At 33.2% G+C, this 104,614-nt stretch carries 107 protein-coding genes, 7 tRNA genes and 2 riboswitches; of the genes, 16 read left to right on the top strand and 98 right to left on the bottom strand.

The window, feature by feature from the left end:
• Positions 1-16 precede the first annotated feature (16 nt).
• From ACZYT4_RS06565 to ACZYT4_RS06550, 4 genes are all read right to left on the bottom strand, one after another.
• Positions 17-268 (bottom strand): hypothetical protein, encoded by a 252-nt coding sequence (locus tag ACZYT4_RS06565; RefSeq protein WP_463783765.1) that lies wholly within the window; start codon positions 266-268, stop codon positions 17-19.
• Between the two features lie 54 nt (positions 269-322).
• On the bottom strand, positions 323-556 hold the full coding sequence (locus ACZYT4_RS06560; protein WP_463783763.1) for a hypothetical protein: 234 nt from the start codon (positions 554-556) through the stop codon (positions 323-325).
• A gap of 91 nt (positions 557-647) precedes the next feature.
• Complete coding sequence (locus tag ACZYT4_RS06555) at positions 648-1,235, bottom strand: hypothetical protein (protein WP_463783761.1); 588 nt, start codon at positions 1,233-1,235, stop codon at positions 648-650.
• Between the two features lie 397 nt (positions 1,236-1,632).
• Positions 1,633-2,397: a Fic family protein gene (locus ACZYT4_RS06550; protein ID WP_463783758.1), complete on the bottom strand. Its 765-nt coding sequence runs from the start codon at positions 2,395-2,397 to the stop codon at positions 1,633-1,635.
• A 172-nt stretch (positions 2,398-2,569) separates the two neighbouring features.
• Between ACZYT4_RS06550 and ACZYT4_RS06545 the strand changes: the two genes are divergently transcribed.
• Positions 2,570-2,737 carry a hypothetical protein gene (locus ACZYT4_RS06545; protein WP_463783756.1) on the top strand — a complete coding sequence of 56 codons (168 nt, stop codon included), beginning with the start codon at positions 2,570-2,572 and terminating at the stop codon, positions 2,735-2,737.
• Between the two features lie 183 nt (positions 2,738-2,920).
• Here the strand turns inward: ACZYT4_RS06545 and ACZYT4_RS06540 are convergent, their stop codons facing one another.
• From ACZYT4_RS06540 to nrdD, 3 genes are all read right to left on the bottom strand, one after another.
• Positions 2,921-3,235 (bottom strand): YolD-like family protein, encoded by a 315-nt coding sequence (locus tag ACZYT4_RS06540; RefSeq protein WP_463783752.1) that lies wholly within the window; start codon positions 3,233-3,235, stop codon positions 2,921-2,923.
• Positions 3,225-4,478, bottom strand: a complete 1,254-nt coding sequence (locus tag ACZYT4_RS06535) for a Y-family DNA polymerase (RefSeq protein WP_463783750.1) — start codon at positions 4,476-4,478, stop codon at positions 3,225-3,227. Before ACZYT4_RS06535 ends, ACZYT4_RS06540 begins: the two co-directional genes overlap by 11 nt.
• A 93-nt stretch (positions 4,479-4,571) precedes the next feature.
• Complete coding sequence (gene nrdD, locus ACZYT4_RS06530) at positions 4,572-4,856, bottom strand: anaerobic ribonucleoside-triphosphate reductase (protein WP_463783747.1); 285 nt, start codon at positions 4,854-4,856, stop codon at positions 4,572-4,574.
• 127 nt (positions 4,857-4,983) lie between these two features.
• On the opposite strand from nrdD, the gene ACZYT4_RS06525 reads away from it, so the two are divergent.
• Positions 4,984-5,430, top strand: coding sequence for an S-ribosylhomocysteine lyase (locus ACZYT4_RS06525; protein WP_463783745.1), 447 nt, complete (start codon positions 4,984-4,986; stop codon positions 5,428-5,430).
• A gap of 27 nt (positions 5,431-5,457) precedes the next feature.
• On the opposite strand, the gene ACZYT4_RS06520 is transcribed toward ACZYT4_RS06525, so the two are convergent.
• The 4 genes from ACZYT4_RS06520 to ACZYT4_RS06505 all read right to left on the bottom strand — a co-directional run bounded on the left by ACZYT4_RS06520 (position 5,458) and on the right by ACZYT4_RS06505 (position 9,047).
• On the bottom strand, positions 5,458-5,961 hold the full coding sequence (locus ACZYT4_RS06520) for a VOC family protein (protein ID WP_463783743.1): 504 nt from the start codon (positions 5,959-5,961) through the stop codon (positions 5,458-5,460).
• A 17-nt stretch (positions 5,962-5,978) separates the two neighbouring features.
• Positions 5,979-6,968, bottom strand: coding sequence for a Gfo/Idh/MocA family protein (locus ACZYT4_RS06515; RefSeq protein WP_463783740.1), 990 nt, complete (start codon positions 6,966-6,968; stop codon positions 5,979-5,981).
• Positions 6,968-7,990, bottom strand: coding sequence for a Gfo/Idh/MocA family oxidoreductase (locus ACZYT4_RS06510; RefSeq protein WP_463783736.1), 1,023 nt, complete (start codon positions 7,988-7,990; stop codon positions 6,968-6,970). Before ACZYT4_RS06510 ends, ACZYT4_RS06515 begins: the two co-directional genes overlap by 1 nt.
• Positions 7,991-8,111: 121 nt before the next feature.
• Positions 8,112-9,047 (bottom strand): DUF7916 family protein, encoded by a 936-nt coding sequence (locus ACZYT4_RS06505; protein WP_463783735.1) that lies wholly within the window; start codon positions 9,045-9,047, stop codon positions 8,112-8,114.
• Positions 9,048-9,130: 83 nt separating this feature from the next.
• Between ACZYT4_RS06505 and ACZYT4_RS06500 the strand changes: the two genes are divergently transcribed.
• A complete protein-coding gene (locus ACZYT4_RS06500) occupies positions 9,131-9,916 on the top strand; it encodes a MurR/RpiR family transcriptional regulator (RefSeq protein ID WP_463783733.1) in 786 nt (261 codons plus the stop codon).
• Positions 9,917-9,940: 24 nt separating this feature from the next.
• Here ACZYT4_RS06500 and ACZYT4_RS06495 read toward each other — a convergent pair whose 3' ends face one another.
• From ACZYT4_RS06495 to ACZYT4_RS06445, 11 genes are all read right to left on the bottom strand, one after another.
• A complete protein-coding gene (locus ACZYT4_RS06495) occupies positions 9,941-11,410 on the bottom strand; it encodes a glycoside hydrolase family 1 protein (RefSeq protein ID WP_463783730.1) in 1,470 nt (489 codons plus the stop codon).
• Positions 11,411-11,491: 81 nt separating this feature from the next.
• Positions 11,492-12,946: a glycoside hydrolase family 1 protein gene (locus ACZYT4_RS06490; RefSeq protein ID WP_463783728.1), complete on the bottom strand. Its 1,455-nt coding sequence runs from the start codon at positions 12,944-12,946 to the stop codon at positions 11,492-11,494.
• Between the two features lie 198 nt (positions 12,947-13,144).
• Positions 13,145-13,600: a ribose 5-phosphate isomerase B gene (gene rpiB / locus ACZYT4_RS06485; RefSeq protein WP_463783724.1), complete on the bottom strand. Its 456-nt coding sequence runs from the start codon at positions 13,598-13,600 to the stop codon at positions 13,145-13,147.
• An 11-nt stretch (positions 13,601-13,611) separates the two neighbouring features.
• Positions 13,612-14,544 (bottom strand): DUF7916 family protein, encoded by a 933-nt coding sequence (locus ACZYT4_RS06480; protein WP_463783722.1) that lies wholly within the window; start codon positions 14,542-14,544, stop codon positions 13,612-13,614.
• A gap of 7 nt (positions 14,545-14,551) precedes the next feature.
• The gene (locus ACZYT4_RS06475) at positions 14,552-14,851 is read right to left on the bottom strand and encodes a PTS sugar transporter subunit IIB (protein ID WP_463783717.1); all 300 of its coding nucleotides are present in this window, start codon (positions 14,849-14,851) and stop codon (positions 14,552-14,554) included.
• Positions 14,852-14,871: 20 nt separating this feature from the next.
• On the bottom strand, positions 14,872-15,522 hold the full coding sequence (gene rpe / locus ACZYT4_RS06470) for a ribulose-phosphate 3-epimerase (RefSeq protein ID WP_463783714.1): 651 nt from the start codon (positions 15,520-15,522) through the stop codon (positions 14,872-14,874).
• A 180-nt stretch (positions 15,523-15,702) separates the two neighbouring features.
• Complete coding sequence (locus ACZYT4_RS06465) at positions 15,703-17,055, bottom strand: glycoside hydrolase family 1 protein (RefSeq protein WP_463783713.1); 1,353 nt, start codon at positions 17,053-17,055, stop codon at positions 15,703-15,705.
• Complete coding sequence (locus tag ACZYT4_RS06460; RefSeq protein ID WP_463783710.1) at positions 17,055-17,708, bottom strand: HAD family hydrolase; 654 nt, start codon at positions 17,706-17,708, stop codon at positions 17,055-17,057. Before ACZYT4_RS06460 ends, ACZYT4_RS06465 begins: the two co-directional genes overlap by 1 nt.
• 12 nt (positions 17,709-17,720) lie before the next feature.
• Positions 17,721-18,407, bottom strand: coding sequence for a deoxyribose-phosphate aldolase (gene deoC, locus ACZYT4_RS06455; protein WP_463783707.1), 687 nt, complete (start codon positions 18,405-18,407; stop codon positions 17,721-17,723).
• Between the two features lie 67 nt (positions 18,408-18,474).
• Positions 18,475-19,941 (bottom strand): glycoside hydrolase family 1 protein, encoded by a 1,467-nt coding sequence (locus ACZYT4_RS06450; RefSeq protein ID WP_463783705.1) that lies wholly within the window; start codon positions 19,939-19,941, stop codon positions 18,475-18,477.
• Positions 19,942-20,062: 121 nt separating this feature from the next.
• Entirely contained in the window at positions 20,063-21,019 is a 957-nt protein-coding gene (locus ACZYT4_RS06445; protein ID WP_463783701.1) for a Gfo/Idh/MocA family protein, read from the bottom strand.
• Between the two features lie 161 nt (positions 21,020-21,180).
• Here ACZYT4_RS06445 and ACZYT4_RS06440 point away from each other — a divergent pair, with 161 nt between their 5' ends.
• Positions 21,181-22,203 (top strand): LacI family DNA-binding transcriptional regulator, encoded by a 1,023-nt coding sequence (locus tag ACZYT4_RS06440; RefSeq protein ID WP_463783699.1) that lies wholly within the window; start codon positions 21,181-21,183, stop codon positions 22,201-22,203.
• A 24-nt stretch (positions 22,204-22,227) separates the two neighbouring features.
• On the opposite strand, the gene ACZYT4_RS06435 is transcribed toward ACZYT4_RS06440, so the two are convergent.
• The 9 genes from ACZYT4_RS06435 to ACZYT4_RS06395 all read right to left on the bottom strand — a co-directional run bounded on the left by ACZYT4_RS06435 (position 22,228) and on the right by ACZYT4_RS06395 (position 30,497).
• Entirely contained in the window at positions 22,228-22,584 is a 357-nt protein-coding gene (locus ACZYT4_RS06435) for a hypothetical protein (RefSeq protein WP_463783698.1), read from the bottom strand.
• A complete protein-coding gene (locus tag ACZYT4_RS06430; protein WP_463783697.1) occupies positions 22,581-23,087 on the bottom strand; it encodes a LytTR family DNA-binding domain-containing protein in 507 nt (168 codons plus the stop codon). The genes ACZYT4_RS06435 and ACZYT4_RS06430 overlap by 4 nt, the downstream gene beginning before the upstream one ends.
• The gene (locus tag ACZYT4_RS06425; protein WP_463783694.1) at positions 23,084-24,454 is read right to left on the bottom strand and encodes a hypothetical protein; all 1,371 of its coding nucleotides are present in this window, start codon (positions 24,452-24,454) and stop codon (positions 23,084-23,086) included. The genes ACZYT4_RS06430 and ACZYT4_RS06425 overlap by 4 nt, the downstream gene beginning before the upstream one ends.
• A 115-nt stretch (positions 24,455-24,569) precedes the next feature.
• Positions 24,570-25,604, bottom strand: a complete 1,035-nt coding sequence (locus ACZYT4_RS06420) for an NAD-dependent epimerase/dehydratase family protein (protein ID WP_463783693.1) — start codon at positions 25,602-25,604, stop codon at positions 24,570-24,572.
• Between the two features lie 85 nt (positions 25,605-25,689).
• Positions 25,690-27,117, bottom strand: coding sequence for a glycoside hydrolase family 1 protein (locus tag ACZYT4_RS06415; protein ID WP_463783692.1), 1,428 nt, complete (start codon positions 27,115-27,117; stop codon positions 25,690-25,692).
• Between the two features lie 11 nt (positions 27,118-27,128).
• Complete coding sequence (locus ACZYT4_RS06410) at positions 27,129-28,055, bottom strand: type I phosphomannose isomerase catalytic subunit (protein WP_463783690.1); 927 nt, start codon at positions 28,053-28,055, stop codon at positions 27,129-27,131.
• Between the two features lie 101 nt (positions 28,056-28,156).
• Complete coding sequence (locus ACZYT4_RS06405) at positions 28,157-28,642, bottom strand: zinc ribbon domain-containing protein (RefSeq protein WP_463783687.1); 486 nt, start codon at positions 28,640-28,642, stop codon at positions 28,157-28,159.
• 13 nt (positions 28,643-28,655) lie between these two features.
• Entirely contained in the window at positions 28,656-29,084 is a 429-nt protein-coding gene (locus tag ACZYT4_RS06400; protein WP_463783685.1) for a zinc-ribbon domain-containing protein, read from the bottom strand.
• Between the two features lie 75 nt (positions 29,085-29,159).
• A complete protein-coding gene (locus tag ACZYT4_RS06395; RefSeq protein ID WP_463783683.1) occupies positions 29,160-30,497 on the bottom strand; it encodes a PTS sugar transporter subunit IIC in 1,338 nt (445 codons plus the stop codon).
• 248 nt (positions 30,498-30,745) lie between these two features.
• On the opposite strand from ACZYT4_RS06395, the gene ACZYT4_RS06390 reads away from it, so the two are divergent.
• Positions 30,746-32,671 (top strand): BglG family transcription antiterminator, encoded by a 1,926-nt coding sequence (locus tag ACZYT4_RS06390; protein WP_463783680.1) that lies wholly within the window; start codon positions 30,746-30,748, stop codon positions 32,669-32,671.
• Positions 32,672-32,707: 36 nt separating this feature from the next.
• Here ACZYT4_RS06390 and ACZYT4_RS06385 read toward each other — a convergent pair whose 3' ends face one another.
• The 17 genes from ACZYT4_RS06385 to ACZYT4_RS06305 all read right to left on the bottom strand — a co-directional run bounded on the left by ACZYT4_RS06385 (position 32,708) and on the right by ACZYT4_RS06305 (position 42,524).
• Positions 32,708-33,529: a P-loop NTPase gene (locus tag ACZYT4_RS06385; protein ID WP_463783677.1), complete on the bottom strand. Its 822-nt coding sequence runs from the start codon at positions 33,527-33,529 to the stop codon at positions 32,708-32,710.
• Positions 33,530-33,584: 55 nt separating this feature from the next.
• A complete protein-coding gene (locus tag ACZYT4_RS06380; protein ID WP_463783675.1) occupies positions 33,585-34,445 on the bottom strand; it encodes a YitT family protein in 861 nt (286 codons plus the stop codon).
• A 90-nt stretch (positions 34,446-34,535) separates the two neighbouring features.
• Positions 34,536-36,410, bottom strand: coding sequence for a heavy metal translocating P-type ATPase (locus ACZYT4_RS06375; RefSeq protein ID WP_463783673.1), 1,875 nt, complete (start codon positions 36,408-36,410; stop codon positions 34,536-34,538).
• A gap of 82 nt (positions 36,411-36,492) precedes the next feature.
• Entirely contained in the window at positions 36,493-36,711 is a 219-nt protein-coding gene (locus ACZYT4_RS06370; RefSeq protein ID WP_463783669.1) for a cation transporter, read from the bottom strand.
• 17 nt (positions 36,712-36,728) lie between these two features.
• Positions 36,729-37,088: an ArsR/SmtB family transcription factor gene (locus ACZYT4_RS06365; protein ID WP_463783667.1), complete on the bottom strand. Its 360-nt coding sequence runs from the start codon at positions 37,086-37,088 to the stop codon at positions 36,729-36,731.
• Between the two features lie 93 nt (positions 37,089-37,181).
• The gene (locus tag ACZYT4_RS06360) at positions 37,182-38,312 is read right to left on the bottom strand and encodes a hypothetical protein (RefSeq protein WP_463783665.1); all 1,131 of its coding nucleotides are present in this window, start codon (positions 38,310-38,312) and stop codon (positions 37,182-37,184) included.
• 314 nt (positions 38,313-38,626) lie between these two features.
• Entirely contained in the window at positions 38,627-38,959 is a 333-nt protein-coding gene (locus ACZYT4_RS06355) for a DUF5640 domain-containing protein (protein WP_168083104.1), read from the bottom strand.
• 67 nt (positions 38,960-39,026) lie between these two features.
• Positions 39,027-39,686 (bottom strand): hypothetical protein, encoded by a 660-nt coding sequence (locus ACZYT4_RS06350; protein WP_463783662.1) that lies wholly within the window; start codon positions 39,684-39,686, stop codon positions 39,027-39,029.
• A 575-nt stretch (positions 39,687-40,261) separates the two neighbouring features.
• Positions 40,262-40,335 (bottom strand) — tRNA-Gly (locus tag ACZYT4_RS06345).
• Positions 40,336-40,341: 6 nt separating this feature from the next.
• Positions 40,342-40,424: transfer RNA gene (locus ACZYT4_RS06340), tRNA-Leu, on the bottom strand.
• A 14-nt stretch (positions 40,425-40,438) separates the two neighbouring features.
• Positions 40,439-40,514: transfer RNA gene (locus ACZYT4_RS06335), tRNA-Lys, on the bottom strand.
• A gap of 7 nt (positions 40,515-40,521) precedes the next feature.
• A tRNA-Thr gene (locus ACZYT4_RS06330) sits at positions 40,522-40,597 on the bottom strand.
• Between the two features lie 8 nt (positions 40,598-40,605).
• Positions 40,606-40,681, bottom strand: a tRNA-Val gene (locus tag ACZYT4_RS06325).
• A 3-nt stretch (positions 40,682-40,684) separates the two neighbouring features.
• Positions 40,685-40,760 (bottom strand) — tRNA-Glu (locus ACZYT4_RS06320).
• 7 nt (positions 40,761-40,767) lie between these two features.
• A tRNA-Asn gene (locus tag ACZYT4_RS06315) sits at positions 40,768-40,843 on the bottom strand.
• A 93-nt stretch (positions 40,844-40,936) separates the two neighbouring features.
• Positions 40,937-41,278 carry a hypothetical protein gene (locus ACZYT4_RS06310; protein ID WP_463783660.1) on the bottom strand — a complete coding sequence of 114 codons (342 nt, stop codon included), beginning with the start codon at positions 41,276-41,278 and terminating at the stop codon, positions 40,937-40,939.
• A 46-nt stretch (positions 41,279-41,324) separates the two neighbouring features.
• Positions 41,325-42,524 (bottom strand): aminotransferase-like domain-containing protein, encoded by a 1,200-nt coding sequence (locus ACZYT4_RS06305; protein ID WP_463783658.1) that lies wholly within the window; start codon positions 42,522-42,524, stop codon positions 41,325-41,327.
• A gap of 104 nt (positions 42,525-42,628) precedes the next feature.
• On the opposite strand from ACZYT4_RS06305, the gene ACZYT4_RS06300 reads away from it, so the two are divergent.
• Positions 42,629-42,967 carry a hypothetical protein gene (locus ACZYT4_RS06300; RefSeq protein WP_463783656.1) on the top strand — a complete coding sequence of 113 codons (339 nt, stop codon included), beginning with the start codon at positions 42,629-42,631 and terminating at the stop codon, positions 42,965-42,967.
• A 10-nt stretch (positions 42,968-42,977) separates the two neighbouring features.
• On the opposite strand, the gene ACZYT4_RS06295 is transcribed toward ACZYT4_RS06300, so the two are convergent.
• The 14 genes from ACZYT4_RS06295 to gap form a co-directional block, all read right to left on the bottom strand.
• Positions 42,978-43,850 (bottom strand): MerR family transcriptional regulator, encoded by an 873-nt coding sequence (locus ACZYT4_RS06295; protein WP_463783654.1) that lies wholly within the window; start codon positions 43,848-43,850, stop codon positions 42,978-42,980.
• Between the two features lie 79 nt (positions 43,851-43,929).
• Positions 43,930-44,673 carry an amino acid ABC transporter ATP-binding protein gene (locus ACZYT4_RS06290; protein ID WP_463783652.1) on the bottom strand — a complete coding sequence of 248 codons (744 nt, stop codon included), beginning with the start codon at positions 44,671-44,673 and terminating at the stop codon, positions 43,930-43,932.
• Between the two features lie 8 nt (positions 44,674-44,681).
• Positions 44,682-45,404 (bottom strand): amino acid ABC transporter permease, encoded by a 723-nt coding sequence (locus tag ACZYT4_RS06285; RefSeq protein WP_463783650.1) that lies wholly within the window; start codon positions 45,402-45,404, stop codon positions 44,682-44,684.
• A gap of 3 nt (positions 45,405-45,407) precedes the next feature.
• A complete protein-coding gene (locus ACZYT4_RS06280) occupies positions 45,408-46,232 on the bottom strand; it encodes a transporter substrate-binding domain-containing protein (RefSeq protein WP_463783649.1) in 825 nt (274 codons plus the stop codon).
• A gap of 62 nt (positions 46,233-46,294) precedes the next feature.
• Positions 46,295-46,464, bottom strand: a riboswitch (Lysine riboswitch).
• An 88-nt stretch (positions 46,465-46,552) separates the two neighbouring features.
• Positions 46,553-47,614: a GTP pyrophosphokinase gene (locus ACZYT4_RS06275; protein ID WP_463783647.1), complete on the bottom strand. Its 1,062-nt coding sequence runs from the start codon at positions 47,612-47,614 to the stop codon at positions 46,553-46,555.
• Between the two features lie 88 nt (positions 47,615-47,702).
• Positions 47,703-48,500, bottom strand: coding sequence for a prolipoprotein diacylglyceryl transferase (lgt, locus tag ACZYT4_RS06270; protein ID WP_463783645.1), 798 nt, complete (start codon positions 48,498-48,500; stop codon positions 47,703-47,705).
• Positions 48,497-49,432 (bottom strand): HPr(Ser) kinase/phosphatase, encoded by a 936-nt coding sequence (gene hprK, locus ACZYT4_RS06265; RefSeq protein ID WP_463783643.1) that lies wholly within the window; start codon positions 49,430-49,432, stop codon positions 48,497-48,499. The genes lgt and hprK overlap by 4 nt, the downstream gene beginning before the upstream one ends.
• Before the next feature lie 10 nt (positions 49,433-49,442).
• The gene (uvrA, locus tag ACZYT4_RS06260) at positions 49,443-52,268 is read right to left on the bottom strand and encodes an excinuclease ABC subunit UvrA (protein ID WP_463783641.1); all 2,826 of its coding nucleotides are present in this window, start codon (positions 52,266-52,268) and stop codon (positions 49,443-49,445) included.
• Complete coding sequence (locus ACZYT4_RS06255; protein ID WP_463783639.1) at positions 52,255-53,598, bottom strand: CCA tRNA nucleotidyltransferase; 1,344 nt, start codon at positions 53,596-53,598, stop codon at positions 52,255-52,257. The genes uvrA and ACZYT4_RS06255 overlap by 14 nt, the downstream gene beginning before the upstream one ends.
• The gene (gene uvrB / locus ACZYT4_RS06250) at positions 53,595-55,571 is read right to left on the bottom strand and encodes an excinuclease ABC subunit UvrB (RefSeq protein WP_463783636.1); all 1,977 of its coding nucleotides are present in this window, start codon (positions 55,569-55,571) and stop codon (positions 53,595-53,597) included. The genes ACZYT4_RS06255 and uvrB overlap by 4 nt, the downstream gene beginning before the upstream one ends.
• Positions 55,572-55,587: 16 nt before the next feature.
• Positions 55,588-57,024: a S41 family peptidase gene (locus tag ACZYT4_RS06245; RefSeq protein WP_463783632.1), complete on the bottom strand. Its 1,437-nt coding sequence runs from the start codon at positions 57,022-57,024 to the stop codon at positions 55,588-55,590.
• 90 nt (positions 57,025-57,114) lie between these two features.
• Positions 57,115-57,483 carry a metal-dependent transcriptional regulator gene (locus tag ACZYT4_RS06240; protein WP_463783630.1) on the bottom strand — a complete coding sequence of 123 codons (369 nt, stop codon included), beginning with the start codon at positions 57,481-57,483 and terminating at the stop codon, positions 57,115-57,117.
• A 43-nt stretch (positions 57,484-57,526) separates the two neighbouring features.
• The gene (locus tag ACZYT4_RS06235) at positions 57,527-58,306 is read right to left on the bottom strand and encodes a ZIP family metal transporter (protein ID WP_463783629.1); all 780 of its coding nucleotides are present in this window, start codon (positions 58,304-58,306) and stop codon (positions 57,527-57,529) included.
• A gap of 153 nt (positions 58,307-58,459) precedes the next feature.
• Entirely contained in the window at positions 58,460-59,476 is a 1,017-nt protein-coding gene (gap, locus tag ACZYT4_RS06230; protein WP_463783627.1) for a type I glyceraldehyde-3-phosphate dehydrogenase, read from the bottom strand.
• 219 nt (positions 59,477-59,695) lie between these two features.
• On the opposite strand from gap, the gene ACZYT4_RS06225 reads away from it, so the two are divergent.
• Positions 59,696-60,283, top strand: coding sequence for an ATP-dependent Clp protease proteolytic subunit (locus ACZYT4_RS06225; RefSeq protein ID WP_463783624.1), 588 nt, complete (start codon positions 59,696-59,698; stop codon positions 60,281-60,283).
• Here the strand turns inward: ACZYT4_RS06225 and ACZYT4_RS06220 are convergent.
• The 5 genes from ACZYT4_RS06220 to ACZYT4_RS06200 form a co-directional block, all read right to left on the bottom strand.
• Complete coding sequence (locus ACZYT4_RS06220; protein ID WP_463783623.1) at positions 60,274-60,690, bottom strand: hypothetical protein; 417 nt, start codon at positions 60,688-60,690, stop codon at positions 60,274-60,276. The genes ACZYT4_RS06225 and ACZYT4_RS06220 overlap by 10 nt on opposite strands.
• A 32-nt stretch (positions 60,691-60,722) precedes the next feature.
• Positions 60,723-61,277, bottom strand: coding sequence for a uridine kinase family protein (locus tag ACZYT4_RS06215; RefSeq protein WP_463783620.1), 555 nt, complete (start codon positions 61,275-61,277; stop codon positions 60,723-60,725).
• Positions 61,278-62,153: a DMT family transporter gene (locus tag ACZYT4_RS06210; protein WP_463783618.1), complete on the bottom strand. Its 876-nt coding sequence runs from the start codon at positions 62,151-62,153 to the stop codon at positions 61,278-61,280.
• Complete coding sequence (locus ACZYT4_RS06205) at positions 62,143-63,123, bottom strand: asparaginase (protein WP_463783614.1); 981 nt, start codon at positions 63,121-63,123, stop codon at positions 62,143-62,145. The genes ACZYT4_RS06210 and ACZYT4_RS06205 overlap by 11 nt, the downstream gene beginning before the upstream one ends.
• Positions 63,124-63,209: 86 nt before the next feature.
• Complete coding sequence (locus tag ACZYT4_RS06200) at positions 63,210-63,476, bottom strand: DUF2624 family protein (protein ID WP_463783611.1); 267 nt, start codon at positions 63,474-63,476, stop codon at positions 63,210-63,212.
• A 129-nt stretch (positions 63,477-63,605) separates the two neighbouring features.
• Here ACZYT4_RS06200 and ACZYT4_RS06195 point away from each other — a divergent pair, with 129 nt between their 5' ends.
• The 3 genes from ACZYT4_RS06195 (at position 63,606) to ACZYT4_RS06185 (ending at position 67,412) form a co-directional block, all read left to right on the top strand.
• Positions 63,606-64,961: an MATE family efflux transporter gene (locus ACZYT4_RS06195; protein ID WP_463783609.1), complete on the top strand. Its 1,356-nt coding sequence runs from the start codon at positions 63,606-63,608 to the stop codon at positions 64,959-64,961.
• 152 nt (positions 64,962-65,113) lie between these two features.
• Complete coding sequence (locus tag ACZYT4_RS06190; protein ID WP_463783606.1) at positions 65,114-65,662, top strand: LemA family protein; 549 nt, start codon at positions 65,114-65,116, stop codon at positions 65,660-65,662.
• Between the two features lies 1 nt (position 65,663).
• Positions 65,664-67,412, top strand: coding sequence for a DUF2207 family protein (locus tag ACZYT4_RS06185; protein WP_463783604.1), 1,749 nt, complete (start codon positions 65,664-65,666; stop codon positions 67,410-67,412).
• Between the two features lie 35 nt (positions 67,413-67,447).
• Here the strand turns inward: ACZYT4_RS06185 and ACZYT4_RS06180 are convergent, their stop codons facing one another.
• Positions 67,448-67,783 (bottom strand): winged helix-turn-helix transcriptional regulator, encoded by a 336-nt coding sequence (locus ACZYT4_RS06180; protein ID WP_463783602.1) that lies wholly within the window; start codon positions 67,781-67,783, stop codon positions 67,448-67,450.
• A gap of 120 nt (positions 67,784-67,903) precedes the next feature.
• Between ACZYT4_RS06180 and ACZYT4_RS06175 the strand changes: the two genes are divergently transcribed.
• Positions 67,904-68,308 carry a pyridoxamine 5'-phosphate oxidase family protein gene (locus ACZYT4_RS06175; protein ID WP_463783598.1) on the top strand — a complete coding sequence of 135 codons (405 nt, stop codon included), beginning with the start codon at positions 67,904-67,906 and terminating at the stop codon, positions 68,306-68,308.
• A gap of 136 nt (positions 68,309-68,444) precedes the next feature.
• Here ACZYT4_RS06175 and ACZYT4_RS06170 read toward each other — a convergent pair whose 3' ends face one another.
• The 10 genes from ACZYT4_RS06170 to ACZYT4_RS06125 form a co-directional block, all read right to left on the bottom strand.
• The gene (locus tag ACZYT4_RS06170; protein ID WP_463783595.1) at positions 68,445-68,915 is read right to left on the bottom strand and encodes an immunoglobulin-like domain-containing protein; all 471 of its coding nucleotides are present in this window, start codon (positions 68,913-68,915) and stop codon (positions 68,445-68,447) included.
• Between the two features lie 9 nt (positions 68,916-68,924).
• Positions 68,925-70,409 (bottom strand): glycerol kinase GlpK, encoded by a 1,485-nt coding sequence (gene glpK / locus ACZYT4_RS06165; RefSeq protein ID WP_463783591.1) that lies wholly within the window; start codon positions 70,407-70,409, stop codon positions 68,925-68,927.
• A 41-nt stretch (positions 70,410-70,450) separates the two neighbouring features.
• The gene (locus ACZYT4_RS06160; RefSeq protein ID WP_463783589.1) at positions 70,451-70,960 is read right to left on the bottom strand and encodes a Gx transporter family protein; all 510 of its coding nucleotides are present in this window, start codon (positions 70,958-70,960) and stop codon (positions 70,451-70,453) included.
• Positions 70,957-71,733 (bottom strand): HD domain-containing protein, encoded by a 777-nt coding sequence (locus ACZYT4_RS06155; protein WP_463783586.1) that lies wholly within the window; start codon positions 71,731-71,733, stop codon positions 70,957-70,959. Before ACZYT4_RS06155 ends, ACZYT4_RS06160 begins: the two co-directional genes overlap by 4 nt.
• The gene (gene aroD / locus ACZYT4_RS06150) at positions 71,726-72,478 is read right to left on the bottom strand and encodes a type I 3-dehydroquinate dehydratase (RefSeq protein WP_463783584.1); all 753 of its coding nucleotides are present in this window, start codon (positions 72,476-72,478) and stop codon (positions 71,726-71,728) included. Before aroD ends, ACZYT4_RS06155 begins: the two co-directional genes overlap by 8 nt.
• Complete coding sequence (locus ACZYT4_RS06145; protein ID WP_463783582.1) at positions 72,441-73,169, bottom strand: alpha/beta fold hydrolase; 729 nt, start codon at positions 73,167-73,169, stop codon at positions 72,441-72,443. The genes aroD and ACZYT4_RS06145 overlap by 38 nt, the downstream gene beginning before the upstream one ends.
• A gap of 99 nt (positions 73,170-73,268) precedes the next feature.
• Positions 73,269-73,601 carry a DNA-directed RNA polymerase subunit delta gene (gene rpoE / locus ACZYT4_RS06140; protein WP_463783580.1) on the bottom strand — a complete coding sequence of 111 codons (333 nt, stop codon included), beginning with the start codon at positions 73,599-73,601 and terminating at the stop codon, positions 73,269-73,271.
• Between the two features lie 9 nt (positions 73,602-73,610).
• Complete coding sequence (argS, locus tag ACZYT4_RS06135) at positions 73,611-75,272, bottom strand: arginine--tRNA ligase (RefSeq protein WP_463783579.1); 1,662 nt, start codon at positions 75,270-75,272, stop codon at positions 73,611-73,613.
• A 68-nt stretch (positions 75,273-75,340) separates the two neighbouring features.
• Positions 75,341-76,846 (bottom strand): cardiolipin synthase, encoded by a 1,506-nt coding sequence (gene cls, locus ACZYT4_RS06130; protein ID WP_463783577.1) that lies wholly within the window; start codon positions 76,844-76,846, stop codon positions 75,341-75,343.
• Positions 76,843-77,238, bottom strand: a complete 396-nt coding sequence (locus ACZYT4_RS06125; protein WP_463783575.1) for a DUF1934 family protein — start codon at positions 77,236-77,238, stop codon at positions 76,843-76,845. Before ACZYT4_RS06125 ends, cls begins: the two co-directional genes overlap by 4 nt.
• A gap of 130 nt (positions 77,239-77,368) precedes the next feature.
• Here ACZYT4_RS06125 and ACZYT4_RS06120 point away from each other — a divergent pair, with 130 nt between their 5' ends.
• Positions 77,369-79,237 carry a transglycosylase domain-containing protein gene (locus ACZYT4_RS06120; RefSeq protein WP_463783574.1) on the top strand — a complete coding sequence of 623 codons (1,869 nt, stop codon included), beginning with the start codon at positions 77,369-77,371 and terminating at the stop codon, positions 79,235-79,237.
• A 243-nt stretch (positions 79,238-79,480) separates the two neighbouring features.
• On the top strand, positions 79,481-82,054 hold the full coding sequence (locus ACZYT4_RS06115; RefSeq protein WP_463783572.1) for a cation-translocating P-type ATPase: 2,574 nt from the start codon (positions 79,481-79,483) through the stop codon (positions 82,052-82,054).
• A 25-nt stretch (positions 82,055-82,079) separates the two neighbouring features.
• Here the strand turns inward: ACZYT4_RS06115 and ACZYT4_RS06110 are convergent, their stop codons facing one another.
• From ACZYT4_RS06110 to ACZYT4_RS06015, 20 genes are all read right to left on the bottom strand, one after another.
• Entirely contained in the window at positions 82,080-82,217 is a 138-nt protein-coding gene (locus ACZYT4_RS06110; protein WP_463783569.1) for a hypothetical protein, read from the bottom strand.
• A 675-nt stretch (positions 82,218-82,892) separates the two neighbouring features.
• Entirely contained in the window at positions 82,893-83,021 is a 129-nt protein-coding gene (locus tag ACZYT4_RS06105; protein ID WP_463783567.1) for a response regulator, read from the bottom strand.
• 313 nt (positions 83,022-83,334) lie between these two features.
• A complete protein-coding gene (locus ACZYT4_RS06100) occupies positions 83,335-83,691 on the bottom strand; it encodes a hypothetical protein (RefSeq protein ID WP_463783564.1) in 357 nt (118 codons plus the stop codon).
• Complete coding sequence (locus ACZYT4_RS06095; protein ID WP_463783561.1) at positions 83,669-84,043, bottom strand: RidA family protein; 375 nt, start codon at positions 84,041-84,043, stop codon at positions 83,669-83,671. The genes ACZYT4_RS06100 and ACZYT4_RS06095 overlap by 23 nt, the downstream gene beginning before the upstream one ends.
• Positions 84,044-84,155: 112 nt before the next feature.
• Positions 84,156-85,853, bottom strand: coding sequence for a Na/Pi cotransporter family protein (locus ACZYT4_RS06090; protein WP_463783558.1), 1,698 nt, complete (start codon positions 85,851-85,853; stop codon positions 84,156-84,158).
• Positions 85,854-86,032: 179 nt separating this feature from the next.
• Positions 86,033-86,593, bottom strand: coding sequence for a chromate transporter (locus ACZYT4_RS06085; RefSeq protein ID WP_463783767.1), 561 nt, complete (start codon positions 86,591-86,593; stop codon positions 86,033-86,035).
• Complete coding sequence (locus ACZYT4_RS06080; protein WP_463783555.1) at positions 86,590-87,147, bottom strand: chromate transporter; 558 nt, start codon at positions 87,145-87,147, stop codon at positions 86,590-86,592. The genes ACZYT4_RS06085 and ACZYT4_RS06080 overlap by 4 nt, the downstream gene beginning before the upstream one ends.
• Before the next feature lie 71 nt (positions 87,148-87,218).
• Positions 87,219-87,596 carry a hypothetical protein gene (locus tag ACZYT4_RS06075; RefSeq protein WP_463783553.1) on the bottom strand — a complete coding sequence of 126 codons (378 nt, stop codon included), beginning with the start codon at positions 87,594-87,596 and terminating at the stop codon, positions 87,219-87,221.
• Positions 87,597-87,812: 216 nt separating this feature from the next.
• Complete coding sequence (locus ACZYT4_RS06070) at positions 87,813-88,085, bottom strand: type II toxin-antitoxin system YafQ family toxin (RefSeq protein WP_463783550.1); 273 nt, start codon at positions 88,083-88,085, stop codon at positions 87,813-87,815.
• Complete coding sequence (locus ACZYT4_RS06065) at positions 88,078-88,332, bottom strand: type II toxin-antitoxin system RelB/DinJ family antitoxin (protein ID WP_463783548.1); 255 nt, start codon at positions 88,330-88,332, stop codon at positions 88,078-88,080. The genes ACZYT4_RS06070 and ACZYT4_RS06065 overlap by 8 nt, the downstream gene beginning before the upstream one ends.
• A gap of 303 nt (positions 88,333-88,635) precedes the next feature.
• A complete protein-coding gene (gene purB / locus ACZYT4_RS06060) occupies positions 88,636-90,012 on the bottom strand; it encodes an adenylosuccinate lyase (protein ID WP_463783546.1) in 1,377 nt (458 codons plus the stop codon).
• Positions 90,013-93,771 (bottom strand): phosphoribosylformylglycinamidine synthase, encoded by a 3,759-nt coding sequence (locus ACZYT4_RS06055; RefSeq protein ID WP_463783544.1) that lies wholly within the window; start codon positions 93,769-93,771, stop codon positions 90,013-90,015.
• 9 nt (positions 93,772-93,780) lie between these two features.
• Positions 93,781-95,037, bottom strand: coding sequence for a phosphoribosylamine--glycine ligase (gene purD / locus ACZYT4_RS06050; protein WP_463783542.1), 1,257 nt, complete (start codon positions 95,035-95,037; stop codon positions 93,781-93,783).
• Positions 95,038-95,060: 23 nt separating this feature from the next.
• Positions 95,061-96,584 (bottom strand): bifunctional phosphoribosylaminoimidazolecarboxamide formyltransferase/IMP cyclohydrolase, encoded by a 1,524-nt coding sequence (gene purH / locus ACZYT4_RS06045; protein ID WP_463783539.1) that lies wholly within the window; start codon positions 96,582-96,584, stop codon positions 95,061-95,063.
• Positions 96,585-97,178, bottom strand: a complete 594-nt coding sequence (purN, locus tag ACZYT4_RS06040) for a phosphoribosylglycinamide formyltransferase (RefSeq protein WP_463783536.1) — start codon at positions 97,176-97,178, stop codon at positions 96,585-96,587.
• The gene (purM, locus tag ACZYT4_RS06035) at positions 97,172-98,197 is read right to left on the bottom strand and encodes a phosphoribosylformylglycinamidine cyclo-ligase (protein ID WP_463783534.1); all 1,026 of its coding nucleotides are present in this window, start codon (positions 98,195-98,197) and stop codon (positions 97,172-97,174) included. The genes purN and purM overlap by 7 nt, the downstream gene beginning before the upstream one ends.
• 11 nt (positions 98,198-98,208) lie before the next feature.
• Entirely contained in the window at positions 98,209-98,913 is a 705-nt protein-coding gene (gene purC / locus ACZYT4_RS06030; RefSeq protein ID WP_463783532.1) for a phosphoribosylaminoimidazolesuccinocarboxamide synthase, read from the bottom strand.
• A 13-nt stretch (positions 98,914-98,926) separates the two neighbouring features.
• Positions 98,927-99,415, bottom strand: coding sequence for a 5-(carboxyamino)imidazole ribonucleotide mutase (purE, locus tag ACZYT4_RS06025; protein ID WP_463783530.1), 489 nt, complete (start codon positions 99,413-99,415; stop codon positions 98,927-98,929).
• Positions 99,416-99,434: 19 nt separating this feature from the next.
• Positions 99,435-101,105, bottom strand: a complete 1,671-nt coding sequence (locus ACZYT4_RS06020) for a formate--tetrahydrofolate ligase (RefSeq protein ID WP_463783528.1) — start codon at positions 101,103-101,105, stop codon at positions 99,435-99,437.
• Positions 101,106-101,233: 128 nt separating this feature from the next.
• A riboswitch (ZMP/ZTP riboswitch) is annotated at positions 101,234-101,312 on the bottom strand.
• 45 nt (positions 101,313-101,357) lie between these two features.
• Positions 101,358-102,062, bottom strand: coding sequence for a LytR/AlgR family response regulator transcription factor (locus tag ACZYT4_RS06015; protein WP_463783525.1), 705 nt, complete (start codon positions 102,060-102,062; stop codon positions 101,358-101,360).
• A 162-nt stretch (positions 102,063-102,224) separates the two neighbouring features.
• Here ACZYT4_RS06015 and ACZYT4_RS06010 point away from each other — a divergent pair, with 162 nt between their 5' ends.
• The 3 genes from ACZYT4_RS06010 to ACZYT4_RS06000 are packed head-to-tail and all read left to right on the top strand — an operon-like array spanning position 102,225 to position 104,175.
• The gene (locus ACZYT4_RS06010; RefSeq protein ID WP_463783523.1) at positions 102,225-103,067 is read left to right on the top strand and encodes a hypothetical protein; all 843 of its coding nucleotides are present in this window, start codon (positions 102,225-102,227) and stop codon (positions 103,065-103,067) included.
• Positions 103,060-103,557, top strand: coding sequence for a hypothetical protein (locus ACZYT4_RS06005; RefSeq protein WP_463783519.1), 498 nt, complete (start codon positions 103,060-103,062; stop codon positions 103,555-103,557). The genes ACZYT4_RS06010 and ACZYT4_RS06005 overlap by 8 nt, the downstream gene beginning before the upstream one ends.
• Before the next feature lie 9 nt (positions 103,558-103,566).
• Positions 103,567-104,175 (top strand): ATP-binding cassette domain-containing protein, encoded by a 609-nt coding sequence (locus ACZYT4_RS06000; RefSeq protein ID WP_463783517.1) that lies wholly within the window; start codon positions 103,567-103,569, stop codon positions 104,173-104,175.
• Positions 104,176-104,614 lie beyond the last annotated feature (439 nt).

Below are 104,614 nucleotides of genomic sequence, written 5' to 3'. Positions count from 1 at the left end.
ACATATATTTATGAAATTATGATATATCATGACTATCAATATATTCATACATTTTCCTTGCACACTCAATGGATAATTTTTCCATATATCCTTTAGGATCACCTAAGTATATATATAACCACGTTCTTATAGGCATATGTTTTAATATATCCATTGTCGTTTGTGGATACTGATATATCCATATTTTTTCTGGAATCACTTTTTGTTGTTTTTCTTTTTTTAAATAAGCAACAAAATAGTTTGCTTCTCCAGATTCAGAAGAATACATATCAATATGGCTATCTCTGTTATCTTTATTTTCTTTAAGTGTTTCATTCGTAAATTAAAGTATAACACAATATCCATAAACTTTGATATATGTATCATCTTCTATATATCCAAATGGATGATAGGCTGAAGTTGTTAAATCAAAATGTGATAGTACTATTGTTTTCATATATTCATCTGGTTCTATCATTGTTTCAAGACATTCTGTCACAGCCCAATCAACTTCTTTAGGCAATTCAACTGATAAATTCAAACAATAATGATAGATTTGTAATAATCCTATAATCATTGCAATAGTCATGATAGATATGATTGTGACTTTCTTACCTTTTTCATCTTATTCTTTCCCTTTTATCATTTTGAATAATCTTAAAAAATCCTTATTTTCTATTCTTGATGCTATTATCATATACATAATCATGTAATTGCTGTTGCATTTCTTTGACATGTATTTCATCATATTTGTGAGGGTCACCTATCAGTATGAAAGGCCATGTCTTTATTGGAAATTTCTTCAAAGTATCTAACGTGGAGTCATTGATTGAATATTGAGTCCATATTTTATCAGGAATCACGTTTCCTTGTGTATCCTGCTTCAAATAAGCTAAAAAATATCCACTAGATCCCAATCTACAAGTAAAATTATTATTTTCTCTATAATCATCAATACACTCCTCATCCAATTTCATTAAATCAAATACTCCGTAAACTTTAATAGATTTATTATTAACAGTATATCCAAAAGCATGATAAGCTGATGTAGAAAAAACGAAATCCACATCCTCATATTTACCAGGAAAGTACTTATTAGGATCTATCATTGTTTCAAGTCCCTCTTTAACGGCAGAATCCATTTCTTCAGGCAATTCAACTGATAAATTCATAGAATAATGATAGATTTGTAATAACCCCATAATCATTGCAATAATCACGATTGATATAATTGTGACTTTTTTATTTATTTTCATTTTGTTCTTCTCCTTTCTTATATAATTGATTATAAATGATTGAAATTGAGACAATTATTATTGATAAAACAATTATATGATTTATGAAATCACATATCTTTAAAAACACTTTAATATTTTCTTAATAACTCTTTAATACATTCGACATTTTTCTGATCATTTTGAGAAATAGAAATCTATATTTTTTGAACATTCTCACTCTTAAGCATTATGTTTACATATAACGATAAAAAGGGATTTCCCGTAAAACTTATTCATTTTGGAAAACCCCCGTGACAAATTAGATTATCAAATTTAATAAATCTTATATAAAAGAACACCCTTGTTTTAAGATATAGGTATTTCTTTTATTGCGTTTTTCTTGGCAATTTGGCCAGCCAGATTGTAAAATTATTTTCTAGCCTAAAGACATTTCATCATGAGCTTGCTCAATGCCCAACAAATAGTTAGCTATTTCTTTGTATACATCCTGTTCTAACAGACAGGTATCACGTAGATATGCTCTATCCCTATCATACTCTCTTAAACCTCTGATATAAAAGTTCTTGTTCTGATCTCTAATAATAAAAGGACAGATATTGTTTTTTAGACATTCTTTAAACATGATGATTCTTCCAACTCTACCATTCCCATCTCCAAACGGATGTATTCTTTCAAATCTAACATGAAATTCAATGATGTCTTCTAATTCTACTTGATCTAATTCATTATACTCTTCTAGAAGTTCATTTAATTCTTCTGATACCCTTTCAGGTGGTGTCGTCTTTATTACATTTATAAGACCAATGATATTGGGAACTGTTTTGAAGCCTCCAACATTATATCTAGGATTCAATTCATCAGATGTTCCTCTTTTCAAAATAACGTTCATATCAATAATCATTTGCATAGTGAGAGGATCATCATAATGTTTAAGCATAAAATCAAATAATCTAAAATGATTGGAAGCCTCGATAAGATCATCTATTTTTATTGACTCTTCTTTTTTAGCAATAAAGGAATTTGTTTCAAATATCATTTCAGTTTGATCTTCTGTTAAACGACTTCCCTCCATTTTATTTGAATTGTATGAAAAATTAACTTGTGTCCAATGATAGAGATTTCCTTTCATTTTAGACTTCATCTGTTCTATAAGTTCATTCACTATTTTTTGAACATTCATATAAACAATCCTTTCTTAGCATAATACGAATTACGTTTATTATAGCAAAAAATATTTCAAACAACAAATCAGACCATATCTTCTTCATATGATTAAAAATAAATTAAGTTTATGTAAATTTTATTGATTTATCAAATAAAATTATTTATTGTTTATATAGAAGGTGAAAAAAATGAAAGAACATCATTACATTGTATTTGGTTTATGTTTTTTTATATTCATATTAGGAAAACTTTTAATCACTATCATTCCTGGAAATGAAATAGCCAATGCTATTTTGTTTTTAGCAGCCACTATTATAGCTGCTATGTATTATTTCCACAAACAAAAACTCAATTAACTTTATACCATTTACAATAAAAGTATATCTCTATATTATTACCCAAAGATATACTTTTATTATACTTTCCTATACAAATATTCGACTTTACTTTTATTAATAAAAACATATATCAAATAAATATTTGACATAGATATTAGATATTCTCATTCATATCATATTGTATCTTGCTTATAACCATTATTAAAAAGAAATATCTCTAATATCATAAAATGAAATTCTTTGATTATCAATAAACAAAACTTTATGATATTCTGAATCTATTTTTGTAATGATTCCTTGTATTGTCTGGTATTGATGGTGTGTATAGTAGACAATTGTCACAAACATACCTTTTTGAAGTTGCTGAAATAAACAGTTCAATCTTTCACATTCATCTTCCATCAATTCTTTTTTATAAATAGGTTGTTTTTCTTTTTCATGAAGGTATTCTCTAAATCCACGTAAAGAATCAAATGGTTGAAATTCTACAGCATCATTATGATTTTTATTCTGCATTATGTCCTCCTATTAACTGGTGTCGCTGTTTTGCAGTGGCTTTATCTAAAACATTCATCGCTTTTAAAACAGCATCCTTACCATACTTATTTTTAATTTGAATAATGGATTGTTGTAACTGTCTTTCTTTAAGCACTTCTTCATAGTCAGTAAACAAATCATAGGCTTCATATCTTTCATCAATAACTTGACCAAAACCAATAGAAATCTTTCTAATTTTCTGATTCTTAAATGTTGTAGATTCAAACAAGTCAATAAATTCCTTAACCAACAGACGATAAGAATTTGTCACAACTGAAATCTTACGACTACCTCCTGTCGAAGGAAGTGATATATCTACATATCTAATATGTAAAGAAATATGATTAGTCACTAATCCTTGTTCAACAAGTGTCAAAACATTATCCTCTACCATTTCTTTTAAAACCAGCAAAGCATCCTGATCAGTATAATCTCCAAACAGAACTTGTCCATTAGAGATAGAGCGATGTTGTGGTTGGTAATTTTTAATTTGTTGGATAGTGACAGGTTCTTTACCCCAAGCATGACGAATCAAAAAACGTGCATTCACACCAAATTCTTTATACAAGATATCTTCAGGGCAATGAGCGATTCCTTTCATATTGACAATGCCGAGTTTATATAAACGTTTGGCTATCCCCTTACCTACCTGCCAGAAATCTGTGAGTGGCGTATGTTCCCATAATGTCTTTTGATATATCTGTTCATCTAAATAAGCCATATGACTTTTCACATGCTTAGCGGTAATATCCAAAGCCACCTTAGCCAAATAAAGATTCGTACCAACACCACATGTAGCAGGAATTCCTGTTGTTTTATAGACATCATCGATAATCATCTGAGCTATTTCTTGAGCATTTTTATGATAATAATTCAAATATTCTGTGACATCTAAAAAAGCTTCATCAATAGAATATACATAAATATCTTCCTGGCTTAAGTATTTTAAATATAAGCCATAAATATTAGCTGAATACTCCATATAAAGTTTCATCCTTGGTTTCGCCACAATATAGTGAATATACTTTGGTATTTCAAATAAACGACATCTATTTTTGACCCCTAATTCCTTCATATGTGGAGAAACAGCTAAACAGATTGTACTATTTCCTCGTGAAATATCAGCCACCACAAGATTAACTTTGTAAGGATCCAAACCTCTTTCCACGCATTCTACTGAAGCATAGAAAGTTTTAAAATCGATACACAAATAATATCTCATACACAACTCACCACCTTACAAAGTTATTATACAAAAGAAAAGTTGCATAATCAATGCATTTTATGCAACTTTTCTATACAATATTTTCCATTTCTAAACTTGATGTTTCACACGATCTCGTTCCTCGGCTCTCTTGGCATCATTAAAGCGGTCCAATGTTCCTACTAAATAACCTGTAATACGTCGAATTCTCTGAATGGGTTCTGGTTGTAAATGATAGTGAAGATCAACAAATTCTCCATCAATCGTCAATGTTAAGGCAGTTAAAGTTTCATGAGGATATTTCTTTTTGACATACTGGATATATTCTTTGATTTCATCTTCACTCATTTCACCATTCAAAACTTCAACATCAACCTGATTAATGACTTCTTTCATATTCATCACCTTCTTTATTTCATTATAGAAAATATCATTCTAAAAAACAAATGAAATGACTGTTTGGTTCTTGAAAAAATTGAAAGAACTATTATACAATAGACATAAAAAAGTGAGGTGTTAATAAATGAAAAGAATTACAAGCTTTAGTGTTGATCATACCCAATTAAAAAAGGGAGTCTATGTTTCAAGGGTTGATGATCATCTGACAACCTATGATATCAGAATGTGTGAGCCTAATGTTGATGAACCTTTAGACCCTAAGGCTGCTCATACAATTGAACATATCGGAGCAACACTTTTAAGAAATGGTACTTATAAAGAACAGATTATTTACTTTGGTCCCATGGGTTGTATGACAGGGTTTTATTTGATTACAAAGGATTTAGATTTTGAGACAATCAAAACATTGGTCAAAACGACTTTTGAACAGATTGCTCATTGGGATCAAGACATACCTGGTGCGAAAAAAGAAGAATGCGGTAATTATACATATATGGATTTAACCAAAGCAAAGCAAGCTGCTCTCTTTTTTATCAACAGTTCATGGGAACATGTTTATCATTATCTTTAAAAGGAAATGCAAGATGATCTTGCATTTTTATTTTCCGTATTTTTTCTGATCTTCTGCAATATTACCATGATGTTGTAATGATTTTTCCGTATATTGCATAATTTCAAATTTATTACCATCAGGATCATGAATCCACATCTGCCATGTTTCTGATTGACCCTTATTAGGTTCAATATCTATGTCAACACCCGCTTTGACAAGCTCTTCTCTGGCCGCATGAATATCATCTACCATTAAAGCAAAATGTGAATAACCAAGTCTTGTATCTGGTGCTTCATGTGCCTGTTGTCCATCAGCTTTTGGGAAAAGCTCTAAATATTGTCCAGGGGCCAGTTCAATAAAGATATAGGCAATACCTGTTGGATCTGTTTCAGCTCTTTGTGCCCAGGCTCCACGATTGGGATTACCCTTATAGGCATCATAACGCATAATGATCTTTGCCTTTAATCCTAATTTGTTTTCATAAAAATCTCTCATTGCATCCATCTGATCTGTATAAAATGAAAGATGCATAATTTCATTAAATTTCATATTTTCATCTTCTTTCCTTATCTTTGATCAGCAGGAAATTCAACGCCTGCTGATTTTCTAGCAAGTGTTGCAATTTTCATCGCAATCAAGCTTTTTTTCATCATTTCTTGAGCTCTATCAAAATCTTTTTGTTCAAAGATTTTGACAAACTCTACAAATTCAAAATACATACGATGTTGTCCATGTTGTTCATCATAATCATATTCACTTTTATCATTTTTTAACAGTTTAAATCTTGAAGTATTATTCGCTGGAGTATCTAAAACAAGACATCCCTGATCTCCTTGAATGCTTGTCATAATCGGTGCTTTACAATCTTTGGCACCAATCAAAACAGCTTTAAATGTTCCATAATCTAAAGTGATAATTCCTGAAGTATCAATACCTTTTTCAATATTGGCCTGATATTCAACATGCTGTGGTTCACCAAATAAAGCTACTAATAAATGAATATTATAAATATTTAAATCCATCAAAGCGCCTCCAGATTTGTTGACATCAAATGCTGGTAAAATTTTTCCTTCCTTAAATGCATTATAACGAGAAGAATATTGTGAATAATTAGCCGAAACAATTTTGACATTGCCAACTTTGCTCAATAATTCTTTCATCTTTAAAACATTTGGTAAATATTGTGTAGAAATCGCTTCTAACAAGAGAAGATGTTCTGCTTTTGCGACAGCATTTAATTCTTCCAATTCTGCAACGTTAGAAGTAAATGGTTTTTCACAGATAACATGTTTATGAGCTTTTAAAGCTTTCATACTCATTTCATAATGTAAATGGTTATTCACAGCTATATAAACGACTTCTACCTGTTCATCCTTTAACATTTCATCATAATTGACATATGTAGAAGTAATATGATGTTCTTTAGCCATATCTTCAATCTTTTCTTTTTCTTCTGGCAAAGCACAAATGGCTGTCAATTCTACACCCTCGACCTGATGAATGAATGTCAATAAATCATGAACAATCATGCCAGCTCCTAAAATTCCAACCTTCATTATTTAGCCTCCTTAGCAACTTTTGTCGCTTCTTCAATAATTTTTAATACTTCAATGACTTCTTCATCTTTGACAACTTTTTCTCCACCATTGAAGATGACATCATATAAATTGTCATAGATGAGACCATAATCTTGAATTTCTGTAGGAACTTTCTTTGTAATATCCTGACCATTTTCATCAATATAAGATAAAGTTCCCCATTTATCTTCTGGTAAAGGATCAAAACTAATTTCAACTGGTCCAGGTTTTGCTTTTTGAGAACTTTGATGTCCTAAAGCTGGCATTAGGAAGCTTCCCTTACGTCCATGTACAATAAAGCGTGGATAATCCAATTTCACATAATAACTCGTTTTGACAATAGCTTTCATGCGATCATAGAAGAAATCAATATCATAATAATCATCTGATTCACCCGGATGATCAAAACTACGACAGTCATAAACAATTTTCTTTGGTTTACCAAATTGTCCAATAATTTGATCAATTGGATGAACAGCTAAACCATAAAGAATTCCAAAACCAACATGATCCGCAATAGATGGACGATAATAATCATAATGTGATTCCACTTCTAAGATTTCTCCTAGCACACCAGATTCAATCACTTTTCTAACTGTACGCATATCAGCATCAAAACGTCTGTTTTGATTAGCCATTGCAACTAATCCTTTTTCTTTAGCATAAGCAAACACTTCACTGGCTTCCTTAGCAGTCATCGCAAATGGCTTTTCACATAAGACGTTTTTATCATGCTCCAATGCCTGCATTGTATAAGAGACATGGAACTGATCTGGTGTATTGACAACAATCAAATTAACTTCTGGATCATTCATCACCTGATCGATATCTGTTGTAAAAGTGATATCAGGATACCATGTTTCTCTTTCTTCATCTCCAACTCTATCTTCTTCTCTACGATAGATATATTTGACCTTAATGGTGTCTTTTCTTCTTTCAACATAAGGTAAATGGTAACGACACACACTATTACCAAAACCAATATAAGCAACAACTAACATTTTATCTTCCTCCTTTATTTACCTTCATTTTATAAAAGAGAAACAATAAAAAATAGACAATGAAACCAAAAAGAAATCCGATTTCATCCGTTATTTTCAACGATGAAATTCAATTTCAAAATCAGCGCCTTGGCGTTGCCATCTGAGCCCAAGTATACGCTTTTCCTTTCAATGTGATAGACATCTGATAGATATTTTCAGGCCATGTTCCGCCACCAAATCCACCATCACCAATCGCATGAACATCACAGCCTGTCTGCTTCATCATCAATGTAATTTGACGAATCGTATCTACATCCGCAGCTTCAACATTGCTATTTAAAAAGGACATCGCTAAAGCACCTTGACGATGCGTATACTCAATCAATTCACGAATACGTTCAACAGTGATTCCATGGCGTGATCCTGGAGCTGGAAAATCAATAATGTCAGCACCAGAATGAATCAGCTGATCAATTGTTTCATAAGCATCATAATCAGCCAGCGGATCTCCTAGAACCTTTTCAACAATGCCATCTTCCCATTTTCCAGCAAAAATCAACATATCATCTCCACAGACTTCACGAGCAATTTTGGTCCATTTGATAACATCTTGAATAGAAGTCCCGCTACCTGGATTCCCACCTAAAATCAAAAACGATACACCCCATTCTTTAATTTTTTGAAGATTTTCACGTGTACAAACCATACCTTTTAAATCATAAAAACGGGAACTATTCAAATCAATATCTGCACGTGGACATCCTAGATAGATACCTACCGGTCTGCCTCCTACCAGATCTTTAAGACCCTGATAATCAAAGCCTTGCAAACCTGGACAGCTTTGAGGATTATGAAAATCAAAACCATTTAATAAAACCATATCTGCTCCAAAAGCAAACATTAATTCCGTACTAGTACAATTGGGAAATAAAATAGGATTTTTTAAATATGTCTGTCCCATCAGGACACGTCCTTCTGATTTTAAGATAGATTCTTTTAAATCTCTTCCCGAATAAGTAGAAATCTGTGAAGGCTTAGCACTAATTAATCTTGTAATATTGTCATGTAATTCCATTATATATTCTTCCTTTCTTTATTTTATGAGAAAACGTTTTCTCTTTTGCTTATTCTATGTTAAAATAATAGCGAGGTGATTCCATGATTCAAGATTATATTCAACATGTTAAACTGACACCCCAAGAAAAAGTGATTGTCAGTTATATTCAAGAACATCCCGAATCCGTTTTACAGCATAACGCAAAAGAGCTTTCCAAGCTCATTTATGTCAGTCCTCCGACAATGGTTCGTTTCGTCAAAAAATTAGGTTTTCAAGGTTATCATGATTTTCAAATGACTTATAGTCAAGAACATATGATGTTTAATGAAACAAAAGATTATCGCATTGATCAAAACAGTTCAATCAAAGATATCATCGATGTTTTACCAGACATCTATTATCATGTTTTTATGGAAACCAAGAAATTGACAAAGACTGAATCTTTTATTAGAACTGTCAACTATATGATGGAAGCCAAACAGATTGATTTTTACGCTAATGACAACAATTATTCTGAGATTCAATCAGCTTGTTTAAAACTCTCCAATATAGGTATTCGTGCTCAGGCTTTTAATACTTTGAACACTTCTTATTTAGAAGCCATTCGTCCTGCTGATATTCTCTCTTTTGTCGTTAGCCATTCCGGCAACAACAAAACAATGGTTGATGCTGCATACGCCTTAAGAAAAAAACGTATTCGTGTGATTGGAATCACAGGTAAATTAGATCCCACTTTAGATTTAATCTGCAATGAAAGCTTATATATTGATTCCTATCGTCATCATTTACCTTTTGGAATCACGTTATATGGCATGTCCATTCATTACATTATTGATGTTCTCTATACAGCTTTATATTTTAAAAAGAATAGCAGTAAAGGAATATGATCAAACATATTCCTTTTTAAATGATTAAATCTCTTCACCATTAGAACGACAAACTTTCTGATAATAATAAAACGAATCTTTTTTATAGCGTTTAAATGTTCCCTGACCACTATCATCAACATCAACATAAATAAATCCATAACGCTTTCTCAGTTCACCAGTAGAAAAAGAGACCAAATCAATACAACTCCACATTGTATATCCCATTAAATCAACACCTTCTTCAACAGCTTCTTTCATACATTGAATATGTCGACGATGGTAATCAATACGATAGGGATCATGGATTGTTCCATCTTCTTCTAACTGATCGATAGCTCCCATTCCATTTTCGACAATTAATAAAGGAATCTGATAGCGATCATAAAGTTCATGTAAATAATATTTTAAACCTTGAGGATCAATCTGCCATCCCCATTCTGTTGCCTCTAAATAAGGATTTTTAGCACCTAATGATAAATTTCCTGTACTTAATTCATGATTATCTTGATGTGTTGTCGCACAAGAAGACATATAGTAAGAAAAGGCAAAATAATCAGCTTTTCCATTCATTAAATCTTGTTTATCTTCTTCACTGATTTCTATGTGAACACCTTGTTCTTGAAAGATTCTTTTGGCATAAGATGGATAATATCCTCTTGCCATGGTATCTCCAAAGAAATAGAAATTATCCTGCATCTTCTTTTGTGCTAAAGATACATCTTGAGGATCACAAGTTAATGGATAAACACATTGTCCTGCAATCATACAACCCACTTTATAATCTGCACTGATTTGATGTGCCATCTGAACAACTTTGGCCGCAGCGACCATCTGATTATGAGATTCTTCAAAAACACGTTGACGATCTTTTTGTGTCACTGTTGGGTTTCCATCCATAAACATCTTTAAAACATTCAATTCATTAAATGTAATCCAATATTTCACAAGTCCCTGATATTCTTCCATACAGACTTTATTAAAAGCCACAAATTCATCAATCAACTGACGATTTGACCAGCCTCCAAAATCTTCCACAAAAAATGCTGGCATATCATATTTATACATTGTGACAATGGGTTCAATATGATATTTTTGTAATTCTAATAAAACATCACGATAATAATCAACACCTTCCTGATTGATACCACCTTCAATACCATGAGGTAATATTCTTGCCCATGAAATCGTCAGATTTAAAGCTTTAAAGCCCATCTCTGCAAGCAAAGCAATATCTTCCTTATAATGATGATAAAAATCAGAAGCAAAATGATTTGGATAAATTTCTCCATCTTTAAAAATATATTTTGCGCCTTCAGGCATTTGTCCACTGTATTGTAAAACTTGCCCTATTTGCCCATCAGGTGTCTGATAATAAGCATATCTGAGTTTATCTTTATTTCCACCTATATAATAATCAGGTTCAACTGGTGATTTCCCACCTTCATTCCATGCGCCTTCAATTTGTGTGGCACTAATATCTCCACCCCATAAAAATCCTTCAGGAAAACTCATTTTCATTTCCTCCTTTATTTTCCTTAATAGCAATGTATCTGAAATATTACCTAAATATTTCAGATACAAATTCACTCTTTATTAATCTAAATCTTGACCATCAGAGGCAATCACTTTCTGATACCAGTAGAAAGAATCTTTTTTAATACGATGAAGATCACCGACACCATCATCATTCATATCGACATAGATAAAACCATATCTTTTATCCATCTGCCCTGTTGTAAATGAAACCAAATCAATTGGTCCCCATGTTGTATATCCAAAAATATCAACACCTTCATTTCTTGCTTTCATCAAGCTTTGAATATGACTTCTTAAATAATTAATACGATAATCATCATGAATAGACCCATCTTCTTCCACTTTGTCATGTGCCCCCAAACCATTTTCTACGTCAAAAATAGGGACTTGATATCTATCATATAAGAAATGCAGGAAATATTCATAACCAACAGGATCAATCTGCCAGCCCCAGTCACTGGCTTTTAAATATGGATTCTTGAGATCTACAGAAGCTCCTGCTGCTCCTAGTGATTCTCCTTCATTCTCATGCGTTGTCACAACATTAGACATATAATATGAATAAGCTAGAAAATCAGCTTTTCCTTCCATTAAATCTTGGCGATCGGCATCACTGATCTCAAGCTGAACATTGTTCTCCGCCCAGATTCTCTTGGCATAAGAAGGATAATATCCTCTAATCATCGTATCTGCACAATATCCAAACTTATTCTGGAATTCTTTATAAGCATAAATCACATCATCAGGATCACAAGTATATGGATACACACAGAAACCTGCAATCATGCATCCAACACTGATATTTTCATCAATTTCATGAGCTGCCTTAACAGCCTGCGCTGAAGCTACCATTTGGTTATGCAATTCTGTAAAGGCAACCTGCTTTCCATCTTGTCCATCAAAATGAAGCAAAATATTAATTTCATTAAATGTTAACCATTTATCAACGAGATCCTTATATTCAGTAAAACAAACTTTCGCAAATTCAACAAACTGATGAATCATTTCTCTATTTGTCCATCCACCATATGTTTCTTCCAGATAGACAGGTTCATCATACTTATATAAAGTAATCACAGGATCCATTCCATATTTGCGACATTCCTTAAAAACATCACGATAAAACTCAACACCTTCCTGATTCACACCACCTTCAACACCATGTGGAAAAATTCTGGCCCAGGAAACTGTTGTATTAAAAGTTGTAAATCCCATTTCAGCAAATAATGCGATATCTTCTTTATATCTATGATAAAAATCAATTGCCACATGATTTGTATATTTCACATCATCAAACAATGCATATTTGGCACCTTTTGGTAAATGATCAAATTGACGCATTTTACCTCTTGTCCCATCTGCATTTAAATAATGGATATAACGGCGATCTTTTGTTGTTCCAGCATCACCGAAATCAACTTGAACAGGACTCTTTCCACCTTCATCCCATCCACCTTCAGCTTGGGCAGCACTGATAGAACCACCCCATAAAAATTTATCTGGAAAACTCATTGTTTCTTCCTCCTTTATTTTTTACATCTATAATCAACAATTGGGTCAAAAATATCATACTGATTGTTTTGTTTATCTATATATCAATCAAGGAGAGGTTTGGATTTTCACTGATAAGCACGTACACATAAACATTTTCAATCAGTCGTTTCCAATTGTTGATTATAGATACTTTATATATACTTAAGATATTGAAAACTAACGATTTTTTTGTCTTTCTTCAATATCTTTGAGCATATCAATTCTCACCTGGTGTCTACCACCTTCATACTCACCACTCAGCCATGCATCTACAATCATTTTTGCTAATTCTATACCAACAACTCTGGCTCCAAATGCCAACATATTGGTATTGTTATGCTGGCGTGACAATAATGCTGAGTATGGTTCACTACATGTTACACATCTGATTCCATTAACCTTATTGGCTGCTAATGAAATACCTACACCTGTTCCACAGATGACAATCCCTTTATCCACTTCACCACTGACTACTGCATTGGCTACAGCTTCTCCAGCCACCGGATAATTGAATCTTTCTGTAGAATCAGTCCCATAATTAATTACTTCATAACCATACTTTTCTTTGATATATTCACTGATCTGTTTTTTATACTCCACAGCAACATGATCATTTCCAATTCCTATTTTCATCATATATCCTCCTATCTATTCACACTTGCCATTCTAAAATATGTATATTGTTTTCCTTTTAATGAAACAGATAACTGATGGATATTTTCTGGTGAAGTACAACCACTAAACCCACCATCACCAATGGCATGAATATCAGCTCCTGTTTCTTTCATTTTTAATGCAATCAAACGAATTGTATCGGAATCCGCACATTCAACAGAACTGTTTAAAAATGTCATAGCCAACGTTCCCGGTTTATAGCGATGAATATATTCAACCAGTTCTCTTATCATTTCTGTTGTAATACCATGTCTTGACCCTGGTGCTGGCAAATCAATGCAATCCGCACCTGCATCAATCAATTCTTTAATAATGGCTTTGCTGTCGTAATCAGCAAGGGGATCTCCCAAAACTTTTTCATCAACTCCATCTTCCCATTTTCCTGCAAATACAAAGATTGAGTCCTGAAATTTTGCTTTGATTCTTTTTGTTGCTTCAACAACATCATAAATGGAAGTTCCACTTCCTGGATTACCACCTAAGACAATAAAATCCGCACCTAAATCAATACATTTTTGAACGTGTTCATCACTTGCCAGCATACCTTCTCTACGATAGAGAGCCTTTTTTTCACCATCATCACTGCCAGCTTTCGGACATCCTAAATAAATACCAATGGGGCGACGACATTTTTGTTTCAATTCCTGAAAAGACAAACCACAAAGGCCAGGATTTTGATCAAGATGATCTAAATCAAAAGTATTCAACATCACCATATCAGCCCCAAAAGCAAACATCAATTCACTATTCGTCACACCTCTTACTAAACCACTTCCTGCAAACAAGAGATGTTGTCCCATGACAACACGCCCTTCTGATCTCAAAATGGATTCTTTAAGTTCCATTGGTGACATTTTTTCAATATCATCACCTGTTGCACTTATTAAACGTGTTATAGCCATAGTTTCCCTACTTTCCTAAAACCTGTAAAGCATGATCAAGAACTTTCGCTCCATTCATCATACCATAATCCTGCATATTGATGACTTCTACTGGTTTATTCGCATATTTCTTTTGAACATTTTTTAGTTGATAACGTACTTGTGGTCCAAGCAATATGATATCAGCCTGATCTCCATATTTTTCAATATCTCCAACAGGATGAGCTTCAATATGTACAGATAATCCCTTCTCTTTTGCAGCATCTTCCATACGTGTCACAAGCAAACTTGTAGACATTCCTGCTGCACATACTAATAAAATATTCATTATAGCCTTCCTCCTTTATTTTATAGCTTTCTAAGTTCCTGACAAATCTCCTGATAACTCTTTTCTTTTCCAAATAAAGCTGATGTTCCTAAGATAAAACCATCAACACCTATTTTGGATAAAGTCGCAATTCTTTCTGGTGAACAAGCCCCATCAATCATGACCTTATATCCATATTGGTCTTTCACCTCACAAAATTGTTCAAATTTATGATCAACGAAAGATAAATATTTTTGTCCTGCAAAACCTGGATTCACACTCATAACCAAAACATAATCGACAAGACTTAATGTTTCTTTCACAGTTTCAAAAGATGTTCCTGGATTCACTGCAATACCTGCTTTGACACCTGCATCTTTAATCATCTGTAAAGTTCTTGTAATATGATGATCAGTTTCAGGATGAACATAAATAATCTGAACACCAATATCTGCAAATTTTTGAATATAATCACTTGGTTTTGTAACCATTAAATGAACATCACATGGCTTTGTTGCTGTCTTCACGATATATTCAATATCTTGAAGTCCCATTCCAAAATTAGGAACAAAACTGCCATCCATGACATCTAAATGAAAAATGTCAATGCCACCTTCTTCTAAATCTTTCACTTCTTTTTCTAAATGCCCAAAATTGGCACACATCATACTCGGACATAATAATTTTCCCATAATACCCTCCTAAAGCAAACGTTTACTCAAACGATAAAATTTCTTGTTCTTCTAGACATATTTTAATCAATATGAGTAAACGTTTCCACACATGTTCATGGCACACATTGTGCCATGATAAAAAAGTGTTCATAACATCAAAGAAAGTAGAATTTTTGCATCCTACTTTTTTGTTTTCCATTAAGATTTTTCTCTAATGAAACGCTGATACCAATAGAAAGAATCCTTAGGTATACGTTTTAATGTCCCACTACCATCATCTTGGCGATCAACATATATAAATCCATAACGCTTAGACATATATCCTTCACTCGTGGAAACGACATCCATCGCCGCCCAAGTTAAATATCCTATAACATCAACACCATCTTCAATCGCAAGTTCCATCTGTTCAATGTGTTTTTGAAGATAATCAATTCTATAATCATCATGAACTTTTCCATTTTCTACCTGATCATAAGTTCCTAATCCATTTTCGACAATCATGATGGGTTTTTCATATCTTTCATACATCTGATTCAGCATAATTCTTAATCCTACTGGATCTATCGTCCAGCCAAAAGGAGTGGTTTCCAGTTTGGGATTGGTTGTGATTCCTTCACTGGAAGCGACACCACTTTTATAGTATGAAACGGCAATAAAATCCAAGGTATTCTCTTGAATCATCTGAATATCTTCTTCAAGCATTTCTATATGATATTGTTGGAGTTCTTTTAAAAAATAATAAGGAAAATGACCTTTTACCATCACATCCGTATATCGATAATTACTGCGATCTGCTTTCATCATCAACTGATAATCCTCTGGCGATGATGTCAGTGGATAACATGGTGAACCTGCTACCTCACAGCCAACTTTAAGTGTAGCATCTGTTTCATGGCAAATTTTCACTAAAATAGCATTGGCCAACAATTGATGGTAAGCACATTGATGAAGAATTTCCTCTCTGTTTTGTCCCTTTTGAACAATTGTTCCAGAGACCATATATAAAGCATGATTCATAACATTGATTTCACAAAAGGAAATCCAGTATTTTACACGATCATGATATCGATGAACAATCGTTTTGACATAATGTTCATAAAGTTCTACAACTTTTTTGTTATAGAAACCATTATATTTTTCTACAACCCATACAGGCATATCAAAATGAATCGTTGTAATAATGGGTTCAATATGATGTTTGATTAATTCATCAATGACATGATCATAAAACTGTAATCCTTCTTCATTGGGTGTCAAAGAATCATCTAAAAAAATTCTTGACCAAAGTATGGAAAAACGCAAAGCTTTTAATCCCATTTGAGCATATAATGCAATGTCTTCCTTATAATTTTCATAAAATTCTACACCTTTTTGAGAAGGATAAAAACCTGTAGGCCTTTCCATATAGATGCCTGGATTATCTAAATATTGAAAACGTGTGTCCTTACCAGAAGGAATTAAATCGACAACAGTTTCACTTCTGGAATCATACCCACCTTCACATTGACCTCCACTGATAGAACTTCCCCATAAAAAATTCTTTGACATTATTTCATCCTCCTTAACTCATCAATTACATCACTTAAAGATGGTAAAACATCCATAGTCATACGTGCATGTTTCTCATCTGGCTGCTTTAAGTCTGGAATGCAAATGACAGGTATCTTAGCACGATAGGCTGCTTCAATGCCCGTTTCACTATCTTCTAATACCAAAGCTTCATTAGGATGAATGGAAAGTTCTTCACAGGCTTTTAAAAAAATATCAGGAGCTGGTTTTCCCGCTTTGACATCCGTTCCACATACTACCACATCAAAATATTTGAGAACAGAATACGGTTGAAAAAGACGCTGAACTCTTTGTCTATCACTAGAAGTCGCAATAGCCAATTTTATATCTTGTGTTTTTAAGTATTGCAGTAATGCTTTTAATCCTGGTTTTAAGGGAACGACCTGATTTTCCCATTTTTCATGAAAGTTTTGAAAATATTCCTTAAAATCTTCATTTTGAAAGTCAAGATGATAGTGCTCTCTCATCGAATTCAATGCACCATCGATGGATTTTCCAGTAAAACAAAGACAATAATCATCAAGTGAGAGATGAACACCTATTGTTTGAAAAAATCTGCTGAAGAATTGATAATTCACGACTTCTGTATCAATCATCAATCCATCCATATCAAAAATGACAGCTTTAACCATTATTCATACCCCTTAATCAGTAAATATCTTTTGTGTAGAACCACATCCCACACCTGCTCTATCGATTCCTAATTCAATCAATTCAATAAGACGTTCTCTAGAACGTACACAGCCAGAACCTTTGACTTTAATTCTTCCATCAGCCTTTTCAACAAGATATTGGATAATCTCAGGTGTTGCTCCAACATTATGGTCACCCTTAAAATAACCTGTAGATGTTTTAATAAAATCAGCATGTCCTTTCACACAGCATTCTAACGCTTCCCCTGCTTCTTCTTGAGTAAGAGCATCCGTTTCGACAATGACTTTTAGTCCGACATGATTTTGATGGCAGATTTCACTGACTTGTCTAATTTCTTCACTGACATAATCAAAATCTCGACTTTTGATTCTGCCATAGTTGGCAACCATATCTATTTCAAAAATACCACCTGCATGAATAATATCTCGGCACTGTTGTACTTTAGTCAAACTCTGACTTGAACCAAATGGAAAATCCAATACAACACATAATAATGTTTCACTGCCCTGAATGCAATCTTTAGCGATTTCAATTGCATCTGGATTGACACAGACTGTTTTGCATCCTAAACGCACACCAACCATAATATTGTCTTTCAGCTGTTTGACTGTCATAGCTGGATCAAGTACAGCATGATCAATATATGCTGCTAATTCTTTATTTGTATATGTCTTCATTGTGCTCCCTCTTTTCTTTATATAATCATTGAGAAAAGAAATCACTCATCAACGAGTGATTTCCTAACTAATCTAAATCTTCACCATTTGAACGAATAACTTTCTGATACCAATAAAATGAATCTTTTCTTGAACGATGTAAATCACCATGACCCTGATCATCCATATCAACATATATAAATCCATATTTTTTATCCATCTGTCCTGTTCCTGCAGAAACCAGATCAATACATCCCCAAGTTGTATAACCAAAAAGATTCACGCCTTCTTCAACAGCTTCTTTCATACGTTGAATATGTTGGCGATGATATTCAATTCTATCTTTATCATGGCAAATACCATCTTCACCTTCTGATTCAATCAAACCAATTCCATTTTCTACATCAAATAAAGGAACTTGGTAACGATCATTTAAAATATGTAAGAAATGTTTAAATCCTAATGGATCAATTTGCCATCCCCAAGCATTAGCTTTTAAGTATGGGTTCTTCACTGTACCTAAAACATTACCACCTGTGATATTAGACTGTTCTGCTTCATGCGTCGTCACAGTACCTGAAGAATAATATGAGAATCCCAAAAAGTCTGCCTTTCCTTCTTTCAAAGTACGTTTATCTTCTTCACTGATATGCAAGTCCACATCCCATTCTTTCCATACACGTTTGGCAAAGCTTGGATATTCTCCTCTGACTTGTGTATCTGCACTATAACAGAAGAAATCCTGGAATTTCTTATAGCATGCGAATGCATCTTCTGGATCTGGTGTTAAAGGATAAGACATATTTCCACAAATCATAGCTCCAACTTTTAGATTTGGATCAATTTCATGAGCCACAATTGTTGCTTTTGCTGCAGCGACCAATTGATTATGTAAATAAAACAAATTGCGCTGTGCCTTTTCTTTTGGTGTATCATCACCTGGCATGATGATATTAATTTCATTAAAAGTCATCCATTTATTGACTAAATCTTTATATTCTGTAAAGCAGACTCTCGCAAATTCAACGAATTCATCAATCATGGCACGGTTTGTCCAACCACCATGCTGTTCATTTAAAGAAACAGGTTCATCATACTTATACAAAGTAATGACAGGATCCATACCATATTTACGACATTCCATAAAGACATCTCGATAGAAATCCACACCTTCTTGATTCACTCCACCTTGAATACCATACGGATAGATTCTTGCCCAAGAAATAGATGTATTAAATGTTGTATACCCCATTTCTGCCATCAAAGCAATATCTTCCTTATAATGATGATAAAAATCACTAGCAACATGATTTGTATAATGCAAATCATCAAAAAGCTGATATTTGGCTCCCTTTGGTAACTCATCAACAGGTTCCCAAGTCATATGTGCTCTTTGACCATTTTCATCCAAATACCATATCTGACGACGCTGTGTTGTTGATCCTGCCGTACAATAATCTACAGAAACAGGTGATTTTCCACCTTCATTCCATCCTCCTTCAATCTGAGCAGCACTCACTGAACCACCCCATAAAAAATCTTTAGGAAAACTCACGATTTTATTCCTCCTTTATCTTTTGATATTTCTATTGTAAATCACTCTTTTCCTAGTTTCGATATATGTTATCGGCACAATGTGTGCCATAAACAAAAAAAGATTTCCTCACAAGAAGAAATCATTCCTTTGAAAAACTGTTTCTTATTTTTTCAATCAAATCAATACAATCAATAGAATCCTGTAAACTCATACGGGGACTTTCCACAAGTCCTTCCTTGAGACAGCGATGCACTTCTTCAATTTCTCCAAAGAAATCATCATTAACATAAGGTTTTTCAATATGATGTGCATTGCCCTCAACATCGATAATCGTGGCCTCTGTAGGACGATAAAAAGGCTGTGCTAAAATTTTTCCTTTAGTTCCTATTATTTCTAAAATAGGATCTTTCTTTTCATCAAAAGCCATTTCCATCAAAGCTTTTTGACCACTTTCAAAAGTGATTGTCACCTGATCATGACTATCCACCCCATAGCGAAATTGTACCTGAGAATCAATAGAAGCTACTGCAGAATGAATATAATCCAAAGTACTGGCGACATTATAACTGCCCACATCGTTTAAAATTCCACCCTGCTGGTGATCAAACAAATAATGTCCTTCTAAATAATCCCTATTATAACAAAATCGTGTTTCAACACTTAACAGTTCACCAATTTCTTTGTTTTCTAAACATTCCTTAATATCTTGAATCAAAGGAATAAAACGTGTTTTCATAGCTTCCATAAAAAAAGTTTGATTCTTCAAAGCTTCCTGTTTTAAATCTTCCATCTGCCATTTATAAAGTGTTGCCGGTTTTTCACAAAGAACTGCTTTATGATGTTGGAGAGCTTTTTTGGCCCAGCGATAATGATCAATATGTCTCATAGCCAGATACACTGCATCGACGTTATCATCATCTAATAATGCTTCATAATCATGATAAACCAACACATTTGGATGGTCTTTTAAAAATCTTTCACATTTGCTTTCTGTATAAGAAGCTGCAGCATAAAGTTGACCATTTTCACTCTTTTCTAAACTTCTCATAAAGCGTTGTGCAATATTTCCTATTCCCAATATTCCCCATTGAATCATAAGTCCATTCCTCCTTGTGCTTTATTATACCTCTTTTGATATATCTCATCTATGTAGATTTTTGTCATATTTTATGACTAAAGAATATTCTATCACAAAATATGTTTTTTCTAGGAAAAAGTTATAAAAAAATATATAATAAATTTAGGAGTTGACATTTTATGGATAAAAAAAAGAGTTTATCAATAAAAGAAATAGCAAAACTGGCCAATGTATCTGTGGCTACAGTTTCACGCGTTATTAATAATAATGGTCGCTTTTCTGAAGAAACAAGAATCAAAGTTCAAAAAATTATTGATCAATATGGATACAGAGCTAATATGGCAGCAAAAAGCTTGAGAATGTCAAAATCAAAAACAGTGGGTGTTATTGTTCCCAATATTAACAACGAATGGTTTTCCCATCTTGTTTTAGAAATCGAAAAATATTTTTTTGAAAAAAATTATTCTGTTTTTATATGCAATACTTCGCAAACTGAAGAAAAAGAAATTGCTTATTTTAAATCTCTTGATTCTAAACTGGTAGATGGGATCATGTGTATATCTGGAAGTGAAGAACTACCAACCAATATCATTACAAGAGATATTCCCATTGTCTGTATTGACCGAAAGCCTAAATATCACCATAACGTTTATTATGTAGAATCTAATCACTATAGTGGTGGCTATCTAGCAACTGAAGAATTGATTAAAAAAGGTTGTAAACGGATTGCAATTATTTCGCGTAATAAATCCTTATCAGTGAATCAGCAACGACTGGAAGGATATCGTCAGGCTTTAAAAGACTATGGTCTTGTCGCTCATAAAGAATTACAGATTTTATTGGATATTTCATCTTCTAATTATGATGGTGCAAAACATGCGACTGAAAAGCTCATTCAATCAGGCATTCCTTTTGATGGCATCTTTGCAACTAATGATTGGCGAGCTTATGGTGTCTTAGTCGCCTTAGCAGAAAATCATATTCGTGTTCCTGAAGACGTGAAAATCATTGGATTTGATGACATTCCTATTTCTTATGCCTGTCAGCCATCATTATCAACAATTCATCAAAATACCAAACAGCTTGCCCAAAAAGCCTCTGGCTTATTATTATCATTAATGAATGGAGAAACTGTAAATAGCGATGAAAAACACTATATTTTACCTGTAGAATTGATTCAAAGAGATTCTACAAGCTTATAAAAAGGGCTAAAGCTAAAGCCCTTTTTATAATGCTTTATTTATTTGATAATAGCGCCAGCAGTCTCGACATATATAAAAGATCAAAAACAAAATCATCGTACTATAATACAAAGACTGTAAATAGATCAATAAAATTATAGCCATCAGACATATGAACAGAACAACTTTTTGAATCTTAAAATGAGACATATAGACTTCTTTAAACATCTGCCAGGCTTCTAATAATATTGTTAAGCAGGCAGATAAAACAAGGCAATCAATCAGACTCATTTGAAAAGAAGATGAATATCTTGTATATAGATATCCCTGTCCTAAAAGATTTCTCATGATGACCAGATAAATAAAACTGATTCCATAATGAATTCCTATTCTCTCTTTCATAAAGTATCCCTCCTTAACGTTTCCATAAAATTCTTCACATAATAACGTGTTAATAACAGCTTTTTTTGGCTTTTTAAAATCAAAATATATCTTCTTTGAACCTCTGGTATAATACTCTCTATCTTGTGAATATTGACCAGAGTTGATTTATTAATTCTAATAAAACCATAAGGCTTCAGTTTTTCCTCTAATTCATAAAGTTTCTGATAGATCTGATATTGAAGATGCTCACTATGGACGAATGCCTCTTTTGAATAGCCTTCAATAAAATCAATCTGATGTGGTAAAAGTTTATATTGTTTTTCATCAGCATAACAAAGAACATATTTTTGATGTAGGCTCTGTAAGTATAAAATCAAATCTTCTATATGTTCCATAGAAAAGTAATAACACATACCTTCATAATCAAAACCTTTTTCTACAATCACAATATCTAACTGCTGATATTCTCTTAGCATAGATTTTAAAGTATCAAGATGATCAGGTGCACATATGATTTTCATAGGACTTCCTCCAATTCACAAATGTAAGAATCAATCACCTGATTATTTTCATCTCGATATTTTATTTTGAGTTTTGATAAATGATCTAACGGCTGATGAATAAAACGTTTATCGAAGAAAAGTTCATAACGATTTTGATCAAGAACATTATTATACATCAGAATCAAGTTTTCTTCTTGATTTTCATTGACTGTATAAAACAAGATATCTGTTATCTGATCTTGATTTTGTTTTAATGTTATCTGTGGTGGTGGATCAGTGATAACATTCATATCATATTTCAGGTTTTCCATACAGATATTTTCATCTTCATAACGATAACTATGAGATGAAACTTGTTCTAAAGTCGACATCTGCTGATAATAACACTCGCCATTTTGATTATAAAGCTTTAATACAAAATTGAAGGATTTTGTATAATCTTGAATATTTTGAATCTCACTATAACGATCATCTTGAACATAAACACCTACATAACCTGGAAATGCTGTCGTTTCTCCTTCTTCATATTCAACAGTCTGAAACGGTCCAGACGAAGAGACAATGACCTTATCATAATTCAAAATCTGATATTCAACTTGACTTAAGTCTTTGAATAAATCCTGACGAATATAGATTTCAATAGGTGTATAGGATACAAGTTCTTCTTCTAAAAACAGTGTGCTCTGTTGTTCTTTTCGATAACCAAAAGGCAAGATTTTATAATCTTCTTCGTTCACTTTTAAATAGTATGATTCTTCATATAAAACTTCCTGTTGGATCTGTTTTAAAAAGCCATCCTTCATATAAACAATACCTAAAAGACTCGCTAAAGAAAGAACAATAATGATTGCTTTTTGATGAAATGAATAGGATAAAGATTGAACATGGATTTGGATATAATCTTCTTCTAAAAAATGATTGATTTTGATCATATGATATAAAACCATAATCAAAACTATTTCTAAGACAATCATGAAAAAGGCAGCTATTAGCATGAAAGATGCTTCATTTGTTTTCAAAATCAATTCACCCAACAATAAAGCGATCACATAAACTGTCAAATATATACGATAGCTATATCTATATTTTTTTAAAGCAGGATAATCAACAACTATATGATCAATCCCTATATAGACAAATGCCAATGCTAGTAACCAAATCCACTGGTTGAAAAAATACAATTGAAACAGTTCCATTACAAAACTGACTATCCATAATCCTAAAGATATCAACAGTTCTCTTAATTTCACCCTTCTAAAAACAATGATAATTCCCACAATAATAATCATCATTGATAAAGCATCTGGAAAAAGTTCTATGCTATTGATTGAAAACGAAATACCTAGAAGCAACCAGAGTCCTAAAGCTATGATACCAATTCCCATCCTACTCACCTCTTTCACTTAAGATTATACATGATTATGTGAAAAGATGGTTAAATAATCTCTCACGTAGCCAAAATCATGTCTTTGTTGCCAATAAAAAAAGGGACTCTCATCCCTAAAAATGTCCCTTGATTTCTTGTATAAATTTTTGATAAGAATCAATCACCTGATCACACCATTGATCAAATTGCTCATCTTTGACTTTCTTTTCTGGATGTTGATCCATATAGTCAAGATACATCTTCAATCCTTCCTGAATCATAATATGATTTTGAAAATCAGGAGTATCCCTTTGAATTTTTGACATATCAAACAGACATGAATATTGTTTATCTCCTAAAATGGATGATTCAATATCATAAGTTTGAGAAAGGGCTAATGTATCACTGGCAATATGAATGATCTTTGGTTCTTTGTTTAATAAAGCATATAAATCATGATAAATCATATCCCAATTCACTACAACAGGATTGATATTATGATAAGCCTGTCCAATTGTCTTTTCATTATTGATCAGTTGAATAAAATTATAGGCAAAATCCTGATTATGCGTACAATGCCATGTACTCTTACCATCACCATGAATAATGACTGGCTTATCATTCAAAATACGATCAACCACACTCCAGCAACTCTTTCCTTTGACACTTAAAGGAATGCGATCGTATCCATAAGTTTGTGAAGGACGAACAATCGTAATAGGAAAACCAAATTCTTCATAAGCTTTCATAAAGATTTGTTCACATTTTGTTTTCTCTCTTCCATATTCAGAATAGATATTATTTTGTTCATGTGATTCATGAATCATCACAGCTGTTTCATGATTATAAGTCACAACTGTAGATATAAAGATATATTGTTGAATCTTTCCTTTAAATAACTGAATTTGTTTAATAGCTTCTTCTGGCTTATAGATAATGAAGTTACAAACAATATCAAAAGAATAATCTTTTAAAATTTCTTCCATTTTTGCAGTATCATGAAAATCACAGATTATCTGATGAGCATGTTCAGGTAAAGACTTATGTCCACGATTCATAACGTATAATTCAATATCCTGATTTTGACTTAATGCTTCACATATAGGCAGAGATATTGTTCCTGTTCCTCCAATGAGTAGAACTTTTAATGGTTTTTTTGTTAGTATCATTTGATTCATCTCCATTGATTTGATTATTTTCATTATAACAAGAAAATGAAACATTGAAAATGCTTTTCAATGTTTCCAATTTATTTTAATAATCCACCTGATTATCTAAATCTTCACCACATGAACGAATAACTTTCTGATACCAGTAGAATGATTTTTTAGGATAACGTTTTAAATCCAAAAGATCTTTAAAATCTCTATTGACATAAACAAAGCCATATCTTTTTCTAATCTCTTTATGACTGCTTAAAAAGTCAATTGGGCTCCAAGCCAGATATCCCATTAAATCAACCCCATCATGTAAGACAGCTCTTTTAATACTCTTAATATGCTTTTGATAATAAGAAATACGTTCATCATCATAAACTTTTCCATTTTCTAATTTTTCATCAATACCAATACCATTTTCCACAATAAACAATGGCTTATGATAACGATGATACAAATCAATTAGTGAATATCTTAATCCCTCACTATCAATTTGCCATCCCCATTCATTAGCCTGATAATGAGGATTTTTTATTCCACGATTATCAAATAGTATCGCATTTTCTAATTCCGTTAAATCTTCAATATCTTCAAAAGAACTTTGAACATTGCTGCGATAATAAGAGAAAGCTAAATAATCAAGTTTTAAAGAAGCTGATTTAACAATACGTCTTTCTTCTTCATTAAAATCAATAGAAATATCTCTTTGTTTCATGAAATTTAAAAAATATTCTGGTAATTCACCACTTGTCATAATATCAAAAGGCAAATAATTGTGCATTTTATTTTTAAAATCAGCTGCAATTATATCTTCGCTCTTACAAGTCAATGGATAAAATGGAGCATGTCCCAACATTCCCCCAACTTGAGCCTGTGGATCAATACGTTTAATGGTTTCTACAGCTTTCGCATGTGCGACTTCAACGTTCACTGTTAATTGAGCAAACAGTTCTTCCTGACTCATATCATCAGGTTTATGCACACCTGCTACCAAACTTGGGTGATAAGGTGCCAGGTTAATCTCATTATAAGTGATATAATATTTAACTTTTCCTTTTAATCTTTCGACAACACTTTCAACATGTTTTTCATAAAAATCAATAACTTTTTTATTAAGAAAACCATTATATGCTTTAGCTAGATGATCAGGCATATCAAAGTGTACTAAAGAGACAACCGGTTCAATACCTTTTTCTAAAAGGTAATCAACCATATCTTCATAATACGCTAAACCTGCTTCATTTGGTTTTTCATCATCTCCCATAGGATGAATTCTTGACCACACGACAGAAAAACGATAAGCTTTAAATCCCATCTCTGCCATATAATCAATATCTTCCTTATAATGATGATAATGATCTGTTGCGACAGCAGTATCGCAAAACATTGGCGCAATACCTGGTTCTGGTACAACTTCTAATGTATCATAAACATTCAGACCTTTGCCATCTTCCAAATAGGCTCCTTCAGCCTGAACATTACTGAGGGCTCCACCCCATAAAAAATCTTCTTTTAATCGACTCATATTTTCTTTCCTCACTTTGTTGTCATCATGATTGTCATCTTTCCTGCAAACTGAACTTCTAATCCTTTTGGAATCAAAAAATTATCTCCCAATTTGATGTCTATATCATTGGCTTTGCCATTTCCTTTAATCACTGTTGCCAACTGATAGTTATCATCTTGAAATCTTCCTGATTCCTCAATTTCTAATCTTGTTACTGTAAAGGAATCATTAGAAATAAAAACAGTTTTCGTTAGACCATCTTTCTTTTCTATAACTGGTTCTATATGGTTTTCCATATCATGAGGATCATATGAAAGACAGTCAATAGCTTCTTCCAAATGAAGTTCACGTTCCTGACCATTTTCATCTTGACGATGATAATCATAAAAACGATATGTTATATCTGTTGCCTGTTGGATTTCATAGACAATACTTCCTTTTCTTAAGGCGTGTAATAGCCCAGCAGGTAAATAAACAAAATCATCTTGATGTACATCTAAATGCTTAATCAATTCATCCCAGCGATTTTCTTGAATATAGTGTCTTAAATCAGCTTCATCTTTCGCATGATGCCCATAAACAATATTGGCACCTTCCTTGGCTTCGATAAAATACCAGGCTTCATTTTTACCACTGGAAAATCCTTTTTTCTTGGCGTGCTTAGCATCTGGATGAACCTGTATACTTAAATCATCTTCTGGCGCAACCAATGATATGATAACTGGAAATTCTTCTCCAGGATGACCAAAAAGCTCCTGATGATTTTCCCATAATTCAAGTAATGTCTTGCCTTGAAATGGTTCACTGATACATATTGTGGATGCATCTTTTTGAGCACTAAATGACCATGATTGTCCTATTCCATCTGGGAAATCATCATATCCAAAATAATCCTTAACCAATGTATGTCCCCAAATCGCAGGACGAGGAATTGGTTTAAAAAAGAGAATATTCATCCTTCCACCTCCATCTTTATTATATAAAATCTGTCTTTATCTTCCATTGTTTAAAAAGTCATAAGTTATGACTTTTGACCCTATAAATAAAAAAGACAATATTATGCCCCATACATAAACAATGCAAATAATCCCATGATTGTCATAATCACAGATAGGTAATAACCTAATTTCATCGCATTGACTTGAATCTCAAAGCCATATTTATTTTTAAGATAATGATTTGTCTGTTTCGCTTTTGTGGCATGATAATCCCCAAGTAATGCAAAAACAACCACAATAATTCTCATTGGTAAGCTTGTTCCAATGCCTTCTCCAATGAAGTTCCATGGAAAAATAGCACAAACAAGTGAAACAATAGCCGCAAACAAAGATGCCGCAATATACGGATTTTTAGCATCCTTATGTTTTTCCTGTTGCTTTTTTTGTTGCTGAGATGTTTGATGAGCTTGTGATTTTGTTTTTTTCTTGTTTTCCTTATATTTATCAGCATAACTTTTTTGAGGCACAATCACCACTTCTGCCCCACAATGATCACAAAATTGTGCATGATCACTTATTTTCTTTCCACATTTTCTACAATACATGATATCTCAACTCCTATTTCAAAATAACTTGTGTTAAATTCACTAATGCAATAAACAAGCTGACAAAGATACAAACATAAGCATAACTTTTATTACCATTAGGTTCATATCCTGCCTTTTTATCTTTTCTATCAATATATAGAGATAGACATCCACATATAATAGAAATGATATACATGATTAGACTGATATAAAATGGGAAAACTGTATTCCCACCAAAAGCATCAATAATAGTGGGTAAAACAAAATCAAAAACAACCAAACCAAACAATAAAAGAGAAAGTCCCAACATGGCCCAATTATTCTTTCTCGTATTCTTTTTTAATTTTACCTTTTCGTTTTTTCTTTCCTTTATTTTTGATTCACTTAATGGTTTTCCACAATAGGTGCAAAATTCAGCATCATCTGGTAAATCCTTATAACAATTTGGACATGTTTTCATAATATACTTCCTCCTTCGAATAAAAGAAGGGCTGTAAATAAACGCGTTTGACAGCCCTTTTGATGTTCTTAAAAATTATTCTGCATTTGCAGTTGCTTCAGCTTCAATTCTCTCTACTTCTGATTTTTCATAAGCTTTCCAGAATGGATAGAAAATCACTAAACCAATCGCAAAGTTAATAAATACAATGATTACACCACCGATTGATCCACCATTACTCAAGTATCCTAAGATTGGTGATGGTGTAGCCCAAGGTAATGTCATATACATCTTACCAACAAATCCAATGTCAGTTAAGAAATATGTTAATGCAGCAGTAATTGTATGTGTTAAAACAAATGGGATGATCAAGAATGCATTTAACACAACTGGCAAACCAAACATAATTGGTTCAACAATACAGAAGACAGCTGGAGGTAAACAGATTGTAGCCAATGGTTTTAAATGAGGCAATTTCTTGCTTGACATATACATGTAAACTAAGATTGGCCAACATGAAGATACCCATTGAGACAATCTACATAAGTTAGGTGTCCAAACATATGGTAAATCAGCGACAGCAGTACCAGCCACGAATGCAGCATTATTTTCAGCAATCCATGTATTTGTAAAGGCATTAATAACAGCTCCTGTGATATTATCACCATGTAAACCGCAAGTCCATAATAATGCAGATAAGAATTGTTGTAATGTATATACGGCAATATTATCAGCAGCAGAGAAGATTGGTAATAATACATTTCCAACTAATTCTGGAATATTGAACCCAGCTAAAGTTCTAATTCCCCAGCAGACAATTGTAATAAAGAAGTATGGGATAATAGCTGAGAAACTATCTGCAACTGCTGGTGGAACACCATCAGGCAAAGTGATTTTAATATTGTGTTTATAACAGATACTTACAATATTAATTGCAATAGCTCCTGCAACCATGGCAGTGATAACCCCTGCACCACCCCAATAAGTTGTTTCAAGTGCAGCAGGAAGTGATGCAGCATCAACACCTTCAACAAACAATTGACCAACAGAGTCATAATTCAATAAAATGAAAGCGAAGAATGCTCCGACAGCTCCAGTTGTTTTGTTGAAACCTTTGATTTCAGCATACTCAGAACCAAATGCAATAACAATGTAGATAGCCATAAATCCCATTGATAAGCTGTTAACAAGTGAAATATCAGCAGCCCAAGGTTTTAAGAATGGCAATAAAGCAGTTTCCGTCAATTGACCATCTGATGCAAACAGGTTGATAACCAAGAAAATAGATCCAACCATTGTAACCCCAATGGCAGCTACCATCCCGTTAACCAATGCTCGAACAAATGGAATTTGTCCAAACTTTGTCATCGGACCGGCAATAACGTCAACTTTCTCCATGAGTGAGTCCATAAAAGACTTCTTTTCAGTAGACATAAAATTTTCTCCCTTCTCTTTAAATTTTAAAAACGTGTAAACGTTTTCTCTACACTTCATATTTTATCTTTTCTTCACAAAATTTCCACATTATCATTTGTCACAACTAATGTCACTTTTCTCACAAAAAGTGCCTAATATGCTGATTTTTCGTCATTTTTGTTATAAATCTTTTGTACGATTTTATCGAGAAATCGTTTACACAAAGTCTATGATTTGTTATAATTTTAAAATTAAGGAGGGGTTCTATGAAATTAAAGAAAGATGAGATAGAAATTTTAAAATTACTCGTTACATCTACTGATTATATTTCTTCTTATGATATCGCAACAATCACTGGCATTAATCGACGACTCGTTAGAGATGAAATTGCCAACATTAAAGTGATTCTAAAAGATTTAGGCTATGAACTAATTTCCAAAACTTCTAAAGGATATATGATCAAAAACAAATCATCCTCTTCTCTTAAAACTTTGCAGTCTTTTATTGAAAAAGCTCAAAAGCACCGTGAATCACTCTTTCCAACTCAACCCAATGAAAGAGAAGGCTATATTTTAAAGCGTCTGATTGATATTGATGATTATGTCAAAATTGACCAATTAGCTGAGGAACTGCTGGTGAGTCGTTCGACTATTTCCAATGATATTAAAAATTGTCGCCGTACCATGAAAAAATATCATCTTTCACTCTCACAAAAGCCTAATTATGGAATCAAGATTTTAGGTCAAGAAGTCAATAAAAGAAAACCCATTTGCGATTTTATTTTTACCAACTTGAGACAGTCAGAAATGTTTTATGATTATTTAAATTCATTTATTTTAGAAGCTACATCCCTAGAATATGGTATTTTAAAAATTATCAAAAAATATCAAATTGAGTTTTCTGACTATGCTCTATGTGACTTTCTCTTATCCTTATCTATCACTCTTTCACGTATACTTCGTGGAAAAACAATTCATGAATCACCAGATATTGCATCCATTGCTTCACGAAATGAATTTGATGCAGCCAAAGAAATTGCATTATTTATAGAAGAAAATACTGATTGTCATATCAATATTCATGAAATTCACTGGATTGCGATTGAACTGATTTGCAAACGTTCCACTCAAGGTTTGACATTCCATCAGGATCCAACTGTTATTATGATAACCAATGAAATTCTACAAACCATCGCCAAGCAGACATTATTTCAGTTTGATAATGAAAAATTCAATCATACTTTTAATCTCTATGTAGAAAATGCTTTACTTAGAATTAAATATGATGAGAAAATCAGAAATCCACTTTATGATGAATTAAAAACTGTTTATCCTTTAGGTTATTATTTTGCAGAAATATCTTCATCTATTATTGAAAAATATACCAAAAGAAAACTATCTATGAGTGAACTGGCTTTCTTTGCGATTATATTTAATAATGCTATCTTTAATCAACATACACCTAAAAAGAAGGTTCTTCTTTTATGTGGCTTAGGTGGTGGTGCTCAAGACTTATCTGCTTATCAGATTTTGAAACATTTTGAAAATCAGATTAATATTATCAAGACATTATCTTACTATAAACTGCCTGATGAAAATCTAGCACAATACGATTTTATCATCTCTACTGTTCCTATTCATAGAAATCTTTCGATACCTTATATCAATATTTCATCTATTATTACATCAGATGATATAGACTCCATCAATAATTTTTTAATTTATCAGTATCATCAAAATATTCTCAAAACAACTTTCTTGCCTCAACTTTATAAAGACCATGTCTCTGCCAGAAGTAAAAACGAAGTCATCAAAGAATTTTATCAATTGCTTAAAAATCAGTTCCCACAAATTAAAGAATCATTCAAAATGCATATAGCTAATTCTGAATATCATCAAATGACTATTTATCCACATCAAATAGCATTAATCAGATTGAATAAACCAATTAATAACAATGATATTCTTTCTACTATCATTCTTAATAAAAACATCATATGGAATAAAAAAGAAGTTCGCATCATTATTTTATTTTCTTGTGTTGATCCTCATCACTTTATTTATAATACACTCAGCGATACTTTAAAAAGTTTGACTGCACATCAGGAGGATATTCTTGAAATCATGAATCATCCATCCTATCCACAATTTATGAATACTATTTTCAAACATCAAAAACTCATGAATTTGTAAAAGCGGGCCGTTGATATAAACAGCTCGCTTTTTTGATTAAAAATTCTTAACTTGTTTTTCAAATTCATCTAACCAATCAGATGAATAGTTTTCAATCATACCCATATCAGAAAGTTGTGTTAATTCACTATCTAAAGGTAATTGACCAAGTATCTTTAAATCATATTTATCTGCCACATCTTGCAGATGACTTTTTCCAAAGACGAAAATTTTCTTGCCACAATCTGGACATTGTACATAACTCATATTTTCTACAATACCTAAAATAGGAATATTCATTTTCTTTGCCATATTGACAGCTTTAGAAACAATCATGCTGACAAGTTCCTGTGGACTTGTCACAATCACAATACCATCTAAAGGTAAAGACTGAAAGATTGTCAAAGGGACATCTCCTGTTCCTGGAGGCATATCAACGAACATATAATCCACTTCGCCCCATCTGACATCACTCCAGAATTGTTTAATCATACCTGCTAAAATAGGTCCACGCCATACCACTGGTTCTTCAGCATTATCTAATAAAAGATTCGTTGACATAATCTCAATACCCTCTAAAGACTTGGCTGGAATAATTTCTTCTCCATTAGAATAAATCTGTGTCCCTTCTACACCAAATGTTTTGGCAATTGATGGTCCTGTAATATCTCCATCTAAGACAGCACAGCGATATCCTTCACGCTGCTTTAAAACTGCTAATAAAGACGTAATAGATGATTTTCCTACACCGCCTTTACCACTGACAACTCCAATCACTTTATGTATTTTTGAATTTTTATTCATCGGAGCTAAAAAGCTTCTTTCTTCACAATCTTCCTGACATGATTGACAATCATGATGACAGTCTTGACTACTCATAATATAACCTCCATATCTTCTTGTATTATAACCCATTTGCTTTTCTTTTTCACTATTATGACTCTATATATTCTTTTTTAAAGGTAAATCCTCTTCCTTTCACTTCGTTAACCTTGCTGACAACCATAAAAGCATGTTCATCAATATTTAAAACCAGGTGATTTAATTTAGGTAATTCACGATTAGAAATCACTGTCATAATCACAGGATATTCATTTTTCATATAACCAGAAATAGATTTTAACATTGTTGTTCCTCGGTCAAGTTCATGAATAATCATATCATTGATTTGTTGATATTCCTTAGAAACAATCATCACTTCTGTCTGTGCCTTCCCAACGACCAGAACTTTATCTAAAACAATCGTATATGTAGCCACCAAAACAATGCCATAAAGAACCATTTCTCGATTGGTATAAAACACCTGCATCAATAAAATTATAAAATCAAAAGCATACATAGAAACCGATACCGGTATTCCTGTTTTTTTATTAATAATCAATGGTGGAATATCCATTCCTCCTGTTGAAGCATTACATTTGATAACAATCCCGATTGCAACACCAATCATCACTCCACCAAGCAGCGCAGCAAGTAATGGATCTGTTGTCATTTGTGTATAGCCTATTGTTTTTTCAAAAACACTTAAAATAAATGGATAATAAAAAGTACTGATTAATGTCGTAAAAGCAAAAGTTTTACCTAAAATCAATAAACCAAGTAAAAACATCAAAATATTAAAAACAGATAAAAATAAAGTCATTGGGATACCTAATAAATGCTGTGCTCCAATAGATAAACCCGTTGATCCTCCCGTAATTAATCCATTAGGAACAATAAACAATAAAACAGCGAAAGCATATATCGTATTTCCAATAAGAACTCCTATAATATTTCTTATGAATTTATTATTCATCATATACACCCTTTCTTCACAAAGCATTATTATACCACTTCAAAATCCAAAAAAAAAGATAACAGAATGACTTTCTGTTACCTTCCATATTTATCGAATTCGTAAAGCTCTCGTTGCATTGATGACCGCAATGACCATCACACCAACATCAGCAAAGATAGCCAACCACATATTGGCAATACCAAAAGCACCCAAAATTAAGCAAATGAATTTGACCGCCAAAGCAAAGACAATATTCTCTTTCACAATTCTTAATGTTTTTAATGAAATTTTCATAGCCAATGAAATCTTAGCAGGATCATCATCCATCAAAACAATATCAGCTGCTTCAATTGCGGCATCACTACCTAAAGCTCCCATTGCAATGCCAATATCAACACGTGATAACACAGGTGCATCATTAATACCATCACCAACAAAAGCAACTTTTTCCTTTTCACCTTTCTGCTGTAAAATATCTTCAACTTTTGCGACTTTATCAGCTGGCAACAATTCACTATAAACACGATCAATACCAATCTCTTTAGCCACTCTTGTAGCAGTCTGTTTTGTATCCCCTGTTAACATAATCGTTTCTTTGATACCTTGTGACTTTAAGGATTGAATAGCTATTTTTGAAGTGTCTTTAATCACATCAGAAATCACAATGCAGCCTGCATATTGACCATCGATTGCCATATAGACGACTGTTCCATCAGGATGATTTCCTTTGATATTGACATCTATTCTATTCATCAATTTTTCATTACCAGCATAAACAACATGATCATTCACTCTTCCATAAATACCATGTCCAGCGATTTCCTTAATATCACGCACAGCATCTCTGTCTAATGGTTGACCATAAGCCTTTTGCAAGCTTAAACTGATAGGGTGACTAGAAGCCATTTCCACATGAGCTGCATAGTACAATAACTGTTGTTCATCAAAATCAGCAGAAGGAATGATATGTGTCACTTCAAAGACACCTTTTGTGAGTGTTCCCGTTTTATCAAAGACAATATATTTTGCACTAGCAAGAGCTTCTAAATAATTAGAACCTTTGACTAAAATACCTTGTGTAGAAGCACAGCCAATACCTCCAAAGAAACTTAATGGTATAGAAATAACCAATGCACATGGACAACTGATAACCAGGAATGTCAAAGCACGAATAATCCAATCACCCCATGAAGCATCTTGTCCCATTAACATCAACACAACTGGTGGAATAATTGCTAATGCCAATGCACTATAACATACTGCAGGTGTATAGTATTTCGCAAACTTTGTAATAAAGTTTTCTGAGCGAGATTTCTTCATACTTGAGTTTTCAACCAAATCAAGAATTTTGGAAACTGTTGATTCACCAAACTCCTTTGTTGTCTGAACTTTAATGACACCACTCATATTAATAAAGCCACTAATCACTTCATCTCCACAATGTGCATCTCTTGGTACACTTTCACCTGTTAAAGCACTCGTATTAAATGTTGTATTCCCTTCCACAATAATACCATCAATGGGAACCTTTTCCCCAGGATTGACAATGATTTCACTACCTATTTCGACATCATCAGGATCAACTTTTTGAAGTTTACCATCCACCATCATATTGGCATAATCAGGACGAATATCCATCAATGCTGCAATATTACGACGACTCTTTCCAACCGCAACACTTTGAAACAATTCTCCAATCTGATAAAAGAGCATAACAGCTACACCTTCGCGGAATTCTCCTAAACACATAGCTCCTACAGTCGCAACAGCCATTAAAAAGTTTTCATCAAAGACTTGTTTATTCAAGATTCCTTTGATAGCTTTTCTTAAAATATCATACCCAATAACCAGATAAGGTATTAAATAAAGAATAACTTCTACATATAAATTCACAGAAACATATGATGTAAAAATCACAATTCCAATCATTAATATTAAAGATATCAGTATTCTATAGAGAACTTTCTTTTGTTTTTTATTCATAAATACACTCCCATTCATTTTAATATATGTTCATTCATTCATATATTGTCCAAATAAATATCCCTTTTTAAGGGAATTTATTCTATAAATAAATTTCACAGTCATCTTCTACAACTTTACAATTTTTATATGCTTCCTGCATAACATCATCAACATTGACACCATCTTCAAATTCGACTTTTAATTTTAAAGTCATAAAGCTTAAAGTTGCATCTTTAACTCCTTTTGTATTTTTAACTGCTTCTTCCATTTTAGCAGCACAATTTGCACAATCCACATCAACTTTATATGTCTTTTTCATATTCCTTTTCCCCTTTCTTATTCCTCAACATGTTCCATGCCCATTGACATGATTGTTCTGACATGATCATCATCCAATGAATAGAAAATCACTTTTCCTTCACGTCTAAATTTAATGAGTTTGCTATCTTTCAAAACTCTCAACTGATGACTGACTGCAGATTGACTCAGTCCGAGAATTTGTGCAATATCTCCCACACATAATTCACTCTCAAATAAAGCATATAATATCTTAATACGCGTTGTATCTCCAAATACCTTAAATAAATCAGCCAATTCATATAAATACTCATCATCAGGTTGTTTTTCTTTCACTCTTTTGACAACATCTTCATGAACTGCTAAAAAATCATTCTGATTGTCTGTCTGTGTAGCCATATCATCACTCCCTTATTGAACATATGAGCATCTCTTCATATATAAATATATACCTTCACTTGCTATATGTCAATATTCTTTCATAAGAATATATCAAAATACATATAAATTATTTGATTTCGCCTTATTTGCTTTATGATCTAGCGCTTTAACTTGATATGTCCACTCAAGCTGACTTCCTTGTTCGACAGAAGCCAGTGATGCAAATTCAAATACATTTTCAAAATCAAAACCTGTTTCATTTAAAAATGTCTGTCCATCTATAGTCCACATACTAGAATTTTCTTCTAAGAATTTTGATGACACATTGATTTTTGGCCCTGAATAGGAAACCAAAACACTATCAGATGGATATGAAGAATATGACGTAACATTATCAAGATGTGTAGGGTATTTATCTAAAATTGTTGTCTTTGTATCAGGAGAACAAGAATGCTGAAGCATCAAATATTGACCATCTTTTGAAAAGCAGGCTTTTGTCTTTAGAAGATAATAATCTTTTTGATCATCAGTTTCATCAGTATCCTGATACACATCATGTGCTGTATATAAATATGTACTTGTTGGAAGTTTTGTATCAGAATTGACTAGATAGTGTCTACTCATATTTGATCCTTGCGGTTTGGCATGAAATTGATTTTTATCAATCAGATAATCTAAACAAGGGATTAGATAACTTTCTATAGAAAGAGAATCATCATTGAAAAATACAGTTTCAATTTCATTTTTCAAATCCGTATTTTCTGAATATTTCAACACAGAAAAACTACCTCGCATTTTGACAAGTTCTTTTAAAACCAACTCACCAGTACTTAGTGAATAAACAGGGCTATAATTTTGAAAAACAAGATCTAATTCATCAGAAAGATTTTCAATAGTATTATTCCCAAGAAACAAAATATAGTTTTCCTGAACATAATCCTTTATAAATTGTTTCACCTCTAAATATGAAAGTGATTCTTGATCCACAGCCACGACATCTTCATCATCAAACTGGTATGTACTGATATTCGATGGATTCAATATGGTAATTGTTATAGATTCGTATTTTTGATCTATTTTATCAATCACTTCATGATCAACTGATTTCTCACTTATCAATATAACTTTTCCTTTTCCTGAAAAAGTCGGATGATGATCATTGTTGAATTGAAAACTTATACCTGTTAGACAAATAATCACCAATAACGAAATAATAATGATGATGATAAATTTTGATTTCATAACTTCCCTTCTCACTTATTTATTATTTTTGAGTGCAGATAATTCTTTGAGGTCATCTTCATTTTCATTGTATATTGGATTGTATATGTTGTCAATCATTGCACTATTCTATAAAAAAACTTACGATAGTTAATCGTAAGTTATCAAACGCAATCAATTTTCTCGTTCTATTTATATCTTTTATCCCCCCGATAAATTCATCAGGAGTTTCGTCCATATTATGTGTTACTGAACAGCCAGCCATTTGCCATCTATCACATTATTAAAAATTTCCATATGAGGACTGTTTTCATAAGCATTGCGCTTTTTTATATTTACTTCTCTCTTGCGAAATGATACTCAAAATCATGATCTGTTCGCTTTAACAAGAGTTTATCATTTTCAACTTCAAAATAATAAGATGGATTAAATATAACACCATTTTCTGAAGAAGATAAAGAAACTTGATTTTCTTCAATTTTATATGTACCTTTCGTATCAGTACCTTTATCACTCATAGTAAAAGTTCCATCTTCTTTGAATTCAATACTTTCTATATCGCTTCCTTGCCATTTACCAATAATATCATCACTTCCATTATTATCACTACTATTACATCCTGTTAAGATACACATTGACATTATAACTAATAAAATCATCTTTTTCATATACATATTCTCCTTACACTCTTCTTTTATAATTGAAAAATACTAAAGCTAAATCTTCAAATTTTCACTAGTGTTTTGAACGAATCATTTTAAACGGAAGTTTAAAAGTTTTCACAATGACATATTGAACAATACTTACAACCACTTCAACCATATAACTTATCGCAAGTGAAAAGAATACATTATATATCCATTGCCCAATTGTATTTCCAAATAGAGTCATTCCCCAATGAGGTAAAACATTTTCTAAATCAGTAACTAAAAATATAAATGATACAATGATTAACAAAATCATTTTAAAAGGCAATGTAAATTCAGATATGTATTCATCTATATTACTGTCATCTGGCAAAAAATCACCATTTTTTATTCTTCTCCACTGAAAAAATTCATAAACTACAGCAATTATACATATTTCAATATAAAAATAAGGACTCGTTAAATCGGAATTTGAAATAACGAGAAATTCTCCTGCTAAAACGGTTAATCCTAGTAATAAAACAACAAAAAATTGTCCTAAGAATAATAGTACCAATAAGAAAATATATTTTTTTGAAGCACTTTTTAGGCTTTTTAAATCAATATTCATATCCCAATAACTTAGAATAGATATACCCAGACTGATTACAATCAAACATATTAACCCCAGCGGATATTTTTTAAAACCATAAGTAACATATAAAGGAAAATTACTGATCAATTGTAAAAGTAATTTAAATATAATCATCTTTTCTTACACCTTCTCTTGATTAAAAATCTATTTTGTTTTAAATCTATACATAAATGATATTTTTTCATATTTACAAGATTTTATTCTCCTTGAACACTTTTTATTTTATAGTTTTTTTTAACGACTGTCTATAAATATTTCATATGCGAGAAAAATAATGTTTCATGGTTTCAAATTATCATTTTCATACTTTTCTATAAACAGATTGTCTTCTTCATCATTTTTGAGTTCTCTTAACATCTTAAGTTGTTTTAATTAGAATGATAAGACGAATTATCAGAAACTTTTTTAAGTGAACTACTATAAGACTGGAGTCTATCCAAATAATTTAATGGAAATTGTTTTAATAACATATACCTTTTCAGATTCTTTTTTAACATTTCAATAGTATCGCTTCTTTTTAACTTCAAATTTTTTTACTGAAACATCCATATATCAATCCTCCTTTTGAATTTAGACACAAAAAAACTATGTTGATTACAACATAGCTTATAGCCGAACCACTGTTATTGAGTTTGCCAAAATAGATATTTAGTTGATATACTCTGCATTTTTTTACTCTATTAATCAAATGGAGCGGGTGATGGGAATCGAACCCACGTAGTCAGCTTGGAAGGCTGAAGTTCTACCATTGAACTACACCCGCAAAAACTGGTGCGGATGACAGGACTTGAACCTGCACGCCGAAGCACTAGATCCTAAGTCTAGCGTGTCTGCCAGTTTCACCACATCCGCATCCTCTTAACAAATGGTGACCCGCAGGCGACTCGAACGCCTGACCCTCTGATTAAAAGTCAGATGCTCTACCTACTGAGCTAGCGGGTCATATATATGGTGCCGGCTAAAGGACTTGAACCCTCAACCTACTGATTACAAGTCAGTTGCTCTACCAATTGAGCTAAGCCGGCAAAAAAAATGGTGGAGGTTAACGGGCTCGAACCGCTGACCCTCTGCTTGTAAGGCAGATGCTCTCCCAACTGAGCTAAACCTCCATATGGTGACCTGTACGGGATTCGAACCCGTGAATGCATGCGTGAAAGGCATGTGAGTTAACCGTTTCTCCAACAGGCCACAAAAATGGCGCTTGAAGTAGGACTCGAACCTACGACCGATCGGTTAACAGCCGATTGCTCTACCAACTGAGCTATTCAAGCATTTCTTGTTGCTTAACTATATTATCATATCGTTATACTTATTGCAAGACTTTTTTAAAAAAAAAGAAGTCAAAATTGACTTCATCATGACTTCTATAAAAATTCTCCATTTTTTCCCCAATTTTCAAATTCTTCTATCGATAAATACTGCTGTTGAACAGGTATTTTTGTAATACGTTCTACTTCTTTTAGCAGCTTTTCTGCAAATTCTTTTTTATACTGATAATCTGTTGTATGAAAAAGTTGACACGCAATCTTCATACAATCCATTTCTTCACCTTTAAAATACATCACTTGATTATCTTCTATATGAATCATCAAGTTTTCTTCTTTTTTATTTGGTAAGATAGAAATCAGTTTTCCAGCACTTTCTTTTAAAGCTTTTTCCTGATTTAATGTTAATGTTTTTGTTGTTGTAAATGTTATAAACGGCATATTATTTTCCTCCCATTTATCAATTATATATGAAGGTTTTTAAAAATTATGACGAAACCTCACACATTTCATAAGTTAATTGTCCTAAAATTTTCACACCTTCTCTAATCTTATCATCTGTTGGTGTTGAATAATTCATTCTAAAACTATGACATTCTTTTGTATCATCATCCAAAAATGCATTTCCTGGCACAACAGCTACATTTTTTTCTAAAGCTTTTTTCACAAACGTTAACATATCTACATGTTCTGGTAAAGTGACCCATATAAACATACCACCTGTTGGTTTGGTATATTGAACTGATGGATGAAAATGTTTTTTCATTTCCTCAAGCATCAAATAACATTTGTTTTTATAAATCTTTCTAATAGATTCAATATGAGCGTCCATATCATAGTTGCATAAATATCTTGCCATCACTTTTTGTGCCCATAAATTAGAATGAACATCACTAGCCTGTTTTGCTACAACAAACTTTTGAATAATTTCACGAGGTGCCACAGCACAAGCTACACGCATTCCTGGCGCAATAATCTTAGAAAGACTGGCAGCATAAATCACCAACCCATCCTGATCTAATGATTTAATAGAAGGAATGGCTTCACCTTCAAATCTTAAATCTCCATATGGATTATCTTCCAAAATAAGAACTTCATATTTTTTTGCTAAAGCGAGAATTTGTTTTCTCACTTCTAATGACATTGTCATACCCGTTGGATTTTGAAAATTAGGTATCAAATAAATAAACTTTGGTTTTGGTTCCATTTGTAGAGCTTTTTCCAAAGCATCCAAATCCAATTGTCCATCTTTATACTCAACACCTCGTAAGACTGCTCCCAATGATTTAAAAGCATTCAATGCTCCTAAGAAACTTGGATTTTCACATACAACGACATCACCTTCATTACATAATGTCTTTGCTGCAAATTCCATAATCTGTTGAGAACCAGAAGTCACCAGCATCTGGTCTTTATCTGTTAAAATCTGTTCATGACGATTTAAAAACTTTGTAGCCGCCTGAATAAACTCCTGATCTCCTTCTGTAATACCATATTGCAAGACACTGATAGGCTCATGAGATAATATATCAGCAGAAATTTTTTCTATCTCCTTAACAGGGAAAGCTTCTGCCGAAGGATTGCCACCTGCAAAACTGATCATTTGTGGATCAGCTGTAGCCTTTAATATTTCTCTAATAGCAGATGCTTTGACATTTGACATACGATTAGCAAATTGATATTTCATCTTAAATCCCCCTTTACTTTATATTTTATTATAAACCAATTTCATGAGAATAACTAGATATTTATCAAAACAAGCGATATAATAGAATTAGGTGGTGATAAGACATGCAGGTTGTTGTCGTTGTTTTAAATAAGCTTGATTGCTTAGATGATTTACTTGCCAATTTAAAAAGAGCTGGTGTTCGAGGGGGAACAATTATTGAATCTACTGGAATGATTAAAACAATAGATGATTCTGATGAAAGCTATTTATTAGGTTCATTACGTTTATTTTTAGAAAATCCTCGCCCTGAAAGCAAGACAATTTTCTTTATTGTTGACGATAGTCAAATAGAATTAGTTAGAAAAACTATCGATGATTCTGTTGGTGGTATTGATAATCCAAATACCGGTATCGTCTTTGGTTTACCTTTGACATTTGCAGATGGTCTCATGAAAAAATAAAGTTTCGGCTTTATTTTTTTATTAACCGAAACTTTGAATCATAATAAATGTGAAGTTCCTGACAAACTCTCTGATTGAAATCCATAAGTTGTTGATAATAATGAGCATAATCATCTGATAGTTCACACATAGCTGGTATGAAAATATCATAATAGCCACTATCTCTTAACCTCATTTTGATTTGACGATTAGGGTAATTGATAATGCAATACCACCATTTTTGTTGTAACTCATAATTTTTGATTATTAACTGTTTAATAGACTCATACGCATCTTTTTGATTGATCAATTGATTTTTATATATGTTGACATCATGCCATACTTGTTTTAATTGTTTTTGATTCACCCTAGAAATAAACAACAAAAAACGATATGCCCATGGAATTTTCATATGAAAATGATCCCAAAAATCAATAATACATTGGTAAGCTTTTTGTTGTTTTTGCGTATGAATGTGAATATGAAGATAAGGTTGAAAATGCTCATAAAACATATCAAAAAATGGTTGAGGAATATTGTCAAACATAATTTGATATATATCATCCAATGAAAAAACATCTTCAATATGATCACTTTCAATGAAATGATATAATTGTTCTAAACTTTCTTGTTGACAAGAAAGTTGTTTTTGTCTTTGCGTATAGATTTGTTGAAGATATTCTTTTTTCTTATTAGCATCTAAATCCAGCAAACAACGAATATCTGCAATAGAGATAGACCAACTACGATACATCACAATTTCTTTTAATCTTTGAACATCTTCATCACTGAATTCACGATATCCATTTTGACTTTTATGAATATGAAGCAAACATTGTTTTTCATAATAATAAATAGCTTTTTTTGTTACATGGCACTGACTGCAAACTTCTTGTATTTTCATATCTCATTTCATCTCCCATTTTCATCATAAACTATCCTGTAAGGTCAATGTCAACAAAAAAAGTATCATTTCTGATACTTTATTCCTTCGTTTTTAAATAACGTTTTAAAAATGTTTGAGTACGTGCTTCTTGAGGATGTTCAAAGATTTGTTCTGGTGTTCCTTCTTCCGCAATCACACCTTGATCCATAAAAATAACACGTGATGATACGTCTTTCGCAAATTCCATTTCATGAGTGACAACAATCATTGTCAAACCTTCATCAGCGAGTTCTTTCATAATATTCAAAACATCACCAACCATTTCTGGGTCTAATGCACTTGTTGGTTCATCAAAAAGCAAAACTTCAGGACTCATACATAACGCTCTTGCGATAGCAACCCTTTGTTTTTGCCCACCTGATAATTGTACACTGCTTTTATTTGCAAAAGCACTCATACCCACTTTTTCTAAATATTTGAAAGCCATTTGTTTCGCTTCTTCTTTATTTCTTTTTAAAACCTTGATTTGTCCAATCATACAGTTTTCTAATACTGTTAAATTGTTGAATAGATTAAATCCCTGAAACACCATACCAACTTTAGAACGATATTGATTCACATTGAAGTGACGATCTAAAATATCTTGTCCATGATATAAAATATGTCCATCATCTAATCGTTCTAATAAGTTAATACAACGTAATAATGTTGATTTTCCACTTCCACTTGAACCAATAATTGTCACAACTTCACCTTTATGTATATCAAAATTGATATCATGCAAAACTTCTAATTGTTTAAATCTTTTCTTTAAATGTTGTACTTGAATAATTGCATCCATAATATCTCCTAACTGCAAAAGTCCTTGCTTTGTTTTTTAGAATTTAATCTTTTTTCGATATAATTTAAAATAAAGGTGCTGATCGTTGTTAAAAATAAATAAATAATTGCAGCAACCAAGAAACATTCAATGTATTTCATATTTGATCCTGCCACAGATGTTGTCTGAAAATATAATTCGGTTACAGAAATAACATTCAACATAGAACTGTCTTTAATATTGACAATCAATTGGTTCCCAATTGATGGAAATGTATTTTTAATAGCTTGTGGAAAAATCACTGAAATAAGTGTCTGGCTTGTTGTCATCCCTAAACTTTTCGCAGCTTCACTCTGACCCGCATCAACAGATTGAATACCTGCACGAATGATTTCAGCCATATATGCCCCTGTATTAATAGAGATAATAAACAATCCAGCAACTAAAGGAGTCCAGTTGAAAGCAGGTTTTAATAAATAATATAAGAACATAGCCTGCACCATCATAGGAGTTCCTCTAAATACCCAAATATAGAAACTAGTAATCCACTTCCCTAAACGTTTAAATAAACGACTGACTGATGAATCATAATCATTGATCTCAATAGCTCTTATACCACCTACAACTAATCCTATAAGAAAACCACAAACCGTTCCTACAACAGCATATAATAAAGTAATTTGAATACCATAACTGAATAGAGAAATATTTTCAACAAATATTTCCCACGCTTTTGCAAAATCAATACTCATAAATTATTCTCCTGCTGGCTGTCTATTAACAGCTTCAGTCATCAGTTGTTTTCTTTCATCTGTTGTAATTTTATCTAAAGATGCCTGTACCTGTTTAAAGAATTCACTATCTCTTGTTCCTTCTTTTAAACCAATAGATACTGTTGTATCACATTCAAAACCTTTTCCTTCATCAAATTGGACAATTGTTAAATCTTTGTTCGCTGCAACAACACCTTCAGCAACAGCCATTTCTGCAGTAATCCCATCAACATCTCCTTGTTGTAATGCAACTACCATTTCAGGATAAGTTGCTTTAGGAGTCATATGATGAACTCCTTTGATTTGATCAATAACATCATCATAGTTTGTTCCTTTTTGTCCAATAACATTTTTACCACTAAATTGTTGGATATCTGTAAACTTTGCTTCTTCACCATCTTTACGTACAATCATAATCATACCTTCGCTATCATAATATGGTGTTGTAAAATCAATACCCTCTTCTCTTGTTTCATTAGCTGTCATTCCAGCAATAATAGCATCAATTTCTCCAGATTCTAAAGCGACTGTCAAACCATCCCATGAAATTTTCTTAATCACGAGTTCTTTTCCTAAATCATCTGCAATTCTTTTTGCAATCTGAACATCATATCCATCAGCATATCCAGCATTACCTAATGATACTGTTGTATCACTTTCTTGACTTGTCTGCCAGTTAAAAGGTGGATAAGCGCATTCCATTCCAACAATGAATTTATCCTTATTCGCTGATCCCTGTTCACCGCCACATCCAAATAAAGCAGTTGCCATAGCCATCGCCATTAAAACTTTTCCTAATTTTTTCATATAAACCCTCTCTTTCTACATATAAAATAAAAGTCGTGCTATTAACACGACTTTGTAATGACCATATTAATAGCGCCTCTTCATCAAAATGAAGGAGTGTTATGAGTATTTCCCATAACCCCAAGATAGAGATTTGCCAATATCTATCTTTCGGCAATGATTACCTTTCCCATCCTTCTCTGCTTGCCAACTCCAGATGGTACTCTGATACATTGCTGCCTCTAATTCTTTTATTTTACGTTCACTATGCTATACTCTTTTAGATGTCTTGTCAACTTTTTTCATATTTTTTTATAAAAAAATATCAATAAATATATTTTTTAGGATATAGACATTTGTTTATCTTCAATAATCTTTTTTAATGCCTGCAAACGTTCAATACTCTCTTTTGTAAAAATATCCTCAGGATCAGCTGATCCTTCATTAGCCAACATCACTAATGAAATCCAAATTAACACATTATAAATATTAACTTTTTGATTAACTTTTTGATTTTCAATTCTTTCTCGAGAAATCCATTCAATTTCTTTCATATGATTTTCCACAAAATCATCTAACTCATTAATATAAGTATATCCCATATAATGGAATCTCTGCACCAGACGTGATTGAGAAATCAAATCCGCATCTCTTTCAAACTGAAATTGAAATTCTGTGTGCAACTTTTCTAAAAGAGCATTAATACGTGGAGATGTATTCACATATTGCGCTAAAGAATTCGCATTGATATCTGTCTTTAAAACTTTTTCGATATGCACAATTCCTTTATTATATTCATCAACAGCTTTCGCTATCTGAACAAATTCTTCGTCTAATAACTCCAGTGAAGCTGACAATCTCGTTAAACGACGGCGAATATCTTTAGGAATCTCATATTGTGACTTATATCCCAAACCATGTTCAATTTCTGCCCATGAATGTTGCAAAGTTGTACGAATCTGCAATTCAAAGACTAAATCTTTGTATGCTGAATATTCAATAAGTTGACATCTTTCATCATTAAACTTAATCAATAAATGCAATGAATTATATCCAAAATCAATACGGTCTTCATAACTTTTCTTACGTTTATCATTATATTCTACAATATCAAAGTTATCTTTAATACATTCATAAATACGATCAACATCATTTTCAAACAAAGTAATAATACGACAAGCCACAACATCTGTAATCTCATTAATATCATTATATTTATTTTTATAAGTGATTTTTTTCATTAAAGCTTCTTCACTTTTAATACGAATAGCCATATTCGAAATACGAAAATGATGTGTATCAATAATACTTGTTAAAATATCCTCAATATCATGTTTTAATGCACGATAGATTTCCTGATTATCATGATATTGTTTAATAATCCTCTTTGCAGAGTTATGCATAAATCTCACCTCATATCTTGATTATACGCATCTTATATGAAATATTCATGAACAAATAAAAAAAGGATTTCTCATCCTTTTTACGAAGTCACATAATACACTCTTTACCTTTTCGATGAACATAAATGATTCCAATAATTCCAGCCACAACAAAAACAATTGAAACCAGCTGTGCCATACGAATAGGTCCAAACATCAAACTATCAGTACGTAATCCTTCTACGGGAAAACGTACCAATCCATAAAAGAGAAAATAACTAAAGAACTGAACACCTTGATGTTTTTGAAACCTTCTTATGATAAAAACAATCACGAAAAAAGCAAGAAGATTTCCTAAAGATTCGTATAAAAATGTAGGATGGTGATAAGCTCCATTAACATACATGTTATCAATGATGAATTGAGGTAAATGTAGTGACTGTAAGAATTCTAAACTTACGGTTCCACCAAAGGCTTCATGGTTAAAGAAGTTTCCCCATCTCCCACATGCCTGAGCTATCAAGACACCAGGCATTATGGCATCTCCTGCTAACAAATAAGGAATATCATGCTTTTTAAAGAAATAATAACTGTAAATCAATCCAGCCAAAAGGCCTCCCTGAATAGCTAGCCCACCATGCCAAATAGCAAAAATTTCTAATGGTTGAGAAGCATACATGTCATCAAAGGTAAAAATAACATACCAGATTCTGGCACCAATGATTCCGATAAACAATACTGAAAAGAAATAATCTGATAAAATTTCCTTAGAATATCCTAATTGTTTAAAACGATATTGTCCTAAAAAGTAGGCTATACATGCCCCTGTGAGAATACATACAGCATACCATTGAATATGAATAGGTCCAATGGTTACAAAAGTTGAAAAATCTTCAAAAAATGTCATGATGATTTCCTTTTGATATTATCAAGAATACGATTAACAAATTCTTTGCTTGAATCAAATCCTGAATCTTTAAGTTGCATATTCATCACAGCGGCTTCAATGATAGCTGACATACTACGCCCACCTGTTACAGGAACAACAATTTTTGGAATCTGAATACCTAAGATATCTTCTAGAACATCATCTTCTTCCATTCCTATTCGTGTATACTCACGTGAAGGTAACCATCTTTCTAACTGAATAATTAAATCAACATGATCTTTAGGCAAAACAGAGGCAACACCAAACATCTTTGAAACATCGATAACACCAATTCCACGAATCTCTAAAAGATTACGCAAAACCTCTGGCGCTCGTCCAACAATGCCCTGACCAATATGATAGAGTTCTATCGCATCATCTGCAATCAGAAAATGTCCACGTTTGATTAACTCTAACGCAATTTCTGACTTTCCAATTCCACTATCTCCTCTAATCACAACGCCTTTTCCATAGATATTCAAAAAAACACCATGCATCAGAGTTTCAGCAGCTAGAGCTTCATCCAATGTTCCTGTTAAATCAATTGATACACGTCCTGTTGCCTGCGTTGTTTCAAAGATTGGAAAATTTCTTTTCATCGCAATATTTTTCAAGATTTCAGGACACTTGTATCCTTTCGCAATAATAATACATGGTGTCTCATCATTAGCCAATTTAGAAAAACAAGCTAATTGAGATTCCTTGCTCATTTCTTTAACGAAAGAGATCTCTTTTTCACCAAATAAAATAATTCTTCGAAAATCTGTATGTTTAAAAAAACCTGCCAATTCAAAACCAGGACGATTCATTTCTGGCACAAAAACTTCTCTTTCCAGCGAAGCTTCATCCCCTGATACCTGCTGAAATAATGATGGTTTTAATAAATCTTTAAGTTTGACTGACTTTCCCATGAAGTTCCTCCTACTCTAACACCATTTTCAAGAAACGGCCTGTATGACTCTTTTGACAGGCTGCGACTTTTTCTGGCGTTCCTGATACTACAATTGTACCACCATTGTCGCCACCTTCCAATCCTAAATCAATAATATGATCAGCCACTTTAATAACATCCAAATTATGTTCAATGACAATGACTGTATCTCCCTGATCCACAATACGATTAAGGACTTCTATTAGACGTGCCACATCATGACTATGTAACCCTGTTGTCGGCTCATCTAAAATATAAACTGTTTTTCCAGTTGCTTTCTTTTGCAATTCACTTGCCAATTTGACACGTTGTGCTTCACCACCAGATAAAGTTGTGGCACTTTGTCCAAGTTTCACATATCCAAGTCCTACATCATAGATTGTCTGTAACTTAGAACGAATACGTGGTAAATTATCAAAGAACGTTAATGAATCTTCAATTGTCATTTCTAAGACATCATAAATATTCTTATCTTTATAAGTCACCTGTAAAGTTTCTTCATTGTAACGTTTTCCCTGACATTCTTCACATGGCACATAAACATCTGGTAAAAAGTGCATACTAATACGTTTAACACCATCACCCTGACAAGCTTCACAACGTCCACCTTTGACATTAAATGAGAAACGTCCTTTATCATAACCTCGCATCTTGGCTTCAGGTGTTTTCGCAAAAAGTTCACGAATATCATCAAAAACGCCTGTATATGTCACAGGATTAGAACGTGGTGTACGTCCTATTGGATCTTGTGAAACTTCGATAACCTTATCAACATTTTCCAATCCAAGAATTTCTTTATGCTTTCCTGGTTTTTCTTTTGAATGATACAGCTTTGTACGCATCGCTTTGCATAGAATTTCGTTGACCAAAGTTGATTTTCCACTACCTGAAACACCAGTCACACAAATAAATTTCCCTAATGGGAATTTCACATTAATATTTTTAAGGTTATTTTCCTTAGCCCCTTTGACTTCAATAAACAAACCATTTCCTTTACGACGTTTTTGAGGCACTGGTATTTTGTATTCACCTGATAAGTATTTTCCTGTAATAGAATTAGGATTCTTCATGACTTCTTCTGGTGTCCCTGCCGCGACAACCTGACCACCATGAACACCAGCTCCTGGACCAATATCAATAATATAATCAGATGCACGCATAGTATCTTCATCATGTTCTACAACAATCACGCTATTACCCAAATCACGCATATTACACAATGTCTTAATCAGTTTTTCATTATCTCTTTGATGTAATCCAATAGATGGTTCATCTAAAACATATAAGACTCCTGTCAAACGTGAACCAATCTGCGTTGCCAAACGAATACGCTGTGCTTCTCCACCAGATAAACCTCCTGCACGTCTTGACAATGTCAAATAACCTAAACCAACATCATTTAAGAAAGTCAGACGATCTTGAATTTCTTTAATAATCAATCTGGCAATATTAGCTTCCGTTTCACTCAATTTCAAATTCTTTACAAAATCCAATGCCTTTTCAATAGACATATCTGTAAATTCACTGATGTTTAATCCACCAACCTGAACACTTAAAACCTGTTCATTGAGTCTTTTTCCCTGACATGTTGGACATGTATGTTCCGCCATAAAAGACGCATACCATTCTTTTGACCATGAAGATGTTGTTTCTTCATAACGTCTTTGAATTAATGTTTTGACACCCTCAATCGGTTTTGTTGTTTTTGAAACATTTCCAGAACTTGACTTGATTGTATATGTAATAGGTTTATCTGAACCATATAATATAATATTTAATTCTTTCTTAGAAAAATCTTTTAATGGCTTATCTAAATCAATATGATATTCACGGCATAAAATCAAAAATCTCTGCCATTCAATACGATCTGTCCCTACAGATGTCTTGAAATAACGAATACCACCCTGATTAATACTTAACGACCAGTCAGGGATCAATAAATCATCATCCACTTCATTTTTGACGCCAATCCCTTTACAATCAGGACAGGCTCCTAAAGGATTATTAAAAGAAAATAATCGTGGTTCTAACTTAGGAACACTGAATCCACAATATGGACAAGCCAAATGTTGTGAAAACAATTTTTCTGTCTTTTCATTTAAGTTTTCAACAATAACTTCTCCACCTGTTAATTTCAATCCTGTTTCTAAAGAGTCAGCTAAACGTGAGCGATATCCTTCTTTTTTAATAATTCTATCTACAACGACATCAATACTATGTTTTTTATTTTTTTCTAAAACAATCTCTTCTTCTAAAAGACGCATTTCTCCATCAACTTTCACACGAACAAATCCATCTTTTAATAATTGTTCAAATAAATCCTTATGTGTCCCTTTTTGATTTTTACACATTCTTGCAAGAACCTGCAACTTTGTGCCATCTTCATATTGGTCAATTGTATCAACCATCTGTTTGATTGTTTGAGATTCAATCTTGACATGGTGATGAGGACAATAAGCATGCCCTACTCTGGCATAGAGCAAACGTAAATAATCAAAAATTTCTGTTACTGTTCCAACTGTTGAACGAGGATTATTTGAAGTTGTTTTCTGATCAATCGAAATGGCTGGTGATAAGCCTTCAATACTGTCCACATCAGGCTTTTCTACACCACCTAAAAACTGTCTGGCATAAGCACTCAATGATTCCACATAACGTCTTTGCCCTTCTGCATAAATTGTATCAAAAGCTAAAGAGGTTTTTCCACTACCAGATAACCCTGTCATAATGACAAGCTTATCACGAGGAATTTCAACATCTATATTCTTTAAATTATTAACCCTTGCTCCTTTAACAATGATTTTATCTTTGTTCATACTTCCTCAAACTCCTTAATATTTTTTCCTTGCTGCAGCCTTGCAGCTGTAAATCATAGGCTTCATCCAAAATCTGCTGAAACAGATGATGTGATGTTAATCCCATTTTGATTAAATCATCTCCACGCACAAGTGGAGATGGTGCCTGAGTTCCTAAACGTTTTTGTTTATCCTTAATAAACACCCAGAATTCATCATACTGTTCCTGGACAACTTTTCCTCTACCTAACTTATCACAACAGCTCATATAAATCAAATCATTCATTGAAACTTTCCCATCAATCTTTTTCAAAAGTCTTAAATAAGATAAATCTTTAGCGTGATGACGAGACATATTCATCAAATGCATATGATACATAATCATTGTTGAAATATATTGTCTTTCTTTTTTGGCTGTTATCAGTTGAACATTCTGAAAAACCTGAACACCTGCCTCATTATGCTTAGGGGCATGTCCTTCTGGGGTTGTCACAAGTGGTTTTCCAATATCATGAAGCAGACAAGCCCACATAAACCACAGTGGATAATCTGTCTTCTTTTTGACATTGGCAGCCACATCAATGACTAACATTGTATGAGTAAAGACGTCTCCTTCAGGATGAAAATCCAAACGCTGTTGAGTTGAAGTTAAGGCCTGTAAGTAAGGAGGTAAAGCTCCAATATCCTTTAAAAACATAAAGCCAAGTGAAGGCTGTTGTGACATTAAAATCTGACAATATTCCTGATAAACTCTTTCTTTGGATAGATGATCAAGCATATGGTCTTGAACCATCTGTGTGCATAATGCCAAAGTTTTCTCTTCAACTTGAAACTGGAATTTCGCAACAAAACGTGCAACTCTTAAAACACGCAAAGGGTCCTCTATAAAACTCTTAGGATCAACACATCGAATGATCTGATCTTGAAGATCCTGTTGTCCATGACATAAGTCGATGATCTTATCTTGTTGATAATCATACATCAAGGCATTGATTGTTAAATCACGTCTTAAAATGGCCTTTTCAAGTGGCAAATTGGGATCAATCATCGTTTCAAAATCCTGATGACGATTTCCTGTTTTCTTTTCCTGACGTGGCAGGGCAAAATCATAATGAGGAAGTGTATCTAACTGCATAATCGCAAAAGATTTTCCAAATGTATTGACATGTCCATACTGTTTTAAAATATCAGAGAGTTCATCATAAGTCAGATGATAAATTTCTACATCCATATCATGATGTTCTAAATTTCCCATCAGTTCATCACGGACAGAACCACCAACAATATAAACTTTCCCACCATGGGCTAAAATATCATCAAATATCTTTTGAGCTAAAGCATCAATTCTCATGATTTTTCACCTTTTAATTCAATAATAATATCTCTTAATTCCATAGCTCTTTCAAAATCAAGGATTTTAGCAGCTTCCTTCATTTCTTTTTCTAAGTCCTCAATCAGTTTCTTCTTTGCTTTCATCGTTGCTTTTTTACCTTTTTGAAGTAACGATGTTGCTTCCTCAACAGTTTCTTTTCCTTGAATCAAATCATGAATTTCTTTATGAATTGTCTGAGGAATAATATGGTGTTCTTCATTATAGGCTTCCTGAATCTGACGACGTCGTGCCGTCTCATCAATGGCTCTTTGCATAGATTCCGTGATATGATCACCATACATGATAACTTTTCCATTGGCATTTCTGGCCGCACGCCCAATTGTCTGAACCAAAGAGCGTTCACTTCTTAAAAATCCTTCTTTATCCGCATCTAAAATACATACCAATGAGACTTCTGGTAAGTCTAGCCCTTCTCTTAAAAGGTTGATTCCGACAAGAACATCATATTTTCCTAATCTTAAATCTCTTAAAATTTCTGTTCTTTCTAATGTTTTGGTATCTGAGTGCAAATAAGCAACCTTCAATCCAACTTCTTTTAAATACGCCGTTAAATCTTCAGCCATACGTTTTGTCAGAGTTGTAATCAAAACCCTTTCTTTTTTCTCTATACGTTCATTAATTTCATCAATCAAATCATCAATCTGATTTTTGGTAGGACGAACTTCAATAATAGGATCCAACAAACCAGTTGGACGAATAATCTGTTCAGCAAATTCACCGTGTGTCTTCTCCAGTTCATAATCTCCTGGGGTTGCTGAAACATAAATGACCTGATTGATGATATCCTCAAATTCTTCAAACCTTAAAGGACGATTGTCTAAGGCACTTGGTAAACGAAAACCATATTCAACTAATGTTTCCTTACGACTGCGATCACCATTAAACATTCCTCTAACCTGTGGTAACATGACATGACTTTCATCCACAATCATTAAAAAATCATCAGGGAAATAATCAATCAGTGTATAAGGACGTTGTCCTGCTTTTCTTCCATCGATATGTCTTGAATAATTTTCAATACCTGGACACATTCCCACTTCTCTTAACATTTCAATATCATGTCTCGTACGCTGATCTAAACGTTCATATTCCAGAGGTTTCATTTCATCATGGAAATATTGTAAACGTTCTTTAAGCTCTTCTTCAATCGTATCACAGGCATGTAACATCTGTTCCTTTTTTGTGACATAGCCATAGGCCGGATAAATCGTATAAGTCTGATATCGTCCTAAAACTTTTCCTGTCAATGGATCAACTTCACTAATACTCTCCACTTCATCGCCAAAAAGATCAACACGAATCAGCCAGCTTTCCGTATGTCCTGGCACAATTTCAATGACATCTCCACGCACTCTAAAAGTTCCTTTGCTTTGTTCGATATCGTTACGCTGATATTGACGATCAACCAGATAAGTTAATAACTCTCTACGATCAATTTCCTGTCCGACACGCAAAGAAAAAATCATATCTTTATATTGTTCTGGATTTCCTAACCCATATATCGAAGCAACAGAAGCTACCACAATGGTATCTCTTCTTTCCAATAAAGAATTCATTGCGGCTGAACGCAACATTTCAATTTCATAGTTTGTCTGAGCATTTTTATCAATATAAGTATCACTTTTAGGAATATAAGCTTCTGGTTGATAAAAGTCGAAGTTAGAAACAAAGTATTCTACACGATTTTCTGGAAAAAATTCTTTTAATTCTGAATAAAGCTGTCCTGCCAATGTCTTATTATGTGCCAAAACAAGTGTTGGTTTATTGACTTGCGCAATAACATTAGAAACAGTAAATGTTTTTCCAGTTCCTGTTCCCCCTAACAAAACCTGTTCTTTTTTACCGGCGCGAATACCATCAACCAGCTGTTTAATAGCTGTTGGCTGATCGCCCATTGGTGAATATTTTGAAACCAGTTTAAATTTTTCCATTGTTTTTCACCCCACTTTATTGAATAAATTCAGTTATTTTTTGTATATAAGCATCTTCTTTTTCCTGATACAAATGATAAGTTAAGGCACTTAAAAGAATAAGACGATCATCTTTTGAATAGATGCCATCAACTGTTAATCCATAATCCTTTTCAAAAGTCTCTAATGCCTGAGTTGTCTGCTGAGAAAAATATCCATCCACACGGTCAATCTGATATCCCAATTCTTTCAACATCTCCTGCATATATTGAATATTATCATCAACCTGATCATATTGATAAGATTCTTTCATTTCCCCCATATGGAAATCTCCAATATCAGTATCCTCTATTGTGTAATCAGGTTCTAACCCTGTCCCATTGATCCATGTTCCATGGGGTGTTAACCACTTTTCATCAGTATATTTTAAAACAGATGAATTGGAAAGTGTCACCTGTGTTTGTGCTACTCCTTTTCCATAAGTCGTTTCTCCAACTAGCTGATAACCTAAATTATCTTTTAAAGATGCACTCAAAACTTCAGATGCACTGGCCGTCTGATTATCCACAAAAATATAACCATGTTCAAAAGTATATTTTTCCCTGTTTGTTGCCTTATATTCTTGTGTATTGCCATCTTTATCCTGCAGTGAGAAAAGAACTTGTCCTTGAGGTACAAATAAATCTAAAATCTGTTGGGCAGCATTTAGATATCCACCACCATTCCCTCTTAAATCAATAATAATATTTTGAATATTCTGTTCTTTCATTGTCTGTAAATGCTTTTCAATCACTTCATGAATATTTTCACCAAATGTCACAATACGTAAATAACCTACATTTTGTTGATTAATTTTTTGAATCGAAAAAGCCACAGAAGTATCTACACTTCCTCTTGTTGCTGTAATTTCCCGACTCTTTCCATCTCTTAAAATACGTAAAGTCACCTGACTCTGACTTTCTCCCTGAATCACTTCTTTTACCTTATCAGCTGTATAGCCAGCAACCGATGTTCCTTCTACATGTGTAATCACATCACCATTAAGCAATCCCGCTTTTTGTGCTGGTGTATCCTGATAAACATCTAAAACGATGGCACCATCTTCAACCATAGTAAAAGTCACTCCAATACCATCAAAAGCCCCATTAATCGTTGTAGCCAGTTCTTGAGATTCTTCAACTGATAAATAAGAAGAATAAGGATCACCTAGAGCTGCTACCATACCTCTTAACATACGCTGTTGAAGAGACTCCTGACTTTCGCTGGTATCAAGAAAATCACTTTCAATGATTTGCGCAATCTCATTATACACATTACTATCACTGCCCATATAACCCGGAAGCTGGAAACCACGGATGAAATATCCTCCTACACCACCAACAACAAGGCAAAATACACATAAAAGAATATAAGCAGGTCCTTTTTTTAATTTTCTTTTCTTTTTCTGTTCTTGTTCAAATTGAAAATCGTCCATAAACACACCTCGTTTTTTATTCTATCATAGATGACAATCATTTTTAACTCACAAGTCCATTTATTTGACATCAAATAAAGAAAAGCAATCCTAAGACTGCTTTTTTAAAAAATCTTGAATACATTGTTGAGTTTCATCACTAATAATATGTTCAATACGACATGCATCTTCCTCAGCCTGTTTTTCACTCACACCAATAGAAATGAGAAAAGCAGTCAAAATCTGATGACGATTATATACTTTTTCAGCAATACGACGTCCTTCATCTGTAAAGTCAATATATCCTTTATCATCTACAACAATTAAATGAGATTCCTTTAATAATTTAATTGCGCGAGAAACACTAGGTTTCGAAAAATCCATTGTATGTGCAATATCAATGGAACGAACATATTCATTTTTATTTTTCAAAATTAAAATTGTCTCTAAATACATTTCACCTGATTCGTGTAAGTCCATTTTTGTCACCTCATATCAATTAATATCATTATATCACATTTTATTAGCCTAATGCTACATCTAAAATCATCATTAATACAAAACCAATCGCAAAACCAATTGTGGCAATATTTGTATGATCACCCTGAGATCCTTCAGGAATCAATTCTTCCACCACAACATAAGCCATAGCTCCTGCCGCAAAAGATAACAGATATGGCAAAAGGGGAATCATAAACTGAGATAATAACAATGTCAGCAAGGCTCCGATAGGTTCAACAATTCCTGATAATGTTCCATACATAAAGGCTTTTGTCTTGGAAACACCTTCACTTTTGAGTGGCATTGAAATAATCGCCCCTTCAGGAAAATTTTGAATTGCAATTCCTAAAGACAAAGCGACTGCTCCAGCCAATGAAACATCCGTATTTCCCATCAATGCTCCAGCAAACACAACACCTACAGCCATTCCCTCAGGAAAGTTATGCATTGTGACTGCTAAAATTAACATTGTCGTACGCTGTAAATGTGATTTTCTTCCCTCAACTTGATGATCAAGATGCATATGAGGAATTGTACGATCTAAAAACAAAAGAAAGAAAATTCCTAATAAAAATCCAACTGCTGCTGGCATAAATGATAATTTCCCTAAATTTTCAGACATATCTATTGCAGGAATCAAAAGTGACCAGACTGAAGCCGCAATCATCACTCCTGATGCAAACCCCAGTAATATTTTCTGGACACGTCCATCCATTTTTTGACGCATAAAGAAAACACAGGCTGAACCTAACATTGTTCCTAAAAAAGGAATCAAAATTCCAATCCAAACAGATGTATTCATTTTATCACACCTCTTTTCTTTATGCCCTATCTTACTATATATCTTTCCATCTTTCAAAAAATATGATAAAAAAACTCATAAAACCACAAAAATGAATTTTAAAGCATAAAAAAAGCCGGGAATACAATGTATTCCCAGAGGCTCTTTTCTAAATTATTTAGTTAATTCAGCGAAATATTTAATAGTTCTAACCATGTTAGAAGTATAAGAATTTTCGTTGTCATACCAAGCAACAGTTTGAACTTCAGTAGTTCCGTTATCTAATGCTTTAACCATAGTTTGAGTTGCATCAAATAATGAACCATAAGTCATTCCGATAATATCTGAAGATACTAATTGTTCTTCAGTGTATCCAAATGATGGAGTTACAGCTGCTTTCATAGCTGCGTTAACTTGTTCTACAGTAACTTCACCTTCAACAACTGAAGTTAAGATAGTTGTAGATCCTGTAGGAACAGGTACACGTTGAGCAGAACCGATTAATTTTCCATTTAATTCAGGGATAACTAAACCGATAGCTTTAGCAGCTCCAGTTGAGTTAGGCACGATATTTACTGCAGCAGCACGTGCTCTTCTTAAGTCACCTTTTCTATGAGGTCCATCTAATACCATTTGGTCACCAGTATAAGCATGTACTGTTAACATGATACCAGATTTGATTGGTGCTAATTTGTTTAATGCATTAGCCATAGGTGCTAAACAGTTAGTTGTACAAGATGCAGCTGAAATGATTGTATCATCAGCAGATAATGTTCCTTCGTTTACTCCGAATACAACAGTTGGTAAATCATTTCCAGCTGGTGCAGAAATAACAACTTTTTTAGCTCCTGCATCAATATGAGCTTGAGATTTTGCTTTAGAAGTATAGAAACCTGTACATTCTAAGACTACATCTACTCCTAATTCTCCCCAAGGTAATTTAGAAGCATCTGCTTCTTTGTAGATTTCGATTTCTTTTCCATCTACTACGATTGAAGATTCTTTAGCTTCTACTGTATCAGCTAAAGCATATTTACCTTGAGCTGAATCATATTTTAATAAGTGTGCTAACATTTTAGGATCTGTTAAGTCGTTGATTGCAACAACTTCATATCCTTCAGCTCCAAACATTTGTCTAAATGCTAGACGTCCAATACGTCCAAAACCGTTAATTGCTACTTTTACTGCCATTTTTATGACATCCTCCTTACTAATAATTTATGTCTATATTATAGTCCACAAACTCAAATAAATCAATAAAAGTTAAGCCGTTTATATAAATTTTTTCACATGGAAGAGATTACATTTCTTATTTCTGGAATTCTTAACCATTTATTAACATAAATCAAAAATTTTTTTCAGTGAATATTTCTTTGAAATCTCTCTATAATGAATTATGGAGGTAACTTTATGCATTTTATACCCACTGTCATTTTAAAAAGAAATTCAAAAGAATATGCCTATGATATTTTTTCCAGACTGTTGGAAGATCGTATCATTATGCTATGTGGAGAGATCAATGATGAAATGGCCAGTTCCATAGTCAGTCAGCTATTATACTTAGAATCACTAGATGCACATGCTGATATTGATATGTACATCAACTCTCCTGGAGGCAGTGTTTCTGCTGGCCTTGCCATTTTTGATACCATGAATTTTGTCAAATGCGATGTTTCTACCATCAGCATTGGGCTTTCTGCCAGCATGGGCGCTTTTTTATTGGCTGCCGGTCAAAAAGGAAAACGATATGCACTGGAAAATAGTGAAATCATGATTCATCAGCCTTTAGGCGGGATACAGGGGCAAGCCAGTGACATTGAAATTTCGAGTCGTCATATTCTCAAACAAAAAGAAAAACTCAACCGTCTTTTATCCCATATGACAGATCAGCCCTTAAGAAAGATTAAGAAGGATACTGATCGTGATTATTTTATGAGTGCCTATGATGCTCTAAATTATGGTCTGATTGATGAAGTTTTAAAAAACAATCAAGGATGAATTGATGATCCTTGATTGTTTTTTTTCATATTCACTTCAAGATAGCCTTCTTTTATATCAAAATGCGAAATCGGTAAATCAATAGCGTATTTAATTTGATCCTGTCCCCATTGAACATGAGAATCTTTAATGAAAGATTTTAAAAAACTCATGATTGGAAATTGTAAAAATAAATATTCTACTTTTCCTTCAAGATGTTCAACAATCAAAGTACGATTCATATATTGAAGCTGAAACTGACATGATAAATCAACATGATATTGATTGTAATTGAGCACTGATGCCAGCACAATTTTATTTTGAACAATTTTTAAATGAAATTCTTCAACTGAAACATCATATTTTTTTAAAACAGGTAGTAAAACAAACTCTAGCGCTATCTGCACTTCTTCTTCTGTTAAAATCATTCTATCACCCATATATTATATGAATGATTTCATCAGATATGTTCGATTTCATAAACAGGATATTTTTCAAAAATATCAAAAGCTTCAAAATATTGATTTTCCATTGGAATCCATCGCCCCAAAAAATCATCTATCTTTTCAGGATTACGTTTCATTAAGCGTTCTTTTTGTAGTGATGGTGATATTTTTAAGACAATCACATCACTATAATACTCCTGTAAAGCAGGATGCAGAGCATAACTGCCTTCAATAATATTAAAAGGATGATAAGGTATGTCAATAGCCTTTTGAAGTGTCATTGTCTGACAATCAAAACGTTGATAGTGAACTGTTTGCTGAGAAACTAAAGGTTTTAAAACTGTTTCTAAAAAGCGTTCATAATGAACATTACCTCCAGGCTCAGACAATCTCTGAGGCGTACGTAATTCTGGTGGTAAAAAGAAGTCATCCATATGAAAAAGATGTCCACCCAGCTCTTGATGCAAAGTCGAAGCCAAGGTACTCTTACCACTTCCACACATGCCATCAATAGCCAAAAGAAATGAAGGCTTTTGACTCAGTTTTTCAATCCATTCATCACGTTCCATTTAACCATCTCCTTTTTGATTTTGACTTTTCACTAAAATAAATGTTGATAACAAGACCAGTAAACTCCCAATTATTTTATAAAGAGTTAAACTTTCTCCTAACCAGATGACACCAAATATCAGACTTGTGATAGGCTCTAAAGTTGATAAAATGGCCGTGAGAGAAGCACCTAGACAATAAATCCCCTTTTGTAGTAAAATAACACCAATCAAAGATGTCAACACAGCGACAATAGCTGATAACAGATAACCTCCAGCACTCATCACAGAAAGTCTTCCCATGATTGCTGCCAAAAGAAAAATAACAATACTATTCATCAAAACCAAATAAAAATTAAAAACATAAGGACTGATATAGCGGATAGAAGAATGATCCATACCTACCATATAATAGGCAAAAAAGACACCTGACAGCACTGCCAGAACAATTCCCGTTAATGATGAAGCAGATGCATCAATAAAAAACGTTATACCTACAATAGCTAAAATCAGACATAAAATCTGTTGACGATTTAATTTTTGTTGATATAACAAAAAATTCATCAAACAGACAAAAAGCGGATATAAAAAATGTAAAACTGTCGCACTGCCAACACCGATATATTCATAGGAAGAATATAACATCACAATCGTTAACGTATTCCCAAAGAAGCCAACTTTAAAAACATCTCTCATTTGTATACGTGTCAGTTTTAAAGACTTTCCCTGATAAAGAACAATAAACAGAAATAAAGGCAAAACAAATAGATGTCTTAAAAAAGCCAATTGAATTCCATTATTACCCATCGCATAAGTCAGTTTTCCAATAGCTGGCGTAATACCAAAAATAACAGTCGCAATAACTGTAAAGATCATCCCTCTTTGTTTAGTACTCATTAAAAATTTCCCTCAACTTCTGATGATCATGTGTATATTCTAAAGCCAACATTAATAAAACTCTCGCTTTTTGTGGTGTTAAAGTATTTCCTGGTATACAACAATGATGGGGATCAAAAATATCATCATCAAAAACAATACCCTGGGCAACACGAGAACATCTGACAAAGACAATACCTTGTTTTGTTAAATCTTCAATCGTTTGTAGCCATTCCTGACTATAATTACCACTCCCTGACCCCGTCAGAATAATACCCTGATGATTTTGAGCAAGTGCATAAAGAATTTCACAGCTGGCTCCCGCATAAAAATAAGCAATACCTACAGCTGGTAAATCATATAACGTCTGTTTGGAAAACAAAGAATTAATCGTATGGATTTTAAATGTTTTAGAAAAGAAATAGACTTCATGATCTTGCATATATCCTAAACAACCAAATGATTTCTGCTCAAAAGCATCAATTTTAAAATTATTAACCTTCTGAATATCTCGTCCAGAATAGATGGTACTTGAAAACAGACACATAACCCCTTGTCCAACAGCATCATCATGCGCAGCCAGACAGACTGCCTGATACAAATTATAAGGTCCATCAGCACTGGTTGCTGTGGCAGGACGCATAGCCCCCGTCATGACCACAGGTTTACTTGTATGTAATGTTAAATTTAAAAAATAAGCTGTTTCGTCTAAAGTATCTGTTCCATGGGTCACAACAACACCATCAATTTCATCATCCTGTAAAATCTGATTTATATAATTAGATAAAACCAGCCATCGCTGTGGTGACATTTCATTGCTGTCAATATTCATCAGCTGATATTCTCGAATATGAGCAATTTCCTGAAGCATTGGGATAGAACGAATAATGTCTTTGACATCAATCTCCCCAGCATGATAGGACACAGCTTTTCCAGTCTGTCCTGTTCCTGCTATCGTTCCTCCCGTTGCAACTATAGCTATCGTTTTCACAATTTTCACTCTCCTCAATCACACTAGAGACATTCTATCATTTTCCTTTCTTCACCACAATAAAAATAAGACCATTTTTCAATGGTCTAGACAATTTCCTGAATCAGACAGTTATTCTCTAAAATAGGTTTAAACTGATTACACACTTCCTTACTGGTTCTTCGAGAAATCTCATTAAGTAAAACAGGCGCAAATTCGTTATCAAATAATGGATAAGGATTATCTTTAATAATATGCAAAATAATTTTCAAGTCACCTTCCTGCATGATAATCTGATTCTTTTGGCAGATGCGCTGGAAAGTTTGCATTGTAATTTGTTGTAAACGATGATTCATATAATAAACATTCAACATTTTTGACCTCCTTAATTTCATTTTTTCTTATCTTTATTATATGAGTGTCTTTTTCAATTATGTTGAATATCTGCTCTTATATTGACAATACACTCTTTTCTTCCTATCATAGAAAAAGGAGGAATTTTTATGGATCATCAATTAACCCAGGGGTCTATCACAAAATCCCTGATTTTCTTTGCATTACCTATGATTATAGGTAATATGCTCCAACAATTTTATAATGTGGCTGATACACTGATCGTCGGACAATTCTTAGGTTCCAATGCCTTAGCAGCTGTTGGTTCTTCTTTTACCTTAATGACATTTTTAACATCCATTATTTTAGGTTTATGTATGGGAAGTGGCATTTTATTTTCCATGTATTATGGTGGACATCAGATTGATAAAATGAAAACATCTTTCTTTGTTTCCTTTATTGGTATTATGATTTTTGCGATTGTCTTAGAAATTTTATGCCTTGTCTGTATTCATCCCATTTTACATTTTATGAATATCCCTCAAGATATCTATCAACAAAGTTATGATTACTTATTTATTATCTTTATTGGGTTCTTTTTTACATTTTTATATAACTATTTTGCCTCATTGCTTCGCGCTCTAGGAAACTCTAAAGTCCCACTCTATTTTTTAGCTGTCGCAACAGTTGTGAATGTGTTTTTAGATATTTATTTGATTGTCGCATTTCATATGGGAGTCAGTGGTGCTGCACTGGCAACGATTATAGCTCAGGCGATGAGTGGTTTTGGTATCATGATTTATGTTTTTATCAAACAAAAAGATCTTTTACCACAACCAGAACATTGTCGTTTTGATAAAGATATCATCAAAAAAATCAAAGATTATTCATTATTAACATGTATCCAGCAGTCTGTCATGAATTTTGGCATCCTAATGATTCAAGGCTTAGTCAACAGCTTTGGTGTCATCACCATGTCAGCCTTTGCCGCAGCAGTTAAGATTGATTCTTTTGCTTATATGCCTGTACAGGATTTTGGTAATGCCTTTTCTACTTTTATTGCTCAAAACCAAGGTGCCAACTTACCAGAACGTATTCATAAAGGTCTCAAATCAGCTATCTTGATTTCTGGAATTTTCTGTATTTTCATTTCTCTTGTTGTCTATATTTTTGCGCCATCACTCATGCTGATCTTCATTCATCCTGAAGAAGTTGAAATCATTCGTCAAGGTGTCGAATATTTACAAATTGAGGGAATGTGCTATGTAGGTATTGGATGCTTATTTTTACTTTATGGTTATTATCGCGGTGTTGGAAAACCTGGTATTTCTGTTGTTTTAACAATTGCGTCTTTAGGAACAAGAGTCGTTTTGGCCTATCTCTTTGCGCCAGTCTTTGGAACAGTGGCCATTTGGTGGGCTATTCCTATTGGCTGGTTCTTAGCAGATACTATTGGCATTATTTATGGATTCAAAAAAGAAAACTGGGCATTCAAAAAAATCGATATCTCTGAAACAGGGAAATAATATCAACTGATTATTTCCTTGTTTTTATATTCTTTCAAAACAATTGAAATATGTTCATATCAGATCATCTTTATCATTATCAAATAATTATTAAAAAATTCACAATTTTCATAGAAGAATAGTATATAATGTTGATATAGGAGGAAAAGATTATGATATTAATAATAGTAGGTGTTCTCATTATTGTTTTAGTGTTATATGTCATTGTCTCATATAATGCCTTAGTGAGAGAAAAAAATAAAGTCAAAACAAATTGGGCACAAATTGATGTTGTCTTAAAAAGACGTGCTGATTTGATTCCTAATTTAGTTGAAACTGTCAAAGGTTATGCTAAACACGAAAAGGAAACTTTGGACAGTGTCATGGAAGCCAGAAACACATATATGAATGCTTCTATTCCAAGTGAACAGATGGAAGCAGCTGGAGAGTTGACACAGGCTTTAAATAAAATTATGGCCATTAGTGAAGCCTATCCTGATTTAAAGGCCAATGCAAACTTTGTCAGTTTACAAAATGAATTGACACAAACGGAAGATAAAATCAGTTTTGCTAGACAATTCTATAATGATTCCGTTTATAGTTATACAAATAAGTTAGAGATGTTCCCTTCTAGTCTTATTGCTAGTCTATTCCATTTTGAAAGATTTGATTATTTTGAAATCAATGAAAATGATAAAGACATTCCTGAGGTGAAATTTTAATATGAAGAAGAAAATATGTCTGATATTTTCTTTATTGTTCATTCTTATACCATCATTATCTATTTGTGTTTATGGCGCTGATGCCAATTTAAAGGATATCTCGATTCAGGCGACTTTAAATAATGATGGAAGTGCACATGTACAGGAAATCTGGGATATAGATATTGATGAGGGAACAGAAATTTATAAAGTTTTTGATAATATGGGAGATTCTCATATATCGAATTTCAGCGTTGTAGATGATCAAGGTCATCGTTACAAAAATGTTGGTCAATGGGATGTTGATTGGGATAAAGAAGACAAAGATGGAAAATGTGGAATCATTCAAGATGGTGATCGTTATGAACTTTGTTTTGGAATTGGTGAATATGGTCGTAGAACTTACACCTTTGAATATGATATAGCCAATTTTGTTCAACAATATCAAGACACACAAGGATTTAACTATGCTTTCTTTTCAGAAATGGAATTAGAGCCTCAACATGTTAAGATTACGCTTTCATCATCACATGATTTCAATAAAAACAATGCAAAAATCTGGGCCTTTGGATATCAGGGTGTTGTCTACTTTGATAATGGTGATGTCATTATGGAAACACAAAGTGCAGTACCAGAAGGTGCCAAGATGCAATTATTAATGCAGATTGATAATGAAACATTTTCTAATGCACATCCCAATGATCAATCTTTTGAAAAGATATTGGAAGATGCCATAGATGGCAGTGAATACGAAGAAGAATTTTATGACCAGGGAGATTATTATCAATCTTTTATGTACAAAGATAATACCGCGTTGATTATCGCTGTTGTTTTTGGGGTTATAGGATTGATTGGTGTTGTTGTCATCGTTTTAATCGTTGCTTATACAAAGGGACGTGTTGCATTCCAGTTTAATGATCATATTCCATTGAATAAACAACCACCAATGTTTAGAGATATTCCTTGTCATAAAGATTTATTTCAATTCTATTATTATGCTAAAAAAATAGGGTTGATTAGCAATCAAGATCGTGATGGTCTCATAGCTGCTATTCTATTAAGATGGATTAAAGAAAACTATATTGAATTTCAAAAAGAAGAAGTTAAACAATTCCTCTTCTTTAAAAAAGAAGGCTATTCAGTAGAGCTTGATAAAGATATTCCTATTACACATCCATTAGAGAAAAAATTATTCCAATTTTTTAAACAGGCAGCTGGTTCAAATCAATTATTAGAAACAGATGAGTTTGAATCATGGTGCAAAAAGAATTACGAAAAAATTGATGAATGGTTTGAAAGCATTGATGAATATGTTGAAAATGAGCTAAGAGAGCAGCATTTATTAACATTAGAAACAACATATACATCATTTTTAAAAATCAGATTCTCTCATAGTACAGATACTTATGATGCATCTATTAGAGAAGAAATGGAACATATTATAGGCTTAAAAAACTTCTTAGAGGAAATGAGTCTAATTGATGAAAAAGAAGTCATTGAAGTCAAGTTATGGGAAGAATATCTTATTTTTGCTTCCATTTTACAGATAGCTGATAAAGTTCAGGAACAATTAGGAAGATTATGTCCAAACTTCAATGAACAATCACAGCTAGATACAATCTATACAATGCATATGGTTTATATGTTCTCACACAATAGTATGAAAGCTTCACATGAAGCTTCTATAGCTGCAAGTGGTGGTGGCGGTTCATCATCATTTGGAGGCGGCGGAGGTGGCTTCTCCGGTGGTGGCGGAGGCGGTGTCCGCTAAAATGAAAACATGACTTTGAAATGAAGTCATGTTTTTTATATTTTCGGTTCATTCATATATTGAATATATTCTTTTCCCCACTCTTCTAAACTATCTAATACTGGTAAAAATTTCTTTCCAATATCACTTAAACTGTATTCAACCTTTGGTGGGACCTGAGGAAATTCCTTACGAATAATCAACCCATCTTTTTCCATTTTCTTTAGTTGCTTTGATAAAGTCGCATGTGTCATATGTGGCATCAGTTTTAACAACTGATTAAAACGAATAGTGTCTTCACTCAGATAATGCATAATGAGAATAGACCATTTTCCCTGTAAAACTGATTGTGCAGTAAAATATGGACACTTTCCAAATCTTTCATCTTGCATAGTTCATCCCTCCATAGTATCCTTTTATATACTTAGTATATAAAAATATCGTACTTTTATTTTATATACTACAATGATATTATCATATTGTTCAAAGAGAGTAAAGAGGAGGTTATACAAATGAACAAATTACAAAAAATTGAAGATTATTTAAAACAAGTTGATTTTTTTACAGTTGCGACAATAGATGGTGATAGACCAAAATGTCGTCCATTAGCTTTTCATTTATTTTTAAATGAAAAATTATATTTTGGTGTAGGTTCTTTTAAAGATGTCTATAAACAATTAAAAGCAAATTCTCATATAGAAATCTGTGCTTGTAATGGAGAAGATTTTCTAAGATATTATGGTGATGCTGTTTTTGAAGAAGATGATACTATCGCAAATATGGTTCTTTCTCAAGCTCCAGCAATGCAGAAAATCTATAATGAACAAACAGGTTATAAACTATGTATTTTCCATTTAGAAAATGCAACAGTTCAATGGAGAACAAAGACTGGACTCACTGAAGAATATCATTTTTAATTTTAATAAAAAACGTAGTTCTATTTCACAGTTAAAAATGAAATATGAGCTACGTTTTTCTTATCTTAGATTAAAAGATATCAAAATCTGTAATGACAAAACCTTTATTTCATCAATCTATCTTTTTATACTCATTTTATTCAATCACAAACTCGGCATAATAAGCTTTTTCATCATAGTCACTACCACCACGAAAATCTTGTATTTCTTTACCAATGCGATATTCTCCTTGTGATAATGTCCCATAAAGATTAGTCCATTGAATATCCCACTGTGTTAAATTCTGTGTTTCAATGGTATAAGCTTCGTCTTGCCAGACAGGTTTTTCAGGTATTGAAAGTTCCTGCCATTGTCCATCTACTTTTTCTTCAAGCCAGTATTTTTCACCTGTTTGAAGCTCTCCTGTGATTTCTCCACCATTTTGACTACAAACTAATGTTAAACCTGTATTGCTTATATCTGTTGCTGATAAAACAATTCCCCAGCTATCATCAGTCTGAATCAACTCAACAGTTGTCTGATGATCTTTGGCTGTTTCATTGGCTTGCTGACATCCCATTAATAAACATGTTAATAAAGTCAAAGCCACCATTCTTTTGATTTTCATAAAAACCTCCTATTTAAATACACGTGTTGCTGTAATTGCTTTTTGCCACTGCTGATAATAATATGAAGCCTGCTTTTGATCCATTGCAGGATGATAAACACGAGAAATCTGATGATACTCTTTAATATCATGCTGACTCTTATAAAAACCTATCGCCAAACCAGCTAAATAAGCTGCTCCTAAAGCTGTTGTTTCTTTGACAGATGGCTGCAAAATATCAATATTTAAGATATCACTTTGAAACTGCATTAAAAATTCATTGGTTGTCGCCCCACCATCTACTGATAAACTATTTAAAGACATATCAGCTTCTTTTTTCATCACCTCAATAACATCACGACTCTGATAAGCAATAGACTCTAAAGCCGCACGTACCAGGTGATGCCTTGATGTGCCACGTGTCAATCCAAAGATTGTGCCTCTGACATCATCATCCCAATAAGGTGTTCCTAAGCCTACAAAAGCTGGAATCAGATAGACACCTTCATTATCTTTTAAAGTTTTCGCCATATCCGCTGTCTCTTTAACATGTGAAAATAACTGCAGACCATCTCTTAACCATTGCATGACACTTCCACCTACAAAAACAGAACCTTCTAAGGCATAAGTCACTTTCCCATTGATACCCCAGGCAATGGTTGTGAGTAAACCATTTTCTGAAGAAACTGGATGTTCACCCGTATTCATTAATAAGAAGCACCCTGTTCCATAAGTGTTTTTTATATCGCCAACTTCATAGCAGGCATGACCAAAAAGTGAAGCCTGCTGATCACCAGCCACACCACAAATAGGTGCTCTAAAATGCAATCCACTGAGCAATGTTTCATCACTATAACCATAAACACATGAAGACTCCTTGACTTCAGGTAACATGCTTTCAGGAATATCAAATAATGCTAATAAATCTTTGTCCCATTTTAAGTCATGAATATTATAAAGCAATGTTCTTGAAGCATTCGTATAATCAGTCGCATGGACTTTTCCACCTGTTAATTTCCATATCAGCCATGTATCAATCGTTCCAAATAATAAATTTTCCTTATTTTCGTATTCCGCATGATCTAAAATCCATCTGATTTTGCTGGCACTAAAATAAGGATTAATTAATAGTCCTGTCTTTTTTTGAATCATAGAACTATAACCTTGTTCAATCAAATCATCACAAATGTCCTTTGATTGTCGAGACTGCCAGACAATAGCATGATAAATTGGCTCTCCTGTTGTCTTATCCCAGACAACTGTTGTTTCTCTTTGATTAGTAATGCCAATAGCCTTAATTTGACAAGAGCGAATATTATGAATAGTAAATAATGATTGAACAACCTCAACAACAGAATTCCAGATTTCTATAGCGTCATGTTCTACCCAACCAGAATGGGGAAAATACTGTTGAAATTCTCTTTGTTCGATATACCTTAACTTTCCTTTCTGATCAAACAAGATTGCACGGGTACTTGTTGTGCCCTGATCAATAGCCAAAACAAATTCTTCCATATGTCCATCTCCTTTTTTCTATTATATCAAAAAAGGAACAATTATTGAAACTGTTCCTTCTTGACTCTTTTTAAAATTTCAATCGCAATCAACCCCGTTAAAATACCTGTTGGAATGGATGTAATAAGCAATGGAAAAACATAAAGCATAATAATTTGAGCTGACATCATAAAGGCAACCACTGCAACTTGTCCAATATTATGAAAAATGGCTGCAATAATAGATGTTGAAACCATTGGCAAATGAGTAAAACGATAAATGAGTGATAAAGCCAAACTGCTGACAAAGACACCACCACAGCTGATAAAGAATCCATTACTCATAAATGTTCCCATTAAAAGATTAGAAACCAAAACTCTAAAGATATTGACAATAAACATCTCCTTAATCCCATACAATTGAATCACAACCAAAGAAATAATATTGGCCAATCCTAATTTGGCTCCAGTCGGTAATGGCACTGGTATCATGGATTCAACCATATGTAAAACAATGGCAATAGCACTTAAAAGTGCCAAATAGACCATTTTTCTTGTTTTTTGATGACTCATAACTGACCTCTTTTCTCAATATAATCTAAGGCTATCTGTCTTAATGTCTGGTATTGTTGATAAACGTCCAATTGAATTGGATGTAAACGATCAAAAGAACGTTCTACCCAATGATATTTTTGAATATATTGAATACTTTCTATAAAATGCAAATCAAAAATAAAAGCAATATAAGATAGCCACATATCAATATGTGTTTTTCGATAAGGTGCATAAATCAGCTCCTGGTGTGAAAACTGCTGATAGATTTCAGGTGAAATATTCTCCTGATTCACTTCTTCAAGAGACACATAAAGAATGTTCTCTATTTTTTCTTCTTCCTTAACTCTAAAATTATCTAATTTATCAGCATCTCTAATCAAATGAATAAAAAGTAGCGTTCTTTCATCAAAGCCTTCTTCAATTTGATAACGATTATGCTGTTCAATCGCATGTTGAATAATCATATCATAACAATCATCGTCAATAAATTCTCTAATCAATCCATCTTGAAATAATAACTGACTGGAAAATAAAGCATGATCAATTGTTTTATAATCTGCAAAGCTTTGAAATCTCATCCATTGTTCAAAACGTCCAATATCATGCAATAAAGCAATCAGTGATGCCAAAGCTGTATCTTCTTTTGAAAGATGAAGTTGTTGACATAAATATTCACTACATTCCATGACTTTATATGTATGAATAACTTTAAGGCGAATGGAAGGAATATCCATGTCATAGTGACTGATATATTTCTGAAAGGCTTTTTGAGCTTTTAATAAATCAATCATAATGAATCGCCTCCAATAACATGTTCATCTGCTCAACGGGTATCTGTCCTGGCGCAGATGAAAGACCACCACTTGCAAAAGTCATAGCAGAACCTGTTAATTCTCCTGATATACGTGAAATCTTTCCCATTTCTCCCATGGACATTGTCACTAATGGTATATTTAATCTTTGTGACATTTCCATAGTCACTTCTAATAGACGTACAACATCTTTATAACGATGGGGCATAACTGCAATTTTGCCAATATCAGCACCTAAAATCTCCATGCATTCCAAATGCTTTTTCATTTCATGAACATCCGGTGTCTGATCAAAATCATGATAAGACATGATCACCTTAACATCATTTTGATGAGCTATTTTGACTAACTGACAGACCAAAACATTTCCACTCATCAATTCAATATCAACCATATCCACACTATGACTTTGACAGGCTGTTTCAATCAATTTGATGTATTCATGGTCTTCAAGTTGTAGCTGTCCTCCTTCTCTTAAAGAACGATATGTCAACAACAAAGGACGATTGGTCTGTTTTTTGATTTGTTGAAGAAGATTAAGGACCTGTTTTTTATCATGAATATTTTCATAGAAATCAATACGCAATTCTATCACGTCATATGTATACTTTTCATAAGATTGAATACGTTTTAAAATATTTTCTGTTGTTTTTTCTACGATTGGTAAACAAATTTTTGGTTTGCCTTCACCTATCTTCAATTGTCCTATTTGACATATTTTCATATTGTTCCTCCTGATGACAAGCTTTTAAAAACAATGTTATTTCCTGCATTGTTTCCAAAAAAGAATCTCTCAATAAAAAATGATTGCCATGTTTGATAATCTTTACGATACCATAAGGCAGTGATTCTCCAATCTTTAGTGTATCTATTTCTTTAATCATATCAAATTCACCAGCTAAAACAAGAACCGGTATTTTGATTTCTTGGAGTTGTTCGTATGCAATATGAGGTTGTGTTAACATCAGTTTATACAAACGAAAAGATAGTCTAGCTTTAGATTGATAGATAGAAAAAATCAATAAACATAATGCTTGTAAATAAAAAGTCAAACGATAAAGAGGTTTTATATAACAGGGCTGTGTATTCGCACTCAAACTCACAATATGTTTCAAACGCGAATCATTCATCCCAAGCAATAAAGCAACAATCGCACCATCACTAAAACCAATAACATCATAAGCTTCAAGTTCAAGATCATCAGCAATTTTCATGACATCTTTTTGCATCTGCGAATAAGACAGTTCACCTTGATGAACACTTTTCCCATGATAACGTGAATCCACACAGATACATTGATAATCTTCAGCTAAAATATTCACTGCTTTATCAAAAATATGATGGTCTTCCCCATTCCCATGTAATAGAAAAACTGGGAAACCTTCTCCTTTGATTGTATAATAGATTTCTTTCATGATCACAACTCACCTTTTTCTATTATAATCATTTTTCATTCATGAGTAAAATACTTTCTGCATATATGAAAAAAGCTGAATTATGATTCAGCTCCATTATTAATTATAATCATCTTCTACTAAACCATCATCAGCTTCATCTTCTGAAGAATCATCTTCATCATCCGCATAGATATCATTCATATCAATATGCACTTCATCAAACTTATGACGACTTCTTAAATCCCAACGATTTTCTCCTACAGTGATAAAACGTCCATCTAATGTAATATTTGTATAAAATAATGATTCGTTTTCATCTTTTTGTTCTTCATCAAATCCCTTGATTTCAGAAACTTCCTGCCATAATTTATAAAAATCTACTGGTTTTTTCTTTTTTGTCATTAAATCAAATGCAACATCTACCATTGAACTTTGTCTATAATCAATCATAATATCCTCCTACATTTTCTCTGGCGCTTCAACACCAATTAAATTTAATGCATTCTTTAAAGTAATCTGTGCCGCTTTTACCAATGCTAATCTCTGAGATGATAAGTCTAAATGACTTTCATCAATGACATAACAGTCATTATAGAACGAATGGAATAATTGCGCAAGTTTTTGAATATAATTTGCGATTTTATGTGGTGCTCTTGATTTTGCACTTTCAATCACTTCATTTCTAAACTCATTAATATGTTTCACTAGTTCAATTTCTTTTTCATGAACCAGCAATTCAAAATGATCAGCCACATCAATATGAGCTTGCTGTGCCTGTCTTTCAATAGAACACATTCTAGCATGAGCATATTGTGCATAATAAACAGGATTATCATTTGATTTTGATTTTGCTAAACCTAAGTCAAAATCAAATGGTGAGCTAGCTGCTTTAGAAACAAAGAAATAACGTGTTGCATCGACACCAATGTCTTCGATTAAATCTTTAATTGTGACAGCATTTCCTGTACGTTTACTCATCTTGACAACTTCGCCATTTTCAACCATACGTACCATCTGCATAATATCAATGCTCAACTGATCAGCATTATATCCTAAAGCCTGAATCGCTGCTTTCATACGTTGAATATATCCATGATGATCAGCCCCAAGCAAATCAACTAAATACTGATAACCACGATCCAGCTTATTTAAATGATATGCAATATCTGGTGTTAAATATGTATAACTTCCATCACTTTTAATTAACACACGGTCTTTATCATCACCAAATTCGCTAGATTTAAACCATAAAGCACCTTCACTTTCATAAGTATATCCCTGATCTTTTAACTTTTGAATAGTTGGTTCAATCTTATTATTTTCATATAATGATGTTTCACTAAACCAAACATCATGAACAACTCTAAATTCTTTTAAGATATCTTTAATTTTCTGTAATTCATGTTCTGTTCCGATTTTTCTAAAATAGGCAATCGCTTCCTGTTTAGGAACATTTAAGTATTTGTCTCCAAACTCAGCTTTCAAATCTTCAGCGATTTGAATAATATCAGGTCCATGATAACCATCTTCAGGTAACTTAGCTTCTATTCCAAAAGCCTGCTGATATCTGGCATATAAAGATAAAGCCAAATTTGTAATCTGATTACCTGCATCATTAATATAATATTCACTTGTCACATCATAGCCAGCAGCTTTCATAATACGACAAATACTGTCACCAACAGCTGCTCCTTTGGCGTGACCTAAATGAAGATCTCCTGTTGGATTAGCAGAAACGAATTCAATATTATATTTAACGCCACCACCAAAATCAGAATGACCAAAGTGATCTTGTTCTTTTAAAACTTCTTTAATAATAGAAGTCATCGCATCCTTTTTCAAAAATAAATTGATAAATCCTGGTCCAGCCATTTCAACATGTTCGATATGACCAGCTTCTAAATCTAATGCTTCAATAATTTCCTGGGCAATTTCACGTGGGTTTCTTCTTAAGACTTTTGTCAGCTGCATCGCAATATTTGTTGAATAATCACCATGTGCCTGATCCTTAGGAATTTCAATGACAATCTGTTCCACTGGGTAATCTTCTACAAACCCCAAATCGATGATTGCCTTTCTTAAAACATTTTTTAATGAAAGTTCTATTTTATTAACAGCCATAGTACCCTCCTTGTTCTTTTCATACTTTTAATACAATATCATATTTGACGATATAGTCAACATTTTTTCTACAATAATGGCGCAAATAATCGCAAAATAGCTTCATAAATTCCTCTAAAACGACGACTCTGTCCCTGTGTCACTTTCCTGCATAAAACAAGCGTCTGTTGGAAATCTTTATAAATATCTTCGATGACTGATTTTTGAGTCATTAAGACATTACATTCAAAATGTAAATAAAGACTGCGATAATCAAAATTGATTGTTCCAACTGTCGCAATTCTGCGATCACATAAAACCATTTTGGCATGTAAAAATCCTGGCTGGTATTCGTAAAATTCAACACCTTCCTTAATCAATGAATAATAATAAGATCGTGTAACATGATAGACATTTTGCTTATCTGGAATACCTGGTGTTAAAATTTGAATGCGAACCCCTTTGCGTCTAGCTAATAAAAAAGCTTTCATCATTGTTTCATCAATAATGAAATAAGGCGTCATAATCAAAATTTCTTCTTGCGCCTGATGAATCATATTCAAATACATGTTTTCACCCGTTTCTTCATGATCAACAGGTGAATCTCCATAAGCCACGACATAGCCATCATCTTGAATCGGCGGTAAAATTTGAGGACGATATGCCCAATAATCATGATCTTGATGTTTATAGGCATTCCATGTTGATAAAAACATTGTTGTCAGATTCCAGACACCTTCACCTTCTAAACGAATCCCTGTATCCTTCCAATGACCAAAACGGACTTTTGCATTGATATATTCATCTGCCAAATTAAAACCACCACTATATCCAATATAACCATCGATAATACAAATCTTGCGATGATCTCGATGGTTCATCGCAACAGAGACAAGTGGAATAAAGGGATTAAAAACAACACATTGAATGCCAAGTTTTTCCAGTTTCTTTTCAAAACGATAAGGCAGTGACGTGATGCTGCCAACATCATCGTAAATAAAACGAACTTCTACACCTTCTTGTACTTTTTGAGCAAGAATTTTTAAAATACTCTCAAACATTAATCCTTCAGAAACAATAAAATATTCCATAAAAATATATTTTTTCGCATTTCTGATATCTTTTAATAAATCCCTATAACAATAATCTCCTAGTGAATAATAACGACATTGCGTTCTTAAGTACGTTCCATATCCTAATTCTGAAAGATAAGTGATACCATCTTTTCTGGCATCTGGAATAGTTGAAGATGCATCACTTTCTAATAAATTATATGGGCTCATTTCATCTAAGACAGGCTGAAGAATACGACGAATCTTACGTGATGGCTTTTTATTACCAAATAATAGATATAACATGCCTCCAAATAACGGGAACAGCAATACAACAATAATCCAAGAAATCTTATAGGAAGGATTCTCATTTTTATTAACCAGCCATAAGACAACAATAAAACTGATAATTCTCATAAGTGGATGAATCCAGGCAGAGAGTGATAAGAGTTCTCTTCCTAAGGAAACCAGCAAAATGATTTGAAAACATATTAAAAAGCTAAAAATAAAAATACGATTCAGAAATATTTTTAAGATTTTCATAGCTCCTCCTCAAACTGATAGGGCATCATTGACAACATAATATAAACAGTAGATAGTAAACCATGATGATCATGGAGTTCATATTTCATTTTCATATTGTGTTCATTAGCTTCAAATTTAATCAATTTTGTTTTTAAAGCGACCTCACCATAAGGCAATTGATATTGATTCCAAAGCTCATGTTCTTTATGAAATCTCAGGAGTGATGATCCATGCTGGAGATGAATTTCTTGACGATCATAAGCAATTTGAATGGCTCCTTCAGGTGTTTGAAATTGAATGGTTGTTTGATCATCATAATGACATACACCTTTGGCTTTATATTCAATTGTCTGATGTTCATCATCTTGTTTAAAGACAGCTTTATAATGAATTTTCTTTGTTTGATACATATAAAATCACCGCTCTTATTATAACAAAATCAATTTCAGAAAGCCATGTTTTATTTCTGCCTTGGAAATCACGAAAACATTGAATATTTATAAAACATTAGGCAAAAATGAAAAAAGAAGGTGATGTGTATTGAAAAAAATAATCAAATGGTTAAGAAGAGTCATCATAGCTGGTTTTTTATTTATGATTGGTGTTTATACAATCAGTTATGTGATTGAAGCTCCAGATTTAAGTGGTGATCATATTATCAAAATGTATGATCAAAAACAGCAACTTTTTTATCAATCACAACAACAAAGTAATGATATCGCACTCAAAGATGTTTCACCCTATTTTTTAAAAGGAATTGTTGCGATTGAAGATCATCGTTTTTATGAACATCGTGGTTTTGATCCCATTGGTATCATTCGTGCTATAAAAGCCAATATAAGTGAAAATGGCAATGTGGAAGGAGCTAGTACGATTACACAACAGTATGCCAGACTGATGTTTTTAAATAATGAAAAAACCTGGTCAAGAAAAATTCAGGAAGCTTTTTTAGCAGTACGTTTAGAAACACATTATGATAAAAATACGATTTTACAGGGATATATCAATACGGTTTATTTTGGACATGGTATCTATGGTATTAAAAATGCCAGTCTTTATTATTTTCATAAGAAACCAGCTGATTTAGATTTAAATGAAGCGAGTATGTTGGCTGGAGTGATTAATGGACCTGAATATTATTCGCCATTTAAAGATGAAAAAGCAGCTAAAGAAAGACAAAAAGTGGTTTTGGATGCAATGGTGTCTGAAAAACAAATCACCCAAAAAGAAGCTGATTTAGCTTATCAGACCCCTTTCCAATTAAATGAAAATCCTTCTACAACAATTCAATGTGCTTATCCTTATTATAGAGATACTGTCATTAGTGAACTCAAAGATCTTGGTTTCTATAAAGAAGAATATGTCAGTCAGGGACTCAATGTCCAAACAACTTTAGATACAGACATTCAAGATCAGCTCAATGAAACTGTTGCGAAAGAAATGAAAGACCGCGATGAACTAGAAGTATCCAGCATTATTTTAGATAGTCAAAGTTCGGGTGTTCTTGCTTTGATTGGAGGTAAAGATTATGCTTCTTCTCAATTCAATCGTGCTACTCAGGCTTCCCGACAGGTCGGTTCAAGCATTAAACCATTGTTATATTATATTGCCTTGGAAAATGGCTTTACTCCCACAACCAAGTTCAAAAGTGAAGCCACGACTTTTCAATTAGCCAATGGCGAAACTTACACACCCACAAATTTCAATCAGAAATATGCCAATCAAGACATTACAATGGCTCAGGCTATCGCTGTAAGTGATAATATCTATGCTGTTAAAACACATCTCTTTTTAGGTGAACAGGCTCTCGTCAATACGCTATCACAATTTGGTTATCAGCATATTTCGCCACATCCATCTTTAGCTCTAGGAACACTGAATACCAATGTCTATGATTTTTCTGCTATTTATACAACACTAGCTCATGCAGGCATTTATAATCAAACCCATACCATTACAAAAATTACCAATAATGATGGTGATGTGCTCTATGAATATCAACCACAAAATAAACAGCTCCTCAATCAGGACAGCTGTTTAATGATCAGTCAACTGTTAACGAGCCCATTTGAAAAAGCTTTTCAATCTTATGCAACACCAACAATGATCAACTATCCCACAGAAGCAACTTTCGCTGCCAAAACAGGTTCTACTCCCTATGATTCTTTGTGTGCTGGTTATAATCCCAAATATACGATTTTAAGCTGGTGTGGCTATGATGATAACCGTGAAATGAATATGACTTCTGATACAAGAATTCCCAAAGTCATTTTTCAGACTATGGCTAATGCCTTGCAAAAGGAGAATCTGTGGTATGAACCCACTTCATCTCTGCAACAAATTCCTATTAATCCTATCAGTGGTGAATACCAGGAAAATGGTCTTGTCTACTGGTTTAAAAGCAGCTAAAAAATTATAGAATAGGTTCTATTTCTCATCAAAAAACACAATGATTTTCTATTTACATATTTTGGGGAGTATGTTAATATAATGGCAATGAGGGAGTAGTCTCACAATATGTGTGATGTTATCAACAATCGCGAATAATTTATTATTCTGGTACATCTTAAAGACAAGACTCGTTAAAGAATAAGAAATCTTTAGCGAACTTGTCTTTTTTGTTTGTTGAAGATGATGAATGGAGGAAAAACAATGTATTATCAAAAAAGTATTGAAGAAACATTAAAAGAATGTCAAACAACAGTCAATGGTTTATCTAACCAGGAAGCATCTGCAAGATTAGAAAAGTATGGAAAAAATGAATTGGCTGAAAAGAAAAAAGAAAATCCGTTAATGATTTTCTTAAAACAGTTTCAGGATTTATTAGTTATTATTTTGATTATTGCTGCGATTATTTCTGGTTTAAGCGGACAATTGGAAAGTACGCTTGTTATTGTGATCGTTATTGTCATTAATGCTATTTTAGGAACTGTTCAAACACTCAAAGCAGAAAAATCATTAGAAAGTTTGAAAAAGCTTTCTATTCCTAAAGTCAAAGTCATTCGTGATGGTCAATTATGTGAACTCAATTCCAATGAATTAACAATTGGTGATATTGTTCAAATTGAAGCTGGAGATGTTGTCAGTGGTGATGGACGTATTATTGAATCAGCTTCATTACAAATCAACGAAAGTGCTCTAACAGGTGAAGTTGACAGTGTGGATAAAACAACTGATATCATTGATCATGAAGTTATTGTTGGTGATCAAAAAAACATGGCTTTTTCTGGCAGCCTGGTTACAAATGGGACAGGTCGTTATGTTGTCACAAGTATTGGTATGAATACGGAAATCGGAAAAATTGCTTCAATGTTAAATGAAGCCAAAGATCGTAAAACACCATTACAAAAAAGCTTAGATGATTTCAGTGGAAAATTATCTGTAGCTATCATGTTCATTTGTGCGCTTGTTTTAGCATTAAATATTTTCTTAGCACATGAGTCCTTACTTGATGCTTTAATGATTGCAGTTGCCTTAGCTGTTGCTGCTATTCCAGAAGCTTTAAGTTCTATAGTGACTATTGTTTTATCAATGAGTACACAAAAGATGGTCAAAGAAAATGCCATCATTAAAAACTTAAATTCAGTAGAAAGCTTAGGTTGTGTTTCTGTTATCTGTAGTGATAAAACAGGAACATTGACACAAAACAAAATGACACCTCAAACAATCTTTTTAAACAACAAATTATTACAAATTAATGATTTAGATAGTCATAATCATGATCACAATGTTTTATTAAAAGCTTGTTTATTATGTAATAATGCTGTTATCAATGGAGAACAAAGAATTGGAGATCCAACTGAGTTAGCTTTAATTGATTTGGTTCATCTTCATACTCAAAACAATCCAGAATTTGAAAACACAGCAGTTCGTCAAAATGAGTTACCATTTGATTCAGATCGTAAATTAATGAGTGTCTCTTCTTTAAATCATTTATATACGAAAGGTGCTCCAGATGTCATTTTACAAAGATGTACATCAATTCTTATCAATGGACACAAAGAAGCTTTAACAGAACGTTATAAAAATGAAATCCTTCAACAAAATCAAAATTATGCAAATGAAGGATTACGTGTCTTAGGTTTTGCCTATAAAGATTTAGATAAAAAAGAGATTCAATTAGATGATGAAAATGATTTAACATTTGTTGGTCTTGTTTCTTTAATGGATCCACCAAGACCTGAAAGTGCTGACGCTGTTGCCAAATGTAAAATGGCAGGAATCAAACCTATTATGATTACTGGTGACCATGTTGTCACTGCCAGAAGTATCGCTAAAAAAATTGGTATTTATGAAGATGGTGACTTATCTATTGATGGTCAGCAATTAAATCAAATGAGCGATGAAGAGCTTGATCAAAAATTAACACATATCAGTGTTTATGCTCGTGTTGCGCCAGAACATAAAATTCGTATTGTCAAAGCATGGCAAAAACGTGGCGATATCGTTGCTATGACGGGTGATGGTGTCAATGATGCTCCAGCCTTAAAACAAAGTGATATCGGTGTTGCCATGGGAATTACAGGTACAGAAGTGTCTAAAGATGCTGCAAACATGATCTTAACAGATGATAACTTCTCAACAATTGTCAAAGCAGTTATTACTGGACGTAATGTCTATCGTAATATCAAAAACTCTATCAACTACCTGTTATCAGGAAACTTTGCTGGTATTATCTGCGTCTTTATTGCATCATTACTGCTCTTACCAACACCATTCTATCCAGTTCATTTGTTATTTATGAACCTGATTACAGATTCACTTCCTGCGATTGCCATTGGAATGGAAGCAGGACGTAATGATGTCTTAAAAGAAAAGCCACGTAAATCAGATGATTCTATTCTTAACAAAGCCACATTTATGCAAATAGGCTTTGAAGGTATTGTCATTGCTATATGTACAATGTGTTCTTATTTAACTGGTTTAAAAGGTGATCTATTAACAGCTTCAACAATGGCATTTGCTACAATTTGTTTAGCTCGTTTATTACATGGATTCAACTGTCGTAGTAACCAACCACTTTCAAAGATTGGACTTTTCTCAAATCAATCAAGTATTATTGCATTCCTGATTGGATTTGCATTATTACACTTTATCTTATTTGTTCCAGCAATGCATGGACTCTTCTTAATCCATACGATTTCAATCACACAATTACTTGTTATCTATGGTTTTGCACTTCTTCCAACAATTATTATTCAAGCAAGAAAAATGCTTACAAAATAAAGCAAGTCACACGACTTGCTTTTTATTATGATTCCAATTGTTTTAAAACACTTTCAACTAAAGTACATGCTGGACAATCACAATAGCGAGCACCTTGATCTTGAATTTCCTGACCATGTGCAACAATACCTTTAGTGGATAAATCCAACGAGAACCAAAGCATGAGATTAGACCTCTCAGAACAAATGGTTTGTCGGGTTAGGCCATATATAATAAAGCTTCCATAGTTGAAACCAAGTCTTGTGGTTCCAAAAAACATTCAGGTTGCCATTCCTGTTTTTTCCAGATATTCGGCAAGAGATAAATATGATAGATTGTCTATCCACTAGACATTTTAAAAAATAGGATTAAAATTTCACTTTCTCCATCTAAAATCATTTTGAATACTATTTATATATAGAAAAACTTTTTATAACATCTCTCACTCGTCAAAGCATCATAGACATCTGCTAAAGAAACCATTCGTGAATGAACCTTCATATTTTCAAACTCTTCAGAAATTAAAAGTGTCGGCTTATTTAAGATATCATCAGGAATATAAATTTTCCAATATCATGTAAAAACAATGCCATGAGCATCAATAAGATATCCTGCTGTGTCATGATATAAGATGTTTTTTGCTTTGATAATGGCTACAACAATTTTTCTGTAATCATAAGGATATGAACAATATGCAGTTCACTGCCCCTTCCATTTCTAAACTCAACGATATAACTTAACACTGAGATCAAGAATGGCTAAGCTTTTCTTTAGGGTAAATCGCTTAGCTACAAAACATTTAAGCTGTTTTTGCTTAGAATAAAATGTAATCACATTACAAACACGTTTTCTCACAATATTAACCTGAAAAAGGTCTATTGATAAAATCACTGGTTCCAAGATCATCAACACGTGCGATAGATTGTCCAGAATTTTCTGATGAAATGATAATGACAGGGATATCATGAATCCACTGATACTTGTTCATATATCAAAACTTCAAAACCATTTATATCTGGCATGACAAGATCCAACAAAATCAAAGATAATGAAGAGAGATACTGTTATGGCCCGATCCCCATTTTCAATCAATGAATTTCATAATCATCTTCTAATATATCTTTTCTCCATTTTATCACCTATTATTTTTTATTATACATGAGAGGGCCTCATTAAAAACATTCACTTCTCCATCAAAAATCTTTCTTCCATTTCAATATAACCCCATATATTCTTTAAAAAATCAAATACTGACTATGAAACCTTTTGAAAAAAACAAGGAGAATTAGAAACAACATTTCCTAATTCTCCTTCATATCATATGTATTCATATTCTTTTGTATTTGTTTCATATACATCATTTTAGCTTTTTGATACAAATTTTTCTGCTTTAACAGTTGTCGATAGAATACATTCGCATTTTTTAAATAATGCAGATTAATCCAACAACAGTCTTCATCCCTTTGATTCATTGTTGGATATAACCAATTTTCATCAAATAGAATAGCATTTTTATATCCACGTGTTTTTCTTTGATGAACATATGTTTTGATATCTTCCAAAACAATTTCACTATGTCCATCATGATAATAGACACGTATATATTGCTGAAATCTTTCTGCTAAAATAATAATTTTATTTGACTGCAATAACTTCAACTTCGATAAGTGCACCTTTAGGTAAACTTGCAACCTCAATGGCACTTCTAGCAGGATATGGCTCTACAAAGTATTGAGCATAAATGCCATTCACAGTATTGAAATCATTCATATCATTTAAAAATACGGTTGTCTTTACAACATGAGAAAAATCTAAATTTTGGCTTTCTAATAATCCTTTCACATTATCCAAAGCTTGTTTTGTCTGAGCCTCAATACCTTCTGGCATTTCTCCAGTTTGAGGATTTAAAGGAATCTGCCCTGAAAAGAAAATCATATCTCCTAAATCAATCCCTTGACTATATGGACCAATAGCTCCAGGTGCTTTATCTGTCTGAACTACTTTTTTCATTCATAATACCTCCTTATATATTTTTATTTATTATAGCAAATTTTCATAAACTCGACTATATTTTTCTTTCAATATCAAGGACATAAAAAAGGACTTTTTTGTAAAGTCCCATTTATGCATTCACTGTTTTTGAATCTTCAACCATCTCTGGTTTCATCATTTTCATGGCTTTCATAGCCTCTCTTGCTTTATAGAATCCTTTCGCAATATTCAAACCATGATCTCCAATTCTTTCAAAATCTGTTAATATTTTTGTATAAACAACACTGTTTTCTGTTGTACATTTTTTATCTTTTAATCTGACTAACTGATTAATAGTAAATTGATGATGTGTTTTATCAATATTCTCTTCAATCACGTCGACTTTATCTACGATGCCACTAAATTCATCATAGTTCATAATTTTCAATTCATCAAGAATATTCACACAAAGACTACTCATAATGCCAATTTCATCCATAGCTTCATGTGAAAAATGACGATCACTCTTATAAAGGGCTTCTGCTCTTTGAGCAATGTTCATCGCATGATCTCCAATTCTTTCAATATCAGAAGAGATTTTCATAAACAATCCGATTGCCTGTGCACCCTCTACTGGAAATTCAGTTGAAATCGCATTTGTTGTAAATTCAACAATATTCTTATTCAGGAAGTTGATATAGTCTTCATTTTTCTGTAATTTTTCATACTTATCTTCCTTAAAATCTATCAGTAATTCAAAAGACTTTCGTACATTATCAATAGCCACTTCTAACATATTTTGTGTTTCATTAAACAATTGTGTATTAGCAATAGCACTTGTTCCAATATGATAATCATTTGTAAAGATATTGAAATCCAAGTATTTTAATTCCATCTTTCCTTCTAATTCAGGTTTTTCAGGTAAAATCAAGAATGATAAATCAACTAACTTTGTACCAACTGGTAATAAAACAATTGTTGTCACAACATTAAATAACGTATGTACATTGGCAATCTGTGCTGCTGGATTTGTTGGTGTTAAAGATGCCATAAATGTCGCAAATGGTGTCACCAAACTGATAATTACGAATATAATTGTTCCAATAATATTAAATGATAAATGAATAATCGTTGTTCGTTTGGCATTACGATTCGTTCCAATTGCTGCTAAAACAGCTGTAATACATGTTCCAATATTTTGTCCAAATAAAACATAGATTGCTGATGGTAAAGTGACGACTCCACTCATTGCTAGAGCCTGCAAAATTCCTACAGAAGCTGATGAAGATTGGATAATAGCTGTAAAGACTGCTCCGACTAAAATACCAATCAATGGATTCTGGAAGTTTGCTACAAGACTCGCAAATTCTGGTGAATTTCTTAATGGTGCCATCGCTGTTGACATCATTTCCATCCCCATAAATAAAATACCTAAACCAGCGATAATTTCGCCAAATGCATCCAGTGTCTTGCTTTTAAAGAATGCTATCAAGACAACACCTACAAAGGCAATAATTGGTGCTAATGCAGTGATATCTAAAGCAATCAGCTGTCCTGTAATCGTGGTTCCAATATTGGCACCCATAATGACCCAAACTGCATTTGTTAATTGCATCAATCCAGCATTCACAAAACCTACAACCATGACTGTTGTTGCTGAAGATGATTGAATAATCGCTGTAATCAAAGCTCCCACTGCAACACCTAAAAAACGATTTGATGTCAATTTCTCTAAAATTGACTTCATCTTATTCCCGGCTGCCAGCTCTAGACCATTGGACATCATTGTCATTCCATAAAGGAATAAAGCTAACCCTCCAAGTAAAGAGAATATGTTTGTCAGTTCCATCATGTCCCTCCTATTTATATACAACTAAAACTTAACATATTCTTTACATAATGTAAATATTTTTAACACAATCTTAACATAAATATCGACATATTTCTTTTTTGATTTTCATAAAAAATCGTCTTTAAATCATACATTCGTAATCCATTTTAACGAAAATCACAAATAGAGAACTCTTATCATAAAAGAAACTGATAAAAGACTTCACACAACCCACCTATTAACATAACAGCAATCGGACTCATCTTATATTTTAAAAGCAAAAATAGACAGATGATAAAAATAACCAGCATATTCACTTTTAAATGCGTCCAAGCTATGATGGCCTGTTCACCAAAGACAGCTGTCACAATAATCGAAATCCCAGCTGAGGCAATCATCGCAACAACTGCAGGTCTTAAAACATTCAAAACGCTTTGTAAAGATTCAAGATGACGATATTTCATATAAAAATAAGCAATAAGTGTCACGATGATTAAAGAAGGTAAAATACATCCAATTGTGGCAATGACAGCACCCCATAAACCACCTATTTTCTCACCGACAAAGGTTGCTGAATTAATGGCAATAGGCCCCGGTGTCATTTGTGAAATAGTCACAAGATCATTAAATTCTCCAACACTAAGCCAATGGTGAATATCAACGACCTGATTTTGTATCAGTGGCATGGCGGCATATCCACCTCCAAAACTCAAGGCTCCAATCTGTATAAAACTTAAAAACAACTGCCAATAAATCATTGTACAAACCTCTTTTCCAGATAAGTTTTGATGATACCAATCAACATACATAGCAAAATCACAAAAACAACATTGATATTGAAAACATATGTTGCAACAAATGAACATAACATGATCAAAAGATATAAAATATTTTTTTCTTTCAAGATACCAGCACCCATTTCAAAAACAACCGCTGTAATGACTGCTCCAACTCCAGCCTGCATTCCTTCTAGCATTGCAGCTACCAATGGATTATCCTTAAAAAATGCATAAAAAGATGAAACCAATGTGATAATGAAAAAAGGAGGTAGAATAGCTGCTAAAACACTGATTACAACACCTATGATACCTGCAAGTTTATATCCAATGACAATAGCTCCATTTACGGCAATAGCCCCTGGCGAAGATTGAGCAATAGCAACCAAATCCAACATTTCATCTTCTTCAATCCAATGATATTCATCTACAAATTTTTTACGCATTAATGTCACAATGACATAACCACCACCAAAAGTAAAAGCACTTAAATAAAATGTGGAAATAAACAATTTCCACAATTGCTTCTTTTTCACATTGAATCACTCCCTCATCACATCATATCATGATAACCAAAGTTAACATCTGTTTTATGTAAAGATTATCTTTATTTCACGAAAAATCTCTCATATAATTCTGGATAACCTATTGCCAGAGCTTGTCGAAACTGTCTGATTTCCTTATCTACAAAATTAATTTTTGCATAAATCAATATCACAAGACATAACAGACATACCACAACTAATGAACCCAAATAAATCATAAAAGCGCGACTTTGAACCTGACTCAAGCCCAGTATTCCAACACCAAAAAGGCAAATCATAGTGATAGCTATGGCTCGAATCCAACCTTTATTTTTTGCCTGATAATGATTATTTAACACTTTATAAATATCTTCCACTTCATCTAATGCATATATTCTCTCATTGATTTTCTTTAACATGTCCTTTGATAATCCAGGATTATAAAGATGTCTATACCCCATGATTTCATCTCCCTTTATAAGGTATTATATCATACAGAGATCCATATTTCTTTTCTTTCACTCAAATAAAAAAATTATGTTTTACTCATAGCTCATTATTTTCAACACATTTTCATATTTCAATGATGATTATAAATATAATGTCTTGATCTAACAAGTAGGCACTTTTTTGTAAGAAATAAAAAGAGCCCTCAAAGAGGGACTCTGAATTTCATTCTAAAATAAATCAGAATGTATTCCTGTACGAACCAACACAAGTGTTAGTTCATCTTTTTCTATTCTATAAATGAGAAGCCAATCGGGCTCAATATGACATTCTCTAAAACTTCTATAATTGCCCATCAGTTCATGGTCTCGGTATTTTTCATCAAGTGGATGCTGATTAGCCAATTCATTAACGACGTATTTCAGCTTTTCCAATTTCATTCCACGTTTCTTCATTAACTTATAGTCTTTTTTAAAGGCATTATGATATCTGATTTTAAGCATCTAAATCATCGAATAATTCATCTACAGTATCAAATGTTTGACTGAGATTCTGGTTTCTAGTCGTTTCATCTAATATTTTAAGAGTATCACTATTATATAGAGAAACTTCAAACGGTATTCTATGCTCTCTGCACATTTTCATAATGAAAATAGTCAAGGCAGTTGTAGGATTCAAGCCAAGTTCTTCACATATCTTTTCGAAATCTTTTTTGATTGAATCATTGATTCTAAAACTCATTTGCGCCATATCTCATTCGCCTCCTTCTTACCATTATTATAGCAAAATGTAATTCATTGTCAATACATTGAATTACATTAATAATATATGCAGTTTCAAGAGTTTTATACACTATGTTATCTTATTTTTTTACTATAAAAGGATATAAACTATTAAAACAATAGAAAAAAATAATTCCTTTTTCAGTGACTATTCTTCTCTTAATGTCTATTGAACAATGATGTCTTTTATTAAGTTTTTCTTCTTTATGAGTTCATTTTTAACAGCATAACTGTTCATTATGCAAAAAGATCCCTCAAAAGAGGGACCTTACTATTTCATTTTGGCAAGTTCACTTGCTTTTCCAATATAAGAAGCAGGTGTCATATGAATCAATGTTTCACGATCTTCGTCAGATAAAATATCAAGACTTTCAGCAAATTTCAAGATATCTTCTTTAGAAATACTCTTACCTCTTGTGAGAGCTTTTAAAGTATCATAAGCATCAGGGACACCATATTTTCTTAACATTGTTTGAATAGGTTCAGCTAAAACTTCCCATTTTTCGTTTAAATCAGCTGCAAGCTTTTCTTTATTAACAACACATTTAGCAAGACCATTTAATGTTTCATTCATAGCCTGTAAAGAATAACCAAAGGCTAGGCCTAAATTTCTCTGACTTGATGAATCAGATAAATCTCTTTGCATACGTGATTTAGGAAGTTTATTAGATAAGGCAACACAGATATGATTAGACATATCAGCATTGGCTTCACTGTTTTCAAAGCGAATAGGATTGACCTTATGAGGCATTGTACTGCTTCCAACTTCACCTTGAACTGGAATCTGTTTAAAATATTCCATAGAAATATAAAGCCACATATCAACATCTAAATCCATTAAAATATTATTGAAATGACGAATACCATCTAAAATATGACAAGTATAGTCATGGCTTTCAATTTGTGTTGTTAATGGATTGAATGTTAACCCTAAATAGTCTTCCACAAATTTCTTTGCTAAAGCAGGCCAGTCAAGGCGTGGGAATGCTGTTAAGATAGCACTATAGTTACCAGTAGCCCCATTAAACTTGGCTTTAATCTGAATATTTTCAATATTTTCAATGCTAGAAGCAAAACGATAAGCATAAACTTTAAATTCTTTACCAATTGTTGTTGGTGTGGCTGGCTGTCCATGGGTATGTGCAAGCATTGCATCATCACTATGTTCGACAGCCCATTTATTCATGGCATCGACAACTTCTTTAGCTTTCTTTAACCAAACATCCTTTAAACCATGTTTAATCATACAGGCATAAGATGTATTATTAATATCTTCTGAAGTACATCCAATATGAACAAAGCTGATCAGATAATCATATCCCATTTCCTTTAAAGTATTTCCAATATAATATTCAACAGCTTTGACATCATGACGTGTTGTTGCTTCAATGTCTTTAATTTTAGCAAAAGCATCTTCATCAAATTCATCGGCAATCTTTTCTATCTGTTTCATATGAGACTGATCAAATTTCTTTAGGATATCACTTTCAACATTTTCAATTAAAAACTTCAACCATTGAATTTCTACAAAAACACGATATTTGACCAAAGCATATTCGCTGAAATATTCAGCTAAAGATTCTTTAATATTTGCATAACGTCCATCTAAAGGACAAATTGTCATACTTTCAAAAACTTGTTTTTCCATTTATTTACCACCTTTAAAATAATTTACGCCCGCTTCAAATAATTTCTGATCCATGTCACCATAAATATTCTTATTTCTATTTTCACCTTGACGTTCACTATGAGCCATTTTTCCTAAGACTCTTCCATCACAAGAAATAATACCTTCAATCGCCATCATTGATCCATTAGGATTATATGGTGAAACCATTGTTGGTTGTCCATTTTCATCAACATATTGACTAAATACCTGTCCATTTTCAAACAGTTTTTCAATGACTTCTTTTGGTGCCACAAAACGTCCTTCTCCATGAGAGATCGGTACTGTATGAATATCACCAACATTGACACCAGTTAACCATGGTGAACGTACAGACGCAATTCTTGTATTAACCATCTGAGATAAGTGGCGTCCAATTGTATTGAATGTTAATGTTGGATCATTTTCATCCATGTCTTTGATATGCCCATAAGGAAGTAATCCTAATTTCACAAGAGCCTGGAACCCATTACAGATTCCAATCATCAGACCATCACGATTGTCTAATAAATCATCGATAGCACTCTTTAATCTTGGATTTCTTAAGACAGTCGCAATAAATTTTCCTGACCCTTCTGGTTCATCACCAGCACTGAATCCACCTGGTAACATCATAATTTGAGCACTGCGAATGGCTTTTTCCAGTTCATCAACAGAAGCTTTCATTTCCTGAGCAGTTTTATTTCTCATTAAAACAAGCTGTACTGTTGCACCTGCACGTTCAAATGCACGTTTTGAATCATATTCACAGTTTGTTCCTGGGAAAACAGGAATCACAACTTTGACCTCATCATAAGTCTGTTTTGCCTTTAATGGACTTCTTTCATGACAATCTTTCACAATCATATCTGATGTTGGTGCTTTTTCTTTTGTTGGATAGACATCATCTAAAACAGATTCAAAGACATGATAAGCTTCATCTAATGATAAAGTTTCATCACGATATATCATATCAGATGATTCTATTGTATGTCCAATGATTCTTGTATGTGGTAATGTCACAATGGAATCATTTTCCACTTCTAGAATCATATGTCCATAGTCTTTTTGCACTAAGCTTTCTAATGATAATTCATTATTGAATTGCACACCAATCGCATTTCCAAAAGCCATTTTATAAACAGCTTCAATAACCCCACCATCTTTAACTGTATAAGCACTATAAACTTGATGATCTTTCATCAATTTCATAATGCCATCATATTGTACTTTTAAAGCATCAAAGTCATAAATATGGAATGCATCTTTAGGTAACATCACTTCAACCAATGTATGTCCTGCTGCTTTTAATTCAGGTGTCATGACATCATGTACATCGGCTCCGGTAATTGCAAAAGAGACTAATGTTGGTGGCACATGGATATTTTCAAATGATCCAGACATTGAATCTTTGCCACCAATAGATGGCAGTTTCATTTCAGACTGTACACGATAGGCACCAAGTAATGCTGCAAATGGTTTTCCCCATTTTTCAGGAACATCAAGTAATTTTTCAAAGTATTCTTGGAAAGAGAAACGAATCGTATGATAATCTCCACCCATTGCGACAATTTTTGCAATAGATTCAACAATCGCATACATAGCTCCATGATAAGGAGACCATTTTGAAATCACTGGATTATATCCATAACTCATTAATGAACAAGTTGTTGTTTCTTTTCCTAAAACTGGAATTAAAGCAGCCATTCCTTCAGTTTCTGTTCTTAATGTTTTTCCACCAAAAGGAGATAAAACAGTTCCATTGCCAATTGAAGAGTCAAAACGTTCAACAAGACCTTTTTGACTACATACTGATAAACGACTTAAAACGTCTTTTGATGTTTGCACAAAAGATTCCTGTTTCTGTGCATCAAAAGGTGTTTTTGTAAAATCAGGTAATTCAACTTTAATATTCTGATAACGAGAAGCCCCATTCTTATCTAAGAAAGCACGGTCAATATCAACAACTGTCTGTCCCATATATGTCATCGTTAAACGATTCTTATCTGTGACTGTTGCAACTTTGACAACTTCCAAGTTTTCCTGATCACAAGCATCTTTGATAAAAGCTTCATCACAAGGATCAATGACAATCGCCATACGTTCCTGTGATTCAGAGATAGCAAGTTCAGTTCCTGTTAAACCTTCATATTTTTTAAGGACAGCATCTAAATTAATATCCAATCCATCAGCCAATTCTCCAACTGCAACACAAACACCACCAGCTCCAAAGTCATTACAACGTACAATACGTTTTGAAACTTCTGGATTTCTAAATAATCTTTGAATCTTTCTTTCTTCTACTGGATTTCCTTTTTGAACTTCAGCTCCAGCTGTTGTTGTAGTTTTGAGTTCATGTGATTTTGATGAACCTGTTGCGCCACCAATACCATCACGACCAGTACGTCCACCAATTAATAAGACAATATGTCCCTTTAATGGTTCTAAACGTTTCACCTGATCTTTTGGTGCAGCTGCTACAACAGCTCCTAATTCCATACGTTTTGCTAAAAAGCCTTCATCATAAACTTCATGTACAAAACCAGTTGTTAAACCAATCTGATTTCCATAGCTAGAAAAACCATGGGCTGCTTCCTGACAGATTTTACGTTGTGGAAGCTTTCCTTTCATTGTTTCATCCAATGGTTGTCTTGGATCTCCAGCACCAGTAATACGCATTGACTGATAAACATAGGCACGTCCTGATAATGGGTCACGAATCGCTCCACCTAAACAAGTCGCTGCTCCACCAAATGGTTCAATTTCTGTTGGATGATTATGTGTTTCATTTTTAAACATCAACAGCCAGTCTTCATCACCCTGATCAGTATGAACAGTTAATTCTACAGAACAGGCATTAATTTCCTGAGACACTTCCATATCATCCAAATAACCTGTTTTTCTTAATTCTTTCATAGAAATCGTTGCCAAATCCATCAAAGTCAATGGACGATCTGTATTGACACCATAAACCAAATGACGTGATGTTTTATAGTTTTCTACATCTTTTTCTAAGATTTCTTTAAACGCACCATTTTCGATATCTAAATCTGTAATAATAGTTGCAAAAGTTGTATGACGACAATGATCTGACCAATAAGTATCCAAAACCTTTAATTCTGTTTCTGTTGGATTTCTATGTTCCTCATTTTTGAAATAATCTTGAGTCACTTTCAAATCATCTTCATTCATAGCCATGCCATTATCCTGAATATAAGCTTTTAAATCATCATCACTCATATCAATAAAACCATCAATGACTGGAACAGGATCAATATGAACATCATCATCACTCAAATCTTCTGGTTTTTCTAATGATGCCTGACGCTGATCAACAGGGTTAATCAGATAATCCTGAATACGTTTCATATCTTCATCAGTTAATTCACCCATGAAAACAAGTAATTTAGCACATTTTACTTTGACATTTTTTTCTCCTGTTAATACTTGGAAGCATTGTTCACAGGCATCTGCCCTTTGATCATATTGCCCAGGTAAAAATTCAATTGCAAAAACTCTTGCTCCAGTAGACACTGGATAATTTTCCAAATAAACCTGATCAACCATAGGTTCACTTAAAATAGTCGGAATTCCCTGATTCAAGACGTCTTGAGTCACACCTTGAATATCATAACGATTCACAACACTTAAAGATGAAATCGTTGTGATTTTTAACTGTGTTTGAATATTATTCAATAATTCATTGGCCTCAACAGCATAGGCTTCCTTTTTTTCTACATATACACGATAGACTTTACTCATCTTTTCACCTCAATTTAATCCAATGTCTTTTCGATAGTATTTCCCTTGAAAATCAATGACTTGCGCTGCTTGATAGACTTTGTCTCTTGTTTCCTCTAAACTTTGTCCTAAAGCACAAATATTTAAAACACGTCCACCATTGGTTACAATATCTCCATTGTCATTAACTGCAGTTCCCGCATGGAAGACAACAATATCATCAGCAACCTGATCTAGCCCTGTAATAACCATGCCTTTTTCATAGCTTCCTGGATAACCCTGACTTGCTAAAACGAGACAAGCCGCATGTTCATCTTTCCATTTGATCTCCACATCCTTTAATGTTTTGGTACTCACAGCATACATAATATCAAACAAATCGCTATCTAAACGCAACAAAATAGATTGTGTTTCTGGGTCACCAAAACGGACATTAAACTCAAGCACTTTGGCTTTTTGATTTTCAATCATCAGTCCAATAAAGACAACCCCTCTATAATCCATATGGTCTGCTTTTAAACCAGCCATAAAAGGTTCTAGGATATCTTTTTGGAAGACTTCATCCATTCCTTCAGGCAAGAATGGATTTGGTGAAACAGTTCCCATTCCCCCGGTATTTGGTCCTTTATTTCCATCATAAATCTGTTTATGATCTTTGGCACTAACCATTGGAACAATTGTTTCTCCATCAGTAAAACAAAGGAGTGAGCATTCAAATCCTGTTAAGAACTCTTCTAAGACAACAGTACTTCCAGCTCCAGCTAAAGCCCCATCAATCATCATATCTTTTAATGTCTTTTTTGCCATATCTTCATCTTCACAGATGACAACACCTTTCCCTGCTGCTAAACCATCTGCTTTCACAACCACAGGATAAGCAAATGATGATAAAGCTGCAACAGCTTCATCATAAGAATGCACTTCCTGATAAGCAGCTGTAGGAATATGATGTCTTTTCATGAAATCTTTAGAAAAAGCTTTGCTTCCTTCCAAAGTTGCAGCCTGTTTTGTTGGTCCAAAAACTTTATGTCCATAACTTTCCAGTAAATCAGCCAGTCCCATGCATAATGGCACCTCAGGTCCAATCACTGTAAAATCAATCGCATTGTCTTCAACAAATTTTAAAATACCATCTAAATCTTCTACATTGCCAGGATGACAAGTTCCAATTTGGGCAATACCAGGATTACCTGGTATTGCATGAATTTCATCAACTTTCTGACTTTTATGTAAAGCATAAACAATCGCATGTTCACGACCACCACTACCAATAACTAATACTTTCATGTTTGCCTCCTCGCATTTCAGTTTTAATGTCTAAAATGTCTATATCCACTAAAGACCATTGGAATATTCTTTTCATTACACAAATCAATAGAATCCTGATCTCTGATACTTCCACCTGGTTGAATAATAGCTGCCACACCAGCTTTAGCGGCAACATCGACACAGTCATTAAATGGGAAGAATGCATCACTTGCAAGAACAGAACCATGGAAATCTTTATCTGGATTATTTCTAATCGCATTTTCTAAGGCCCAGACACGTGAAGTCTGTCCTCCACCAATTGCAAGAGTGACACCGTCTTTAACAATGCAGATGGCATTTGATTTCACATATTTGACAACTTTCATACCAAATTCCATGTCTGTTAATTGTTCTGGTGTTGGTTTTGCTTCAGTAACAACTTTCATTTCATCAATCATCTTTGTATTTAACTCTTGAACAAGTACTTTACCTTCAAGATATTTAATATCATATTTGGCATCTCTGGCATCTAAATTCTTTAATTTTAAGATACGCAAATTTTTCTTTTTCTTTAAGACTTCTAAAGCATCTTCATCAAAATCAGGTGCAGCTACAATTTCTAAGAAAATCTTATGCATCTGCTCAGCCGTTTGTTTATCAATTTTATAGTTCACAGCAACAATGCCACCAAAGATAGATTGTGGATCTGCTTCATAAGCTTTCATATAAGAATCATAACCTGTTTTCCCAATTGCAACCCCACAAGGTGTTGAATGTTTAATAGCAGCTGTGACAATCTGATTACCAAATTCTCTGACTAAAGCCACTGCTCCATATAAATCATTGACATTATTGAAAGAAATTTCTTTTCCATGTAATTGTTCATAATCTAATAATGATTTTTGAACATATGTATCTTCATATTTGTTAGCAGCCTGCTGAGAGTTTTCACCATAACGCAAATGTTCTACTTTCTTTAATGAAATATTTAATATTTCAGGGAATTCATCATGACACACATCAGCAAAGTAACGTGAAATCATCGCATCATAAGCTCCTGTTGTACTAAATGCTTTATAAGCTAAATGTAATCTGAAATCATAATCATCCTGATTGTTTTCAATCGCTTCTAAAACTTTTGTATAATCACTAGGATCAGTCACAATCAAAACATCTTTGAAGTTTTTAGCAGCACTTCTAATCATAGAAGGTCCACCAATATCAATATTTTCAATCATTTCTTCCATTGGTTTTCCAGCTCTTAAAGCTTTTTCAAATTCATATAAATTCACACAAACCAAATCAATAGGTTGTATTCCATGTTCCTGAATTGTTTTGACATGTTCAGGATTATCTCTTTTAAATAATAAACCACCATGAACTTTAGGATGTAATGTTTTCACTCTTCCATCCAACATTTCAGGAAAACCAGTGACATCATCAATCGCAATACATTTCACACCATTGTCTTCTAAGACTTTCATTGTTCCACCAGTAGATACAATTTCAAACCCCAGTTTCACTAAACCTGATGCAAAATCAACAATACCCTCTTTATTTGTTACAGAAATCAAAGCTCTTTTCACTTAAATCACCTTTGCCCTTCCATTTTCTACTTTTATTCTTCCATCACAATATAACCCAACAACTTCAGGTAAAATGCGATGTTCAATTTCTAAAACTCTTGCCTGAATATCTTCAGCTTTATCTAAATCAGAAATATCACAAGCCTCCTGCTTAATGATAGGACCACCATCTATTTCACTGCTAACAAAATGCACAGTGGCCCCACTAACTTTCACACCTCTATTTAAGACAGCCTCATGAACATGCATGCCATACATACCTGCTCCACAAAAAGAAGGAATCAATGAAGGATGAATATTGATAATCTGATTTGGATAAGCATCAATGAGTTCATCAGTTAAAATAGCTAAATAGCCAGCCAAAACAACCAAATCAATCTTTCTTTCCTTAAGCATCGAAACAATCAATGCATCATTCTTTTTGATTACTGCTGTTTCAATGCCAGCTTTTTTGGCACGTTCTAAGCCATAAGCTTTTTGACGATTAGAAATCACTAGCTCAATCGTTCCATTGATTTTTCCTGCCTGGCAGGCATCAATGATAGACTGCAGGTCTGTTCCACCACCAGATATCATCACGGCAATCTTTAACATAATTGAACTCCTTTTTCTCCTTCTTCAATATGTCCTACAACATAACATTGATCGCCTGCTGCTTCAATGGCTTTCATAGCTGTGTCAACATCTGCAGGATCTAAAGCAATAACCATTCCTAGTCCCATATTAAACGTATTATACATCATCTTTTCTTCAATTTGTCCGTTCTTTTGAATCAAATGGAAAATTGGTGGGATTGGGTAACTGTCTTTACGAATGACTGCTAAAGCATGATCTGGTAACATTCTTGGAACATTTTCATAAAATCCTCCACCAGTGATATGAGAACATCCTTTCACTTTAACTCCAGCTTTTTTGATGTTCTTTAAAGCTTTCACATAGATTCTTGTTGGTGTTAATAATGTTTCACCCAATGTTCCATTTAATTCATCATAATATGTTTCTAAAGATTCTTTTGTGATATCAAAGACTTTTCTAACAAGTGAAAAACCATTGCTGTGCACTCCACTAGAAGCAATACCAACCAAAACATCGCCAGCTTTGATTGTAGAACCATCAATAATATCCTTTTTATCCACAACACCTACAGCAAAACCAGCCAAATCATAATCATCTTCAGGCATTAAACCAGGATGTTCTGCTGTTTCTCCACCAACTAATGCACATTCTGATTGAATGCAACCTTGCGCCACGCCACTGACAATTGTGGCAATTTTTTCTGGATAATTTTTTCCACAGGCAATATAGTCCAAGAAAAATAAAGGTTCTCCCCCACTACATGCAATATCATTGACACACATGGCCACAGCATCAATCCCAATTGTGTCATGTTTATCCATCACAAAAGCCAATTTCACCTTTGTTCCACAACCATCAGTTCCTGATAATAAAACAGGTTCATCCATATTTTTAATCGCACTTAAATCAAAAGCCCCTGCAAAGCCCCCAAGTCCTCCTAAGACTTCAGGGCGCATTGTAGCTTTGACATGTTCTTTCATTAATTCTACTGATTTATATCCAGCTTCAATATCAACACCAGCTTTTTTATAATCCATATGTTTTCTCCTTATTTATTTTCCATTCTTGCTAAAACTGCTTTATATGTTTCAATTAAATCTCCAATATCTTGTCTAAAGACATCTTTATCATATTTCTGGTTTGTATTAACATCCCATAAACGACAAGAATCAGGTGAAATTTCATCTGCTAATAAGATTTCTCCATCAGCTGTTTTTCCAAATTCAATTTTAAAATCAACCAATTTTAAATTTAATTTCAAGAAAAATGCTTTCAATAATTCATTAATCTTTAAAGTTGTTTCACGGATATATTTTAATTCATCACGAGTCGCAAGTCCTAAAGCAACCGCATGATCATCATTAATCAATGGATCTCCATAATCATCATTTTTATAGCTTAATTCAAAGATTGGTTCATCTAAAACAATCCCTTCTTTCGCTCCTAATCTCTTACAGAAAGATCCTGTTGTAATATTTCTGATAATGACTTCAAGTGGGAAAATATCCACCTTTTTAACTAAAATATCACGATCATTTAATTTTTTAATCATATGTGTCTTGATTCCTGCTTCTTCAAGCATATCAAAAATAATACAAGAAATTGTGTTATTTAAAACACCTTTTCCTTCAAACTGATCATGTTTAGCACCATTGCCAGCTGTCGCATCATCCTTATAATGAATCATATATTCATTTGGATTTTCTGTTTCATAAACTTGTTTTGCTTTTCCTTCATATAATAATTTTGCCATTGTTTTGTCTCCTTTATTGAAATTTTTCGATAACTTCCTGATTCGCTTTTAAAGCCTGTTCTTCCATATTCTGACGTTCTTTTTGTAATTGCTCTTTGATTTCATCATGTTTGATGGCCATAATCTGTAAAGCTAAATAAGCCGCATTCTTGCTTCCATTAATAGCCACTGTCGCAACAGGAATCCCTGAAGGCATCTGAACAATAGAAAGCAGGGCATCCATACCATCTAAAGTCGCTCCACTAAGTGGGACTCCAATAACTGGTAAAACAGTCTGTGATGCTACAACCCCAGGTAAGGCAGCAGCCATACCAGCCGCTGTAATCACAACTTCTGTCCCATTTTCATTGACTTCTTTCATAAACGCACTCAATCCTTGATGGGCACGATGTGCTGATAAACATCTGACCTGTACATCAACACCATAATCTTTTAAAATTTGTACGGCTGGTTCTACTTTTGGTAAATCACTTGTAGAACCCATAATCACTGCAACTTTCATTCAAACTCTCATCCTTTCATTAAAATAATCCGACAATTTTTCCATCTTCATCTATATCCATATTCACAGCTGCTGGTTTTTTAGGTAAACCTGGCATACGCATAATATCACCACTGATAGCTACCAAAAATCCTGCTCCTGTATTAGGAATCAAATCATTAATTTTCACAACAAAACCAGTTGGTCTTCCAAGTAATGTTGGATCATCTGATAATGAGTATTGTGTTTTGGCAACACAGATAGGAAGTTTTCCTAAACCTTGTGCTTCATATTTCTTCATTTTATTGATAACTTTCTTTGTGAAAGTCACATCATCAGCCCCATAGATTTCTCTGGCAATGACTTTAATCTTATCAGCAATAGATAAATCCAAATCATAAAGAGGTTCAAAATGAGCTTCTTTTGTTTCTAAGACATTTAATAATTTTTCAGCCAAGTCAATACCACCATCTGCTCCTTTAGCCCATACTTCACTGATGGCCACATCAACACCTTTTTGCTGACAGATATCTCTTAACAGCTGAAGTTCTGCTTCACTATCTGTTGGAAAAGCATTAATCGCAACCACACTAGGTAAATGATATTTATGAATATTTTCAATATGTTTTTCTAAGTTTTCAATTCCTTTTCTTAAAGCATCTAAATTTTCCTGAGCTAAATCTGCTTTATTGACACCACCATGCATCTTTAAGGCACGCACCGTTGCGACAATCACCACAGCATCTGGTTTTAATCCCGCTTGACGACATTTGATATCTAAGAATTTTTCAGCACCTAAATCCGCTCCAAATCCTGCTTCTGTAATCGCATAATCTCCTAGTTTCATAGCCAGTTTTGTTGCCATCACAGAATTACATCCATGCGCAATATTCGCAAATGGACCACCATGAACAAAGACTGGTGTATGATCTAAAGTTTGTACTAAATTAGGTTTAATCGCATCTTTTAATAATAATGCTACGGCTCCTGTTGCTTGAATATCATCAACAGTCACTGGTTCACCATCATAATTATAGGCAACAATCATGCGTCCTGCACGTTGTTTTAAATCTTCTAATGATGTTGCCAGACATAAAATCGCCATGACTTCACTGGCAACAGAAATATCAAAACCATCTTCTCTTGGAACACCATTAACCTTTCCACCAAGACCCACAACAATATGTCTTAACGCACGATCATTTAAGTCTACACAACGTTTCCAGACAATCTGACGTGTATCTATATTTAATGGATTTCCCTGTTGAATAGAATTATCCAGCATCGCTGCAATTAAGTTATTCGCAGTCGTAATTGCATGAATATCTCCTGTAAAATGTAAATTAATATCTTCCATTGGTACAACCTGGGCATAACCACCACCAGCAGCACCACCTTTGATTCCAAAGCATGGTCCTAAACTTGGTTCACGCATCGCTACAACAGACTTCTTTCCTAGCTTATTTAAAGCTTGAGATAAGCCAATCATTGTTGTGGTTTTTCCTTCACCTGCTGGTGTTGGATTAATTGCAGTGACCAAAATCAGTTTTCCATCTTCACGTTCTTTCAGCTTTCCAATGGCTTCCAAAGAGATTTTGGCTTTATATTTTCCATATAGCTCTAAATCATCTTCATCCAATCCCACTTTTTTTGCTATTTCTTGAATTGGTTTCATCTTTGCACTTTGTGCAATTTCAACATCCGTTAACATCATTAAACACCCTTTCTTTTTTTATTTTCAGGACTTCTTGACACTTTCTTTATATCATAAATTCATGTTTTTGACTATTGATATCGCTATCAATTTGTGAAAAACCAAAAAAAGAGCCTAAACGTCCAGACATTTGCCCAGACGGTCGACTCTTTAACATTATACTCCATGTGGTCCATTCCACTTCCGTCAGTTGTATAACTAACTGAATAATATCATTTTTCATGTTTTTTTTCAATATTTATTCGTCTTTTAAAGCGTATAAATAAATGATTGAATCGCATCATTAATCAATTCCTTATTCATTACAGAAGTGGGCACACAATCTCCATTTGTCAGTTCTAGCTCACCATTACGAATCAATAAAATAGAATGCATATTCACAAAATAACGTGGATGCATCTGAAAAAAAGAATGTTTCAACAGTTTCGCTTTTAATCTTGTCAGATCCTGAAACTGACCATAATAACGCTGATGCTGCGTCACGACCTGTGTCTGAAAACGACTGTTTTCAATATAACAGATTTCACTAGGCATAAAACGACGAATACGACCATCATTCAAATAAAAAATAACCTGTTGATTTAAAATACGATACTGTTTCCATATTCTTTGAAATTCACCAGCTAATAAATGTTTGAGCTCTTTCTTTAAAAACATCTGAAAGCCATGGGCCCTAAAGCTTTCATGCATATGTGAATAATCATCACCAACATAAATAATAAAACATTCAGGACAGGCATCATAAAGCAATGCCCCCATCTGAAAACCATTTTCTCCATCAATACGATCCCCAATAAACGCAATATCATAACTGGCTTTCTGATTCATACGCAACATATTCACATAATGCTGATAACTATCTACAACGATATCTTCTTCCATTTCGATTTCATCCAATAGATGTTTAATTGTTTCTATACACTCTTCATCATCCATACAAATAAATGCTCTCATGATTCTCCTCCTCTACTTCATCTTTATTGTACTCTCTATTTTCACCAAAAAAATGCCACTTTCACTCCTGTTTGTGCATTTTTGGCACACTTTTGATATTTTTTTACCTCAATCTGTTATGGTGTAAAAGATAAAATGATCACGGAAAGGAGAATGAATAATATGAAAGAACACCGCTTCTTATGGAAAGCATTTCTTTCAAAAGAAAAATTGATATTATGTCTCGTCATATTGATATTAATGGTTATCAGTATGATTTATAGTTTTCAACAATCCATCTTTGCGCAAGCTGGATATCAGCAGGCCTATCCCAATGCCGGTCTGGAATTTTACTATAGTCTGTTTCGCATTGGTACAAACCCAATTCTATTTATTTTATTTATGTTGCTGTTACCAAATATCATGTCCTATGATATTTTGAACATGCATCAAAACCACGCTTCATACATGATTGAGGTGCGTCTGACAAGACAACATTACTACCTGGAAAGCTTTATTAAAAATATCGTTCTTTCCGGTATTGTTGTTTTGATGATGGAATTCATCCTGCTAGCCATCAGTCATTTGTTTTTAGCACCTGTTCATTTTCAAAGCATGAGTTATCCAGAAGGATATTATATAACCACACAACTTCTTTTTTCTCATGAAGTCATAAATCTGATTGCTTTTTTAATCATGACAGCACTAGGATATGCGTTGGTATCCAGTATCATCTTTTCTTTACAGGCTTTAATAACCAACAAGTATGTCTATCGCTGTTGTGGTGTCATTTTAGGCATTCTGCTCGTTTTATTTCCTGCATTAATTCAGGGATATCTTCCTGTCCCCGAAGCTGCTTTTCTTATTCAAATCAACAATCTCGTTGCTTTAGGACTGGAACATGTACGTGAAAATCCTTTTGGCTTTTCCCATTTTATGATTTATGGAATTTGTTTTCTCATCTATAGCATGATTTCTCTCTTTTGTTTTCAACTCTTTTGTATAAGGAGAGAAAATTATGACTAGAAAACTTATCAGATTGCTTGATATAAAAATAATCATCATCTTGATTCTTATGTTGCTTGCTTCACCCATCCTTTGTGGTAAGAACACTTATACAATCTGCTTGATTTATTCCAATTATTTATGTGTCTATATGAATAATGTCTTTTTATTAATGAATTATCAGATTGTCTCACGTATCAACGCACTTTTATATCCCCTGATCACAAGACTTGGAGAACAGACATTTTACACATCTGTCTATATACTTTTTGTTGGTCTGGGATTTATTTATACACTGATAATTTATATGAGCTATGCCTTCTTTTTTGGAGGCATTCCCTCTGATGCAATGTTTGTAACAATTGTATTTATGATTTTCAATCTTTTGGTTACCTTACTGGAAAATACCATCATTTATTTACAGGTTGGTCAAAAAAAGAATTTTATTTTCTTAGCTTTACCTGTTTTTATCAATTTTTTATTTCACATTAGCTTTACTCAATTATTTTAAGGAGGACTTATGTTAGATATTAAAGATTTAAATATAGCATTTCATAGACATCTTGTTTTACATGATTTATCGTTACACCTTGATGGTCAGGAACTGGTTTATATTCATGGCATCAATGGTTCTGGAAAATCAACTCTGTTTAAACTCATTTGTGATATTATCAAACCTATGAGTGGCAGCATTGAAAAAGACAAAGATTTATCCATTGGCGCTTTAATTGAAAATCCAGGTTTTTTAGAAAATGAAACTCTGGAATATAATCTCAAATTTCTAGCCTCACTCAAAAATCATTATGATCCTGTTTTGGTAGAAAAACTTTGTCGAGAATTCGATTTACCTTATTATGAACGTATGAAACTCAAAAACTTTTCTGTGGGTATGCGTCAGAAAGTTGGAATCATTCAAGCCATCATGGAAGATCAGCAGTTGATTTTATTGGATGAACCAACACGCGGTTTAGACCAAAAATCCATTCAAACTTTCTGTCAGATGATTAACGATTTACATGACCAGGGACGTACTATCATGATTGCTGCACATGATTATTTACCAGATATTCACTATACACATATATATCGTTTAGATCATGGTCAACTACATCCAGATGAAATGGATTAAAACTTCTTTAATCTATAGCCTGATACTCTGGTTATGCAAGCAGCTCTATGGTGAGCTCACACCCTATCTGATTTTTCATTATCCATTTTTTGATTTTCGTTATTTCTTATTTTTAGCGATTCAAATCTTTTGGAGCCTTGTTTTCTATCAGATTGTTTACCAATATCTCTGTCTACATACTTTTATATCTTTACGCTTAAATTGGCAGCAGAAAATGCGATTATATATCTGGCAATGGATGAAATATTTATGTTTTTATATCACAATTCATGTTATAGTATTAATGGTATTATCACTTCCAATTCCTATTGATTTATTCATCATGCAACTTTGTATATGGAGTCTATTTTTTATGATTTTACTTGTTCTTCATCAAAAATGGAGTTATCATTACGTTTCCATGATATTCATGGTTATTGGTATACACTTGGTCATATAA

This window comes from Massilimicrobiota sp. mt181 (assembly GCF_055420065.1).
The sequence above is the reverse complement of the archived record's forward strand: the minus strand, read 5'-3'. Positions and strand labels throughout refer to the sequence as shown.

Coding starts and splice junctions, on each gene's coding strand:
- ACZYT4_RS06355 (WP_168083104.1), bottom strand. CDS start 38,959: ATGAAAAAGATGATTTTATTAGTTATAATGTCAATGTGTATCTTAACA.
- ACZYT4_RS06110 (WP_463783569.1), bottom strand. CDS start 82,217: ATGCTTTGGTTCTCGTTGGATTTATCCACTAAAGGTATTGTTGCACAT.
- purC (WP_463783532.1), bottom strand. CDS start 98,913: ATGGCAAAATTATTATATGAAGGAAAAGCAAAACAAGTTTATGAAACA.
- ACZYT4_RS06505 (WP_463783735.1), bottom strand. CDS start 9,047: ATGGAATTACATGACAATATTACAAGATTAATTAGTGCTAAGCCTTCA.
- ACZYT4_RS06245 (WP_463783632.1), bottom strand. CDS start 57,024: ATGGACGATTTTCAATTTGAACAAGAACAGAAAAAGAAAAGAAAATTA.
- ACZYT4_RS06185 (WP_463783604.1), top strand. CDS start 65,664: ATGAAGAAGAAAATATGTCTGATATTTTCTTTATTGTTCATTCTTATA.
- ACZYT4_RS06540 (WP_463783752.1), bottom strand. CDS start 3,235: ATGCAGAATAAAAATCATAATGATGCTGTAGAATTTCAACCATTTGAT.
- ACZYT4_RS06510 (WP_463783736.1), bottom strand. CDS start 7,990: ATGTTAGTTGTTGCTTATATTGGTTTTGGTAATAGTGTGTGTCGTTAC.
- glpK (WP_463783591.1), bottom strand. CDS start 70,409: ATGGAAGAATTTGTTTTGGCTATTGATCAGGGCACAACAAGTACCCGT.
- ACZYT4_RS06055 (WP_463783544.1), bottom strand. CDS start 93,771: ATGAGTAAAGTCTATCGTGTATATGTAGAAAAAAAGGAAGCCTATGCT.
- lgt (WP_463783645.1), bottom strand. CDS start 48,500: ATGACATTTTTTGAAGATTTTTCAACTTTTGTAACCATTGGACCTATT.
- ACZYT4_RS06065 (WP_463783548.1), bottom strand. CDS start 88,332: ATGGCGCAAATGAGTTTTAGAATCAATGATTCAATCAAAAAAGATTTC.
- ACZYT4_RS06565 (WP_463783765.1), bottom strand. CDS start 268: ATGTATTCTTCTGAATCTGGAGAAGCAAACTATTTTGTTGCTTATTTA.
- hprK (WP_463783643.1), bottom strand. CDS start 49,432: ATGGGAAAGTCAGTCAAACTTAAAGATTTATTAAAACCATCATTATTT.
- nrdD (WP_463783747.1), bottom strand. CDS start 4,856: ATGAAAGAAGTCATTAATCAGGTTGATGTTGAAGTTTTGAATGGTGAA.
- ACZYT4_RS06500 (WP_463783733.1), top strand. CDS start 9,131: ATGATTCAAGATTATATTCAACATGTTAAACTGACACCCCAAGAAAAA.
- cls (WP_463783577.1), bottom strand. CDS start 76,846: ATGAAAATCTTAAAAATATTTCTGAATCGTATTTTTATTTTTAGCTTT.
- ACZYT4_RS06410 (WP_463783690.1), bottom strand. CDS start 28,055: ATGAATATTCTCTTTTTTAAACCAATTCCTCGTCCTGCGATTTGGGGA.
- ACZYT4_RS06000 (WP_463783517.1), top strand. CDS start 103,567: ATGTTAGATATTAAAGATTTAAATATAGCATTTCATAGACATCTTGTT.
- rpiB (WP_463783724.1), bottom strand. CDS start 13,600: ATGAAAATAGGAATTGGAAATGATCATGTTGCTGTGGAGTATAAAAAA.
- ACZYT4_RS06400 (WP_463783685.1), bottom strand. CDS start 29,084: ATGAAAACATGTCCAAATTGTTATAAGGATTTACCAGATGATGCTGAA.
- ACZYT4_RS06460 (WP_463783710.1), bottom strand. CDS start 17,708: ATGGTTAAAGCTGTCATTTTTGATATGGATGGATTGATGATTGATACA.
- ACZYT4_RS06380 (WP_463783675.1), bottom strand. CDS start 34,445: ATGAATAATAAATTCATAAGAAATATTATAGGAGTTCTTATTGGAAAT.
- ACZYT4_RS06305 (WP_463783658.1), bottom strand. CDS start 42,524: ATGAAATATCAATTTGCTAATCGTATGTCAAATGTCAAAGCATCTGCT.
- ACZYT4_RS06220 (WP_463783623.1), bottom strand. CDS start 60,690: ATGATTTTAACAGAAGAAGAAGTGCAGATAGCGCTAGAGTTTGTTTTA.
- ACZYT4_RS06490 (WP_463783728.1), bottom strand. CDS start 12,946: ATGAGTTTTCCAGATAAATTTTTATGGGGTGGTTCTATCAGTGCTGCC.
- ACZYT4_RS06405 (WP_463783687.1), bottom strand. CDS start 28,642: ATGTATTGTAGAAAATGTGGAAAGAAAATAAGTGATCATGCACAATTT.
- ACZYT4_RS06275 (WP_463783647.1), bottom strand. CDS start 47,614: ATGCATAACTCTGCAAAGAGGATTATTAAACAATATCATGATAATCAG.
- purE (WP_463783530.1), bottom strand. CDS start 99,415: ATGAAAGTTGCAGTGATTATGGGTTCTACAAGTGATTTACCAAAAGTA.
- ACZYT4_RS06430 (WP_463783697.1), bottom strand. CDS start 23,087: ATGAAAATCATATGTGCACCTGATCATCTTGATACTTTAAAATCTATG.
- ACZYT4_RS06125 (WP_463783575.1), bottom strand. CDS start 77,238: ATGTATCAAACAAAGAAAATTCATTATAAAGCTGTCTTTAAACAAGAT.
- ACZYT4_RS06200 (WP_463783611.1), bottom strand. CDS start 63,476: ATGTTGAATGTTTATTATATGAATCATCGTTTACAACAAATTACAATG.
- ACZYT4_RS06465 (WP_463783713.1), bottom strand. CDS start 17,055: ATGTCAAAGAATTTTTTATGGGGAAGTTCTATCAGTGGAGGTCAATGT.
- ACZYT4_RS06075 (WP_463783553.1), bottom strand. CDS start 87,596: ATGGGGTATAGACATCTTTATAATCCTGGATTATCAAAGGACATGTTA.
- ACZYT4_RS06155 (WP_463783586.1), bottom strand. CDS start 71,733: ATGATTGATTTATTAAAAGCTCAAAAAGCCTTTCAGAAATATATCAGT.
- ACZYT4_RS06440 (WP_463783699.1), top strand. CDS start 21,181: ATGGATAAAAAAAAGAGTTTATCAATAAAAGAAATAGCAAAACTGGCC.
- ACZYT4_RS06310 (WP_463783660.1), bottom strand. CDS start 41,278: ATGCCGTTTATAACATTTACAACAACAAAAACATTAACATTAAATCAG.
- ACZYT4_RS06365 (WP_463783667.1), bottom strand. CDS start 37,088: ATGGCTACACAGACAGACAATCAGAATGATTTTTTAGCAGTTCATGAA.
- ACZYT4_RS06190 (WP_463783606.1), top strand. CDS start 65,114: ATGATATTAATAATAGTAGGTGTTCTCATTATTGTTTTAGTGTTATAT.
- ACZYT4_RS06370 (WP_463783669.1), bottom strand. CDS start 36,711: ATGAAAAAGACATATAAAGTTGATGTGGATTGTGCAAATTGTGCTGCT.
- ACZYT4_RS06390 (WP_463783680.1), top strand. CDS start 30,746: ATGAAATTAAAGAAAGATGAGATAGAAATTTTAAAATTACTCGTTACA.
- ACZYT4_RS06375 (WP_463783673.1), bottom strand. CDS start 36,410: ATGAATAAAAAACAAAAGAAAGTTCTCTATAGAATACTGATATCTTTA.
- ACZYT4_RS06180 (WP_463783602.1), bottom strand. CDS start 67,783: ATGCAAGATGAAAGATTTGGAAAGTGTCCATATTTTACTGCACAATCA.
- ACZYT4_RS06535 (WP_463783750.1), bottom strand. CDS start 4,478: ATGAGATATTATTTGTGTATCGATTTTAAAACTTTCTATGCTTCAGTA.
- ACZYT4_RS06480 (WP_463783722.1), bottom strand. CDS start 14,544: ATGGCTATAACACGTTTAATAAGTGCAACAGGTGATGATATTGAAAAA.
- ACZYT4_RS06495 (WP_463783730.1), bottom strand. CDS start 11,410: ATGAGTTTTCCTGAAGGATTTTTATGGGGTGGAGATATTAGTGCCACA.
- argS (WP_463783579.1), bottom strand. CDS start 75,272: ATGGCTGTTAATAAAATAGAACTTTCATTAAAAAATGTTTTAAGAAAG.
- uvrA (WP_463783641.1), bottom strand. CDS start 52,268: ATGAACAAAGATAAAATCATTGTTAAAGGAGCAAGGGTTAATAATTTA.
- ACZYT4_RS06235 (WP_463783629.1), bottom strand. CDS start 58,306: ATGAATACATCTGTTTGGATTGGAATTTTGATTCCTTTTTTAGGAACA.
- ACZYT4_RS06560 (WP_463783763.1), bottom strand. CDS start 556: ATGATTATAGGATTATTACAAATCTATCATTATTGTTTGAATTTATCA.
- ACZYT4_RS06215 (WP_463783620.1), bottom strand. CDS start 61,277: ATGGAACGTGATGAATGGATTGAAAAACTGAGTCAAAAGCCTTCATTT.
- ACZYT4_RS06005 (WP_463783519.1), top strand. CDS start 103,060: ATGACTAGAAAACTTATCAGATTGCTTGATATAAAAATAATCATCATC.
- ACZYT4_RS06290 (WP_463783652.1), bottom strand. CDS start 44,673: ATGGATGCAATTATTCAAGTACAACATTTAAAGAAAAGATTTAAACAA.
- rpe (WP_463783714.1), bottom strand. CDS start 15,522: ATGGGAAAATTATTATGTCCGAGTATGATGTGTGCCAATTTTGGGCAT.
- aroD (WP_463783584.1), bottom strand. CDS start 72,478: ATGAAAATATGTCAAATAGGACAATTGAAGATAGGTGAAGGCAAACCA.
- ACZYT4_RS06070 (WP_463783550.1), bottom strand. CDS start 88,085: ATGCTTAAAATCAGATATCATAATGCCTTTAAAAAAGACTATAAGTTA.
- ACZYT4_RS06015 (WP_463783525.1), bottom strand. CDS start 102,062: ATGAGAGCATTTATTTGTATGGATGATGAAGAGTGTATAGAAACAATT.
- ACZYT4_RS06105 (WP_463783567.1), bottom strand. CDS start 83,021: ATGAACAAGTATCAGTGGATTCATGATATCCCTGTCATTATCATTTCA.
- ACZYT4_RS06295 (WP_463783654.1), bottom strand. CDS start 43,850: ATGAAAATACAAGAAGTTTGCAGTCAGTGCCATGTAACAAAAAAAGCT.
- ACZYT4_RS06145 (WP_463783582.1), bottom strand. CDS start 73,169: ATGAAAGAAATCTATTATACAATCAAAGGAGAAGGTTTCCCAGTTTTT.
- ACZYT4_RS06550 (WP_463783758.1), bottom strand. CDS start 2,397: ATGAATGTTCAAAAAATAGTGAATGAACTTATAGAACAGATGAAGTCT.
- rpoE (WP_463783580.1), bottom strand. CDS start 73,601: ATGATTGATTATAGACAAAGTTCAATGGTAGATGTTGCATTTGATTTA.
- ACZYT4_RS06095 (WP_463783561.1), bottom strand. CDS start 84,043: ATGAAAAAAGTAGTTCAGACAGATAAAGCACCTGGAGCTATTGGTCCA.
- purB (WP_463783546.1), bottom strand. CDS start 90,012: ATGGAAAAACAAGTTTTTGAAAGTATGACAATTTGTCCTTTAGATGGA.
- ACZYT4_RS06525 (WP_463783745.1), top strand. CDS start 4,984: ATGAAAAGAATTACAAGCTTTAGTGTTGATCATACCCAATTAAAAAAG.
- ACZYT4_RS06175 (WP_463783598.1), top strand. CDS start 67,904: ATGAACAAATTACAAAAAATTGAAGATTATTTAAAACAAGTTGATTTT.
- ACZYT4_RS06435 (WP_463783698.1), bottom strand. CDS start 22,584: ATGAAAGAGAGAATAGGAATTCATTATGGAATCAGTTTTATTTATCTG.
- ACZYT4_RS06085 (WP_463783767.1), bottom strand. CDS start 86,593: ATGATTTATTGGCAGTTGTTTTTAAGTTTTATACAGATTGGAGCCTTG.
- ACZYT4_RS06170 (WP_463783595.1), bottom strand. CDS start 68,915: ATGAAAATCAAAAGAATGGTGGCTTTGACTTTATTAACATGTTTATTA.
- ACZYT4_RS06425 (WP_463783694.1), bottom strand. CDS start 24,454: ATGGGAATTGGTATCATAGCTTTAGGACTCTGGTTGCTTCTAGGTATT.
- ACZYT4_RS06280 (WP_463783649.1), bottom strand. CDS start 46,232: ATGAAAAAATTAGGAAAAGTTTTAATGGCGATGGCTATGGCAACTGCT.
- purN (WP_463783536.1), bottom strand. CDS start 97,178: ATGTTAAAGATTGCCGTGATGATATCTGGTGGTGGAACAGACCTGCAG.
- purD (WP_463783542.1), bottom strand. CDS start 95,037: ATGAAAGTATTAGTTATTGGTAGTGGTGGTCGTGAACATGCGATTGTT.
- ACZYT4_RS06195 (WP_463783609.1), top strand. CDS start 63,606: ATGGATCATCAATTAACCCAGGGGTCTATCACAAAATCCCTGATTTTC.
- ACZYT4_RS06240 (WP_463783630.1), bottom strand. CDS start 57,483: ATGGACTTACACGAATCAGGTGAAATGTATTTAGAGACAATTTTAATT.
- ACZYT4_RS06395 (WP_463783683.1), bottom strand. CDS start 30,497: ATGTCTACTGAAAAGAAGTCTTTTATGGACTCACTCATGGAGAAAGTT.
- ACZYT4_RS06520 (WP_463783743.1), bottom strand. CDS start 5,961: ATGAAATTTAATGAAATTATGCATCTTTCATTTTATACAGATCAGATG.
- ACZYT4_RS06555 (WP_463783761.1), bottom strand. CDS start 1,235: ATGAAAATAAATAAAAAAGTCACAATTATATCAATCGTGATTATTGCA.
- ACZYT4_RS06415 (WP_463783692.1), bottom strand. CDS start 27,117: ATGAGTCGATTAAAAGAAGATTTTTTATGGGGTGGAGCCCTCAGTAAT.
- ACZYT4_RS06385 (WP_463783677.1), bottom strand. CDS start 33,529: ATGAGTAGTCAAGACTGTCATCATGATTGTCAATCATGTCAGGAAGAT.
- ACZYT4_RS06010 (WP_463783523.1), top strand. CDS start 102,225: ATGAAAGAACACCGCTTCTTATGGAAAGCATTTCTTTCAAAAGAAAAA.
- ACZYT4_RS06445 (WP_463783701.1), bottom strand. CDS start 21,019: ATGATTCAATGGGGAATATTGGGAATAGGAAATATTGCACAACGCTTT.
- ACZYT4_RS06115 (WP_463783572.1), top strand. CDS start 79,481: ATGTATTATCAAAAAAGTATTGAAGAAACATTAAAAGAATGTCAAACA.
- ACZYT4_RS06020 (WP_463783528.1), bottom strand. CDS start 101,105: ATGTTAACGGATGTTGAAATTGCACAAAGTGCAAAGATGAAACCAATT.
- ACZYT4_RS06350 (WP_463783662.1), bottom strand. CDS start 39,686: ATGATTATATTTAAATTACTTTTACAATTGATCAGTAATTTTCCTTTA.
- ACZYT4_RS06360 (WP_463783665.1), bottom strand. CDS start 38,312: ATGAAATCAAAATTTATCATCATCATTATTATTTCGTTATTGGTGATT.
- purM (WP_463783534.1), bottom strand. CDS start 98,197: ATGGATTATAAAAAAGCTGGTGTTGATATTGAAGCTGGATATAAATCA.
- ACZYT4_RS06160 (WP_463783589.1), bottom strand. CDS start 70,960: ATGAGTCATCAAAAAACAAGAAAAATGGTCTATTTGGCACTTTTAAGT.
- deoC (WP_463783707.1), bottom strand. CDS start 18,407: ATGAAGACATATACAAATAAAGAATTAGCAGCATATATTGATCATGCT.
- ACZYT4_RS06090 (WP_463783558.1), bottom strand. CDS start 85,853: ATGGAACTGACAAACATATTCTCTTTACTTGGAGGGTTAGCTTTATTC.
- ACZYT4_RS06225 (WP_463783624.1), top strand. CDS start 59,696: ATGCATTTTATACCCACTGTCATTTTAAAAAGAAATTCAAAAGAATAT.
- ACZYT4_RS06210 (WP_463783618.1), bottom strand. CDS start 62,153: ATGAGTACTAAACAAAGAGGGATGATCTTTACAGTTATTGCGACTGTT.
- ACZYT4_RS06285 (WP_463783650.1), bottom strand. CDS start 45,404: ATGAGTATTGATTTTGCAAAAGCGTGGGAAATATTTGTTGAAAATATT.
- ACZYT4_RS06300 (WP_463783656.1), top strand. CDS start 42,629: ATGCAGGTTGTTGTCGTTGTTTTAAATAAGCTTGATTGCTTAGATGAT.
- ACZYT4_RS06515 (WP_463783740.1), bottom strand. CDS start 6,968: ATGAAGGTTGGAATTTTAGGAGCTGGCATGATTGTTCATGATTTATTG.
- gap (WP_463783627.1), bottom strand. CDS start 59,476: ATGGCAGTAAAAGTAGCAATTAACGGTTTTGGACGTATTGGACGTCTA.
- ACZYT4_RS06420 (WP_463783693.1), bottom strand. CDS start 25,604: ATGATACTAACAAAAAAACCATTAAAAGTTCTACTCATTGGAGGAACA.
- ACZYT4_RS06255 (WP_463783639.1), bottom strand. CDS start 53,598: ATGAGAATTGATGCTTTAGCTCAAAAGATATTTGATGATATTTTAGCC.
- ACZYT4_RS06475 (WP_463783717.1), bottom strand. CDS start 14,851: ATGAATATTTTATTAGTATGTGCAGCAGGAATGTCTACAAGTTTGCTT.
- ACZYT4_RS06545 (WP_463783756.1), top strand. CDS start 2,570: ATGAAAGAACATCATTACATTGTATTTGGTTTATGTTTTTTTATATTC.
- uvrB (WP_463783636.1), bottom strand. CDS start 55,571: ATGGAAAAATTTAAACTGGTTTCAAAATATTCACCAATGGGCGATCAG.